Genomic DNA, 113,292 nt, shown 5'->3' with positions numbered 1-113,292 from the left:
GCGGCCAGGCTCGCCACCACCATGATGAGCAGCAGCAGCCACAGCGCGCCGATGTAGGACGGGAAGGGGAACACCAGGGATCCCCACAGCCCGGCCGCCAGATGCGCCACAAGGAGCGGCAGGGCGAACAGCAGCCCCTCGATCGCGGTCAGCGGAAAGACGCTGAGCCCCGCCACCATGACGAAGGGCAGGAAGGCGTAGCCCGCCGCCACCGCCAGGGCGGAATCGGCGATCAGCTCCTCGTTCAGCATGGGGTGGGACAGCAGGAAGAAGGTGGTCGGAACCGCCAGCAGCATGGCCAGCCCCCGCCAGGCCGACGCCATGTCGTCGGTGGTGCGGTAGGCCAGCGCGAGCGCACCGAAGGCGGCACTGGCGGCCAGGCGCAGCACGGCCAGCCAACCCCACAGGGGCCAGGCGAAGATCAGCACGTCGATGACGATCCACAGGGGCGTCAGCAGCGCGAAGGTCGCCGCCACCATGCGCACCCGGGAATGGATCAGGACGGCACGCCGGCGCTGGATCAGGGGCGAGTGGCCGTCGGGAAGCAGCAGATCGCGCATCTGCGCGAGGGAAAAATCACCGCTCACGGCCTGGAACGCCCTCTCGGCAAATTGTCTGAGAGTGTCAAGGGCCATTTGATACATGTCTGCCCCCTTCCCGACAACGGGCATTCCTGTGGCATCGGTGGTCCGCCCGCCGCCCGGGCGCTTACAGGGGAGCGCCGCGCACCATGCGCGGCAGGTCGCCGACGACTCCCATGGCGTGGCGCATGAAGAAGCGCTTGAGCGGCGGCAGCCGGTTCACCACCGCCAGCCCGACGTCGCGCGCCAGCTTCACCGGGCCGATGTCGTTGGAGAACAGGTGGACCAGCGCGTCGCACACCGCGGCCAGCAGCACCGTGTCGAAGCGCCGCCAGCGCTGGTAGCGGGCCAGCACCGCCGGCCCGCCCACGTCGAGGCCGAGGCGCCAGGCGTCCACCACCACCTCCGCCAGCGCCGCCACGTCGCGCAGGCTGAGGTTCAGCCCCTGGCCGGCGATGGGGTGGATGGCGTGGGCCGATTCCCCCACCAGCGCGATGCGCGGCGCCACGAACTCCCCGGCCAGCAGCACCGACAGGGGCCATGCCTCGCGGCGGGTGAGCAGCTCGATGTCGCCGAGATAGCCGCCGGAGCGCCGGTCCAGCTCGGCGATGAACGCCGCGTCGGACATCGACAGGTAGGTGTCGACCAGGGCGGTCTTCTCGCTCCACACGATGGACGAACGGTTGTCCGTCATGGGCAGGACCGCGAAGGGTCCGGTGGGCAGGAAATGCTCCACCGCCACGCCGTTGTGGGGTTCGGAATGGCGGATCGTGCAGATGATGGCGGACTGGTCGTAGGACCAGCGCCGCACCTTGATCCCCGCCGTCTCCCGCGCCAGGGAACGGCGGCCGTCCGCCCCCACCACCAGGCGCGCCCGCACCTCCCGCCCGTCGTCCAGCACCACCCGCGCGCCGGCGCGGTCGCGCTCGATGCGGGTGGCGCGGGCGGGGGCCAGGTGGACCAGCCCCGGCAGCTCGCGCACCCGGGCGAACAGGGCGCGCCGGATGTCCCTGTTGTCGAGGATCCAGCCGAAGGGCCGGTGGGCGCCGTCGATGTCCAGTTCCCGGTGATCGTAGTGGACGAACAGGGGCGAGAACTGGTCGGCCACGCGGATGTCCAGGATCGGCCCGGCGTCGGCCGCCATGTGGCGCCACACGCCGGCCCCCTCCAGCACCTTCATGGAGGCGTAGGCGATGGCGGTGGTGCGGATGTCGAAGTCGTCGCGGCCCTGGACGTCGGGGCCGTCGCGGTCGATGCACACCACCGGCACCCCGGCGGTGGCCAGTGCCGCCGCCATGGTCAGGCCGGCGAGCCCGCCGCCCAGCACCACGACCTCCGTCGCGATCACCTCCGGGTTGGGTGGGGTAGCCTGCGCCTGGTCGGTCATGATCGCGGTGATCCTTCTGTGCCGGGATGAACCGTGACAATCGGCCGCTGCGCACCGCTTGTCCAGTGGCGGGCGGCGCGACCCCTGGTCGCTGCACATCAACTGGTCAATTGACGCGAAAACCGGCATCCTTCGGGGGCCGCTGCGCCTGTTTTCACGGCGTGTTGCGTGCGGCACGATTCTTGTAACCGTTGATCTTCGCAGTCGGGCCGTGCACGTTCGGGCGAGCGTTGCGGCGCAGCAACCCGTGTGGAGGCGGCACGACGGCGCCCAGCCCGGAGCGATCGCGAGCGACCGGACCATCGAATCGAAGGGGAGCCACATGAAACTCGTTATGGCCATCATCAAGCCGTTCAAGCTCGACGAAGTGCGCGAGGCGCTGACGTCGCTGGGAATCCAGGGCCTGACCGTCAGCGAGGTCAAGGGATTCGGCCGCCAGAAGGGCCAGACCGAGATCTATCGCGGTGCGGAGTATTCGGTGAGCTTCCTGCCCAAGGTCAAGATCGAGGTGGCGGTCGCCGACGACCAGGCGGAGCAGGTGGTCGAGGCCATCCAGAAGGCGGCCAACACCGGCCGCATCGGCGACGGCAAGATCTTCGTGCTGGAGATCGCCCAGGCCGTGCGCATCCGCACCGGAGAAACCAACGCCGAAGCGCTGTAAGGCGCAACCGCCCGCCCTTGCCGATGGCCGGGACGCGGCCGTACCGGGCTTCCCCCGTCGTCGGCGGGGGGGCACCTCTCGCGCCCGGTCGCCTCCCGCACGGCGGCGCATTTGTTACGGGCAGGGCGCTTGTGCCGGGGTGCCGCCGTCGCTAGAGTCGGGCCGGGTCGGGCGGGAGGTACCCCGTGCGGCGCGCTCCAACCAACGCGGATTTCTTCGGCGACATGGCGAACCCGGCGAGCGGCCCGGCGCATCATCCGGCTTCGGGCAACGACCGGCTTGACCGGTTGAGCGACTATCCCTTCACCCGCCTGGCGGCGCTGCTGGCGGGCATCACCCCGCGCGCCAACGCGGAACCGACGATCATGTCCATCGGCGAGCCGCAGCACGCCCCGCCGGCCCTGATCGCCGAGACGCTGGCCGCCAACGCCCATCTCTGGGGCAAATATCCGCCGCTGGCCGGCACTCCCGACTTCCGGGCCGCCGTTGGCGATTGGCTGACCCGCCGCTTCGCCCTGCCGGCGGGCTCCTTCGACGCCGACAACATGGTGCTGCCGGTGGCCGGCACCCGCGAGGCCCTGTTCCTCACCGCCCTGCTGGCGGTGCCCGAGCGCCGGGCCGGCGGCACCCCGGCGGTGCTGATCCCCAACCCCTTCTATGCCGTGTACGAGGGCGGGGCGGTGCTGGCCGGGGCGGAGCCGGTGTTCCTTTCCTCCACCGCCGCCACCGGCTTCCTGCCCGACCTCGACGCCCTGACGCCGGACCTGCTGGAACGCACGGCCCTGCTCTATCTCTGCACGCCGTCCAACCCGCAGGGGGCGGCGGCCGATGCCGCCTATCTCGGCCGCGCCATCGCGCTGGCGCGCCGTTACGGCTTCGTGCTGGCGGTCGACGAGTGCTACAGCGAGATCTACCTCGACCGCCCGCCGGTCGGCGCGCTCCAGGTCGCCGCGGCCATGGAGACGGGCGGCGGCCTGTGGGACAACGTGCTGGTCTTCCATTCCCTGTCCAAGCGGTCGAACGCGGCCGGGCTGCGCTCCGGCTTCGTCGCCGGCGACCCCGCGCTGATCGCGCGCTTCGCCCGCCTGCGCAGCTACGCCAACGCCGGCACGCCGCTGCCGGCCCTGGCCGCCGCCGCCGCCCTGTGGCGCGACGAGGCCCATGTGGAAGAGAACCGCCGCCTCTACCGGGACAAGTTCGCGGCGGCCGAGGCGGCGCTCGGCGGGCGCTTCGGCTACCGCCGGCCCGACGGCGGCTTCTTCCTGTGGCTGGACGTGGGCGACGGCGAGTCCGCCGCCCGCCGTCTGTGGGACGAGGGGGCGATCCGCGTGCTGCCCGGCGCCTACCTGTCCGGCAGCGCGCCGGGGCAGCCCAACCCCGGAGCGTCCTTCATCCGCGTCGCCCTGGTGCACGACGCCGACGTGGTCGCCCGGGCCTGCGCCGCCATCGCCCGCATCCTCGGGTAAGGCGGCGCGCCGAGCCCTGACCGACCCAATCCGTTGACCAGCAAACCGGGAACCCGACCGATGAGCAGCCGCCGCACCGCACCCCCTCGGCCGGCCGGCCGGCCGGACCGGCGGCCTCTGCTGTCGCCCGCCGCCCGCGCCTTCGTGGCCGCCCGCGTCTTCGAGATGGCCGGCGCGGTCCTGGGCTGCGTCGGGCTGGTGCTGATGCTGGTCATCGGCAGCTACAGCTCGGGCGACCCGTCCTGGAATTCGGTGGCGGCGGACGGCGGCGCGGAGGTCGCCAACCTGCTCGGCCGGCCCGGCGCATGGCTGGCCGACCTGCTGATGCAGACGCTGGGCTGGGCGTCGTGGCTGCTGGCGCTGCTGCCCGTCGCCTGGGGCTGGCGGCTCGCCGCCCAGAAGCCGGTTCGCCGGCCGTTCCTGCGCCTGGGGCTGGGGCTGGCGGGGGTGCTGACCGGCGCCACCGCCTTCGCCGGTTCGGGCATGGAGGGGGCCCCCCTGGACCTGCCCGGCGGCAGCCTGGGTGTGGTGATGCTGCACGCCATCGCCGGCTCCCTGTTCGGCGGCCCGGCCGGGCACTGCGTGGTGGGCACCGGGGCCACGGTGCTGGCCGTCCTGCTGCTGTTCGCCGCCTCCGGCCTGTCGCCGCGCGAATGGCTGGGCGGCGTGCGCGCCGCCGGCGCGCTGGCCGGTGCCGCGGGCCGGGCGGCGCGCGACGGCGCCGCGGCCGTCGGCCGCCAGGGAGCCGAGGCGGCGCGCGCGGCCGGTGCCGCCGCCGGCGAGATGCTGCACCGGGGCACCCCGCGCTTCGACGAGCGCGCACCCCGCTTCGACGACGCTCCGGCCCCGGACTTCGAGGAGCCGACGTTCGGCGACCGACCCGCGGCGGACATGGACACCCTGCGGGCACCGCGCCGCGACGCCGCCACCGGCCCCGCCGCGCCGGTGTTCGAGGAGCGGGCGCCGCGCCCGGTGCCCGTCGTCGCCCCCGCCGCCCCTGCGGCCGCGGCGGCGCGTCCGCCCGCCCCCGCGGCCCGGCCCGGCACGCGCCAGGCCAGCCTGCACCTGGAGCCGGAAGAGGCCGGCTATGAATTGCCGCCCATCGACCTGCTGCAACCCCCCGCCGCCGCGGGACGGACCGACCGGCTGGACGAGGACGCGCTGCGTGCCAACGCGGAGAAGCTGGAGGGTGTGCTGTCCGACTTCGGTGTGCGCGGCGCGGTGCAAAAGGTCCACCCCGGCCCCGTGGTCACGCTCTATGAGCTGGAACCGGCACCCGGCACCAAATCGTCCCGCGTCATCGGCCTGGCCGACGACATCGCCCGCACCATGAGCGTGGTGTCCGTGCGCGTCGCCGTGGTGCCGGGGCGCAACGTCATCGGCATCGAGCTGCCCAACGCCCGGCGCGAGACGGTGCTGCTGCGCGAGCTGCTGGCGGCCGACCCGTTCGAGCGCAGCCAGGGCAAGCTGGCCCTGGCGCTGGGCAAGGACATCGGCGGCCACCCCGTGGTCGCAGACCTCGCCCGCTTCCCGCACCTGCTGGTGGCGGGCACCACCGGGTCCGGCAAGTCGGTTGCGATCAATACGATGATCCTATCGCTGCTCTACCGGCTGCCGCCCGACCGCTGCCGTTTCATCATGATCGATCCCAAGATGCTGGAGCTGTCGGTCTACGAAGGCATCCCGCACCTGCTGGCCCCGGTGGTCACCGACCCGCGCAAGGCGGTGGTGGCGCTGAAGTGGACGGTGCGGGAGATGGAGGACCGCTACCGCAACATGTCCAAGCTGGGCGTGCGCAACATCGAGGGTTACAACGCCCGCCTGCGCGAGGCCCGGGCCAACGGCGAATCCCTGACCCGGCGGGTGCAGACCGGCTTCGACCCCGACACCGGCAAGCCCCTGTTCGAAGAGCAACCGCTTGATCTTACCGAGCTGCCCTACATCGTGGTCATCGTCGACGAGATGGCCGACCTGATGCTGGTGGCGGGCAAGGACATCGAGGCGGCGATCCAGCGCCTGGCCCAGATGGCGCGTGCCGCCGGCATCCACCTGATCATGGCCACCCAGCGCCCGTCGGTGGACGTCATCACCGGCACCATCAAGGCCAACTTCCCCACCCGCATCTCCTTCCAGGTGACGTCGAAGATCGACAGCCGCACCATCCTGGGCGAGCAGGGGGCGGAGCAGCTCCTGGGCCAGGGTGACATGCTCTACATGGCCGGCGGCGGCCGCATCACCCGCGTCCACGGCCCCTTCGTCTCCGACGGCGAGGTGGAGCAGGTGGTGAAGTTCCTCAAGTCGCAGGGCGAGCCCAGCTATGTCGACGCCATCACGGAGGAGGACGAGGACGGCGACGGCGGCGGCGACGATTCCTACGGATCCGGCGCTGCCGGCGGCGGCTCCGGCGACGAACTCTACGACAAGGCCGTCGCCATCGTCTGCCGCGAGCGCAAGGCGTCCACCTCCTTCATCCAGCGCCAGCTCCGCATCGGCTACAACTCCGCCGCCCGCCTGATCGAGCGCATGGAATCCGAAGGCGTGGTCAGCAAGCCCAACCACGCGGGCAAGCGCGAGGTGCTGGCCCGGGCCATCGACGAGGAGTGACGATCGCCGCCCCCGCCGGTTGAGATCGGGACAGACCGAAGGGGAGACCCCGCGCCATGAAGCAGCCGCACACCGAACGCGACGTCCGCCACACCGACGACCAGCAGAACACCGGCAACCACAAGAAGCCGGACTCCCCCGCCGCCGGCGGTGCCGACCGCTTCGGCGGCACCCGCACGGGCGCGGAGAACGTCGAACCCGCGAAGAAGCCGACGCCCTGAACCGGCATCATTTCCGCCCGGCCATGTGCTCCAGATAGGCGACGATGCGGTCGATCTCGCGGTCGCTCAGCATGGCGTCGGTGAAGTCGGGCATTTGGCGTTCCGGCCAGGTGCGCATGCTGCTGCCGGCGCGGATCAGGCGGTGGAGCATCCCCGGCTTCAGGTACTCGGTCGGGTTCATCGGACGGTTGAGGTCCGGGCCCATGGTGGCGCTGCCGGCGCCGTTCAGGGTGTGGCAGCTCATGCACTGGGTGACGAACAGGGCCTGGCCGGCGCGCACGGGGTGATCGGCGGCAAGAGCCGGGTCCACCGCCAGCTCCGGCCAGCGGACGGCCGGCGAATCGGTGTCGGTGATGCGGGCGACTTGGTAGGGCCAGTGCTCGCTGCGCACGCCCGACGCCGCCGGGCGCAGCCAAACCACGTAGAACGGCCCGGCCGAGACGTCCTTGCCCGGCAGGGCCGGCCAGGGGGCGTCGGCGGGCTCCACCGCCAGATAGGGCACCGCTCCCCCGGGCGCGTCGGCGAACACCAGGTCCACCGGTATCCCCGCGACGAAGCCGTCGGTAGCCTCCGCCTCCAGCACCCGGCCGGGGGCGAGCCGGTCGCGGGGCACCAGGCCGGCCAGCGGCACGGCCCGGTAGGTCATCGGGCGGCCGTAGGCGTGATCGTCGACGGTGATCGCGGTGGCGTCGGGATGCCGCAGCAGCGCGTCGCGGCTCCAGGCGCGCTCGGCGCCGCCCACGGCGATCGTCAGGGCCGGCTCGGCCGCGACCGCGGCGAACGGCAGGACCAGCACCAGCAACAAGGCCGTCAACCCGCGGCGGATCATTCGTCTCCTCCCTCGTCCTCGTCATCCCCCGCCTGCGCCGCGGCGTCCGCCGCCGCGGCCGGGCGCGGCGGCGGGGCGGCGGGGGCGGACAGCCGTTCGAGCTGCTCGGGGTGGGTCAGCTCGATCATGGGGCCGTTGCGGTCGGCGATCCAGCCGCGGATGCGCACCTCCGCCCCCGCCAGCGCCAGCGGATCGACGCCGGCGGCGGCGAAGCGCTTCAGCCCCTCCCGGCCGATACGGGCGGTGACGTCGCTGCGCCAGTCGGTGCCGAAGTTCAGGAACACCTGATCGCGCACCCGCGCCGCGGTGACGACGCGGCCTTCCACCACCTGGATGCTGTGGCGGTCGCGGCGCAGAGCCTCCGGCCGGGCGGGGCGGACCGCGTGGGCGGCCGTACCCCACAGGCCGCGGCCGCCGGCGCGCGCCTCCTCCTCCAGGGCCAGCATGGCGGTGGCGCGGTCGCGGGCGTCGGGCCGGGTCAGCACCCGCACCAGCCCGCGGCGCAGCAGGTCCCCTTGCAGCCACACCCCGTCGTCGCGCTCGGCCTGGGCGAGCAGGCGGCCGTGGCGGTCCTCGTGTGCCCGGCCCGGCGGTGCCGGGTCGGGCAGGCGCAGGACCCGGCCGACCGCCAGTTCGGCCAGCGCCGCGGCGGCCTCCGGCAGCGGTGCGTCGATCCCCGCCAGGCGCAGGCGGCGCCCGTCCGCCAGCACCAGCGTCGCCGCATCCTCCACCGCCACCACCCGCACCTCCACCGCCCGCACCTCCGCCGGGCCGGCCGGCGCGACGGCCGGGGCCAGCGCCAGCGCCAGCGCCAGGGCGAACACCGGGACGGGGATGGGACGGCGCATGGATGGCGGCAGGGTTGGCACGGCGGGTGCGGCATCTTAGTTCAGGATCCGGGCCGCGTGTCAGCCCGAAGCGTGTGCCCGCAGCCGAGGTTGTGCCGTCCATGAGCGTCCGCCGCGCCCCCATCCGCTGTCTGGCCGCTCTGGCCCTGTCGCTGCTCGCCGCAGCCTGCGCCGTCAACCCCGCCACGGGGGACCGGCAATTCACCGGCCTGGTGCCGGTGTCGCAGGACGCCGCCATCGGCCGGCAGGAGCACCCGAAGGTGCTGGCCGAGTTCGGCGGCGCCTACGACAACCCTCGGGTGCGGGCCTTCGTCGACCGGCTGGGCCGCACCCTGGCGGCGCAGACCGGACGCGCCGACGTGGACTGGACCTTCACGGTGCTCGACACCGACGTGGTGAACGCCTTCGCCCTGCCCGGCGGCTATGTCTACATCACCCGCGGCCTGCTGGCGCTGGCCGGTGACGAGGCGGAGGTGGCGGGCGTGCTGGCCCACGAGATCGGGCACGTGGTGGCCCGCCACACGGCCGAACGGATCAGCCGCTCCACCGTCGCCGGGGTGCTGGCCGCCGGCGTGGGCGCCGTGCTGGGCAGCCCGGAGCTGGCCCGGGCGGTCAGCCTCGGCTCCGAACTCGTGCTCGCCGGCTACTCGCGCGAGCAGGAGCTGGAGGCGGACCGGCTGGGCGTGGCGTACCTCGCCGCCACCGGCTACGACCCCTTCGCCATGGCCACCTTCCTGGAGACGATGGGGCGCAAGGCGCAGTACGACGCCCTGGTCCGCGGCGGGGCGACGGACCGCCACGACTTCCTCTCCACCCACCCCCGCACCGAGGAGCGGGTGGAGCGCGCCGCCGCCCTGGCCCGCACCTATCCGCCGGCCGACCGGCGGCGGGGCGATGGCGACTACCTTCAGGCGGTGGCCGGCATGGTCTATGGCGACAGCCCGGAGAACGGCTTCGTGCGCGGCACCGTCTTCGCCCACCCGCAGCTCGGCTTCCGCTTCGAGGTGCCGCAGGGCTACACCCTGCTGAACGGGGCGCAGCAGGTGGTGGCGCGCGGACCCGGCGGCTCCCTCATCGTCTTCGACGGCGGCACCGCCCGGGGCGGCTCCGACATGGTGGCCTACATCGCCCGGGACTGGGCGGCCGGCGCCCGCTTCGCGGCCATCGAGCCGCTGGAGATCAACGGCCTGCCCGCCGCCACGGGGGTGACGCAGGGGCGCATCCGGGGCGCCATGGTCGACCTGCGGCTGGTGGCGATCCGCATGGGGCCGCGCATCTACCGCTTCACCATGGTCAGCCCGTCCGGCGGTCTGACCGGCCACGACGCCGCCTTCCGGCGCACCGCCGCCAGCTTCCGCACTCTCGGCCGCGGCGAGGCGGCGGCCCTGCAGCCGCACCGCCTGCGGACGGTCACCGTGCGCCCCGGCGACACGGCGGAGTCGCTGGCCGCGGGCATGGCGGACCAGCCCCGCGCCGTCGATCTCTTCCGCATCCTCAACAACCTGCCGCCCGGCACGCCGCTGACGCCGGGGCGGACCGTCAAGGTGGTGGCGGGCTGATCCCGCCCGGCGATGACAATCCGCGGCATCATGCTGCGGTGCCGTTGCGGTGGTGACGGTGCATGGATAGGCTGTTCGGATGGTCGATGGTCCCGCCCCCGCATCCCCGCCGCCCGGCAAGCGCCGGCGCCTGCACCTGCCGATCGCGGCGGTGCTGGTGGCGGGATTCGGCTCGCTGATGCTGCTGGCGGTGGCCAGTGTGCTGGTGCTTGGGCTGGTCGGGGCCGGGCGCAACACCTTCGAACTGCTGAACGACAAAGCCGATCTGGCGCTGGCCGGGGTGGAGGTGCGGGTGCGCCACCAGCTCGACCCCGCGGCGGAGATGGCGAAGTTCGTCGCCGGGCTGATCGAGTCGGGGGACCTGGATACCGGCAGCGAGGAGGCGCTGGCGGTCACCCTGCGCGGCGCCCTGGCCGCCGCCCCGCAGGTGACGGGGGTGGCCTTCATCGCCGCCGACCGCACCGGCGTGCGGGTGGGCCGGGTGGAGGGAAAGCTGCAGACCCATCCGCTCGACCTGCGCGACGCCGACGACCTGCCGGATCTCCTGAACGGGGCCGACCGCACCACCCCCCAGTGGAGCCCGCCGACCTGGAGCCCGGAGATCGCCGGCAGCTTCATCGCCCTGTTCCATCCCGTGCGCCGCAACGGCGCCTACCTCGGCCAGGTGGTCGCGGCGGTGTCCCTGGGCGACCTGTCGCGGTTCCTCTCCAACCTCTACGTGGAGCAGGGCATCAACGCCTTCGTGCTCTACGACCGGGAGCATGTGCTGGCCCATTCCTCCCTGGTGGCGCTGAAGTTCGACTTCGCCGGCCGGGAGGGCCTGCCCCTGCCGCGCATCGACGAGGTGGAGGACCAGGCGCTGGCCGTGCTGTGGACCCGCGGCCAGCCGGCCGAGAGCCTGAAGAAGCGCACGGAGATGCGCACGGTGGCCGTGGGCGGCTTCGACATGCTGTTCCTGATGCGCAAGATGGCCGCCTACGGCGCGCAGGAATGGACCGTCGGCATCGCGCTGCGCATGGAGGAGGCCGACGTCGAGATCCGCCGCCTGTACGCCATGGCGCTGGGCGGCGTCGCCATCCTGCTGGTGTCGGTGGGGGTGGCGCTGCTGGCGGGGCGGCGGATCAGCCACCGCATCGCCCGCCTGGCCGAGGCCGCCGACCGGGTGCGCGCCTTCGAGTTCCGCACCGTTCCCGAATTGCCGGATTCCCGCCTGCGCGAGCTGAGCCAGGCGGCGACGGCCTTCAACGCCATGGTGTCGGGCCTGCGCTGGTTCGAGACCTACGTGCCCAAGGCGCTGGTGCTGCGCCTGATGCACCGTGCCGCCGACGGTTCGGGGCTGACGTCGGAGGAACGCGAGGTGACGGTGATGTTCACCGACATCCGCGGCTTCTCCGCCCTGGCCGAGGACCTGGGGGCCGCCGACACCGCCGCCCTGCTGAACGAGCATTTCACCCAGCTCGCCGACTGCATCGAGGCGGAGGGCGGCACCGTCGACAAGTTCATCGGTGACGCCATCATGGCCTTCTGGGGCGCGCCGGAGGAGCAGCACGACCACGCCGCCCGGGCCCTGCGCGCCGCCCACGCCATTGCCGACGCCGTGCACGCCGACAACCGGCGGCGCACCGCCGCCGGTCTCCCCCCGGTGCGGGTGCGCATCGGCCTCCATTCCGGCCCGGTGGTGGTCGGCAACATCGGTTCGGCCAGCCGCATCAACTACACCATCGTCGGCGACACCGTGAACGTGGCCGCCCGCGTCGAGGAACTGGCCGCCCGCCTTCAGGGCGACGCGGAGGTCATCGTCCTGGCCAGTGCGGCCACCGCCGCCCGCGGCGACGGCGCCGCGCCCATGGAGTGCATCGGCCGCCACCGCCTGCGCGGCCGGACCGGCAGCGCCGAGGTCTGGCGCATGCTGCCCGACGGCACCCCGGCCCTGGAGTCCGTCCCGGCCGGGGACGATCGCGAGGAGCCGCGGGCCGTCCGCTCCTGATCCCCCATCCTTTTGATCGGACCGTTCGGCCCGCCCCCCTGGCCGGGGGCGTGTAGACGCGTCGGCGCGTGGCCCCGGTTTCATCCGCCATGCTGCACCGCAATATCGTTGGTTGCAGTGCAATGTAATATTTAGCTATCCAGTATGTCTGACATAGTCTATAAAAGAGCGGAGGGAACGAGGGGAGGGAACCATGGCGGAACCGCTGGAGTTGCCGACCCGGGGCCGTGACATGGGCGCCCGGGTGGCGGAACGCCTGGCCGCCGATCTCTTCTCCGGCCGCTACCAGCCCGGCGACCTGCTGCCCAAGGAAACGGAGCTGTGCGCGACCTTCGGCATGAGCCGTCCGTCGGTCCGCTCCGGACTACAGGTCCTGGTGTCGCTGGGCATCGTCCGGCGCATCTCCGGGCATGGCACGGTGGTGGAGGACTTTCGGGACTGGAACATCCTCGACCCCCTCGTCACCCGCTGGATGACCGAGCACACCGCCCCCAACCCCCAGTTCGTCGCCGCCGTCTTCGAGTTCCGCCACGCCACCGAGCCCTACATATCGGCGCTCGCGGCGCGCAAGGCGACGGCCCGCGACCTGCTGGCCATGGAGGAGGCGTTCCACGGCATGGAGCGCACGCTGCGCACCGACCGCATCCGCGTGGTCGATGCCGCCGGCAAGACCTTCACCGACCATGACGTGGAATTCCACGCCGCCATCTACCGCGCCACCCGCAACCTGGTCTGGGCGCAGGTGGCCCATCTCCTGCGCCCCGCCATCACGCTGGTGGTGCGCGCCTCCAACGAAACCGCGGAGGAGCTGCAGGACAGCCTGCAGCGCCACCGCCACCTGATGGAGTGCATACGCCTGCGCCGCCCCGAGGAGGCCTTCGAAGCGGCGCGCAACGTCATGGCCCGCACCGCCTTCGACCTTGGCCTGGAGGACGTCGGCGCCGCCGACGATCCGCTGCTCGGGCTGTGGAAACGGGCGCTGTTCTCCGCGGGTCCATCCCCGGCGGGACTCCCCGCCGGGTTCGGGAACGACAGCGAAAACGACAGCGATAAGGATTAGGAGGGATCACCATGTTCGACAGTGCGTTCGTGCGGGCGGCCGGGCTGGCCGCCGGAGTCGCCGTCACCGCCGCGATGGGGCTGACGGCGTCCGCCGTGGCTGCCGCCGAATACGACTGGAAGTTCCAGACGTCGGAAACCGCCGGCGAGCCGCAGTACAAGCTGAAGCAGCAGTGGGCCGACTCCGTCAACGTCATGTCGGGCGGCCGCATCAAGATCGAGATCCTGCCCACCGGCGCGGTGGTGCCGCACAACCAGACCCTGGACGCGGTGGCCGCCGGCATCCTGCAGGGGCACATGACCGACCCCAGCTACTTCTCCGGCAAGGATCCCGCCTTCTCCATGCTGGGCAACCTGGTGGGCGCCTGGGGCGACCCGCTGGAGTTCCTGGAGTACATGAAGCACGGCGGCGGCGAGGCTCTCTACAACGAGCTGGTCAACCCCTACGGCGTGCACCTCATCGGCGCCGCCGCCACGGGGCTGGAGTCGTTCCCGTCCAAGCGCCCGATCCGTTCGGTCGCCGACCTCAAGGGTCTGAAGGTGCGGGCACCCGAAGGCATGGTCTACGACATCTTCACCAAGGCCGGCGCCGCGCCGGTGAATCTGCCGGGCTCCGAGGTGTACACCGGCCTGGAGAAGGGGGTGATCGACGCCGCCGACTATACGGTGTTCGCCACCAACCACGCCCAGGGCATGCACAAGTTCGCCCGCTACCCCAGCTATCCGGGGTTCCATTCCCTGCCCATGGCGTCGGTCGAACTCAACAAGCGGATCTGGGACGGGCTGCCGCCGGACCTGAAGGCCATCCTGAAGACCTCGGTCGACACGCTGGCCTACACCATGGTGTTCGAACTGAAGAAGAACGACATCAAGGCGCTTGAAGAAGCCCGCAAAGACCCGAACATCGAGATCGTCGATCTGCCGGCGGAAGAGCGCAAGAAGTTCCGCAACATCGCCAAGGAAGAGTGGAAGAACTGGGCCAAGCGCAATGCCATGACCCAGAAGATCTACGACTCCGTCACGGTGTTCCTGACCGAACGCGACCTGATGTGATCGCGGCGGGGCGGCGGCCGGCCGACGGCACCGCCGCCCCGCTCCCCTTCGTTTCCCCGTTGCACGGCATTGCGAGCACGGCGCATCGACGGTCCCCCATCGGGTGGAGTCCGGCGCGCCGCACGAGGGCTATCGCGCCATGACCACCGACCCCCGCATCCCACCCCGCGGCAGCCCCGCACTCGCGGCGCTGTCCGACACCGACGCCGGCCAGCAGCCGCTCGTCCCCAACGGCCGGGACGGCCACATCCGCAGCACGCTCGACGCCGTCATCGCCGAGGGCGGCCGGGTGGTGGCCTGGCTGGTGCTCGTCGCCGCCGTCGTCAGCGTCTACGAGGTCGGCATGCGCTACCTCCTCGACAGCCCGACGTCGTGGGTGCACGAGACCACCGTCTTCCTCATCGCCATCATCTTCGCGCTCGGCGGTCCCATCGCCCTGGCGCGCGACAAGCACATCCGCGTGCGGCTGATCTACGACGCCGTGCCGCCGCGGGCGCGGCGCTGGCTCGACGTGGTGAACTCCGTCATCACCGTCGTCTTCCTGGCCGGCATGACCTTCGCCGCCTGGTCGATGGTCTACACAGCCACCCACGCGCCCACCGGCGCCATCCAGCTTGAACGCTCCGGCACCTCGTGGAACCCGCCGTTCCCGGCCTGGATCAAGATCATGATCCTGCTGTCCGTCGCCATCATGCTGGTGCAGACGCTGATCCATCTGGTGCAAGCCCTGCGCGGGCGCGGCTATGACGGCTCCGCCCCCGGCGCCGCCCCGAAGGAGGGCTGATGCCATGATGAATCTCGGCTTTTCCGCCATGGGCATCGAGTGGGGGACCTACGTCCTCGTCGGCAGCATCTTCGGCCTGCTGCTCACCGGACTGCCGCTCGCCTTCGTCACCGGGCTGGTGGCGCTGGTCTTCACCTTCGGCTGGTTCGGGCCGATGGCGCTGCCGCTGGTGACGGCGCGGGTCTACGGCTTCATCACCGAATACTCGCTGGTCGCCGTGCCGATGTTCGTGTTCATGGCCTCGCTGCTGGACCGCTCCGGCATCGCGCGCGACCTGTTCAACGGCATGCGCATGCTGGCCGGGCGGGTGCCCGGCGGCGTGGCGGTGCAGACGCTGGTGGTCGCCTTCTTCCTGGCCGCCATGTCCGGCATCATCGGCGGCGAGATCGTGCTGCTGGGCATGCTGGCCCTGCCGCAGATGCTGCGCCTGGGATACGACCGCAACATCTCCATCGGCGTGGTGTGCGCGGGCGGCTCGCTCGGCACCATGATGCCGCCCTCCATCGTGCTGATCATCTACGGCCTGATCGCCAGCGTCTCCATCGCCGACCTGTTCACCGCGGCGATCACGCCGGCGGTCATCCTGATGTTCTCCTACATGGCCTACGTGCTGTTCCGCACGATCCGCAACCCCGAGCTGGGACCGCCCCTGTCGAAGGAGGAGGCCAACCTGCCGTGGTCGGAGAAGCTGCGGGCCCTGCGCGCCATCGTTCTGCCGGGCATGATCGCCTTCCTGGTGCTGGGCACCATCTACGGTGGCGTGGCGTCGGTGACCGAAGCGGCGGCGATGGGCGTGCTGGGCGTCTTCATGGCCATCGTGGTGCGCCGGGAACTCACCTTCCGCCTGGTGCAGGAATCGGTGATCCAGACCATCAACACCTGCGGCATGATCATCTGGATCGGCATCGGCGCCGCGGCCCTGGTGGGCGTCTACAACCTGATGGGCGGCAACGCCTTCGTGTCCAACACCATCCTCGGCATCGACGCGGAGCCGGTCTACATCATCATGGTGATGATGCTGATCCTGCTGGTCCTCGGCCTGTTCCTGGACTGGATCGGCATCGCCATGCTGGCCCTGCCCATCTTCGTGCCGATCGTCGTCAAGCTGGGCTACGACCCCATCTGGTTCGGCATCCTGTTCGCCGTGAACATGCAGGTCAGCTTCCTCAGCCCGCCCTTCGGCCCGGCCGCCTTCTACCTGAAGGGCGTGGCGCCGCCGGAGATCACGCTGAAGCACATCTACGCCGCCGTGCTTCCCTTCATCGTCATCCAGCTCATCGTCCTGGCGGCGATCCTGTTCTACCCGTCCATCGCCCTGTGGCCCATCCGATAGACCGGTTCGCGCAACGGCGACATCGAGAGGAGTTCTGCGAACCATGAAGATCACCAAGCTGACGACGTGGCAGGTGCCGCCGCGCTGGCTGTTCCTGAAGATCGAGACCGACGAGGGCGTCGCCGGCTGGGGCGAGCCGGTGATCGAAGGCCGCGCCGCCACCGTCGAGGCGGCGGTGCACGAACTGGCCGACCATCTGGTGGGCCGCGACCCGCGCCGCATCGAGGACATCTGGCAGGTCCTCTACCGCGGCGGCTTCTACCGCGGCGGCCCCATCCTGATGAGCGCCATCGCCGGCATCGATCAGGCCCTGTGGGACATCAAGGGCAAGGCGCTGGGCGTGCCGGTGCACGAGCTGATGGGCGGGCGGGTGCGCGACCGCATGCGCATGTACTGCTGGATCGGCGGCGACCGCCCGGCCGACGTGGCCCGCCACGCCCGCGAGGTGGTGGCGAAGGGCTTCACCGCCTTCAAGATGAACGGCACGCCGGAGATGCAGATCGTCGACAGCCACGCCAAGGTGGAGGAGGCCGTCGCCCGCCTCGCCGAGGCGCGTCAGGCGGTGGGGCCGCACGTGGGCATCGCCGTCGACTTCCACGGCCGCGTCCACCGCCCCATGGCCAAGGTGCTGCTGCGCGAGCTGGAGCCCTTCCACCCCCTGTTCGTCGAGGAGCCGGTGCTGCCCGAGCACCTGCACTGCCTGCCCCAGATCACCGCCGGCCTCGGCTATCCCATCGCCACGGGGGAGCGGATGTTCAGCCGCTCCGACTTCCGCCCGGTTCTGGAGGCGCGCTGCGTCGACATCGTGCAGCCCGACCTGTCCCACTGCGGCGGCCTGACCGAGGGGCGCAAGATCGCCACCCTGGCCGAGACCTACGACGTCGCGTTGGCCCCCCATTGCCCGCTGGGTCCGCTGGCCCTGGCCGCCTCGATGCAGATCGACGCGGTGTCGCACAACGCGTTCATCCAGGAACAGAGCATGGGCATCCACTACAACCGGGGCAACGACGTCCTTGACTATCTGGTGGACCCCGCCCCGCTGGCCATCGTCGACGGCTACATGGCGATCCCCGACCGCCCCGGCCTGGGGGTGGAGATCAACGAGGAGTTCGTGATCGAGCGGGCGCGCGAGGGCCATCGCTGGCGCAACCCGGTGTGGCGCCACGAGGACGGGAGCGTCGCGGAATGGTGAACATGCCGGCCGATCCCGTCACCGTCGCGGAGGCCGCGAACCCCTACCGCGACTGCATCCAGGGGCTGGCCAACCAGCCCATCACGGTGGTGCGCCTGCTGGCGGACGCGGCGCGGGAACTGCCGTCCGGCGGCCCGCTTGCCCTGCCGGGCCCGGTGACCATGGCCGAGGTGGTGGAGCGGCTGGTGGCCAACCGGCCGCGCATCGCCATCATCGCCGGCCCGCCCGACCACCCCGCCCACCTGCTGGACCGCCCGCACACCCTGATGGCGGCGGCGCGGATCTGGCGCAACGGCGGCGTTCCCTTCGCCTTCGCCGTGCCCGTCATCTGCGACGGCACGGCGCAGAACAACATCGGCCAGAGCTACAGCCTCGCCTCGCGCAACGACACCGCGCGGGCGGTCAACATCACCTTCGAGGGGCACAGCTACCACGCCGCCTACGTGCTGGCAGGCTGCGACAAGAGCCCCAGCGCCATCCTCTCCGGCCTCGCCGCCGCCGAGGTGGCGCGGCGCCACCGCGGCGACCGGGCGCCGGTGTGGGCGGTGTTCGCGCCCGAGCACGTACTGAAGGGCGGCCGCATCCCCGATGCGGTACGCGACGAGCTGGCCGGTCTGGCCGCCCGCGCCCGCGCCGCCGGCCACGGCGACCTGGGCGACGACATCGACGGGAACCTGAAGTACATCCTGCAATGCTCCTCCGACGAGGCGTTCGCCGGCCAGCTCGCGCGGGCGCGCAATCTCGGCCTGGTGGACGCCGCGACGGAGCGCCGCCTGCTCAATGCCCTGGCGGAGCACACCTGCGACCACCACGGCGGCATCTGCGCCTTCAACGGCACCGGCAACTCCTCGCGCACCATGCTGGCCGCCTTCGGCCTGACCCCGCCGGAGCTGGAGCTGCTGACCGGCCTGGCCGGCGCCGACGCGGTAGCGAGCGGCGTCGATCGGCTGTTCGCCCTGATCAACCGGCCGGAGTTCAGCCTGTGCGCGCTGCTGCGGGCCAACTTCGCCAACGTGGTGCGCATCCACAACGCCACGGGCTCGTCCAGCAACATGCTGCTGCACCTGCCCTGCATCATGCGCCACGCCGGCTATGACGTGACCATCGACGACTACCGTGCCATCCGCGACGCCACCCCGGTGCCGGAGGTGTTCGCCCACAGCCTGACCGAGAACCGCGACACCTTCGTGCTGGCGCAGCAGTTCCTGGCCGGACACCACCGCGGCATGGAAAGCCTCTACCGCGTGCTCACCGACCTCGGCGTTCCCATGGACCTGGACGCGCCGACGGTGACCGGCACCACCTGGGGCGAGCGCACCGCCGGCCTGACCACCCCCGTCGACCCCGCCCTGGGCGAGGCGGCGGTGATCCGCACCACGCCGGTGCGCCGCCGCTCCGGCGTCGAGGTGCTGGGGGGCAGCTTCTTCGAAAGCTGCGTCGTCAAGGTCTCGGGCATGACGGATGCGCAATACGCTCACTTCGATGATCATATCTTCGTGGTGCGCTATTACGAGAACGAGCACGTCTGCAACGCCGACTTCGCCGCCGCCGACCTGGTCGACCGGCTGCGCGCCACCGGGGGGGTGGACGAGGCGCTGATCGCCGCCGTGGTCGCCCGCAACGGCGGCACGCCCGGCGACTTCCGGTCGCTGCTGGCCGGCAACGCCCTGTCCTTCGCCTTCATCATCGCCGGCCAGGGACCCATGGCCTACGGCATGCCGGAGATGTTCTCCCCCTCCCAGAACCTGCGCCACCACCGCCTGCTGGAGGCGTCGTCGATCCTGATGACCGACGGGCGCTATTCCGGTGTGACCAAGGGGGCCTGCATCGGCCACGTTACGCCGGAAGCCTACGCCGGCGGCGGCATCGGCGCGCTGCGCGACGGCGACCTGCTGCGCCTGCGCCTGTCGCAGCGCCGCATCGACCTGCTGGACCGCGCCGCCTTCCTGGCCGGCCGGGAGGAGCCGGTGGACCCGCTGGCCGACCCCGTCCGCCGGGCGTTGCAGGCGGAGCGCCACGCCCGCATGGAGCACCGCCTTCTCGACATCGCCGCCTGCAACGTCATGGACCTGGTCAGCGACGCCGCCCGCGGCGTCGTCCCCCTGACGGTGGACCGCCGCGCCACGCGGGACTGGCGGGCACGGGGCTGACGGGGATACGGACACGCCGGACATCCAGGATCATATGAATGATCTTAAACGTCCGGCGCCCGACGTCCGGAAAAAGCAACCGCCGCGGGGCCGTCAGGGCCGCCGCGGCGGTCGAGCAAGGGTGGGTGAGGAGCGACGGGAGCGGGAAGGGCGGCTCACGCGTCGGCGAGCAGGTCGGTGTAGCCCTCCACCCGCTTCAGCATGGACTGGCGCAGCTTCATCAGGGCGCGGTGCTCGAGCTGGCGCACCCGCTCCTTGCTGACGCCCAGTTCACGGCCCAGCTCCTCCAGGGTGGCGCCCTCTTCGCGCAGGCGGCGCTCCTCGATGATGGTGCGCTCGCGCGGCGACAGCTCGCCCAGCGCCTCGGCCAGCCAGCGGGACCGGGTGCCGGCGTCGCGCATGCCGATCACCACGTCCTCGGGGCTCGGCCGCTGGTCGGCCAGGAAGTCCTGCCAGTCGTCGTCGGAGCCGTCGGCGACCGGGGCGTTCAGCGACTGGTCGGCGGCCGACAGGCGCATCTCCATCGCCTCCACCTCGGTCACGTCGACGCGCAGCTCGCCGGCGATCCACTCCCGCCCCTCGCGGGTCAGGCCGCCGCTGCCGGCCCCTTCGATGCGGGCGCGCAGGCGGCGCAGGTTGAAGAACAGCGACTTCTGCGCCGCGGTCGTGCCGGTGCGCACGATCGACCAGTTGCGCAGGATGTAGTCCTGCATGGCCGACCGGATCCACCAGGCGGCGTAGGTGGAGAAGCGGACGTCGCGGTCGGGCTCGAAGCGGCTGGCCGCCTGCATCAGGCCGACGTTGCCCTCCTGGACGAGGTCGCCCATGGGCAGGCCGTAGTTGCGGAAGCGTGCGGCGGTAGCGACGACCAGGCGGGTGTAGGCGCGCACCAGCGTGTGCAGCGACCGTTCGTCGCCGTCGTCGCGCCACTTGCGCGCCAGGTCGAACTCATGGTCGCGCGACAGCAGCGGCTCGCGCATCGACGCCTTGATGAAACTCAGGTTCGCGCGCTGTGTCTCCGGATCATCGATATAGGCCATCGGCTTGTCCCTTCCTTCCCGTCTCCAGGCCGCGCTTGGTCCGCCGGTCGTCGCACCCCCGAATTGCGCACCGACGTCAACACAACAGCCGGTCATCCACCCCGTTGCATCCTTTTACGCAGCGGACGGGATGGCGGATCACCGCGGCTGCGTGAAAACGCCGCGGATGGGACGAAAGGATGAGGAGGCCGGGGGACCGCAGACGGACGGCGGAAGGACGGTACGCCCGGTTCTCCGCCCTTGAGATAACCGCGGGGTCGGCGGCGTCAAGCCCCCCGCCGGGCTTACGCCTGGAACAGCTCCAGGACCTCGCCCGTCGGGGCGATCAGGCCGCAGACCAGCGGCCCGCCGGACCCGCAGCCGCCGTCCAGGGTGGCGGTGACGTCGCCGATCCGCACGCCCTGGCCGGCGGGGTCGTAGCCGCGCACCACCCGGGCGAAGCCGCCGTAGGGCGCGTCGATGCGGGCGAAGCCGTGGGCCCCCCACCAGAAGCTGTCGCCCTGGTGGCCGAACGGCCGGGACGGGTCGATGCCGGCGTTGACCAGCAGCACGCCGCCGGGTTCCGGCGCCTCCGGGCTGCCGGTGTAGGCGGCCCGCCGCAGGGCGCTGAACAGGGTGGCGTGGCCGTCACGCCCTTGCATGGCGTTGCGCAGGGACGCGGTCCAGCGGCCCAGCGCCACGGTGCCGCCGCGTGCCGCCGCCATGCCCTGCTCGACCGTGCCGCCGTAGGCCGCGAGCGTGGGAGCCAGCCCCTGGCGCATCATCCAGTCCAGCACCTCGCGCGGGTTGGGGGCGAAGTGGAGCTGCAGCAGCTTCTGCCACATCTCTTCCTGGCCGCCGCGCAGATAGACGATGTCGGTCGCCGCCATGCCGCGCCGCGCCAGCAGGGTGCGGCGGAAACCCAGCACCTCGTCCAGGGTGTCCAGCACCGCCTCGCCGCGGCCGATCAGATTGCCGAGATAGACGAGCCGGTCGCCCGGCCGGAACTCCGCCGCGATGGCCGCGTGCACCGCCGCCAGACGCCCGGCTTCCGCGTGGACCGCACCGACGGCCCAGATGCGCCGCGGCCGCCCGAGATCGGCGAATTTCTGCTTGTCGGGCTTCTGCGGGTCGGACATCGGCGGGTCGGATATGGGGAGGGGAGCGGGTCGGGCTGTGGACGGTGCGGGCGGCGTGACTCGTCGGCTGATGGCGGGCGGCGGGGGCAAGTGTATGCGGCGGGCGGCGGGGAGGAAAGGCGAAAACCACAAATGCCGGTCAATGTCTCCCGCCCTCCCCGCGCCGGAGCCGGCCGGGAGCGCAAACGAAAAGGGCGGCGCCGCGGCGCCGCCCCCGTTCCGTAGCCGAACCCCGTCGCCGGATCAGGCGGCCTTCTTCAGGACCTGTTCCAGACGCTCGGTGGCCTTCAGCTCGTCGATCTTCTCGACCGCCGCGAGTTCGCGGGCGAGACGCTCGAGCGCCGCCTGATAGATCTGGCGCTCGCTGTAGGACTGGTCGGACTGGTCGGTGCCGCGGTAGAGGTCGCGCACCACCTCGGCGATGGAGACCGGATCGCCGGAGTTGATCTTCGCTTCGTATTCCTGGGCCCGCCGGCTCCACATGGTGCGGCGGATGCGCGAGCGGCCCTGCAGCGTCTCCAGGGCGACCTTGATGCGGTCCTTGGTGCTGAGACGGCGCAAACCCGAGTTCCTGGCCTTGGTGACGGGCACCTTGAGCGTCATGCGCTCTTTTTCGAAGGTGATCGCGTAAAGCTGAATCTCCTGGCCCGCGATGTGGTGGGTTTCGATTCCCTCGACTCGACCGACGCCGTGAGCCGGATAGACGACGAAATCCCCGGCTTCGAACTCAAGCTTGTTCGACATCTTGGTTGGCTCTCTTCTCGCGACCACGCCATTTTTGCCGCCCCTGTGGACGGAGCGAAAAAGGACCCTGTGACATCCATGCCGCTGCGCGGGGGGAAACCCCGCGTCGGTCAGGGAAATCAGGAGTCCTTCATTCGATGGGAGTACCGGCAATGGCGCTGTGGCCGGCTCCGGCGCGGGAGTATACCGATGTTACGCCGGAGTTACAAAGGTTACCGGCGTGCAGGCGCGAGAAAACCGGGCAGCGGCGCCGTATGGCCGACCCGATCCTGCTGCATGGCAACATGGCCGCTCCCGCCGCCGGCGCGGGCGCGGCCGGCCTGCGTCAGCCCCCGGTGCCCGGCTTGGGGCTGAAGAACTTCTCGTACTTGCCGTCCATCCCCTTGAAGCTGTCGGCGTCGGCCGGCGCATCCTTCTTGCGGGTGATGTTGGGCCACTGGGTGGAATACTCGCGGTTCATCTCCAGCCAGGACTCGGCCTTGCCGTCGGTGTCCGGCAGGATCGCCTCGGCCGGGCATTCCGGCTCGCACACGCCGCAGTCGATGCACTCGTCAGGGTGGATGACGAGCATGTTCTCGCCTTCGTAGAAGCAGTCGACGGGGCAGACCTCGACGCAGTCGGTGTACTTGCACTTGATGCAGCCGTCGGTGACGACGTAGGGCATGCTAGGGTCTCCGCAGTTCGCGCCCGGTCCGGCGCCTTGGGCCGCCCCGCCCCCCGGGGGAATGCTGCAGGGGGATCCTGCGACCGAATCACAACCAAATCGGGAACGACTCGGGCGACACTCGGCGCCACAGGCCGGCGGCAGGCTTGCCTAGCACGGCCCGTCCGGCCCCTGCAACCCCATCGCGTGTGTGGGCGCTTGCGCCGCATCAGCGAAAGTGAACGATCGCATTCCCATAATTCATTGGTAACCGGCCGGGCGCCCCCGGCATGCTGCACCGCGGATGCGAACGGCGGGGGCGGCGATGGTTCGGGTGCTGACGGGGGGCGTGCTGATGCTGGCGATCGCCATGGGGATGGGGCGCTTCGCCTTCACGCCGATCCTGCCGGCCATGCAGGAGGCCACCGGCCTGGGCGGCGACGGGGCGGGGCTGCTGGCGTCGCTGAACTACCTCGGCTATTTCCTCGGCGCCGTGGGGGCCGGGCTGGTGCCGCGCGGGCGTGTGCGCACCCTCACCTTCCGCACGGCGCTGGTCGCCAGCGTGACCACGACGGCGGCCATGGGGCTGGGCGAGGCGATGGCGGGCTGGGTGGTGCTGCGCTTCCTCTCGGGCTTGGCCAGCGCCGGCGTCTTCATCCTCGGCGTCGCCATGGTGCTGGATGCCCTGGCGCGCGCCGGGCGCGAGACGCTGGCGGGGTGGATGTACACGGGTGTCGGGCTGGGCATCGCCGGGTCGGGCCTGTTCGTCGCCCTGGCCGGCGGCCGGCTCGGCTGGGCGGGGGACTGGCTGGTGCTGGGCGCGCTGTGCGCGGTCCTGGCGGTGCCGGTGTGGCTGTGGGTCCACGACCGCGACGCCCCCCCCGCCAACACCGCCGCCGCCGCGGGCGGCAAGGCGGCGGGCGGCCGCCTGTCGGTGCCGCTGCTGCTGCTGACCGTTGCCTATTTCCTGGAGGGCGGCGGCTACATCGTCACCGGCACCTTCCTGGTGGCGCTGCTCAAGGCCGTTCCCGACACCGCCGCCGTGGGGGAGGCGGCGTGGATGGTGGCCGGGCTGGCCGCCATACCCTCCGGCCTGCTGTGGGCGGCGGCCGGTCGGCGCTTCGGCCTGTGGCAGGCGCTGATCGCCGCCCACCTGGTGCAGGCGGTCGGGGTGGCGCTGCCGCTGGCCGGCGGCCCGGCGGCGGGCATCCTGTCCGCCGCCCTTTACGGCGGCACCTTCATCGGCATCGTCACCCTCGCCTTCACGCTGGGCCGGCAATTGTCGGGCGGCGCATCGGCGCGGGTGATCGGCGCGCTCACCGCGGCCTACGGCCTCGGGCAGATCCTGGGTCCGCTGCCGGCCGGGATCGCCGTGGAGCGCACCGGCAGCTTCGACGCGGCGCTCATGGGGGCCGCCGCCGCCGTGGCGCTGGCGGCGCTCTGCCTGCTGGCCGGCATGGTGCTGGCCCGCCGGTCCGCCGCATCCACCGGGGAGGTCCCATGCCGTACGTGAACATCAAGATCACCCGCGAAGGCGCCACGCCCGAGCAGAAGGCCCGCCTGATCGAGGGGGCGACCCAGCTCCTGGTCGATGTGCTGGGCAAGAACCCGGCTACCACCGTCGTGGTCATCGACGAGGTGGACACCGACAACTGGGGCATCGGCGGCGAGACCGTCACGGTGTTGCGCGCCCGCGCCAAGGCGGGCTAGCCTGCCCGCCGGATCACAGGGCGGGCCGGCCCGCCCGCCGGATCACGTGGCAACAGGGGAGGCCGGCATGGATGGCGGCGTCTGGATGATGGTGCTGCCGGCCCTGGCGCTGGCGGCGGCCGTGGCGGTGGCGGTGCTGACCGGGCGCGGCGTGCGCGGCCGCCCGGCGGCCGAACCGCTGCCACCGGCGGGCATCCTGCCGCCGGCGCTGCCCTTTTCCGAGGCGGTGGCGGTGGGGCGCACGGTCTATCTCTCCGGCCAGATCGGCATCCGGCCGGGCACGCTGGAGCTGGTGAACGCGACGCCGGAGGCCGAGTTCGGCCAGGCCATGGACAACCTCGTCGCCGTGCTGCGGGCCAACGGCATGACCACCCGCAACCTGGTCAAGGTCACGGTGATGCTGCGCGACATGGCCGACTGGCCGGCCTTCAATGCCGTCTACGAGAGCCGTCTGGAGCGCCCCTATCCCGCCCGCTCCGCCTTCGCCGCGGCCGGGCTGGCGCTCGGCGCGCGGGTCGAGATCGACGCCGTCGCCGTCCGCTGATCCCCGGAGGCTCGCCCGTGACACCCCCCGATCCCCGCCGCCACGCCCCCGCGGCCGAGCGCAACCGCGATCCCATCCTGGCCATCCTGGTCCGCGTGCTGCCGCCCGCCGGCCACGTGCTGGAGGTGGCCGGCGGCACCGGCCAGCACGTCGTCCACTTCGCGGCGGCGCTGCCGGCCCTGATCTGGCAGCCCAGCGACCCCGACGAGGGCGCCCGTGCGAGTATCGCCGCCCGGGTGGCTGACTCCGGCCTGGCCAACCTGCGCCCGCCCGTCGCGCTCGACGCGACCGCCGCGCCCTGGCCGGTGGAGCGGGCGGATGCGGTGGTGTGCATCAACATGATCCACATCGCCCCGTGGGCCGCGACGCTCGGCCTGATGGCCGGTGCCGCCCGCATCCTGCCGCCGGGCGGGCCGCTGGTGCTCTATGGTCCCTACGCCCGCGGCGGCCGCCACACCGCCCCGAGCAACGCCGCCTTCGACGCCGACCTGCGCGCCCGCAACCCCGCCTGGGGGGTGCGCGACCTGGACGATGTCACCGCCGCCGCCGCCGCGGCCGGGCTGGACCCGGCCGACGTGGTGGAGATGCCGGCCAACAACCTGACCGTGGTCTTCCGGCGGCGTTGAACGCGGTCAGGAAGATCCTGACCGCTGCGTTCAAACGCCACGCAGGCTTCGGCCCTATCGGGCCGCGGCCGCCGTCGCGGCCGATACCGGGTTCAGACGTCAGGGCGTTCCGAACCCGGTATCAAGCGTCCCCCTTCAGCCGGTCCACGGCGCGGCGGTCGCGCTTGGTGGGGCGGCCGGCGCCGGTGGGACGGGGGGCGGCGGGCAGGGCGGCCGGGTCCATGGCCGTCTCGCGCGCCGGCGGCGCCAGGTCCTCGTAGAGGGTGCGCGCCTCCTCCGCCGGGCCGCGGCGGCTGCCCAGCGCCACCACCCGGACGACCCGGATGTGGCGCCCCTGGGGGAAGGTCAGCACGTCGCCCGGCTTCACCGCGTGGTGGGCCTTGGCGACCGGGGTGCCGGAACTCCGGAACCCGCCCGCCGCCACCATCTTCGCCGCCAGGCTGCGCGTCTTGAAGAAGCGGGCGAACCACAGCCACTTGTCGATGCGCAGCCGCCCGCCGCCGGGGGCGGGTCCGGCGTCGGTGACGAGATCATCGTCGATGAGGTCGTCGTCGACGAGATCGTCGGCGGGATCGGTTGCGGGAGGATGGGTCATCCGGCCCCCTGGAAGTGGCGCAGCTTGGCGAAGGGATGGTCGGCCCGGGGCGGCTTGGCGGCGCGCGGCCGGTTGCGGCCGGGGCGGCGGCGCCAGGTGACGGTGCCGTCCCCGGTCTCGGTGCGCCGGTAGCCGAGCGCGGTCAGCACCTCGGCCAGTTCCCCGGCGCCGGTGCCGATGATCTGGGCCAGCGTCGCTTCCGGCGGCAGCACGCCGTCCCTGGCCTTTACCAGTTCGACCTCCAGCCGGTCCAGCATGTCCACGCGCACGGCGCGCGGGCCGACCAGGGGATAGCCGATGGCCTCCCAGAAGGCGGCGGGGTAGGGCGGGGTGCCGCCGCCGGCGGCCGCGACCGAGACGCGGCCGGGCGGCGGGGCGGGCGGCGGCAGCGGCAGGCCCGCGTGCACCGCCCACAGCAGCGCCCGCAGCGCCACCGCCGCCGGCTTCAGCAGCGTTGCCAGATAGAGGTGCGTCACCCCCAGCCGGACGCCGCGCTTGCCCAGCGCCCGGCGGTCGTCGCGCTCCAGCCCCTCCACCAGCCCGGCGACCGCGGCGCGCGGCAGCACCCCCAGCCCTTCCTCAAGCTGGAAGGCGAGGCCGCGGGCCGTCCCCGCCAGCTCCTCGGCCCGGCCGAGGTCGAGGAGCGGCTTCAGCCGCTGCGCCACATGACCCTTCAGCCAGGACTCCAGCCGCACCCGCAGCCGGTCGCTTTGGGACTGGTCCAGCAGCGTGTCGGCGCGGGGCACCACCAGGGGGGCCAGGACGGACGGGCCGGCGCCCAGCCGCGCCACCGGCAGCCCGCGCCACGCCAGCACCCCGTCGGACTGCAGGGCGAACGCCTCGTCCGGCTCCTGCTCGAAGGCGCGCACGCGCTTGGCCAGCTCGTCCACCAGGGCGCGCCGCGCCGCGGTCAGCAGGGCGCGCGCCTCGTCGGAGCGTTCGGGGGCGTCGGGGGCGAAGCGGAACCCCTCCAGCCGGCCCACCGGGTGGCCCTCGATCACCACCTCGCCGTCGGCGCGCACGCCGCCCAGCGGCGCCCGCCCGTCCTTCAGCGTGCGCGCCAGCGTCGCCGAGCGGCGGTCGATGAATCGCTGGGTCAGCCGCTCGTGCAGGGCGTCGGACAGCTTGTCCTCGATGGCGCGGGAGCGTTCCTGCCAGTGCAGCGGGTCCTTCAGCCAGGCCGGCCGGTTGGAGATGTAGGTCCAGGTGCGGATGTGGGCGATGCGCGCCACCAGCGCGTCGATGTCGCCCTCGGTGCGGTCCAGGCGCGCCACCTGGCGGGCCACCCACTCCTCGTCCAGGCGGCCGGCGGGGGCGCGGAGCTGCAGGAAGATCCGGCCCAGCAGGCGGGTGTGGGCGTCCGACAGCACCTTGCGGAAGTCGGGGACCTGGCAGACCTCCCACAGCAGCTTCACCGCCGCCTTGCCCCTGGCCAGCGCCATCACCTCCGGGTCGCGCACCAGCGCCTGGAGCGACAGGTGGTCGTCGGCGTCGCGGGCGCGGACCAGCTCGGGCAGGGGCGGGCGTTCCTCCAGCGACTTCAGCAGGAACCCCGGCGTGTCGAACCGCAGGTCGGCGTTGCGCCACATCAGCGCCTTCAGCGTCTCGAAGCTGTGGTTCTCGACGCGGTCCACCAGTTCGGGCTCCAGCTCCCCCACCTCGTCGGTGGTGCCGAAGGTACCGTCGCGCATGTGGCGGCCGGCGCGCCCGGCGATCTGCGCCACCTCGGTGGCGCGCAGGCGGCGGGGCTGGATGCCGTCGAATTTCACCAGGCGGGCGAAGGCGACGTGGTCCACGTCCATGTTCAGGCCCATGCCGATGGCGTCGGTGGCGACGAGGTAGTCGACCTCGCCCGCCTGGTACAGCCCGACCTGGGCGTTGCGGGTGCGCGGGCTGAGCGCCCCCAGCACCACCGCGGTGCCGCCGCGCTGGCGGCGGATCAGTTCGGCCATGGCGTAAACGTCGGTGGCCGAGAAGGCGACCACGGCGGAGCGCGGCGGCAGCCGCGTCAGCTTGCGGTGGCCGGCGTAGGTGAGCTGCGAGAAGCGCGGCCGGCTGATGAACTCGGCGCGCGGCACCAGCCGGCGAATCAGCGGTTGGATGGTGTCGGAGCCGAGGAACATGGTCTCCACCAGGCCGCGGGCGTGCAGCAGCCGGTCGGTGAAGATGTGGCCGCGTTCGGGATCGGCACAGAGCTGGATCTCGTCCACCGCCAGGAACTCCACCGGGCGGTCCAGCGGCATCGATTCGACGGTGCAGACCCAGTAGGTGGGGTTGGGCGGCAGGATCTTCTCCTCGCCCGTCACCAGCGCCACGGCGTTGCGGCCCTTGGCGGCGGCGATGCGGTCATAGTTCTCGCGCGCCAGCAGGCGCAGCGGAAAGCCGATCATGCCCGTGCGGTAGCCGAGCATCCGTTCGATGGCGAGGTACGTCTTGCCCGTGTTGGTGGGCCCCAGCACCGCAGTGACCCGCCCCGCCGGGCCGGAATAGGCTTCTACCATGGTTCTAAGCATTGGTCCGTGCGCGCGGGGATGCAAGCCCGGGCGCCGCCGCACCGCCCATGCCGCCGCACCGCAGGTGGACCGCGGCGGTCGGACGCTGTTAACTGGTGCCTCCGACCCCCGATCACCAGAGAGGTCCCATGCGACGCCCGCTCCGCACTCCCGCCGCCGTCCTTGCGCTGACGCTCGCCGCCGGCGGGTGGGGCGGTGCCTTGGCCCAGAGCCCGCCGCCCGCCGCCGCCCCGCCCGGTGCGCCGGCGCCGGCCGGTACGTCGGTAACGGTGGACCAGCAGGGTGCGCAGGACCTGAAGGCCGCCCTGGCCGAGGGGATGCGGCGCTGGCTGGCACCGCAGGCGGACGGCACCGTCTTCACCTGGCAGGGCGACCCGGTGGTGGCGCCGGCCGGCGACCGCTACGACGTGGTGCTGCCGGCCCTGTCCACCACCGACTCCGACGGTGCGCGGCTCGACGTCGGCACGGTGCGCCTGGCGGTCCGCCCGCAGGGAGACGGGCGCTACGCCTTCGAGGCGACGGTGCCGTCCTCCATGACCATCGTGGAGAAGGGTGCGCCGGCGGGGTCGATCACCATCGGCCGGCAGAAGATCGCCGGCGTGTGGATCGCCCCCTACGACACCGTGGTGGCGCTGGACGCCATGGTCGGCGACCTGGCGATGGTGGTGCCGGGGGACGAGGGGCGGCTCACCGTCGGCTCGCTGTCCCTGATGCTGGACCTGCAGCCCGACGGCCCCTCCACCTGGAGCGGACCCGGCGCCATGGCCATCAGCGAACTGGTCTTCCACGAGAACGTGGAGGAGGATCCGATCCTGCACCTGGCCGGCCTGACCTCCGAGATCCAGTACAGCCGATTCGACCTGGAGCGCGCCAACCGGCTGAGCCGGCTGTCGCAGGCATTGCCCACCGGCTCCGTGCCCGATGCGGCGGAGGTGATCGAGGCGATGCGCGGCCTGCTGGACGGCGCCACCTTCCGGGCCCGCATCACCGGCCTCTCCGTCGTCGACCCGGAGGAGGGCGGGACCGTGTCGCTGGAGCAGTTCGCCGTGCGCGGCGGTGTCGAGTCGCTGGGCGGCGAGCGGGCGACGGCGACCCTGGGCTTCGACGCCCGCGGTTTGCGCGTCGATCCGGCGGTGGCGCCGGACGCCTTCATGCCGGAGCGGATCGACGTGCAACTGGCGTTCGCCAACATCCCCAACGAAGCCCTGTGGCAGGCGATGGCCGCGGCGGCGACCGAGGGCGACGGCGGTGGCGGCGCCGACGCCGCCATGGGCCGGCTGGTCGAGGCGCTGGGCCGCTCGGGCACGGAGCTGCGGCTGGACAAGCTGGTCCTCGACATGCCGGCGGTGGGCGGCCGCTCCACCGGTGCCGCCCGCTTCGCGCCGGACACCGCGATGGGGGCGGTCGGCGAGCTGACGGTGGAGCTGCGCGGCCTGGACGCCGCGGTCCGCGACCTGCAACCCAAGGCCGGGCGGCGGCCCGACGCCGAGACGCAGGAGACGCTGGGCATGCTGGCCATGCTCCAGGCGCTGGGCCAGCAGACCAAGGACGAGGCGGGCACCGACGTGCGCAGCTACCGCATCGAACTGACGGACACCGGCGCCGTTCTGCTGAACGGCGCCGACATGAACGCCCTGATGGGCGGCGCCCCCGCGGCCCCTCCCGAGCCGGCCCCCAAGGTCCGGCGCAAGGAATAGGGAGCGGGGCGGCGGGTGCAAAGCCGCCCCGGGGCCGGAACGGGTTGCAGAGTTCCGGCCCCTTGCGCGGCGGGGGGCATTCCCACACATATCCGCCGGGTTCGGCCGGCCCGGCCGCACCCCCCGCCGCAACGACAACCGATTGAAATGGTGACCCCGATGACCGAGGAACGGCTTAGCTTTCAAGCCGAGGTCAGCCGCCTGCTCGACATCGTCGCGCACTCCCTCTACAGCGAGAAGGAAGTGTTCCTGCGCGAGCTGGTGTCCAACGCCTCCGACGCCTGCGACCGCCTGCGCTACGCCGCCCTGACCCAGCCGGAGCTGACGGCCGGCGATGCCGATCTCGGGATCACGCTGCTGGTCGACAAGGAGGCCCGCACGCTGACCGTCGCCGACAACGGCATCGGCATGAACCGCGAAGACCTGGTGGAGAACCTGGGCACCATCGCGCGGTCGGGCACCGCCGCCTTCATGCGCGGGATGACCGGCGACGCGAAGAAGGACGTCAGCCTGATCGGCCAGTTCGGCGTGGGCTTCTACTCCGCCTTCATGGTGGCCGATCGCGTCGAGGTGCTGACCCGCAAGGCGGGCGAGGAGCAGGGCTGGCGCTGGACCTCCGACGGCAAGGGGGAGTTCACCATCGGCGAGGCCGACGGTGCGGCGCGCGGCACCCGCGTCGTCCTGCACCTGCGCGAGGGCGATGACGAGTACCTGGAGGAGACCCGCCTCTCCACCATCGTGCGCAAGTACTCCGACCACATCGCCATCCCCATCCGCTTCGGCGCGGGTGAATCGGTGAAGACGCTGAACAGCGCCTCGGCGCTGTGGATGCGCTCCAAGAGCGAGGTGACGGAGGAGCAGTACCGGGAGTTCTACCACCACGCCGGCCACGCCTTCGACGACCCGTGGCTGACGATCCATTGGCGGGCGGAAGGGGCGATCGAGTACACGAACCTGCTGTTCGTCCCTTCCATGAAACCCTTCGACCTGTTCGACCCCAAGCGCGCCCACCGGGTGAAGCTGTACGTCAAGCGCGTCTTCATCACCGACGGGGCGGAGGGGCTGGTGCCGCCCTACCTGCGCTTCCTGAAGGGCGTGGTGGACAGCGAGGACCTGCCGCTCAACATCAGCCGCGAGATGCTCCAGCACAACCCGATGCTGTCGAAGATCCGCTCCGGCATCACCCGGCGCGTGCTGAACGAGCTGGGGAAGAAGGCCGGCGATCCGGAATCGGCCGACGCCTATGCCACCTTCTGGGAGAATTTCGGCGCGGTCCTGAAGGAAGGTCTGTACGAGGATTTCGAGCACCGCAAGGAGCTGCTGAAGCTGCTGCGCTTCCGCACCACCCACGGCGACGGGCTGGTGTCGCTGGACGAGTACGTCGGGCGCATGAAGGAGGGGCAGGAGGCCATCTTCACCATCTCCGGCGACGACGCGGAGAGCCTGAAGAAGAGCCCGCAGCTCGAAGGCTTCCGGGCCCGCGGCGTCGAGGTGCTGCTGCTGACCGACCCGGTGGACGAGTTCTGGGTGCCGTCGGTGGGCGAGTACGAGGGCAAGCGCTTCAAGTCCGTCACCAAGGGCGGCGCCGACCTGGGCCGCATCAAGGCGGCCGATGACGCCGGGACGCCGAAGCCCGAGGAGCCGCCGGCCGACGCGCTGGACAGCCTGCTGGCCCTGTTCAAGCTGACGCTGGGCTCCTCGGTGAAGGATGTCCGCCGCTCCGAACGCCTGACCGACAGCGCCGTCTGCCTCGTCGCCGACGAGACCGACATGGACATGCACCTGGAGCGGCTGCTGAAGCAGCACAAGCAGCTCGGCGCCGATGGGGCCACCCGCATCCTGGAGCTGAACCCCGCCCACCCGCTGGTGGTGCGCCTGGCCGAACGGGCGAAGGCCAACGGCGCCGACCCCGACCTGGGGGAGGTGGCGTGGCTGCTGCTCGACCAGGCCCGCATCGTCGAGGGCGACCCGGTCCCCGACCCCGCCGCCTTCGCCCGCCGCCTGTCGGCCCTGGTGGCCAAGGGTCTGGCCTGATATCGGTCATCCGGACGCTGTGACCCCGGGGGTGTCATTCGGCACCCCCGCTCCCCACCCTTACGGTTTGACCGCACGGAGACGGAGCGATTCCATGGCAGCCTTCCGCACGCTGGCCGACTGGTGCCGGCACGAACGCATGCAGCAGCAAGCCCGGCTGGAGTGGCTGGAATCCGGTCGCATGCAGGTCGGCACCCGGGATGCCGCCGGACAGACGGTCGACATGACGCTCCAGAGCATCGCCGAAGCGCGCCGGAAGATCACCGAACTGGACGAACTGCTGGCTCGCGACGGTGAAGCGTAGGGGCACACGTCCCCCCGGCGTGGCGGAAGGCGGAGGATCAGCCCACCATCCCGCGCAGCCGGTACAGCGCCTCCTGCGCCTGGCGTGGCGTCAGGTCGTCCAGGTCCAGGGCCTTCAGCGCCTCCTCCACCGGTGACGGGCCGGAGGACGGGGCCGCCGTCTCCGGGGCCGGCGGCGGGCGTTTCAGGGCGGCGCTGAACAGGGGCAGGTCTTCCGCCAGGCGGTGGATGGCGGCGTTCCGGTCGCCCGATTCCAGGATCTTCAGGACCTCGCCGGCGCGGCCCACCACCGCCTCGGGCAGGCCGGCCAGCTTGGCCACGTGGATGCCGTAGCTGCGGTCGGCCGCGCCCGCCGTCACCTCGTGCAGGAAGACCACGTCGCCCTGCCACTCCTTGATGCGCATGGTGTGGCACGACAAGGACGGCAGCTTGGCCGCCAGCATCGTCAGCTCGTGGTAATGGGTGGCGAACAGGGCGCGGCAGCGGTTGACGTCGTGCAGGTGCTCCACGCAGGCCCAGGCGATGGACAGCCCGTCGAAGGTGGCGGTGCCGCGGCCGATCTCGTCCAGGATGACCAGCGCGCGGGGGCCCGCCTGGTTCAGGATGGCCGCGGTCTCCACCATCTCCACCATGAAGGTGGAGCGGCCGCGCGCCAGGTCGTCGGCGGCGCCGACGCGGCTGAACAGCCGGTCGACGACGCCGATGCGGGCGTGCTCGGCCGGCACGAAGCTGCCGATCTGCGCCATCACCGCGATCAGCGCGTTCTGGCGCAGGAAGGTGGACTTGCCCGCCATGTTCGGGCCGGTCAGCAGCCACAGCCGGCTGTCGGGGGCGAGGTCGCAGTCGTTGGCCACGAAGGAACCGGTGTTGCCGGCCTCCAGCACCGCCTCCACCACCGGGTGGCGGCCGCCGCGGATGGTGAAGGCCGTGGTGTCGTCGACCACCGGGCGGGTGTAGCGCCGCTCCGCCGCCAGCTCGCCCAGCGCCAGGGCCACGTCCAGCGCGGCCAGCGCGCGGGCGGCCGCGGCCACCGCCTCGCCCTCGGCGGCGACGGCGCACACCAGCGATTCGAACAGCTCCAGCTCCACCGCCAGCGCGCGGTCGGCGGCTTCGGAGATGCGGCGCTCCAGGTCCGACAGCTCCACCGTGCCGAAGCGCACGGCGTTCGCCATGGTCTGGCGGTGCATGAAGGTCTCGCGCGCCCCGCCGGTCATCAGCTTGTCCGCGTGCGCCGCCGTCACCTCGATGTGATAGCCCAGGACGTTGTTGTGCTTGACCTTCAGCGTCGGCACCCCGGCCAGGTCGGCGTATTTCGCCTGCAACCCCGCGATCAGCCGCCGGCTCTCGTCGCGCAGGGTTACCAGCTCGTCCAGGGCATAGGAATAGCCCGGCGCGATGAAGCCGCCGTCGCGCGCCAGCAGCGGCAGGTCGGGGGCCAGCGCCTCGCCGAGCTGCGCCACCAGCGCCGTGTGCTCCCCCAGCCCCCGGGCGACGCGGGCCAGGCCGTCGGGCAGCGGCACGCCGCCACCCAGCAGCAGGGCCTTCAGTTCGCCGGCGCCGGTCAGCGCCTCGCGCACGGCGGCCAGGTCGCGCGGGCCGCCGCGGCCCAGGGTCAGGCGCGACAGGGCGCGCTCCAGGTCGGGGCAGCGGGCCAGCACGGCGCGGGCGTCGACGCGCAGCCGCTCCTCCGTCCGCGCGAAGTCCACCATGTCGAGCCGCCGGGCGATGGCCGCCGGGTCGGTCAGCGGGGCCGCGAGGTGGGCGGCCAGCAGCCGCGCGCCGGCCCCGGTGACGGTGCGGTCGATGGTCGCCAGCAGGCTGCCGCGCCGCTCGCCGGTCATGGTGCGGGTCAGCTCCAGGTTGCGGCGGGTGGCGGCGTCGATCTCCAGCACCGCGCCCGGCTGCACCCGGCGCAAGGGGGACAGGCGCGGCACCCGGCCCTTCTGCGTCATCTCCACATAGGCGACCAGCGCGCCGGCCGCCGCCACCTCGGCCCGCCCGAAGCCGCCGAAGGCGTCCAGCGTGCCGACGCCGTAGAGGTCGAGCAGGCGCTTGCGCCCGTTCTCGCTGTCGAAGCGCGGGTTGGGCAGCACCGCCATGCGCCGCTTCCACTCCCCCCACAGCTCGAACAGGTCGGGGGCCTGCGCCAGGCGCTCGGGCACCAGAAGTTCCTGCGGGTCGAGGCGGCCCAGCGCCGCCGCCAGCCCGGCGCGCTCCAGCGGCTGCACCGCCAGCTCGCCCGTCGACAGCTCCAGCCAGGCCAGCGCCACGCCGCCGCCGGCCTCCGCCACCGCCGCCAGCCAGTTGGAGGAGCGGGCGTCCAGCAGCGATTCCTCGGTCAGCGTGCCGGGGGTGACGATGCGCACCACGCCGCGCTTCACCACCGATTTGGACCCGCGCTTCTTCGCCTCCGCCGGGTCTTCCATCTGCTCGCAGATGGCGACGCGGAAGCCCTGGCGGATCAGCCGCTCCAGATAGGATTCGTGGCTGTGCACCGGCACGCCGCACATGGGGATGTCCTCCCCCTGGTGCTGGCCGCGCCGGGTCAGCGCGATGTCCAGCGCGCGGGCGGCGGCGACCGCATCCTCGAAGAACATCTCGTAGAAGTCGCCCATCCGGTAGAACAGCAGGCAGTCGGCGTGCGCCCGCTTGATCTCCAGATACTGCGCCATCATCGGCGTGGCGGCGTCGGGAAGGGTCGGGGCTGTGTCGGACACGGGGAGGCAGGCCGCAATCGGTTCGTACGGAAAGGACTCCGTCTATAGCACCGGTGCCGCCCCGGCGCACGGCCTGATGGCCGCGGGGCGGCGCACTGGCGCCCCGGCGGCCCTGCGGATAGACTGGACCTTACGAACGCCGGCGCTCCGGGGCCGGCCCGTCCGAAGAAAAACGCGTATGGAGAGGATCGTGGCGCAGGACACCGTTACCGACACCGGCCGGCAGGTGCGCGAGGTCGTTGCCCTGTTCGAACGGCGCGACGCGTTCGACCGCGCCGTGGAGGCGCTGCTGGCCGACGGCTTCGCGCGCGAGGATCTCAGCGTGCTCTCCTCGCACACCTCGCTGGACGCCGCCGACCCGTCGCCGCCCGGCGACGAGGCGATGCTGGGCCTGGTGGGAGAGATGAAGTACGCCTTCCCCCTGACCACCGCCGGCCTGATCGCCCTCGTCGGCGGCCCGATCACCGCGCCGCTGGCTGCACTGGTCGCCGCCGGCATCGGCGGCGTGGCCATCAAGGACTATCTGGACAAGTTGACGAGCCATCCCGAGCCCGACGAGTTCGCCCGCGCCCTGGAGGCCGGCGGCGTCATCCTGTGGGTGCGGGTCGCCGACCTCGACGCGGAGCGGCGCGCCGGCGCCATCCTGGAACGCGCGGATGGCCGCAACGTCCACCTGGCGGAACGGGAGGAGTAGGCGCCCGCCGGGCACCGCGCTATCCCGACACCCGCACGCCCGGCGGTTTCGGCGCCTGGCGTTCGGCGGCCTTGCGGGCGGCCTCGTACTTGGCGAGGTTGCGCATCATCACTTCCGACAGTAGCTCCGGCGCCACCGGGGCGGGCTGGCCGCCGGTCGCGGCGGGCGGTGCGTCGCCCTGCGGCACCGGCGACACCGGCACGGCGGCCATGGCTGCCGGAACGGCCGGGGCCGGCGGCGGGTTGCCGCGGGCGGCGTGTTTGGCCTGGAGCGTGTTGGCCAGCACGGTGTCGCGCGGCGGCATGCGCCCCGGCGGCTTCTCGGCCCCTGCGGCCTTCGGTGCCGCCGTCTCGGCCCCCGCCGGAGCGGCCGGCTGGGCCGCGGCTGCCTGAACGGCCGCCGGAGCGGCGGCCGGCTGGGCGGCCGCCATCTGGGCCGCCACGGGGGCGGACAGGGGGGCCGCGGCCCAGTTGGTGGCGCCGGCGCCACCCTGCGCGGCCGGTGCCTCGGGGTTTGCGGCCGGCACGGCGGCGGCGGTGCCGCCCATGCCGACGGCGGCCATCATGTGATCGCCGATGTCGCGGCCGCTGGCCTGCTCCACCACCACGTTGGTGACGGCCGCCGCTCCCCCCAGCGGGCCGCCGAAGAGGATGCCGCCCATCACCCGTGCGGCCGGAGTGATGGTGTCGCCGGTCAGCCCGCGGTAGAGTTGGCCGACCACGGGAATGTGCTGCAACGGGTTGATGACGTCCAGGAAGTCGCTGAAGGACATGGTGCCTTCGCGGCGGTATTCGTTCTCCGCGGTGCCATCCAGCACGAAGGCGCTCTCCGCGGGGCGCGGAGCCGGGACACGCACGGCGGCGTCGATCGTCATCGGTTCGATGGCCATGGCTGGGGTCCTCCCGGCGGAAAGTGCCGTGGACCGGAGTATTGCAACAGGCGTGCCACGATTATCGGGGGATTCCGGCGGGAATCCCGGCAATTCCTGCCGGTACCGGGACGATTCCTGCCGCCCGCCGACCTCAATCAGAACAGGTGGCCGCTGCGCAGCGCCTTGGTGCGCAGGTAGCCTTCGTTGTGGGCGTTGGAGGGGAAGATGTGGGGCACGCGCTCCACCACCTCGATGCCGCAGCGCGCCAGCTCGCGCAGCTTGTCGGGGTTGTTGGTCATCAGCCGCACGGAGCGGAAGCCGAGCTGGCGCAGCATCTCCGCCGCCGGCAGATAGACCCGCTCGTCCGCCTCGAACCCCAGCATCTCGTTGGCGTCGACGGTGTCGATGCCGCGGTCCTGGATGCGGTAGGCGCGCAGCTTGTTGACCAGCCCGATGCCGCGCCCCTCCTGCGCCAGGTACAGCAGCACGCCGTTGCCGGCGGCCGCGATCTCCCTGATGGCGCCGCGCAACTGCTCACCGCAGTCGCAGCGCAGCGACCCCAGCAGATCGCCGGTGAAGCACTCCGAGTGCAGGCGGGCCAGCACCGGCCGGTCGGGCGGCGGCTCGCCGATGATGATGGCCAGGAACTCCGGCCCGCCGTCGGCCGGGCGGAAGGCGACGACGCGCGCGTCCTCCGCCCCTTCCAGCGGCACCCGCGCCTCGGCCACCCGGCGCAGGGTGCGCACCACGTGGACGCGGTGGTCGGCGATGTCGCGGGCGCGCGCCGCCAGCACGTCGTGGCGGGCCGCCCAGGAGGCGGCGCTGCCCCGCAGCCCCTTCACCGGCACCACCACCGCTGCCGGCAGCAGCCGCGCCACCTTGGCCAGGTCCACGGCGGCGGCGGCGGCGGACCCCGGGGCCGCGGCGGCGGCGGTCAGGCCGGCCGGCAGGGTCACCCCCTGCTGCTGCTCGGGGTCGGCCAGCACCAGGGCGCTGCGGATCTCCAGCCCGCCGGGCAGGGTCAGCATCACCGCCCCCTCCTCCGGCGCGTCCAGGCCCAGCATGACGGCGCGCCGGCGGGTCACCGCCAGGACGGGGTCGCCGCCGGCCAGGTGCTTCAGCCGGGCCAGGGCGTCGGGCCCCAGCATCTCCACCGCCAGCACCAGCGCGCACGACCCGTCCCCGGCCTCCACCGCCACCGGCTCGCCGCGCCGCAGGGCGGCCACCACGCGGTCGACGGTGCGCATCGCCGCCTCGTCGACGGGATGGGGGGGATCGGGCTGCATGTCTGCGTACATGGGACGGAAACCACGATAGAGGCGTTGCCGCGCGGACGACCGCGGCACCGTAGCCGCGCCGGGCGGGAAATGCAAAAACACAACGGCCGTGCCCACCGCACGGGCGGCACCGGCCGACCGTCCCACGCCCGCCGGCGTCTGGCAAGCCGTCCCGGCGCTCCGCTCCGTTGCGCGCGACGCAACGATCCGCCGGGCCGGGTGCCGGCCGGTCCCATCGACCTATTCATTCTGATATCGTATCAATCAATGTGCGGACACGCCATTGCGCCGTTCCCGGGCCGTAATGAGTGCTCCGGGCGGTGCGGCACGCGGGCGGGGACAAGGAGCGGGGCGCGTGGTAAACTCGCCCGCGCATCCACCACGGGGTTGAGACGCGCGGCGCATGAACCCGGCGAAACGCATTCTTCTGGTCGACGACGACGAGGCGCTGCGCCAGTCCCTGGCCGAGCAGCTCCAGTTCCACGAGGAGTTCGAGACGGCCGAGGCCGGCACCGGGGTGGCCGGGCTGGAGGCGGCGCGGGACGGCAGCTTTTCGGCGGTGCTGCTCGACGTGGGGCTGCCCGACATGGACGGACGCGACCTGTGCCGGCTGATGCGGCGCGAGGGGGTGCGCTGCCCGATCATCATGCTGACGGGGGCCGATACCGACGCCGACACCATCCTGGGCCTGGAGTCCGGGGCCAACGACTACATCGCCAAGCCGTTCCGCCTGGGCGTCCTGCTGGCCCGCCTGCGCGCTCAGCTCCGCCAGTTCGAACAGAGCGAGGACGCGGTCTTCCCGCTCGGCCCCTACACCTTCCGGCCGTCCGCCAAGCTGCTGGTGGAGGAGGCGCGCAACCGGCGCGTCCGCCTGACCGAGAAGGAGACGGCGATCCTGAAGTTCCTCTACCGCGCCGGCGGCACGGTGATCGGCCGCGAGGTGCTGCTGGGCGAGGTGTGGGGCTACAACGCGGGGGTCACCACCCACACGCTCGAAACCCACGTCTACCGCCTGCGCCAGAAGATCGAGCGCGACCCGTCCAACGCCGAGATCCTGGTGACCGAGCCCGGCGGCTACCGCTTGGTGCCCTGACCGCCGCGGCGCGCCGGACCGCCCGTCCAGCGGCTGGCGATGGTGACGGTGCCGACCGGCAGCACCCCGTCGTCGGGCCGGCGCCGGCGCGTGCCATCGGCGATGCCCAGGCGCGGCCCGTGCGGGCGCCACAGGCCGCGGCCGCGCGGCACCACCGGCAGCAGGCGCACCTTCAGCCCGACGATGGCCAGGCGGCGGCGCCAGTGCGCCACGACCTGGGGGGAGGTGCCGACCCGCCGGGCGATCTCGTGGTCGGACAGGGCCGCACTGCCGGGGTCGCGCAGATGGTCCAGGATGGCGCGCCGCTTCTCCAGCGGGGTGTGGCGCATGGAGCGGCGCTCCAGCGCCTTGCCGACGTCCCACAGCTTCTCGGCGGTTTCGCGGGCCAGGGTCTTCCAGCGCTCGGTCTCGTCGCGCTGCTTCTCCGCCTCGCCCACCGCCTTGTCGAGCTGGCGCCGGAGTGCCGACAGCTCGCGCTCCAGATCCGCAACCTGGCGGCGCAGCCCCGGCACCACCTGGTCGGCCGGCGGCGGCTTCACCGGGGGTTGCGGCGCGGTGTCGGCCCGCGCCGCGGCCTCCGCCGGCTCGGGACGGGGACGTGCCGCCGTGGCGAGATCGCGAAACGTCAGGCCGGCCCGCGACAGCATGATCCGGGCGGCGCGCAGGGCGGACAAAGCCTCGCCCTGATGCTCCGATTCGGCCATGGCGAGAACCTTGGCAAGCTTGTCTGGGTCCATCCCTGGAACGATCCCGGCACCGGCGGATTGCGGTTGAATCTCCGCGCGCGGCGACCCTACCACATGTTATGGGCCGCGACAGCCCTACATGTTGGGTCGGGACAGTCTGCAATTGAATCCCGCCGCCGCCGCGGCGCCCCCGGTGGCGGGGGTGCTACCCTTTTCGCTCGACTTGTCGTGGGACGCTCCGGCACCATGCGGCCACCATGACGGACCGCGCCGCCAGCGATTCTCCTGTTTCCGCCTTCACGGCGCGCTTCTGGGGCGTGCGGGGCAGCATTGCCTCGCCGGGACCCGACACCGTGCGCTATGGCGGCAACACCTCGTGCCTGGAGGTGCGCTGCGGCGCGGCGCGCCTGGTGTTCGACGCCGGAACCGGCATCCGCGCGCTGGGCGCGCTGCTGATGCGGCAGGGGCGGCCGGTCGACCTGGACCTCTTCCTCACCCACAGCCATTTCGACCACATCTGCGGCCTGCCCTTCTTCGCCCCCGCCTTCGATCCGGAGAGCCGGCTGCGCCTGTGGAGCGGTCATCTGCCGCCGGACCACACCACCCGGTCCGTCGTCTGCGGCATGATGTCCGCCCCCTTCTACCCGATCCCGGTGGATACCTTCCGGGCGGACTGCACGTTCCGGGAATTCGCCTGCGGCGACGTGCTGCGGCCGGCGCCGGGGGTGTGCATCCGCACCGGCCCGCTCAACCATCCCAACGGCGCCGTCGGCTACCGGATCGAATACGCCGGGCGGTCGCTGTGCTTCGTCACCGACACCGAACACCCGGCCGGCGGCCGCGACCCGGCCGTGATCGAGCTGGTGCGCGGGGCCGACGTGCTGGTCTACGACAGCACCTACACCGACGAGGAGTATCCGTGCCATGTGGGATGGGGCCATTCCACCTGGCAGGAGTGCCTGCGCCTGGCCGACGCCGCCGGGGTCGGCCGCGCCGTGATCTTCCACCACGACCCGTCGCGCAGCGACGCCGCGCTGGACGCCATCGCCGCCGCCGCGGCGGCGCAGCGTCCCGGCACCCTGGTCGCCGCCGAGGGGATGGAGCTGGTTCCGTGAGCCGCGCCGGCCGCCTGCCGCTGGGCCTCGCCACGCTGTTCGGGCTGCGGCGGGGCGGCTTCTTCATCCCCTACCGCCACGCGGCGGCCCTGCCGGCCGCCGGCGCCGTGCCGGTCTACGAGCCGTTCGAGCGGCTGCTGCGCGCCCGCGAGGCGGCGTTCGCCGGCGTGCTCGCCGCCATGGATGCCCACGCCGACGCCCTGGCCGCCTTCGACGGTGCCGAACCGCCGGCGCCGCGCTGGCAGCAGGACTGGTTTCCCCGGCTGGACGGGGCGGCGGCCTATGCGCTCATGCGCCGCCACCGCCCGGCCCGCGTGGTCGAGGTGGGCTCCGGCCATTCCACCCGTTTCCTGGTGCGCGCGCTGGCCGACGAGGGGGTGGCGGCCACGGTCACCGCCATCGACCCGCAGCCGCGCGCCCGCGTGGCGGGATTGGGCGTGCGCCACCTGGCGGTGCCGCTGCACGCGGCGGGGCCGGAGCCCTTCGCGGCCCTCGGCCCCGGCGACGTCCTGTTCATCGATTCCAGCCACATCCTGATGCCCGGCAGCGACGTGGACACGGTGGTGGGGCGCATCCTGCCCCTGCTGCCGGCCGGCGTGCTGGTGCACGTGCACGACGTCTTCCTGCCCGATGACTACCCCGCGGACTGGGCGTGGCGGGGCTACAACGAGCAGCAGGCGGCCATGGCCCTGCTGGCCGGCGGCGGCTTCGAGGTGCTGTGGGCCAGCCATTACGCCGCCACCCGCATGGCCGCGGCGGTCGCCGCCTCCGCCGCCGGCCGCCTGCCGCTGCCGCCGGGGGCGCGCGAATCGAGCCTCTGGCTGCGCAAGACCGCACCCGCCCTCACGGCGACGTGAGCGGGGCGGGGGCCGCGGCGCGGGTTAGGATCGCCGGAACCGACGCCCGCACCCGCGCCCGAGGCCGGAGGTCCCGCCCATGCGCCGCCTGACGCTGCCCCGCCTGCCGGACCGACCCGCCCCGGCGCCGCCCCTGCCGGAGCGGGTGCGCGCCGCCATCCGCGAGCAGGAGGCGCAGAGCGAGATCCTGATCGGCTGGGTGCAACTCGGCGTCGTCGCCACCTTCGGCACGCTGTACGCCGTGGCACCCAAGACGTTCGACCGCACCATGACCATGTTCGAGCCGGTGCCCGTCGCGCTGGCCGCCTATCTCGCCTTCACGCTGCTGCGCCTCGGGCTGGCCTACCGCCGCCGGCTGGCGCCGTGGTTCCTCTACCTGTCGGTGGCCGTCGACGTCGGGCTGCTGATGGGGCTGATCTGGAGCTTCCACGTGCAGTACGCCCAGCCCCCCAGCTTTTACCTGAAGGCGCCGACGCTGCTGTACGTCTTCATCTTCGTGGCGCTGCGGGCGTTGCGCTTCGACCCGGCCTTCGTGCTGACGGCGGGCCTGGCGGCGGCGGCGGGCTGGGCGGCCATGGTCGCCTACGCCATCGCGGCCGGCAGCGACGGCATGGTCACGCGCAACTACATCGAGTATCTGACGGGCAACAAGATCCTGCTCGGGGCGGAGTTCGACAAGATCGTCACCATCCTCGTGGTCACGGCGATCCTGGCGGCCGCCCTGGCCCGCGGCCGCCGCCTGCTGGAGCGCGCCGTCGCCGAAGGGGCGGCGGCGCGCGACCTCAGCCGCTTCTTCGCCCCGGCGGTCGCCGCCCGCATCACCGGCGCCGAACAGCCGGTCGCCGCCGGCCAGGGGGACCTGCGCGACGCCGCCATCCTGATGGTCGACCTGCGCGGCTTCACCCGCATGGCCGCGGGGATGGACCCGGCGGCGGTCATCGCCCTGCTCACCGAATACCAGGCGCGCATGGTCCCGCTGATCGCCCGCCACGGCGGCAGCGTCGACAAGTTCATGGGCGACGGCATTCTCGCCAGCTTCGGCGCCGTCACGCCCGTGCCGTCCTACGCCGCCGACGCCGTGAGGGCGGTGGAAGCGCTGCTGGCCGAGGCCGACGCCTGGGCGGCCGATCGCACCGCCCGCGGCCTGGCGACGCCCACGGTCAACGCCGCGGTCGCCACCGGCCGGGTGCTGTTCGGCGCGGTCGGCGACGCCGGGCGGCTTGAGTACACGGTCATCGGCGACGCCGTGAACCTCGCCGCGAAGCTGGAGAAGCACAACAAGGCGGCGGGCAGCCGGGCGCTCGCCACCGACGCCGCCGTCCGCCTCGCCCTGGCCGGCGGCTACCGCGGCCCGGCCGCCGACCGGCCGCCGTTGCGCTGCCGGGTGGAGGGGATGGCGGAGCCGCTGGACCTTCGGCCGCTGGAGTCTGTGGCAAAACGGTGACTCGGCCGTGGCAAAACGGGGCCCGGTTCCCGTGGTACTCTAGGTTCGCTCTGTAACCGCTTGTCTCACCTATGATAAAGAAAGCCTCACAACCGGGTGAAGAACCCGCCGGGTGAAGGACCGGGAGGTGAGCATGCGGCTTTCCCGACGCGCGCTCCTGTGCGCTGCGCTGGCGGCCGGAACGCTGGCGGGTTGTGCGACCGGGCCGCGGCCCGATGCAGGCGCGAACGCGCCGCGCTCGATCACGCTGGTGCATCCGGAAAGCGGTGAAGCGATCGCCGTCACCTATTGGCGACCCGGCGGCTACGACTCCAAGGCCCTGTTCGACATCGCGCTGCTGTTCCGCGACCGGCGCGCCGGCGACTTCATGCCCGTCGACCCCGCGCTGATCGACCTGATCGTGGCGGTGCGCGACCGTCTGGGTCTGGCTCCCGACACGCCGATCCACCTGACGTCGGGCTACCGCGCGCCGCTGACCAACGCCTCGCTGGCCCGCGGCAACGGCAACGTGGCCGAGAACAGCTATCACATGCAGGCGCGCGCCGCCGACATCCGCATCCCCGGCGTCGCCGGCCGCCGCATCGTCGAGGCCGCCGCCGCCCTGGCCCGCGGCGGCTACGCCTATTATCCCGGCAGCGACCACGTCCACCTGGACACCGGCCCGCCCCGCACGTGGGTCGTCCGGTAGGGTGGCGCGGCCGGCCCGGCCTAGCGGTAGGGGTCGGCCGCGTCGCGCAACCCGTCGCCCAGGAAGTTGAAGGCGAGCACGGTGACGATCACCGGCACCACCGGCAGCATCAGCCAGGGATAGAGGGCGACCACGTTGATGTTCTGGGCCTCGGCCAGCAGGACGCCCCAGCTCGTGATGGGCGGGCGCAGGCCGAGGCCGAGGAAGGACAGGGCCGTCTCGCCCAGGATCATCGACGGCACCGACAGGGTGGCCGAGGCGATGAGGTGGCTGGTGAAGCCCGGCAGCAGGTGGCGGCCGATGATGCGCGACGGCGAGGCGCCCATCAGGCGGGCGGCGGTGCAGTAATCCTCCTCGCGCAGGGCCAGCAGCTTGGAGCGCACGGCCCGCGCCAGCCCGGTCCAGTCCAGCAGGCCGAGGATCAGGGTGATGCCGAAATAGATGAACAGCGGGTTCCAGGTGACCGGCAGCGCCGCCGACAGGGCCATCCACAGCGGCAATTCGGGGAAGGACCGGATGATCTCGATCAGGCGCTGGATGACGTTGTCGATCCAGCCGCCGTAATAGCCGGCGACGCCGCCGATGACGATGCCCAGCACGAAGCTGATGATGATGCCGAACAGCCCCACCGTCAGGGAGATGCGGGTGCCGTAGATGATGCGGCTGAGCAGGTCGCGGCCCAGCCGGTCGGTGCCCAGCAGGAACAGGGTGCCGCCGGGGGCGGGGCAGGCCAGGTGCAGGTCGGCCTCGACCAGGCCCCAGAACGCATAGGAATCGCCGCGGCAGAAGAAGCGGATGGGCTGCACCTCCGCCGGGTTGGGCGTGTAGACGCGGGTCAGCGTCTCCAGGTCGAGGCGGTAGTCGTAGCCGTAGACGAAGGGGCCGACGAAGCGCCCCTCGTGGAACAGGTGCACCGTTTGCGGCGGGGCGTGGATGAAATGGCTGTGGCGGCTGTCCAGGGCGTAGGGGGCCAGCACCTCGCTGACGAGGGTGGAGGCGTAGAGCAGCAGCAGCACCGCCCCCGACAGCACCGCCAGGCGGTGGCGCTTCAGCTTCCACCACATCAGGCGCCACTGGGACGCCATGAAATGGCGCTCCTGCTCGGGCGTCAGCCGCTCCTCGGCTTCGGGGGTCCAGGGGGCCGCGGACACCGTGTGGGGCAGCGGGCCGCTCATCGCGTGGTTCCCCCGGTCAGGCGGATGCGCGGGTCGAGGAGCGCCAGGGCCAGGTCGGAGAGGAAGACGCCGACCACCGTCAGCACCGCCAGGAACATCAGGAACGACCCGGCCAGATACATGTCCTGGCTGCGCAGGGCTTGCAGCAGCATGGGCCCGGTGGTCGGCAGCGACATCACCACCGACACGATGGCGGCCCCCGACACGATCTGCGGCAGCAGGTTGCCGATGTCGGAGACGAAGGGGTTCAGCGCCATGCGCAGCGGGTACTTCCACAGCACGCGGCGCGGCGACAGCCCCTTGGCCCGGGCGGTGACCACATAGGGCTTGTGCAGCTCGTCCAGCAGGTTGGCGCGCAGGCGGCGGATCATCGCGGCGGTGCCGGCGGTGCCGATGACGATCACGGGAATCCACAGGTGCTCCAGCACGCTCAGCACCTTGTCGAGGCTCCAGGGGGCATCGACGTAGCGGGGGTCCATCAGGCCGCCGATGGAGGTGCCGAACCACACGTTGGCGAAGTAGAGCAGCACCAGCGCCAGCAGGAAGCTGGGTGTGGCCAAGCCGAGGAAGCCGAGGAAGGTCAGGGCGTAGTCGCCGGCGCTGTACTGGTGGGTGGCGGAGTAGATGGCGATGGGGAAGGACACCGCCCAGATGAACAGGATGGTGGCGAAGGACACGATGGCGGTCAGCCAAAGCCGGTCGCCCACCACCTCGGTCACCGGCAGCTCGTATTCGAAGGAATAGCCGAAGTCGCCGCGCAGCATGCCGAACAGCCAGTAGAGGTACTGCTCGGCCAGCGGCCGGTCGAGGCCGTAGGTCTCGCGCAGCATGGCGAGACGGCCCTGGTCGATGGTCTCGCCGCGGCTCTGCATCTCCATGACCAGCGTCGTCAGATAGTCGCCGGGGGGCAACTGGATGATGACGAAGGTGATGAGGCTGATGGCGATCAGCGTCGGGATCATCACCAGGATGCGGTGCGTCAGGTAGCCGAACACGGCGCGGGCCCTCCCGTGGCGGGCAGGGGACGGGTGCGTTGGCCGCGGCTCATGGTTCCGCCCCCTCGAACCAGAAGCTGTCGGGCCGGTAGACGCCGAAATGGGCGCCGGGGTCGTAGGTGTAGAGGCCGTCGGCCGGCACGTTGCGCAGGGTGCGCGCCACCACCACCGGCTGCGGCACCGCCGACACCAGGCCGATGGTGAAGGCCTGGTCGGCGTTGATGGACAGGATGCGGTGCCACGCCTCCTCCCGCGCCGCGGGGTCGAGGGCGGTGCGCCAGTCGTGGAAGGCGTCCAGCAGAGCCCGCGCCTCGGGCAGGTCGGGCGCCTCGCCCTGGCGGCCCTTGGTCTCGTGGTATTGGCCCCAGGCCGGCCACTGGTACTGGGTCTGGCTGCGCGGCACGAACTCCGCCGGGCTCATCTCGGCCGTGGGGATGGCGTTGTCGACGCCGCGGGCGATGGCCATGCGGGTCTGGCCGGCGAAGATGCGGTTGCGGAAGACATCGAGCTGCGACGTGCGGGTGAAGGCGAGGATGCCCAGCCGGCGCCAGGAATCGGCCACCAGTTCCAGGGCGTCGGTCTCCTCGGTGCTCTCGCCCGCCGTTTCGATGACGATCTCCAGCGGGCGGCCGTCGGGCAGCAGGCGGGTGCCGTTCAGGTTGCGCTCCGTCAGCCCCATGGCGTCCAGCAGGGCATCGGCCCGGTGCAGGTCGAAGCCGGCCCAGCGGTCGCGGTACTCGCCGCGCCACAGGGGCGAATCGGGCAGGACCGTGTTGTTGGACGGCAGGGCCAGGCCGAAATAGATCACCTGGTTCAGTTCGTCCCGGTCGATGGCCAGCGACAGGGCGCGGCGGAAGCGGACGTCGCGCAGCGTCGCGCGCCACACGGGATCGGCGGCGTTGAGGTTGGGGTAGAGCGCCATCTGCGCGCCGATGCCGGTGCGCCAGAGGTGGACGTCGACACCCGACCGCTTCGCCCCCTTGCGCAGGAAGGTGTAGTTGTCGAAGCGCAGGTAGCGGGCTTGCAGGTCGCTTTCCCCGGCGCCGGTCTTGGCCGGAATGATGCGGGCGTCGGCCACCGACATCAGGATGCGGTCGATGTAGGGAAGCTGACGGCCGCGGGGGTCGACGCGGTGGTAATAGGGATTGCGCACGAAGACGAAGCGGTCGGCGGGCGGGGCCGTGGTGGGAACCCAGGGCTGCAGGGTCGGCAGATCCGGGTTGTTGAACTCCGTCAGGTCGTCCTTGCGGTTGTGGAGCTGCTGCCAGGTCTTCTGCCGCGCCGCGGCGATGCGGGCGGCCAGGGTGTCGGCGTCGGTGTAGCGGGGGTGGAACTGCTTCAGGTAATGGGCCGGGGCGTAGATCTCCACCGGCTTGGCGCCGGCCAGCATGGGCAGGAAGAAGGGGTTGGGCCGGTGCCAGCGGTAGCGCACCGTCACCGGGTCGATGATCTCCACCTCCGGTGGCCGGTCCTCGACCATCAGTTCCGCCGGCGGGCCCAGCGGATAGCGGTCGCGGTTCAGCGCCATGTCCTCCCACCAGTAGCGGAAGTCCTCGGTGGTGAAGGGATGGCCGTCGGACCAGCGGTGGCCGCGGCGCAGGTGCAGGGTGAAGACCCGGCCCTCCTCCACCTCCACCCGCTCCAGGATGTCGGGCTCGATGCGCAGGTCGGGGGTGTAGGCGACGAGCCGGGCGTAGCCGTAGACATAGATGATGCGCGTGTCCCTGGCGCGCGCCATCAGCAGGCGCAGGTCGCCGCCGTGCCGGCCCGCGCGCTGCCACGGCCGGTCCATGGGTGCCACCGCGGGGGTATCGGGCAGGCGCCGCTCCACCGGCGCCAGCAACCCGACGCGCACCTGGTCGGCCAGCATCGGCGGCTCCACCGGGGGGGTCTCCACACGGTCAAACGCGCACAACGCCACCCAAACGGCGAGCAGGGCCGGGAGGCGGCGCATCACGCCACCTCCCGCAGCGCCGGGGCGTCGGCGTCCGCGCGCACCAGGTGGCCGTCGCCCAGGTCGACCAGGGGGGGGCGGCGGGCGTCGTCGATGGTGAAGGGGGCGGGCCAGGTCGCGGGGTCGGAGGTGTGCCCCTCGCCCGCGTCGGCCAGCGTCAGGGGGCGCGACGGGTCGGGCTCCGGCACCGCGGCCAGCAGCGCCCGGGTGTAGGGATGCACGGGGCGGCGGAACAGGGCGGCACGCGGTGCCGCCTCGACGATGCGGCCGCGGCACATGACGAGGATGCGGTCGGCCATGTAGTCGACCACCGCCAGATTGTGGCTGACGAACAGGTAGGTGAGCCCCAGCGTCTCCTTCAGGTCCTTCAGCAGGTTCAGCACCTGCGCCTGGATCGACACGTCCAGCGCCGACACCGGTTCGTCCAGCAGCAGCAGGTCGGGGCGCAGGGCCAGCGCGCGGGCGATGCCGATGCGCTGGCGCTGGCCGCCGGAGAAGCTGTGCGGGTAGCGCCGCAGGTGGCGGGCGTCGAGGCCGACCAGCCCCATCAGCTCCTTCACCCGGGCCGCCCGCTCCGCCGCGTCGCCGATGCGGTGGATCACCAGGGGCTCGGCGACGATGTCGAACACGGTCATGCGCGGGTTCAGGGACCCGAACGGGTCCTGGAAGACGAACTGCACCGTGCGCCGGAAGCGTTGCAGCGCCTCGCCTTCCAGGTCCGGCACGGCGACGGTGCGGCCGCCGTCGGTGTAGCGCACGGTGCCCGCGTCGGGGGCCAGGGCGTGCATGAGGATCTTGAGCAGCGTGGTCTTGCCGCAGCCGGACTCGCCGACCAGCCCGACGCACTCGCCCCGCCGTATGGTGAAGGAGACGTCGTCGACCGCCGGCGGCCCCGACGGCGGCGCCGTCCCGAACCAGCCGGCCTTGCGGGTGCCGTAGCGCTTGGTGATCCCCTCCACCGCCAGCAGCGGCCCGGCGTCGCCGGCCTGCGCCGTCCGGTCCTCACCGGTGCGGTCGAGCAGGCGCCCGGTGGCGGGGGGTGCCGGGATGGGGCGGATGGGGACCAGCCGCTCTCCCGGCGCCATGTGGAAGCGCGGCACCGCCCGCAGCAGCGCCTTCAGGTAGGGGTGGCGCGGGTCGGCGAACAGGTCGTCGCGGGGGCCCGATTCCATGACCGCACCGCGGTGCATCACCACCACCTCGTCGGCCAGGTTGGCGACGACGCCCAGGTCGTGGGTGATCAGCAGGACGGCCATGCCCAGCTCCCCCTGCAAATCCTTCAGCAGGCGCAGGATGCGGGCCTGGATGGTGACGTCCAGGGCGGTGGTCGGTTCGTCGGCGATCAGCAGGGCGGGGCGGCAGACCAGCGCCATGGCGATCATGGCGCGCTGACGCAGGCCGCCCGACAGCTCGAACGGGTAGGTGTCAAGGGCGCGGGCGGGGTCGGGGAAGCGGACGCGGGCCAGCATGTCGGCGGTGATGGCGCGGGCCTCGCGCCGGCCGACGCCGCGGTGCAGCCGCACCGCCTCCCCCACCTGGTCGCCGATGGTGTGCAGCGGCGACAGGGAGGTCATCGGCTCCTGGAAGATGATGGAGATGCGCCCGCCGCGCAGGCTGCGCATCACGGGGCCTTCGGCCGGCAGGGCGGCGATGTCGACGCTGCCGGCTTCGCCGGGGTCGTTGAGCAGGATGCGGCCGCCGGCAATGCGGGCGGGGGCGGGCAGGATGCGCAGGATCGACTGGGCCACCACCGACTTGCCCGACCCCGATTCGCCGACCAGCGCCACGGTGGCGCCCGGCCGCACGCGGAACGACACGCCCCGCACCGCCTCCACCACGCCCTCGGGCAGATGGAACGCGACCTTCAGGTCCTCGACGCGCAGGAGGTCGGCGGTCACCCCTCCTCCTCGGGCATCTCGGGATCGATGCCCAGCGCCAGCAGGTTGTCCACCGTCGCCGGGTCGAGGGTCAGCCCGTTGCGGCGGGCCGCGGCGGCGGCGCGGGCGGCGATGGCGTCGAACCCGTCCAGGGTCGATTCCAGCTTCACCCGGCCACTGTCCCCGGCCAGGGTCATCTGCATCCACCCCTGCGAGCGGTCGCGCCGGGTGGAGTAGAAGCGCAGGCGCAGCCGGCGCAGCTCGTCCCAGCGCACCGCCGCCCCCAGCGGCCCGTCCGCCCGCACCCCGGCGGCGTCGACGGTGACGCGGGTGAGGTGGCGCTGGGCGGTGCGCGCCGCGAACAGGGCGAACAGCACGGCGCAGGCGGCCAGCGGCACCGCCAGCCACGAACTGACCTCCAGCGCCGCGAGCGGCAGGGCGGTCATCGCCAGCCCGGCGCCGGCCCGCGCGTAGTCTCCCCACAGGCTGGCCGGCGGATACCGCAGCGCCTGCGCCGTCATGCCGGCGCCCCGAAGACCGCGACGGGCGACAGCCAGCGGCCGGCGGGGTGGGCGGCGGTCTCTGCGACGAAGCGGGCGACGAAGTCGCGGGTGGCGGCGTCCATGGTGCGGTGGTGGGTCAGCAGCCCCGTGGGCTCGTCGGGGTCGGCGGTGCCGATCCGCCGGGCGCCCAGGTGCGCCACCGCCGCCGCCAGCGCCGCCGCGTCGCCGGCAAAGCCGCCGCCCCTCCGCCAGTCCACCGGATCGACGTGGGTGTTGACCTGCGTGAGGCGTCCGTACGCTCCCCGGCGCGGCGCGAAGGTGGACAGGGCGCGCAGCCCGGTTTCCGCCAGCCGTTCCGCCACCGCCGGGGCGATGCGGTTCCACGGCGGGGTCAGCACCGGCAGGAAACGGCCGCCGAACAAGGCCTCCATCCGCCGCCGGCCCGCCGCCAGCTCCCCCAGCACCGCGTCGGCCGGGCGCGCCGTCCCCAGCTCGCACTTCTTCTCCGCCGGGCCGGCATGGTTGGTGTGGGCCCAGCCGTGCTGGATCGCCGCAGCCTCCGGCCAATCCTCAAGGAACGCCGCCAGCTCCGGCTCGGCGGCGGCGGGGATGACCGCCAGCGCCACCGGCACGCCGGCCGACCGCGCCAGATCGCGCAGTTGCTCCAGCGCGGGCGTGACGGACACCGCGTCGTCGTCGCGCCACCAGAAGGTGACCGCGCGCCGCTCCGCCGCCCAGCAGTCCAATTCGGCCCGCAACACCGACCACGCGGCGGCGAGCGGGAACGGGGGAGGGGAATGGGAGATGACGGCGCTCATGGAACTCGTCGCAATCCGGGTCGCCCGTCCTTCGCACGGCACCGTTTCAGAATGACGCACGTTCGTCGAATATTCCAAGAAGTTTCGGGTGTTGCGGGGCGGGCTTCGTCAGCCGCCGCGCCCGATCGCCCGTCCCAGAAGCCGCGCCGTCTCCCGCGCTCCGTCCAGGCGCAAGGGCAGGGGGGCGGGGGGTGGCAGGGCAAGCGCGCGGGCGATGCCGGCGGCCAGGGTGTCGGGGGTCAGCGTCGCCTCGTCCACCACGGTCAGCCGGCCGCGGTCGGCGAGGATGCCGGCGCGCAGGGCCTGCTCGGTCTCCGAACCGGCGGCGAAGGGTACCACCAGGGCGCGGCAGCCCGCCTGCAGCAGGTCGAGCACCGTGTTGTAGCCGGCCTGGCTGATCGACAGGCGGCAGCGCCGCAGCAGCGCCGGGAAGTCCGGGCGGGCGCGTTCCACGATCGTGGCCGGCGCCGTTGCCGGCACGGCCATCGAGCGGGCCCGGGCGGCCAGAGCGGCGACGTCGGCGTCCGGCACGTCGGGGCCGGCCAGCAGACGCCAGGGCAGGGCGGCGGCGGGGGACAACGGGCGGGCCGCCAGTGCGGCGCGCAGCAGCGGCAACCCCACGGCACCGCCGCCCACCGACACCAGAACCTCGCCGGCACCGTCCCCGGCATTCGCCTCCGCATCCGCGCCGGCCGCCGCTGCGGGCGGGCTGGCGACGTAGCCGGTGTAGCGGATGCGCCCGGCGATGCGATCCGCCGCGGCGAAGGTGGCGTCGAGCGGGATCAGCGCGGGATCCCCGTGCACCAGCACCAGATCGACGGAGTCGAGCACGGTGCGCACCACCTCCTCCACCCGCACGGGATCGGGCTTGGCGACAAGGATGTCGCGCACCGACACGGCGACGGGCAACCCGGCGGCGCGCGCCGCGGCGATCAGGGGCAGCAGCTCGAAGCGGAAGGCCCGGCGCGCGAAGGGAAAGGACTCCACCAGCAGCAGGTCGGGACGGGCGCGTTGAAAGGCGTTGAGAAGCGTGGTGCGGCGGGCCTCCCGCCAGGCGTCGTCGATCGGCCGTCCGGCGCCGTCCAGCAGCACCTTGAAAGAGGCGTCGGCGGCGCGGGCCGGTGGCAACGGCACGATCTCCGCCCCGCCATAGTCCACCCCCGGCACCGCGTGGCCGCCGCGCGCCACGGTGACCGCCAGCCCCGCTGCGTCCAGCGCCCGCGCGATGGCGGCGGCGCGCCGGTCATGCCCGATACCCAGCAGGTGCTGGACGTGGAAGAAGATCCGGCCGCCGGCCCCGGGCGCCTTCCCACCGCTCACGCTCCGGGCCTCCCGTCCGATCCGCCGGCGTCCGCCGGCGCCTCCAGCGGGATGTTCATGGCCACCACGGCGACGGCACCGCCGGGGCCGATACGGAAGCGATGGCAGTGGAAATCGCGCAGCTTGTGGCGGGGGCGGGACACCAGGTCCCAGCCGGTGGCCAGGGCGTAGACGGCGCGGATGACGCCGTTGTGGGCGACCGCGCCGGTGTCGCGCCCGTCGGCCGCCAGCTCCGCCAGCCAGGGGCGCAGGCGGTCCTGCACGTCGCGCGGACTCTCCCCGCCGTGCGGCCGCAGGTCGAGCCCCAGCGCCTCCATGGCCGGGGTCAGCACGCCGGCGGCCCGCAGGTCGTCGCGCACGCAGCCCTCCCAGGCGCCCCAGTGCATCTCGCGCAGGCGCGGCTCCGGCTCCGGCGTCAGGCCCAGCAGGGCGGCGGTCTCCCAAGCCCGGCGCAGCGGGCTGGCCACCCAGCGCCGGGACCGGGCTCCGTCCGGCAGGCGCCACCCCGCGGCGCGGGCGCGGCCCGCGTCGGACAGCGGCTCGTCGATGCGGCCCTGGATGCGGCCCGCGGCGTTCCAGGCGGTGGGGGCGTGGCGCAGGATCAGCAGGTCGGTCACCGGCGGCTCCCCGGTTCGGTCAAGCGTCGCACAACGCCGTCCAACACGGCCGCGGCGGCGGCAAAGCCGTGCTCGGCCGCGGCGGTGTGCCCCGCGGCGGCGGCCAGGGTGCCACGGCGGCCGGGGTCGGCCAGCAGGGCGTCGACGGCGGCGGCGAAGGCGGCGGCGTCGCCCACCGGCACCAGGGCGCCGGTGCGCCCGTCGCGCACGATGTCGGGCACCCCGCCGGTCCGCCCGGCCACCACCGGCAGCCCCGCCGCCTGCGCCTCCAGCAGCGCCATGCCATAGGCCTCGTTCACCGCCGGCCACACCATCAGATCGGCGGCGGCGCAGGCGGCGGCCAGGTCCCCCGGCTCCAGCACCCCGGCGAAGCGCACCCGGTCCGCCCCCGCGGCCGCGGTCAGTTCACGCTCCACGGCGGAGCGCTCCGGCCCGTCACCGACCACCAGAAGGCGCCAGTCCCGGTGCCCCAGCCGGGCCAGGGCGGCGGCGAGCACGGCGTAAGACCGCCGCTTGTCGCCGCCGCGCATCATGCCGACGGCCAGCAGCCAGGGCACATCGGCCGGCAGGGCGAAGCGGCGGGCCAGGGCGGTGCGGTGGGCGTCGCGCGCCGCCGCGGCGGCGGCGAAGGGGGCCGTGTCGAGGAAGGGACGCAGCCGCACCAGCCGGTCGGGACTGCGGAGCAGGGGCAGCACGCCGGCGGCGTCGTGGCCGGCCAGGTTGATCACCGCGTCGGCGCGGCGGATGGCGTCGGCCGCGGCGGCGTGGCCGGCGGCCAGGGGGCCGGTGGCGCGCCTGGCGGCGTGGGACGCCTCCGCCACCACGTAGGGGATGCCGAGGTCGGCGCACACCGCGGGCCCCAGCCAGTCCGGCGCCTTGTAATAGAGGTGGTAGGTGAACCACAGGTCGGGCGGGTCGGCGCGCAGTCGGGCCGTCAGCCGGGCGGCGCAACGGGCGCCCAACGCCGCCAAACGCTCCGCCCGGCCGGGGCGCGTGGCGTCGTCCCAACTGCGCAGCGTGCAGGCCAGGCGGACCCGGTGGCCGCCCGCCGCCAGGGCGTCCATCAGCAGGCGGGCCATGCGGCGGTCGCCCGACGGCACCGGATGGGTGGGCGCCTTCAGCGGTGCGTAGAAGGCGATGCGCCGGGCCGCGGCGGCGGGGGCGCTCATGGGACGGGGCGGGCGTCGGCGATGGCGTCGGCAACGGCGACCCGGTTGCGGCCGGCCGCCTTGGCCCCGTACAGGGCGCGGTCGGCGCGGGACAGCAGGGTGTCGACGGTGCCCTCGGCGTGCGCGCAGGCGGCCACGCCGATGCTGACGGTGAACCGCAGCTCCGCCGCACCGGCCGGCACCACCGTGGCGGCCGTCCCGGCGCGCAGCCGTTCGGCCACGGCGCAGGCGGCCGCGGCGTCGGTGTCGGGCAGGAAGACGGCGAACTCCTCACCGCCCAGCCGGCCGAACACGTCGCCGGCACGCAGGCCGGTCCGGCAGGTGGCGGTGAAGGCCCGCAGGGCGTCGTCGCCCACCGCGTGCCCGTGGGTGTCGTTGATGCGCTTGAAATGGTCGATGTCCAGCGCCAGCAGGGCCACCGGCCGGCCGGCGCGGCGCGCGCGCGCGATCTCCTGCTCCGCCGCGTCGATGAAATAGCGGCGGTTGTGGGCCCCGGTCAGCGGATCGGTGATGGACAGGTGGTGCAGGCGATCCTGCGTCTCCCGCATCGCCGTCACGTCGGTGATGAGGACGTAGATGACCGGCAGCCCCTCCCACGGCAGGGGGGACATGCTGACCTGGACGCCGGAATGCCCGCCGTCGGCACCGACCAGGGCGCAGTCGTGGGCGCGCACCGGCCGCCGCTCGCGCAGGCAGGCGCGGAACCGGTTGGCCAGCGCGTCGGCGTCGGGGGCGGTGACGAAATCCAGCACGTGCCGGCCGATCAGCGCGTCCATGGGCAGGCCCAGGATGCGCGCGGCCTCCTGGTTGGCGTAGACGATTCCCTGCTCCTGATGGATCAGCAGCCCGGCCGGCAGCAGGTCCAGAAGGTTACCCAGCTTGCTGCGGGTGAGCGACAGCTCGTGAAGGGTGGTGGCGGCGTCGCGGTCGCCGCCGTCGTCTTCGAAGAAATCGAAGGGTCCGGCCAACGGGTCCTTGGTGATGGGGGGGTGCATGGACTGACGGGTTCGGGCGCGACGACGCTGCGGGTATCCGACAACCTTAATGGTGCTGAGCCTCCCTGTATATGCCGAACGCAGGGGCGGCGCGTCCACGCTGCACGTCATGCGTCAGGTGTGGCGTGCGCGAGACCCGCGGTGAAGCGTGCCATCAGCCCGTCGATCCCGGCGTCGCACCCGAAGTCGCGGCGCACCCGGGCGCAGCCGGCGCGGCCCAGCGCGGCGCGGCGGGCGGGGTCGGCGATCAGCGCCGCCAGGGCCGCCGCCAGGGCCGCGGGATCGTCGGGGGGCACCAGCACGCCGGTGGTGCCGTCCTCGATCAGTTCGGGGATGGCGGCCATGCGGGTGGCCAGGCAGGGCAGGGCCAGTGCCTGCGCCTCCATCAGCACGTTGGGCAGCCCGTCCTGATCGCCATCGCGGGCACGCCGGCTGGGCAGCACGAACAGGTCGGCGGCGGCGTAGCGGGCGATCACCGCGTCCTGCGCCTGCGCCCCCAGCCAGGTGACGCGCGGGGCGAGGCCCAGCGCCGCCGCACGCTCCTTCAACGCCGCCAAACGCTCGCCACCGCCCACATGCTCCCAACGCCAGGCCAGCCCGTCCGGCAGCCGGGCCAGGGCGTCCAGCAGGGTGTCGAAGCCCTTCTTCTCCACCGCGCGGCCGACCGAGAGCAGGACCACGGGGTCCGCGGGATCACGTCCGTCGCGCGGCGGCCGCGCCTGCGGCGGTTCGGGGAAACGGGCGAAGTCCAGCCCGTGGTAGACCAGCTCCACCCGTCCGGGCGCCGGGGTCAGCGCCTCCAGATGGGCGTGCCCCTCGGCGGTGCAGGTGACGCCCCAGCGGCATTCCGCCAGCTTGGCGCGCTTCTCCCACTCCGGGCTGGTCCAGATGTCCTTGGCGTGGGCCGAGAAACTCCAGGGCAGGCCGGTCAGCAGGGCGGCGTAGCGGGCGACCGAGGCGGGGGTGTGCAGGAAATGGGTGTGCAGCCAGGCGACGCCCGGCGGCAGTTCCGCCGCCAGCACGCAGGCCTGGCCGAAGCGGCGCACCCGGTTGCGGGTGGGGTCGCGGCGCAGGTCGGCCAGCCACGCCGCCAGGGCCCGCCCCCGGCCGGGACGGCGAAGCGCGGCGGCGACGGCCCGGGCGACGCGCACCGGCTCCTCGTGCAGGTATTCGGGCAGGTAGAGGACGGGGGCGCGGACCTGCCGGTTGAGGTCGTGCATCGCCCGGTCGGTGGGCCGGCGCAGCGACACGATGACCTGGTCCAGGCCGCGCCGCTCCAGCCCCAGCACCTCCTGGGCGATGAAGGTCTCCGACAGGCGCGGCCAGCCCTTGACGATGACGGCGACGCGCCGCCCCGCCGCCGTCCCGCCGCCGCCGAACGGCATCAGAGGCCGCCGGCCAGCAGCGTCAGAGGCGGCCGGAGGCGTTCCGGACGCGTCAGGTGGTGCCACGCCAGCCGGTCGACGGTTTCCAGCCCGTCCAGCAGGCCCGGCACCACCACCGACGAGGGCGGTGCCTGCAGCGGCAGGCGGCGCAGGGCGGCGGCCATGTCGGCGGGCCGGCGCACGTCGTCGTCGGGCAGCATGGCGACCAGGCCCAGCTCCTGCGCCCGGCTGGCGCGGATGTACTGCTCGCGCCGCGGCGTCACCCGGGGGACGATCAGCGCCTTCTTGTCGAACGACAGGATCTCGCAAAAGGTGTTGTAGCCGCCCATGGCGACCACGCCGACGGCCGCCTGCATCAGGCTTTCCAGCCGGGTCTCGAAGGTGGTGGCCTCGACCGCCGGCAGGGCGGCGGCGCGGGCCAGGAACTCCGCCTGCCGCTCCGGCTGCATGAAGGGGCCGAGGACCAGCATGGCGCGGTAGGGGATGGCGGGATCGTGTTCGTAGGCGCGCAGCACCCAGTCGATCAGCGCCTCGCCGTCGCCGCCGCCGCCGGCGGTGACCAGGATGTAGGGGTCCGCCGGGATGTCCGGGCTGGTCGGCAGGGGCGGCGGGGCGGTGCGCCGCAGATAGCCGGTGTAGACCATCTTGCGCCGCACCGCGGGCGACAGGTCGATCCCCTCCAGCGGGTCGCAGATCCGCGGCAGGCCGTAGACCCACAGCTCGTCATAGAGGTGCTCCAGCGCCGGCTGGACGCGCTTGCGCTCCCACTCCGGGGCGAGCAGGGCCGGCTCGTCCATCACGTCGCGCAGGCCCAGCACCAGGGGGACGCCGCGGTCCTTCAGGTCCTCCAGCGTCTCCTTCACCTCGCCGCGCAGGCCCAGCGGTTCCTTGTCGACGATGAACAGGTCGGGGCGGAACGCCTTCGCGGTGTGGCGGATCAGCGAGGCCCGCATGTGCAGGATCTCGTCGATGTCCATGTGCAGGTTCAGCGCCGTGTATTCCCCGTTGCGCAGCTTGATGACGCCGGGGACCCGCACGAAATCGACGCGCGTGCGGAAATCGAAGCTGCCGACGATGGGCGATCCCGACAGGATCAGCACCGACAGGTCCCGGTGCCGCTCCACCAGCGCGTGGGCGATGGTCAGGCAGCGCCGGAGATGGCCGAGCCCGAAGGTGTCGTGGCTGTAGATCAGGACGCGGTGCGGCCGTGCGCGCTCGGTCATGGTTCCTTCCCTATCCCCTGCGGTCGCACCCCGCGCCCGGCGGCCCCCGGCAACGTGTTTGTGTCCGCTGCCGGGTTCGTTTCTACCAGAAGCCTGACCGCGGAACCATGCATTTGCCGCAGCACGGCAAAGCGGCTAAGGTCGTACGGGTGCCTCCACCGTTCGGGTTGCCCGACGGGTGCCCGGAGCCGCGATGGAATCCAGCATCTACCGATTCATCCTTCGGCACAGCGTGCGCCAGCAGTTGGTCCTGCTGCTGCTGACGCTGGCCTCGTTCCCGTTCCTCTACGCCTCGCTCGACCTGCCCAAGCGCATCGTCAACGAGGCCATCGGCGGGTCGCGCGTGCCCGACGCGGTGCTGGGCGTGCCGGTCGACCAGGTCGGCTACCTGATGGTCCTGTCCGGGCTGTTCCTCGGCCTGGTGCTGATCAACGGCGCCTTCAAGTACGCGATCAACACCTACAAGGGCCGACTCGGCGAGCGGATGCTGCGCCGCCTGCGCTACGAACTCTACGCCCGGGTCCTGCGCTTTCCGTTGCCCCGCTTCCGCCGGATGTCGTCGGGCGAGATCATCCCGATGATCACCGCGGAGGTGGAGCCGCTGGGCGGCTTCATCGGCGACGCCTTCGCGGTGCCGGTCTTCCAGGGCGGCACGCTGCTGGTCTACATCGGGTTCATCTTCATGCAGGACCCGGTGCTGGGGGCGGCGGCGGTGTCGCTCTACCCCTTCCAGGGCTGGCTGATCCCCCGCCTGCAGCGCAAGGTCAACCAGCTCGGCAAGCGCCGGGTGCGCGCCATGCGCACCATCTCCGACCGCATCGGCGAGACGGTGTCCGGCGTCGCCGATGTCCACGCCCACGACACCTCCGCCTGGCATCTCGCCGACGTGTCGAACCGTCTGGGCGACGTCTACGAGATCCGCTTCGAGATCTACCAGCGCAAGTTCTTCATCAAGTTCCTGAACAACTTCATCAACCAGCTCACCCCCTTTTTCTTCTATGCCATCGGCGGCTATCTGGTCATCAAGGGAGAGCTGTCGTTCGGCGCGCTGGTGGCGGTTCTGGCCGCCTACAAGGATCTGGCCGCGCCGTGGAAGGAGCTGCTGGACTGGTACCAGCAGAAGGAGGACAACCGCATCAAGTACGAACAGGTGGTCGAACAGTTCAACGCTCCCGATCTGATGGACGAGGAGCGCCAGCGCGCCGACATCCCCCCCGACGCCCGCCTGACCGGGACGCTGGAGCTGGCCGGCGTCACCTTCGGCGAGGAGGGGGCGGCGCCGGTGCTGGACGGCGTATCGTGCGAGATCCCGCTGGACGGGCACACCGCGGTGGTCGGCACCGGCGGCGGCAAGGAGGAGCTGGCGCAGATCGTCGCCCGCCTGCTCGCCCCCACCGCGGGGCGGGTGCTGCTGAACGGGCAGGATTACGGCCGCTTGCCGGAGGCGCTGACCGGCCGGCGCATCGCCTACGTCGGCCCCGCCGCCCACCTGTTCGCGGCCAGCCTGCGCGAGAACCTGGTCTACGGCTTGCGCCATCGCCCCGTGGCACCCCCTGAACGGGGCGACGGCGAGGCGGCGCGCCGCCGCCGCCGGGTGGCCGAGGCACTGGCCGCCGGCAACACCGACCATGACGTGGAGGCGGACTGGATCGACTACGCCGCCGCCGGCTGCGACGGGCCGGAGTCGCTGATGCGGCGCATCCGCCACCTGCTGCGCGGCGTCGACCTGGAGGACGACGTCTACGCGCTGGGTCTCAACCGCACCGTCGACCCGGTGCGGCGGCCCGACGTGGCCGAGCGCGTGCTGGCCGCCCGTGCCGCGGTCAGCGACCTGCTGGAGAACCCGCAGTACGGCGAACTGGTGGAGCGCTTCGACCCCGAAGCGTTCAACAGCAACGCGACGGTGGCCGAGAACCTGCTGTTCGGCACCCCGGTCGGCCCGGTCTTCGCCATCGAGACGCTGGCGGAGAACCCCTACATGCTGCATGTCCTGGACAAGGTCGGCCTGACGGAGGGGTTCCTGAAGGCCGGGCACACCATGGCCGCGACCATGGTGGAGCTGTTCTCCGGCCTGCCGCCGGGGCATGAGTTCTTCGAGCGCTTCTCCTTCATCGGCTTCGCCGACCTGCCGGAGTTCCAGGCGATCGTCGCACGCGCCGAAAAGGACGGGCCGGACTCCCTGAAGCCGGCGGAGCGGACGCGCCTGTTGGGGCTGCCGTTCCGCCTGATCCCGGCCCGCCACCGCCTGGGCCTGTTCAAGCCCGAGGAGGTCCGGCCGCGGCTTCTGGAGGCACGGCGTGTCTTCGCCGCCGACCTGCCCGCCGACCTGCGCCACGCCGTGGAGTTCTTCGATCCCCGCCGCTACAACGCGGCCGCTTCGATCCAGGACAACATCCTGTTCGGCAAGATCGCCTACGGCCAGCCGCAGGCGCAGCCGCGGGTGGGCGCCATGCTGGAAGAGGTGATGGAGCGCCTGGACCTGCGTGACGTCGTCATCGAAATCGGGTTGGACCATCCGGTGGGGATCGCCGGCTCGCGCCTGTCCGCCGCCCAGCGCCAGAAGGCGGCGCTGGTGCGCGCCCTGCTGAAGAACCCGGACCTGCTGGTGATCGCCGAAGCGACCGCCGGCCTCGACGGCCAGGCCCGGGCCCGGGTGCACGCGACGCTGCTGGAGGAGCGCGCCGGGCGCGGCCTGTTCTGGGTGGTGCAGCAGGCGTCGCTGGCCCGCGGCATGGACCGGGTGCTGGTGCTGCGCGGCGGGCGCATCGTCGAACAGGGGCTCTTCGACGCGCTGGAGAAAGACGGTACAGTGTTCAGCGAACTGTTGGTGGCGCAATGACCCCGTTCGCCGCGCCGCAAGGAGAGGGACGCCGTGAGCATCGCCGAGGAAGTCGAATGCCTGCGCCGCATTCCGTTGTTCGCCAACGTCGATGTGGCGAAGCTGAAGCTGCTGGCCTTCACCAGCGAGCGGGTGACGTTCAAGCCCGGTGAGACGCTGTTCCACCAGGACGAGATGGGCTCGGCCGCCTACATCGTGCTGGACGGCGAGGCGGAGGTGCTGGTGCGCACGCCCGAAGGGCCGCGCCCGGTGGCGGTGCTGGGCCGCAGCGAGATCATCGGCGAGATCGCCATCCTGTGCGACGTGCCGCGCACCGCCACCGTGCGGGCGCGCAGCCATCTGGTGACCCTGTGCGTCTCAAAGGACCTGTTCTTCCGCCTGGTCGCCGAGTTTCCCCAGATGGCGATGCAGATCATGCGGGTGCTCGCCCAGCGCCTGGACAACACCACCCGCCAACTGCGCGAGGCGCTCAGCCAGCACGGCGCCTGAACGGTGCGACTCGGCTCCTCATACCAACGGCACCTGAAGGGTGCCGTTGGTATGACCCTCTCGATCAATGCCAAGGCATTGATCTGCCGGGTTTCACGGCCGGAAAATAATGGAAGTGATCATTTTCCGGCCGTATCACTCCGCGATGTCCACCAGCACCGGGACGTGGTCGGACGGCTTCGGCTCCCAGCCGCGGGCCTCGCGCAGCACCTTGTACCCCGTCAGCGCGGAGGTCAGCGGCGGGGTCACCCAGACGTGGTCGAGCCGGCGTCCGCGGTCGGAGGAGTCCCAGTCGCGGGCGCGGTAGCTCCACCACGTGTAGAGCTTTTCCGTTTCGGGAACGAAATGACGCACCGCATCGACCCAGCGGATGGAGGACTGCATGGCGCCCAGCTTCTCCACCTCGATCGGGGTGTGCGAGACGACGTCCAGCAACTCCTTGTGATTCCACACGTCGTTGACCAGGGGGGCGATGTTCAGGTCACCCACCAGCACCATTGCCCGATCGGGGCTGCGGTGGCTGGCCAGCCATTCAGTCATTTCGTCAACGAAACGAAGTTTGTGCGCGAACTTCGGATTTTGTTCCGGGTCCGGAATGTCTCCGCCCGATGGGATATAGACGCTGTGCAGCTCGATGCCGCCCGGCAGGGTCGCGATGACGTGGCGGCAATCCTCCTTGCCGCACCAGTGCTGCACCGTGCACGCCGCCAGCGGGCGGCGCGACAGGATGGCCACCCCGTTGTAGCTCTTCATCCCGTGCACGTGGGCGTGGACGAAGCCGCGCGCGGCCAGCGCCGCCAGCGGAAAGTCCTTGTCGACGACCTTGGTTTCCTGGAGGCAGACGACGTCGGGTGCCTGCTCGTCGATCAGCTTCAGCAGCAGGTCGAGGCGGAGGCGGACGGAATTGATGTTCCAGGTGGCGATGCGCATCGGGAGCCTTCGGAGGATGGATCGCCGCAACACCTACCCGGTGGCGCCGCCCTTGCCAAGGGCGGCACCTGTCCGGGGACTCGGCGGAATTGGCGGGCCGGACAGAGAAAGCGCCCGGTCTGGGGGGGACCGGGCGCCGGAAGCTCCCTGGTGGAGCCCGTCGGTCGGCAGGGGAAACCGGTCCGTCGGGCGATCGCCTCCGCCATGAGGGGCGTGACGGTCACTTCGTTCCATTCAGGTGGTCCGCCGTTCGGATGCGGACCAATGCAGTAAGCGAATATGTGATATGCGGACCGCTGGGCTTGCACGGTTTTGGCTGACAAACCCGTCGCGCCGCAGCATGTTACCTCGGTTGTCTGATATCCATGAAAAATTGATGGTTTCCCGGTGAACGACGCAGAACGTTCCTCGCCCGCCGACCGCCGGTCCCGCGGGCGCCCCGGCAAGAACGGCAAGATGGGCCTGGGCCCGCTGCCGGGTCTGGTCGGCTACAACCTCCGCAAGGCGCAGGTGGCCCTGTTCCAGAGCTTCCAGAACGCCGTGTCGCCGCACGACATCACGCCCGGCCAGTTCGGCGTGCTGATCATGATCAAGGAGAACGAGGGCCTCAGCCAGTCCGACCTGGGCGCGGCGGTGGGCATCGACCGTTCCACCATGGTCGCGGTCATCGACCGGCTGGAGTCGCGCGGGCTGGTGATCCGGGCGCCCTCGCCCAACGACCGCCGGTCCTACGCCCTGCGCCTGTCGGAGCAGGGGGAGGCGTTGCTGGACGAGCTGATCCCGCGCGTGCAGGCCCACGACGACGCGATGGTCAAGGACCTCTCCGCCGAGGAGAAGGCCCGGTTCATCGAGTTCCTGCAGCGGGTCGCGCGCTCCGGCTGACCGCCGGTCCTCTCACCGCCGCCGGGCCCGCTCGGCGGCGGCGGCACCGAACGCGGCGAACAGGGCGCGCGACAGCGGGTCCTCGTGAAACCGCCATTCCGGGTGCCATTGCACCGCCAGGGCGAACGCCGTGGCGGACCCTACCCGTATGGCCTCGACCAGGCCGTCGGGCGCGGTGGCTTCCACCGCCAGCCCGTCGCCGAGGCGTTCGATCCCCTGCCCGTGCAGGGAGTTGACGCGCACCTCCCCGCCGTCCGGCGACCCCGCCAGCGCCGCCAGCACGCCGCCCGGCGCCAGCCGCACGGGGTGGGACGGGCCGTATTGCACCTCCACCGGGTCGTCCTCGTTCTCCCGGTGGTCGTCCAGGCCCGGCACGTCGTGGACGCGCTGGTGGAGCGTGCCGCCGAAGGCGACGTTCATCTCCTGCAGGCCGCGGCAGATGCCCAGCAGCGGCACCCCGGCGGCGACCGCGGCGCGGATGAGCGGCAGGGTGGTGGCGTCGCGCGCCGGGTCGTGCAGCGTCGGGCCGGCCGCCGGCCGACCGCCGTAATGGTGTGGTTCCACATTCGATTTGCTGCCCGTCACCAGCACGCCGTCCAGCCGCGCCACCAGGTCGGCGGTGTCGATCCCATCGCCCAGCGCCGGGATCAGCAGCGGCAGCGCTCCGGCCCCGTCGGACACGGCGCGCACGTACTTGTCGCCGGTGACGTGGAAGGGGTGCGCGCCCATCATGCGGGCGCAGGCGGGAATTCCGATCAGCGGCTTGGGGGCGGTGCGGGCCATGGCGCCTCTCGCGGTCGTGCGGGTCGCGCCACTATGCCGCGCCGCCGGGCGGACGGGTAGGGCCGCGGGCGCCGAACTCGCGCGGGGCGGTCATGCGCCGCGGTTGCGCGCGTGCAAAAAACGCCGCCCGCCCGGCGTTTTCCCATTGATTTGCCGGGCACTTTCCCTCATATGCGGCATTCCGCCGGACCGGCGGGGTCATCTGCTGATGGGGGAGAATGATGGCGACATCCGCTTCTCTCTTCCAATTGGGGATGGACTTGGGGTGCGCGCCAAGGAAAGCCCAAGCGGAAGGTTCGTCCGATCGCAACACCGTCACCGCCGGCCCGTGGCCGGCCGGCGACGAGGACCGCAAGGACCATTTCGTGACGCGGGACGGCAAGGTGTTTGCCGGCACGCACCTGATCGTCGATCTGTGGGACGCCGAGCGGCTCGACGACATCGAGCATGTGCGCCGCACCCTGGTCGAAGCGGTGGAGGTGGCGGGGGCGACGCTGCTGCACATCCACCTGCACCATTTCACACCCAACGGCGGCGTATCCGGCGTGGCGGTGCTGGCGGAATCGCACATCAGCATTCACACCTGGCCGGAGCGCGGCTACGCCGCGCTGGACATCTTCATGTGCGGCGACGCCCGGCCGCACGCGGCGATCCCGGTCCTGGAGCGCGCCTTCAGCCCCGGCGGCGTCCGGTGCGACGAGCTGCTGCGCGGCGAAACCGCGGACTGAACGGAGCGGCGGGATGACCGACGGCTGGTTCACCGAATCGCTGCATCGGGACGTGGCCCAGGCCCTGCGCATGGGCCGCGTCCTCCACCGCGACACGACCGGACACCAGGACCTGGTGATCTTCGAGAACGACACGCTCGGCCGCGTCATGGCGCTGGACGGCGTCATCCAGACGACCGAGCGGGACGAGTTCGTCTATCACGAGATGCTGACCCATGTGCCCATCCTGGCGCACGGGGCGGTGCGCCGGGTGCTGATCGTGGGCGGCGGCGACGGCGGCATGCTGCGCCGCTGCCTGGAGCATCCCGGCGTGGAGCGGGTGACGATGGTGGAGATCGACCGCGGCGTGGTCGATCTGTCCATCGAATACCTGCCGTCCATCAGCGCCGGTGCCTTCGACGACCCGCGCACCGACCTGGTGATCGCCGACGGCTGCCGCTACGTGCGCGAGTCGCGGGAGCGCTTCGACGTCATCATCGTCGACTCCACCGACCCGCACGGCCCCGGGGCGGTGCTGTTCACGCAGGAATTCTACCGGGACTGCAAGGCGCGGCTGACCCCGGGCGGCGTGCTGGTCACCCAGAACGGCGTGCCCTTCCTCCAGCCGCAGGAGCTGCGCGACACCCACACGCGCCTCGCAGCGCTGTTCGCCGACCACGGCTTCTTCGTGGCGCCGGTACCCAGCTATTACGGCGGCTTCATGGCCTTCGGCTGGGCCAGCGACGACGCCGCCCTGCGCCGCCCCGGGGCCGATGCGCTTCGCGCCCGCTATCGGGCGGCGGGTCTGGAGACGCGCTACTACACCCCCGACATCCACGTGGCGAGCTTCGCGCTGCCGGCCTTCATGGAACGGGCCCTGGCCGGCTGACGGTCAGGCCGTCGCCGCGGCGCTCCGTCCGTCGGCATGCCGGGCACGGTGCAGGCGCCGCGCCGTCAGCAGCGTCAGGATCCCGAAGGCCACCGCATAGGCGGCGATCCCCCCGACGATGGCCGCCGGCCCGAACAGCGGCATCACCCAGAAGCCCATGCCGAACAGGATCGACAGGGCGCCGGCCAGTCCCTGCGTCCAGCGGCCGTTTCCCGGTGCGATCTGGAAGGCGCTCAGCAGTTCGGCGATGCCGGTGACGGCGGCCCACACCGCGACCAGCCAGACCAGGGCGAAGACCCCGGCCATCGGCCACATCACCGCCACCACGGCGGCCGCCAGGGTGACGGCGCCCTCCAGCATCAGCAGGTGCCAGCGTTCGTGCCGCCGCGCCGCGCGCAGGCCGGCCACCAGCGTGAACACGCCGTCGACCGCCAGCCAGGCGGCCAGAAGCATGGCCAGCGTCGGCACGGTGGTCCCGGGCATCAACGCCACCAGCACGCCCAGCGTCACGGCGGCACCGCCGCGCAGGGCCATGGCCCACCAGTTGCGGGCCAGCACCGCGTTCATGCCCCGGACGCGGACCGGGTCGTCCACGACTCGGCGGATCATCGCTCCCTCCCATCGACGATATCATCGAGGGGCCGATGCCCCCCGGTAAGCGTCAACAGGACGGTGGAGCGACCGTCCCGCCCTGCGACCGTCGGCCGCAGGGCCGGTTCAGTGCCGGAAGCCGCGCCGGTCGGCCTCGGGCACCGCGAAGTAGAACAGGTTGCGGTCCAGCGGCACACCCACCCGCGGGTTCAGCAGCCCCACCTCGGTCACCAGTCCCTGGGCGTCCAGCACCCGCCATTTGCGCAGGTTCAGCGGCCGGTCCTCGAACACCAGCGTCAGCACACCCTTGCCGGGGTCCTTGGTCTCCACCAGCGACACCTCCAGCACGCCCGGAGCGGCGAGGACGTCGGTGACGGTGACGTCGCCCGACAGGGCGATGTTGCGGCGCAGGATGAAGTCGGCCAGGGTCGAGCCGATGGGGGTGCTGGACTGCTGGCGCATCTCGCCGTCCCAGTAGAACAGCATCAGCCCGTCGGCGACGATGAAGTCCCGGATGGGGGGATCGTATTCCAGCCGCATGCGGCCCGGCCGCGCCAGGTAGAAGGTGCCCGCCACCTGGCGGCCGTCGGGGTTCACCTGGACGAAGCGCGACTGCATGGTGCGCACCTCGTTCAGGTAGCGTTCGACCCGCTCCAGTTCTCCCCGCTCGGCCGCCGTCAACGGCGCGCGCTGCGGGGCGGCGGCGGATTCCCCCGGGGGGGCGAGAACCGCTGCCATGACGGCCGCGGCGGCGAGGATGGTGCGCAGATATGTCTTCATGTCACTGACCGTGCCCCGGATTCCCGGCGGAAATGGGGCGCGGGCGGCGCGGGCGCAAGGGCATCCGACCGTTACCCCCGCCGCGCCTCGATGGCGTCCCACAGCGTCACCTCCAGTTGCGCGCCGTTCAGGCGGTTGATCTCCTGGATGCCGGTGGGGGAGGTCACGTTGATCTCTGTCAGGTAATCGCCGATCACGTCGATGCCGACGAAGACCAGCCCCTGGTCGCGCAGGGTCGGGCCGATGGCGGCGCAAATCTCCCGCTCGCGCTCGGTCAGGTCGGTCTTCTGCGCCGACCCGCCGGCGTGGAAGTTGGCGCGGGCCTCGCCCTCCTGCGGCAGGCGGCTGACGGCACCGGCGGGCTCGCCGTCGATCAGGATGATGCGCTTGTCGCCCCGGCGGATCTCCGGCAGGTATTTCTGCACGATCACCGGTTCGCGGTAGAGCTGGGTGAACAGCTCCAGCAGCGAGCCCAGGTTCTCGTCGTCGGGCTTCAGGTGGAAGACGCCGGCGCCGCCGTTGCCGAACAGCGGCTTGACGATGATGTCCCGGTACTCGGCGCGGAAGTCGAGGATCGCCTGCTTGTCGCTGGTGATCAGCGTCGGCGGCATCAGGTCGGGGAAGTGGGTGACGAACAGCTTCTCCGGGGCGTTGCGCACCGATTTGGGGTCGTTCAGCACCAGCACCTCCGGCTGGATGTGCTCCAGCAGGTGGGTGGCGGTGATGTAGGCCATGTCGAAGGGCGGGTCCTGGCGCATCAGCACCACGTCCATCTCCGTCAGCGGCACGCTCTGCGCCTCGCCCAGGGTGTAGTGGGCGCCGCGGCGGCGCTCCACCGTCAGGGCGCGCACCCGCGCGGTCAGCCGGTTGCCGGTCAGCGACAGGTCGCGGGGGTGGTAATGGAACAGGCGGTGCCCGCGCCGCTGCGCCTCCAGCGCCATCATGAAGCTGGAGTCGGTGTCGATGTTGATGGACTCGATGGGGTCCATCTGGAAGGCGACGGCGAGGCTCATCGGGGTGTCTCCGGTCACGACCCTCTCGGGTCTCAGGGCAGGCGGTTTCTGAGCTGCTGGATCAGCGTCGCCGCCTGGTGGAGCTGGCGGTCGTCATCCGTCAACTGCAGGAAGGTTTCCAGGGCCCCGATGGCGGCGTCGGGGTTGCCCCGATGCGCCTCCAGCAGGCCGGTTTCGCGCCACAGGGCCGCCTCGTTCGGGGCGAACAGGCGCATGGTGTCCAGCACCTCCAGCGCCTGCGCGATCTCGCCCGCTGAGAGGTGGCGGAGCTTGCGGTTGTTTTGCAGGCGCAACAGGATGTCGCGGTTGCCGACGGCGGCGTAGTGGTCGGGCGTCAGCTCCGCCGCGGTGCCCGCCGTGGCCTTCAGCAGCTCGCGCAGATCGACCGCCGATCGCACCTGGCCACCGTTGAAGGGATCGAGGATCGCCCGCTCCCCCTCCGCGTCCAGGCGGACCAGGAAATGGCCGGGGAAGTTCAGCCCCGCCATGGACCAGCCCGACGCCCGCGCCGCGTGCAGGTAGAGGATGCCCAGTGCCACCGGCAGGCCGCGGCGGCGGTCGATGACGCGCAGCAGGTTGGCGTTCTGCAGGTCGTCGTAGGTTTCGGTATCGCCGGTGTAGCCGTGGCGCTGCACCAGAACGGCGTGCAGCGTGGCGATGCGCCCCTCCAGGCCATCGTCGCCGGGGGAATGGCGGTCGGCCATGTCGCGGGCCAGCGCCGCCAGGTGCCGGCGGTAGCGCTCCAGCGGCACCTGCGGCCGCTCCAGCGCGCCCAGCGCCAGCGCCCCCTCGGCCAGGTCGATGGCGGCGTCGGGCAGGGTCCCGATGCGGCGCAGGATGTCACGGGCTTCGGCGCGGCTCGTCACGAAACAGGTCCTTATTCCGGCGGTCCGGGCGATGGCCGGTCCCGTCACGACGCCCGCCAGGCGTCCTTCAGGTGGCGCGGCCAGGCCCAAGGGGTAACCAGCATCACGTCGAAGCGCAAGGTCAAGCCGGCGTACTGCGGCCGCGTCGCCAGGAAGACGTGGGCGGCGCGGGCCAGCCGGCCGCGCTGGCGGGCGCTCACCGCCTCGCTGGCGGTGGCCCAGTCGGCGCGCGCCTTGACCTCCACGATGGCCAGCGTGTCGCCGCGCCGGGCGATGATGTCGATCTCGCCCAGCGGCGTGCGCAGCCGCTCGGCGACGATGCGGTAGCCGCGCAGGCGCAGGCTGAGACGGCACAGCGCCTCGGCGAAGCGGCCCCGCGCCTCGATGCGCCGCCGCTCCTCGGTGCCGACCGGTGTCATGGCCCGCTCCCCCGCGCCAGTTCCAGGGCGCGGGCGTAGACGGCCCGCCGGGGATGGCCGGTGCGCGCCGCCACCTCCGCCGCGGCGTCGCGCACCGACAGCCGTTCCAGGGCCTCGGCCAGCGCCGCGTCCACGTCGGCCTCCGCCGGCGCGGCATCGGCGGGCGGCGGGCCGATGACCACCACCACCTCCCCCTTCGGCGGGCCGGCGTCGGCGTAGTGCGCGGCGAGGGCGGGCAGGGGGCCGCGCCGCACCTCCTCGTACAGCTTGGTCAGCTCGCGGGCCACGGCGGCCTCGCGCGGGCCCAGCAGGTCCGCCATGTCGGCCAGCGAGGCGGCCAGGCGGTTGGGCGACTCGAAGACGATCAGGGTGGCGGGTACCGGCCGCAGCTCACCCAGCGCGGCGCGGCGGGCGGTGCTCCGGTTGGGCAGGAAGCCGGCGAACAGGAAGCGGTCGCTGGGCAGCCCCGACAGCACCAGCGCGGTCAGCGGCGCCGACGGGCCGGGCAGGGCCGTCACCGGCACGCCCGCCTCGACGCAGGCGCGCACCAGCTTGTAGCCGGGGTCGGACACCAGGGGCGTCCCGGCGTCGGAGACCAGGGCCACCGCCTCGCCCCCCCGCATCCGCTCGATCAGCAGCGGGCGCATGCGGGCCGCGTTGTGCTCGTGGTAGGACACGAGCGGGGTGGTCAAGCCGTGGATCATCATCAGCTTGCCGGTCACCCGCGTGTCCTCGCAGGCCACTGCGTCGGCGCGCCGCAGCGTGTCAAGGGCGCGCACGGTGATGTCCGCCGCGTTCCCGATGGGGGTGGCGACGAGATAAAGACCGGGGGTGAGTTTACACACCGCCCCGCGGTCGCTACCTTCTGCCGAGCTTGCGGCGGCCGGCGGACCAAGAGCGGTGCCGGACGCCCGACCCGGTGTGGAGACCTTCGGTGGCACGACTGGCGACACCTTTCTCTCGTTCGCGCGGCCTGGCTGGCGTCCGCGTCCTGATCACCGCAGCGGCACTGGCGCTGGCGGCCTGCGGACCGACTGTAATGGGACAGGCGCCGGTGGCACAAGCGCCGCAACCTGCACCTGCACCGGTCGTTCCGCCCGTGGCGCAGCCCATCAAGGTGGCCCTGCTGCTGCCCCTGTCGGGTCCCGGCGCGGCCATCGGCCAGCCGATGCTCGACGCCGCCCAGCTCGCCCTGTTCGAGCGCGGCGGCGAGCGCTTCCAGCTCCTGCCGCGCGACACCGGCGGCACGCCGCGGGGGGCCGCCGACGCCGCCCGCGCCGCGCTGGCCGAGGGCGCCTCGCTGATCCTCGGCCCCCTCTTCGCCCAGGAGGTGGCGGCGGTCCGGCCGATCGCGCAGGCGTCGGGGGTGGAGGTGATGGCCTTCACCACCGACCGCACCCAGTCGGGACCCGGCACCTACGTGCTGGGCCTGGTGCCGGGCGACCAGGTGGTTCGCGTCGCCGGCTTCACCCGCTCGCGCGGGGTGACCCGCTTCGCCGTGCTGGCGCCGCGCAATGCCTACGGCGATGCGGTGACCGATGCGCTCCAGGACGCCGCCCGCCGGTTCGACGCGCGGGTGGTGCAGGTGGAACGCTACGACCCCAACCTGGCCGACCTGTCCGTGCTGGCACAGCAGGTGGCGCAGTCGCCGGCCCAGCCCGAGGCGGTGCTGCTGGCCGAGGGCGGGCAGCGGGTCAAGGACATCGCCGCCGCCCTGCGCGCTGCCGGCGTCACCGCCCGGCCTTTGCAGTTCCTCGGCACCGGCCTTTGGGACGAGCCCGGCATGGGCAGCGAGCCGGCGCTGGTCGGTGCCTGGTACGCGGCCCCGGAAACCGCCCCCCGCGCCGCCTTCGAGGCCAGCTTCCGCCGCGCCTACGGCAAGGAACCGCCGCGCCTGGCGACCCTGGCCTACGACGCCACGGCGTTGGCGGCGGTGCTGACGTCCATGGGCGGGCCGCAGCCCTTCTCCCGGCCGGTCCTGACCGACCCGGCCGGCTTCGGCGGCGTCGACGGCCTGTTCCGCCTGCATCCCACCGGCACCGTCGAGCGCGGCCTGGCCGTGCTGGAGGTCACCGCCGGCGGCCCCCGCGTCGTCGACCCCGCGCCGCGCACCTTCGAGGTGTTGGGGCAGTAAGAGCGGGTGCGGTAAGTCCTGAGGTGTCGGCCGCGACGGCGGCCGCCCTACGCCCGCAGCCGCGCCGCCGCGTCGCGCAGGACGGCGGTCTTCGGGGCGAAGCGGCGGGCGTCGTCCTCTTCGATCCAGGCGATCATCACCGCCAGGGCGTCGGCGACGCGGCCGGCGAACTCCGGGCCGGCGGCGCGGGTTCCGGCGACCAGGGCGGCCAGGGCGTCGGCGTGGGGCTCGCCGTCCATGGCCGCGGCGGCCACGGCTTCGAAGCGGTTGGCGGCGTGCAGCACCGCGACCGTTTGCCCGTCCGCCACGGGCCGCGTCACACGAACAGGGTGGCGCCGCCGGGCGTCACCTCGCCCAGGAAACTCACCACCCCGGCGCGCTGCACCGGCACGTCGGAGCGCAGCTGCGCCCGCTCCGGCGGCAGGCCCAGGGCCTTCAGCCCCATCTCGCAGGCCATGACGGTGACGCCCAGCGCCACGCAGGCGCCGAGCAGCTCCTCGAAGGTGGCCAGGCCGTTCTTGGCGAAGAAGCGGTCGCGCTCCGGCGGGCGGCTGCCGTCGTCGGCGGCGTCCAGGTCGTGCCAGCCCCGTACGCCCGGCTCGTGCTCGTGGACCAGCGCGCGCAGCGCCCGGCCGGTGAAGAACAGGGTCACCCGCCGGTTCGTCGCCGCCGCGGCGCTGGCCATCACCAGCGCATAGTGCACCCGGTCGAATCCGCCGGAGAACACCACGATGGACAGGCTGTCGGGACCTTGCATGCCACGGTCTCCCGGAAGCGGTCAGTGGATGGACAGGTCGGTGATCGTCGGGTGATGCCCGCACAGCGGGCACTCGGGATCGGGCTTGACGGTGATGCGCTGGTAGGCGGCGTTCAGCGCGTCCACCATCAGCAGGCTGCCCGACAGGCTCTCGCCGATGCCCAGCAGCTCCTTCAGCACCTCCGTCGCCTGGAGCGTGCCGACCAGCCCGGCCAGCGCGCCCAGAACCCCGCCCTCCGAGCAGGACGGCACCATGCCGCGCGGCGGCGGCTCCCGGAACAGACAGCGGTAGCAGGGATTGGCGCCGCCCAGGTGCGCCTTGAAGGTCGACACCTGCCCGTCGAAGCGCAGCATCGCCGCCGACACCAGCGGCCGGCGAGCGAAGAAGCAGGCGTCGTTCAGCAGGAAACGGGTGGCGAAGTTGTCGGAGCCGTCGGCCACCAGGTCGTAGCGCCCGATCAGGTCCGCCGCGTTGTCGCGGGTCAGCCGCACCCGGTGCGTCTCGACCCGGACGTCGGGGTTGAGAGCGGCGATGCGGGCCGCCGCGCTGTCCACCTTCGGGTGGCCCAGCGTCGATCCGTCGTGGATCACCTGGCGCTGCAGGTTGGACAGGTCGACCACGTCGTCGTCGACAATGCCCAACGTCCCCACACCGGCCGCCGCCAGATAGAGCAGCAACGGCGAGCCGAGGCCGCCGGCCCCGACCACGAGAACCCTGGATCGCAGCAGCGTCTCCTGCCCGATGCCGCCGACCTCGGGCAGGATGATGTGGCGCGCGTAGCGGTGGAGTTGGGTGTCGGTGAAATCCATGGCCCGCAGCATAACCCGGGACACCCGCCCTGCCTATGGTCTCCGGAGGAGGGGGGGCGGGGGGCCCGCATCAGACCATGGCGAGGGTCATCTTGAACGGCTTGCCATTGGACGATCCGCCTTCGGCGTCTTCGCTGGCCCACCGGCGCAGGCGCTCCTCCCGCTCGCGCAGGATGCGGTCCATCGGCCGCTCCTCGGGGGCGTCCGGATCGACGCTGGCGGTCTTCGGGACGAAGGTCAGCCGGAACGGGATCTCCTGACCGTTCGTGTTCTTGGGCGGGACAATGATCACCTCGTACTCGCCGGGTTCCAGCTTGTGCGCCGTCTTCTTCATGAAGTCGGTGGTTTCGCCCGGCTTCATGGTGTCGCCGGACGCGATGACCTTGCCCTCCTTGCCCATGATCGCCCAGCGGCTGTAGGGAAGGCTGAAGTCGATGTTGAACTCGCCACCCTGGACGACGTTGAGGCTGTGCTTCTGCACGCCGGGGTCATTGCCGACCACGTCGCGCGCGGTTCCCGTCAGCGTCGCCCCCGATGCCAGCACCATGGCCGAGGAGCGCTGCGACACCTCCAGTTCGTAGGGCCGGCCGTTGACGCCCCGGAACTGCTGGGAAATGACGGCGGTGTAGGTCCCCGACTGCAGCCTGGCGCTGGCCGTTGCCACGTCCTCGGCGGACTTGGCGTCGACGATCACCTCGTTGCGGTTGTTGACGATCTTGAGGCTGGTGTAGGAGTTGTTGAGGCGGAAGTTGAACTCGCCCGACTTCGAAACGGTGAACTGGCGGTAGTCGGTGGACAGCCCGCCCTTGCCCAGCTCGCTGGTGGTGCCGGTGATCCGGAAATGCTTCCAATCCGAAGCGTTGGGGATCGTCATGCCCATCGCCGTCACTCCCTGCGCGGCGGACCCGGCATCGCCCCGGTCGGTCCGCACGTGTGCAAGATTAATTTACTAAAATCCAATAAAACCGTCAACCACGGTCGATCCGGTACGAACAGTCTACTCTCCGGCGCGCCACCGGGCAACGGCCGCGATCCGCAACTGATCCGCGACCGATCTGCGGCCGTCATGGCCCCCGCGGTCCGGAAAGGGTGCGCGCCGCGACGGCCAGCGGGTCTTCCCCGGGGGCGCAGGGATGGATGGCGCCGAACACCCGTTCGGGAACCCGGGCGGCGATGTAGTCGTCCACCGAGGCGTGGACCGGCACGATCATGGCGATCTGCGTCAGGGCGATCACCCGCTGCACCTGACCGGCGGCGCCGGCCAGCGCCAGGGATTTTCCCGCCGCCATGGTCTCCCCGTTCGTCACCAGCAGCATGCCGATGCCGGCGCTGTCGATGAACTCCAGCTCCGTCAGGTCGATCAGGCAGCGCCGGTCGGGCAGGCGCTTGATCTCGGCAATGACGGCGCGTATGCCGTCGCCGTCCTGTGCGGTCAGCCGGCCGCGCAGCCGGAAGCGAACGAAGTCCCGCTCGTCGAGTCGCCGGTACAGCATGGGACCTCCGCCTCCCGGGGCCGGATCGCCCGCCGGCCCCTGATAGCGCGAACCGCGGCGCCGAGTCCCCGCGCGACGATGTCGCAGCGACGCGCCGGGATACCGAGATTTCACGTGCCGACGCGGTTGCGGCCTCCTATCTAGTGCGGTTGTCCGGATCGGCGGTCCGCCGTCGCCACGCCGGACGGCCGAACAGCCGCGAGGAACCGCCGACGTGTTTGCCACCGACGTCCTGACCGGGGATGGTCCCCTGCGCCGCGCCGCCGCGGGGCTGGCCGGGCTGGCCGGTTGGCGCCGCCTCGCCGCCGCCGCCGCTCTGGGCGGCCTGTCCGCCCTGGCGCTGCCGCCGGCCCATGCGCTGCCGGTTCTGCTGGTGTCGTTTCCGGGCCTGCTGTGGCTGCTCGCCGGCGCACCCAACGGGCGCGTCGCCTTTGCGGTGGGCTGGTTCTTCGGGTTCGGCCATCACCTTGCGGGCCTTTATTGGGTGAGCTTCGCCCTGTTCACCGACATCGGCCGGTTCTGGTGGGCGTTGCCGCTGGCCGCCGCCGGCTTGCCGATGCTGCTGTCCCTGTTCACCGGGCTGGCGGCGCTGGTCTTCCATCGGCTGAAGGCGAACGGCCCGGCGGCACCGCTGCTGTTCGCGGCGACCTGGGCGGCGGCGGAGTGGCTGCGCGGCCATCTCTTCACCGGCTTTCCCTGGAACCTCACGGGCTATGGCTGGGTGGGCGTGCTGCCGGTGCTTCAGGGGGTGTCGCTGGTCGGCATCTACGGCCTCAGCCTGCTGACGGTGCTGGTGGCGGCCCTGCCGGCGGCGCTGGCCGATCCCCGGGTGCCGCCGCGCCGGGCCGCAGCCGCGCTGGCCGCCGGCCTCGCCCTGTTCGCCGCCCTCGCCGCCTGGGGCGCGCTGCGCCTGTCGGCGGCCGACGAGGCGCCGGTCGCCGGGGTGCGGCTGCGCCTGGTCCAGGCCGCGGTGGAGCAGCACCTGAAATGGGACCCCGCGGAACGCCAGGCCAACTTCGAGCGCCACCTCGCCCTGACGGCGGCGCCGGCCGCCCGGCCGGTCACCCACGTGATCTGGCCGGAGACGGCGGTCCCCTTCTTCCTGGACGCCGACGCCGCGCGGCGCCAGGCGGTCGGCGCGGTGACGCCGCCCGGCGGGCTGGTGCTGACCGGAGCGCCGCGACTCGGGATGGCGGCCGACGGCGGGACGCTCTTCCACAACGCGATGCTGGCGCTGGACGGCAGCGGCGCCGTGGTGGCGAGCTATGACAAATTCCACCTGGTGCCATTCGGGGAATACATGCCGCTGCGCCGCTACCTGCCGGTCGGCGCCATCGCCGGCAACGGTGCGGAGTTCTCTCCCGGGCCGGGACCGCGGTCGCTGCGCCTGGCCGGCCTGCCGCCGGTCAGCCCGCTGATCTGCTACGAGGTGATCTTCCCCGCCGCGGTGACCGATCCGGACGACCGGCCGCACTGGCTGCTGAACCTCACCAACGATGCCTGGTACGGGCATACGGCCGGCCCTCACCAGCACTTCGCCATCGCCCGCGTGCGCGCGGTTGAGGAGGGGCTGCCGCTGGTGCGCAGTGCCAACACGGGCATCTCCGGCGTGGTCGACTCCTACGGGCGGGTGACGGCGCGCCTCGGGCTCGGCGAACGCGGTATCGTCGACGCGGACCTGCCCGCCGCGCTGGCGCAACCCACGCCGTACGGCCGCTTCGGCGATCTCGGGTTCGGGTTGCTGCTGGCGGGTTGTCTGATATGCGGGCTGCTCGCTCGACAAAGCCGGTAAGGCTCCCCACATTCCTGCAACCGTCGCATATGACAGGTGCCCACGACGTGCACTTGACTGCATACAAGGATATGCACTACAAAGGCGGACACACGTTTTCAGGGAAAATGGGCATGCAGACAATAGCGCGGGGCCGCCGTGGAGCATCGGGACGGCCCAAGACCGGTAAGCCGAATCCGATCGACGTCCATGTCGGGTCCCGGGTCCGGCTCCGTCGGACCCTCCTCGGCATGAGCCAGGAAAAGCTGGGTGAGGCGATCGGCCTCACGTTCCAGCAGGTCCAGAAGTATGAGCGCGGCGCCAACCGCATCGGCGCATCTCGGCTGTTCGGCCTGAGCGTCGTGCTGGACGTCCCCGTGTCGTTCTTCTTCGACGACATGCCGGCGGAGGCCCGGAACGCCCCCGTCGACGACGAGGAGGAGGGCGAGGATCGTCCCGTTGCGGCCTACGAGCCGGATCCGATGGCCAAGCGCGAGACGCTGGAGCTGGTGCGCGCCTATTACCGGATCTCCGACCCGTCGGTGCGCAAGCGGCTGTTCGAATTGACCAAGGCGGTCGCCAACGCGGGTGCCGAGGCGGCCGAGTAAACGGCGGGTGCGGAACGTCGCGGCCGCGGGCGCATTCCCTCCGGGACATGCGCCCGCCGGCGTTCCCCGCCGCCACCCGTGCACGCCTGCGTCGGTATTCGGCGCCGACTCCGCTTGACCTCGGCGAAAAACATCGTCAAATACGGCTCCTGATCGGCCGGACGTCGTACACCGATCTTCCAGCCCGCCCTTGAGAAGCAGCCGAGGTTCACGTGGCCAAGCAGAACTACGTTTTCACCAGCGAGTCCGTGTCCGAGGGGCATCCGGACAAGGTGTGCGACCGCATTTCCGACGCGATCGTCGATCTTTATCTGTCGCACGACCCGCAGGCCCGTGTGGCGGTGGAAACTCTGGCCACGACCAACCAGATCGTGCTGGCCGGCGAGGTGCGCGGACCGGAGTCCATCACCGCGGACACCCTGGTCGACGTCGCCCGTCACGCCGTGCGGGACATCGGGTACGAGCAGGACGGCTTCCACTGGCAGAACATGGACGTGAAGTGCTTCGTTCACGCCCAGTCGGCCGACATCGCCATGGGCGTCGACGCCGCCGGCAACAAGGATGAGGGTGCCGGCGACCAGGGCATCATGTTCGGCTACGCCTGCCGCGAGACGCCGGCGCTGATGCCGGCCCCCATCTATTACGCTCACGCCATCCTGAAGTCCCTGGCCGAGGCCCGCCATTCCGGCGCCGCGCCGGTGCTCGGTCCCGACGCCAAAAGCCAGGTGACGCTTCAGTACGTCGACGGCCGGCCGGTGCGCGCCACCTCCATCGTCGTATCGACCCAGCACACCGAGGCGGTCGACCAGGACGAGGTGCGCGAGATCGTGCGCCCGCACGTGGTGAACTGCCTGCCGGAAGGCTGGATGTGCGAGGAGCCGCTGTTCTACGTCAACCCGACCGGCCGTTTCGTCATCGGCGGCCCGGACGGCGACGCCGGCCTGACCGGCCGCAAGATCATCGTCGACACCTACGGCGGGGCCGCACCCCACGGCGGCGGCGCCTTCTCCGGCAAGGACCCGACGAAGGTCGACCGCTCGGCCGCCTACGCCGCCCGCTACCTCGCCAAGAACGTGGTGGCGGCGGAACTGGCGGACCGTTGCACCATCCAGCTCTCCTACGCCATCGGCGTGTCGAAGCCGCTGTCGGTCTACATCAACACCCACGACACCGGCCGGGTCGACGAGGACCGCCTGTCGCAGGTGCTTCAGCAGCTCATGGATCTGAGCCCGCGCGGCATCCGCACGCACCTCGGCCTGAACAAGCCGATCTACGCGCGCACCGCCGCCTATGGCCACTTCGGCCGCGATCCGGAGGTGGACGGCGGCTTCTCGTGGGAGAAGATCGATCTGGTGAACGATCTGCGCACCGCGTTCTTCTGATCGCCGGCTTTCACCCCGGTGTTCCATGGCAGGGGCCCTCGGGCCCCTGCTTCCGTTTTCGGACCACGCTTCATGACCGATTCCACCGACGAGACCGGCCGCCGCCTCTACGGGCGCCGCAAGGGGCGGCCGCTGCGCCGGCGCCGCACCGAACTTCTGGAAACCCTGCTGCCCCGCCTGACGGTCGCCGTGCCGCCGTCCGGCACCCCCATCGACCCGGCCGCCCTGTTCGACCGGCCGGTGGACGACGTCTGGCTGGAGGTGGGGTTCGGCGGCGGCCACCATCTCGCCTGGCAGGCGGCGCACCACCCCGGCATCGGCCTGATCGGCTGCGAGCCCTTCGTCAACGGAGTCGCCGGCCTGCTGGGGCTGGTGGAGGACGCCGGTGTGGACAACGTGCGCATCGTGCCCGACGATGCCCGTCCGCTGCTGGACGCCCTGCCCGACGCCTCGATCGGCCGCGCCTTCGTGCTGTTTGCCGACCCCTGGCCCAAGAAACGCCATTGGGAGCGCCGCTTCATCGGGCCGGGGACCCTGGACACGCTCGCCCGCGTGCTCCGGGACGGGGCCGAGTTGCGACTCGCCAGCGACGATCCGGGGCTGGTGCGCTGGATGCTGGAGCACACCGTGCGCCATCCCGATTTCGCGTGGACGGCGCGGCGTGCCGCCGACTGGCGCGAACGCCCCGCCGACTGGCCGCCCACCCGCTACGAGGAGAAGGCCATCGCCGCCGGTCGCCGGCCGGTGTTCCTGCGCTTCGTGCGCCGGCCGCGCGCCGCCGAGCCCGCTGCCGAGCCCGCCGGCGGGGGATAAATCCCTTGCAGCCTGCGGCGGAACGGCTATATTCAGCGCTCAGATCCCATACGACTTGGCGGCCCGCGCAAGCGGGCCGGCGAGACGCTTTGCGGGTGGGCTGTTGCCCACCTATTGTTTTTATTGGCTAAGGCAAACCCGGACGGTGTCCGGGTCGGGCTCGGTGGAATGGACGCAACCGGTCGCATCGAACAGATTGTCTCTCCCTCGGTCGAGGCCATGGGCTACGAGATCGTGCGGGTGCAGCTTTCGGGCAGCCAGCGCCCCGTCCTCCAGATCATGGCTGAACGCGCCGACGGCGCGCCCATGACGGTGGAGGACTGCGCCGACATCAGCCGGTCCGTCTCCGCGCTGCTCGACGTGGAGGATCCGATCGCCGGCGCCTACACGCTGGAGGTCAGCTCGCCCGGTCTGGACCGGCCGCTGACCCGGCTGAAGGATTACGAGCGGTTCGCCGGATTCGAGGCGCGGATCGAGACCCGCATCGCCATCGACGGACGCAAGCGCTTCAAGGGGCGGCTGCGCGGCGTCGAGGGCGACGAGGTGCGCGTCGAGACCGAGCAGGGCCCGGCCGGCATCGCCTTTGACAACATTCAGCGCGCCAAGCTGGTGATCACGGACGACCTGCTCCGTGCCAGCGGGCAGCAGGCCTGACGCCGGTACCGCCCGGCCGGGACGAAACGACGCCGCGGGAAACAGAAGAACGTTTTCGGGAAAGAGTGACGGATGGAACTGCTGCAAGTCGCTGATGCGGTCGCCCGCGAAAAGAACATCGACCGGGACGAGGTCCTGGAGGCGATGGAGCAGGCGATTCAAAAGGCCGGCCGCTCCAAGTACGGCCACGAGCACGACATCCGCGCCCGCATCGACCGCAAGACCGGCGAGATCCAGTTGGCCCGCTACCTGGAGGTGGTCGAGGAGGTAGAGAACGAGGCGACGCAGGTGACGCAGGCCTACGCCCAGCGCCGGCGCCCCGGCATCGCCGTCGGGGAGTTCCTGATCGACCCGCTGCCCCCCATCGACTTCGGGCGCATCGCCGCCCAGACCGCCAAGCAGGTCATCGTCCAGAAGGTCCGCGACGCCGAGCGCAAGCGCCAGTTCAACGAGTACAAGGACCGCATCGGCGAGGTCGTCAACGGCCTGGTCAAGCGGGTCGAGTACGGAAACGTCACCGTCGACCTGGGCCGCGCCGAGGCGATCCTGCGCCGCGACGAGCTGCTGCCGCGCGAGCATTTCAAGAACGGCGACCGCGTGCGCGCCTACATCTACGACGTGCGCGAGGAAGCGCGCGGGCCGCAGATCTTCCTGTCGCGCACCCACCCCATGTTCATGGCCAAGCTGTTCGAGCAGGAGGTGCCGGAGATCTACGACGGCATCATCGAGATCAAGGCGGTCGCCCGCGACCCCGGCAGCCGCGCCAAGATCGCCGTGGTCTCCAAGGACAGCTCGATCGATCCGGTGGGGGCGTGCGTCGGCATGCGCGGCAGCCGCGTCCAGGCGGTCGTCGGCGAGCTGCAGGGCGAGAAGATCGACATCATCCCCTGGTCGCAGGAGCCGGCCACCTTCGTCGTCAACGCACTGGCCCCCGCCGAGGTGGCCAAGGTGGTGATCGACGAGGAGGGGGGCCGCATCGAGGTGGTGGTGCCCGACGACCAGCTCTCGCTGGCCATCGGCCGGCGCGGCCAGAACGTACGGCTCGCCTCCATGCTGACGGGCTGGGACATCGACATCATGACCGAGCAGGAGGAATCGGAGCGCCGCTCCGAGGAATTCCGCACCCGGTCGCAGCTTTTCATCGATGGACTCGACGTGGACGACGTAATCGCCCATCTTCTGGTGGCCGAGGGTTTCACCTCCGTGGAGGAGATCGCCTTCGTCGAAACCGAGGAGCTGGCCGAGATCGAAGGGTTCGACGAGGACGTCGCCAACGAGCTGAAGCAGCGTGCGCTGAACTTCCTGGAAGAGCAGGACGAGCGGATGACCGCCCGCCGGCTGGAACTGGGCGTGACCGACGACGTCGCGACCATCACCGGCCTGTCTCCGGTGCTGCTGGTCAAGCTGGGCGAGAACGGCGTGAAGACGCTGGACGACCTGGCCGATCTGGCGGCGGACGAACTGCGCGACATCCTGGGCAAGGAAGCGCCGACCGAGGACGAGGCCAACGACATCATCATGGCCGCCCGCGCCCACTGGTTCGAAACCGAGGGCGGGCAGGCCGGCGATGCGGCAGCGGCCGGCGGACAGCCGGCGGCCGGACAGTAACACCGCTTCCCCGCCCGCGGGCGGAGGGGCGACACCGAGAGGATGGCAGGACTGAACGACGCGATCGACAGCGAGATCGGACTCCCGACGCCGGACACGGCCGTGGACCCCGCCGACCTGGAGCGGGGCCCGCAGCGCCGCTGCATCGTCACGGGCACGGTCCGGGCCAGGGACGGCATGATCCGCTTCGCGGTCGCGCCGGACGGGGATCTCGTGCCCGATCTGGAGGAGCGGCTGCCCGGCCGCGGACTCTGGCTGACGGCCGAGCGCGCGCTGCTGGACAAGGCCATCGCGCGCAACATCTTCGCTAAGGCCGCCCGTCGGGCGGTGCGCGTGCCGCCCGACCTGCGGGAGCGACTCGTCGCCCTGCTGGAACGGCGGTGCCTCGACCACATCGGCCTGGCGCGCCGCGCCGGGCAGGCCGTGGCGGGGTTCGAAAAGGTGCGTGAGGCGCTGAAGGGGGGCCGCGTCGGCCGCCTCGGCCCGCCGCCCGGCCTCCTCGTGGAGGCCAGCGACGGCTCGCCGGACCAGCGCGGCAAGCTGCAGGCGCTCGCCCCCGGGCTTCCGGTGGTCGACGCTTTTGATTCCGCAGCGCTCGCTGCGGCGCTCGGACGGGAACACGCGGTGCACGCCGTGGTCGCCCGCGGAAAGCTGGCCGAAGGGCTGGCTCGCGACGCGGCGCGGTTGCGCGGCATCGCACTCCCGGACGCCAGTCCTTCCGTCGCCGGCGCGGGGCCGGGCGGCCGTGGCAATTAACGATTCAACATTCCGGAACCGATGACCGATAGCAACGACCAGGACCACAAGAAAGTCTTGCACCTCTCCGGCTCCGGCAAGGGGAAACTGGAGCTGAAGAAGCCGGTCGACACCACGGTCCGGCAAAGCTTTTCCCATGGCCGGTCGAAAACCGTGACCGTCGAGGTCAAGCGCAAGCGGACGGTGGAGAAGGGCGCCCTGCCCGGCGTGGCCGACGGCGGTGCCGCCGCGCGCCAGGCCGCCCAGGGCCTGCCCATCCGCGGCCCCGGCGGGCGACCGGCCCGGGGCAGCGGGGGGGCGGCGCGCCAGCTCACCAAGGAGGAGCGCGAGGCACGCCTGCGCGCCCTGCATGGCGCCGTGCTCAAGGAGGAGCAGCGCCGCATCGAGGCGGAGATCGCCGCCGAGGAGCAGGAGGCCGCCGCCGCGGCCGCCGCGGAGGCCGCTGCGGCCGAGCCGGAGGTGGCCGAGCCGGAGGTGCTCGACGCCGAGGCGCTGCGCCGGCGTGAAATGGAAGAGCTGCGGCGCATCCAGGAAGAGGAGCGCCGCAAGGAGGAGGAGGCCGAAAGCCGCCGCCGGGAAGAGGAGGCCAAGCGTAAGGAGGCCGAGCAGGCCCGCAAGGCCGAGGAGCCGAGGAAGGCCGGTGACGAGGCGCGCCGCCCCGCCGCCGCCGCCGCGACTCCGCGCGCCGCCGAGACGCCGGCCGCCCGCGCCGCCGCCGGCCTTGCCGGCCGCTTCGCCACCGAAGAGGACGACGGGCGCGGCGGCGGTGGCCGCGGTGGCGCCGGCCGCGGCAAGACCGCCGGCAAGGCCGCGGCACCCGCCCCGCGCAAGGCCACCCCGGCCGGCGGCGACCGCCGCCGCGGCGGCAAGATCACCGTGACCCAGGCCCTCAACGAAGACGAGGGTCGCGGCCGCAGCCTGGCGTCGGTGCGCCGTGCGCGCGAGCGTGAACGGCTGCGCATGCTGTCCCGCCAGGACACCCAGAAGGTCACCCGCGACGTGGTCCTGCCCGAAGTCATCACCGTGCAGGAGCTGGCCAACCGCATGGCCGAGCGCGGCGCGGACGTGATCAAGTCGCTGATGCGCATGGGCGTCATGGCCACCATCAACCAGACCATCGACGCCGACACGGCCGAGCTGGTCATCGCCGAGTTCGGCCACCGCGTGCGCCGCGTCTCGGAGGCCGACGTCGAGATCGGCATGCGGGGCGAGGAGGACGTGGCGGAGCAGATGATCCCGCGGCCGCCGGTGGTCACCATCATGGGCCACGTCGACCACGGCAAGACGTCGCTGCTCGACGCGCTGCGTCAGACCGACGTGGTGTCGGGCGAGGCCGGCGGCATCACCCAGCACATCGGCGCCTATCAGGTGCAGTTGGCGTCGGGTGCCAGGATCACCTTCATCGACACCCCCGGCCACGCCGCCTTCACCGAGATGCGCGCGCGCGGCGCCAACGTCACCGACGTGGTGGTGCTGGTGGTGGCGGCCAACGACGGCGTCATGCCCCAGACGATCGAGGCGATCCACCACGCCAAGGCGGCCAAGGTGCCGATCATCGTGGCGATCAACAAGATCGACCTGCCCGACGCCAAGCCCGACCGCGTCCGCCAGGAGCTGCTGCAGCACGACCTGGTGGTCGAGGACATGGGCGGCGACGTGCTCGACGTGCCGGTCTCCGCCAAGGCCAAGATCAACCTGGACAAGCTGGAGGAGGCCATCCTCCTGCAGGCGGAAATCCTGGAGCTGAAGGCCAACGCCGCGCGCACCGCCGACGGCGTGGTGGTCGAGGCCAAGCTGGAGCGCGGCCGCGGCTCGGTCGCCACCGTGCTGGTGCAGCGCGGCACCCTGCGCGTCGGCGACGTCTTCGTCGCCGGGTCGGAGTGGGGCCGGGTGCGCGCCCTGGTCAACGACCGCGGCCAGAACGTTCCCGAGGCCGGTCCCGCCACCCCGGTGGAGGTGCTGGGTCTGAACGGCACGCCGATGGCCGGCGACGACTTCACCGTCGTCGACACCGAGGCGCGCGCCCGCGAGATCGCCGAGTTCCGCCAGCGCAAGAAGCGCGAAGCGGCCAACGCGGCCACCGCCCGCGGGTCGTTGCAGGACATGTTCAACCGCATCCAGGCCGGCGAGGCCAAGGAACTGCCCGTCGTCATCAAGGGCGACGTGCAGGGCTCGATCGAGGCGATCTCCAGCTCGCTGGAGAAGCTCACGGCCGAGAACACCGAGGTCAAGGTCCGTGTCCTGCACGCGTCGGTGGGCGCCATCAACGAATCCGACGTCACGCTGGCCAACGCGTCCAACGCGATGATCATCGGCTTCAACGTCCGCGCCAACCCGCAGGCCCGTGACCTGGCCAAGCGCGACAGCGTGGAGATCCGCTACTACTCGATCATCTACAACGTGATCGACGACGTGAAGCAGGCGCTGACGGGCATGCTGGCCCCGACGCTGCGCGAACGCTTCATCGGCTACGCCGAGATCCGCGAGGTGTTCAACATCACCCGCGTCGGCAAGGTGGCGGGCTGCATGATCACCCAGGGCACCGTCAAGCGCGGCGCCGGCGTGCGCCTGCTGCGCGACAACGTCGTGATCCACGAGGGCACGCTGAAGACCCTGAAGCGCTTCAAGGACGAAGTCCGCGAGGTGCGCGAGGGCTACGAATGCGGCATGGCCTTCGAGAACTACGACAACATCCAGGCCGGTGACGTCATCGAAGCGTTCGAGATCGAGGAAGTCGCCCGGGCGCTGTAAGGCCCGGGACATGTCCGGGTGCCGGCCGGTTTTGACAAGGATCGGGGCGTAACCGCCCCGATCCGCCGTCGGCAGGGGCAGACCACCCCGACGCGGCTCCGGCATACCGTGCGGGAGGTTGACATGACCGAATCGATCCCACTTGACGCCGCCGAGGGGCATCTCGCCGAACCGGTCGAGCGCACCGTCGGCGGTGAGGATATCGTTCTCACGCGCAACGGACGTCCGGCAGCACGGATCGTCCCGATGACCCCGGACGCACCGGTGGTCAGGCAGCCGAAGCGGTTGGGACTCGCCAGAGGGCGCATCCGCATCGCGGAGGACTTCGATGAGACGCCCCAATGGCTCGTCGATGCCTTCGAAGCGTCGAAGGCGCACCGCACCACGTGACACCGGAGTCAAGGTGCCGGCGGTGACCGTCGGGCACGTTGAGCGGGTGGCGGCCCTGCCCCGGCACCACGGGGATCCGTCCGCCCCCATGGCGTTCCGATCCTCCGGTCCTGACCGGCCGGACGCTTCAAACGAAAGCAAAGACCATGGCGAGCAAACATCACGGCGCGATGCGCGCCGGCAAAGCCCCGTCCCAGCGCCAGTTGCGCATCGGTGAGGAGTTGCGCCACACGCTGGCGGACATCTTCCGGCGCGGCGACTTCCACGATCCCGATCTGCTGGCGCTCAACGTCACGGTGACGGAGGTGCGCATCAGCCCCGACCTGAAGGCCGCCACCGCCTTCGTGACGCCGCTCGGCGGCGGCCACATGGACGAGGCGCTGGCGGCCCTGCGCCGCGCCGCGCCCTTCCTGCGCGGCCAGGTGGCGCGGGAGATCAACCTGCGCCATGCACCGCGGCTGAGCTTCGAGGCCGACACCTCCTTCGAGTACGCCGGGCGGATCGACACCATCCTGCACAGCCCGGCGGTGGCCCGCGATCTGCTGCCCGACCGGGTCAACGGCGACGACGACCACGACGACGATGATCACGAGGACGGCATCGACGACGAGGCCCCGGAGGAGTTCGAGTACGACCGCGAAGCGGACGACGACCTCGATGACCTTGATGACGGGGACGGGGACGCCGACGCGGCGGACGGGGAGCGCGGGCGTGGCGCGTAAGCGGAAGGGGCAGCCGATCCACGGCTGGCTGGTTCTGGACAAGCCGGTCGGCCTGAGTTCCACCCGGGCCCTGTCCCGGGTGCGCCATCTGCTGAACGCCGAAAAGGCCGGACATGGCGGCACGCTGGACCCGCTGGCCACCGGCGTGCTGCCCATCGCCCTGGGCGAGGCGACCAAGACGGTGTCCTACGCCATGGAGGGCGCCAAGACCTACCGCTTCACCGTGCGCTGGGGCGAGCGGCGGACCACCGACGACCGCGAGGGCGAGGTGATCGACACCAGCGCCGTCCGGCCGACCGACGCGGCGATCGCGGCCGCTTTGCCCGGCTTCCTCGGCACCATCGAGCAGGTGCCGCCGCAGTTCTGCGCCCTGAAGGTGGACGGGGAGCGCGCCTACGCCATCGCCCGCGACGGCGACGCGGTCGATCTGGCGCCGCGGCGCGTGCGCATCGACCGCTTCGTCCTGGTGGGGCAACCCGACCCGGACCACGCGGTGTTCGAGGTGGACTGCGGCAAGGGCACCTACGTGCGCTCGCTTGCCCGCGACCTGGCGGAGGCGCTGGGCACCGTCGGCCACGTGGCGGAGCTGCGCCGCACGCGGGTCGGCCGCTTCACCGCGGACCACGCGATTTCCCTGGACGATCTGGCCGCGATGGAGCAAGGTGCGGCCGTCGAAAGACTTCTGCTGCCGATCGAGACCGCGCTGGACGACATCCCGGCGCTGGCCCTGACGGAAGCGGAAGCGCACCGACTGAAACACGGCCAACCTGTGGCGCTCATCACCCGGCAGGACCGCGACCGCCTGAAGGCGTTGCACGGTTCGGCGGGGGAGGATGGCGCCATTCTTGCGCTGTTCGCCGGCAGGCCGGTGGCGCTGGCCCGTGTGGAGGGGGCGGAGGTCCGTCCGGTGCGCGTCCTGAACCTCTGACCATTCAAGGAGACCCCGATGTCGATCACTGCCGAGCGCAAGCAGGAGCTGATCAAGGAATACGCCCGCGGGGAGGCCGACACCGGCTCGCCCGAGGTGCAGGTTGCCATCCTGTCGGAGCGCATCCGCAACCTGACGGAGCACCTGCAGTCGCACAAGAAGGACTTCCACTCCCGCCGCGGCCTGCTGGTCATGGTCGGGCAGCGCCGTCGCCTTCTCGACTATCTCAAGAAGAGCGACCAGAGCCGCTACGCGACCCTGATCGAGCGTCTGGGCCTGCGCCGCTGAGGCTTGGTCCCAACCAAGGCTTCGAGGCCGTGAACCCGCTCCGCCACGCCGCCGTCCCCGCGCCCGACCGGGCGCCACAGGGGACGGCGCGCATGGCCGGGCGGGTTTTCTGTTTTGTCGGTACGCTCCCGCTTCGGGGCCGGCGCGGGAACACCGCCGCCGGTCGTTGATCTGTTTTCATGGGGCCACAGGGCGGCACCGCCGCCGGCCCCGACCCGCACCGCCAATCCGGGTGGCGCGGGTGTCGGACGGAAGGAAGGCAATCGTATGTTCAACGTGTTTCGCAAGGAAATCGACTGGGGCGGGCGCAAGCTGACGCTGGAAACCGGCAAGATCGCGCGCCAGGCCGACGGCGCCGTCATGGTCACCTACGGCGAGACCACCGTGCTGTGCACGGTCGTCGCGGCCAAGGCGGCCAAGCCCGGCATCGATTTCTTTCCGCTGACGGTCAACTATCAGGAAAAGACCTTCGCGGCCGGCAAGATCCCCGGCGGCTTCTTCAAGCGCGAGGGGCGCCCGACCGAGAAGGAGACGCTGGTCAGCCGCCTGATCGACCGGCCGATCCGTCCGCTGTTCGCCAAGGGCTTCCGCAACGAGACGCAGGTCATCTGCACGGTGCTGAGCCATGACCTGGAAAACGACCCCGACATCGTCGCCATGGTCGGCACCTCGGCGGCCCTGACCATTTCCGGCGTGCCGTTCCTCGGCCCCATCGGTGCGGCCCGCGTCGGCTACGTCGACGGGCAGTACGTGCTGAACCCGACCATGGACGCCATGGACGGCTCCATCCTCGACCTGGTCGTCGCCGGCACCACCGAAGGCGTGCTGATGGTCGAGTCGGAAGCCCGCGAGCTGTCCGAAGAGGTCATGCTGGGCGCCGTCATGTTCGGCCACAAGAACTTCCAGCCGGTGATCGAGGCGATCATCGACCTGGCCGAGCAGTGCGCCAAGGAGCCGTGGGAGATCCCGCCGCCGGCCTACGACGCCGAGGCGGTCAAGGCGCGGCTGCGCGCCGTGGTGGGCGCCGACGTGGAGGCCGCCTACACCGAGACGGTGAAGCAGACCCGCCACGAGAAGCTGTCGGCGGCCAAGCAGAAGGCGCTGGAGACGCTGCTGGCGGAGGAGTTCGACGCCGGCGCCATCGCGTCGCAGTTCAAGGAGCTGGAGAGCGACATCCTGCGCGGCGCGGTGCTGAAGACCGGCCGCCGCATCGACGGCCGCGACACCCGGACGGTCCGCCCCATCGTGGCCGAGGTCGGCGTTCTGCCGCGCGCCCACGGCTCGGCCCTGTTCACCCGCGGCGAGACCCAGGCGCTGGTGGTCACCACGCTGGGCACCAGCCAGGACGAGCAGATCATCGACGCGCTGGAGGGCGAGTACCGGGAGCACTTCATGCTCCACTACAACTTCCCGCCCTACTCGGTGGGTGAGGCCGGCCGCATGGGCTCGCCGGGCCGCCGCGAGATCGGCCACGGCAAGCTGGCGTGGCGCGCCATCCACCCGCTGCTGCCGAAGAAGGAAGACTTCCCCTACACCGTGCGCGTGGTGTCCGAGGTGACGGAGTCCAACGGCTCCTCCTCGATGGCCACGGTGTGCGGCACGTCGCTGTCGATGATGGATTCCGGCGCCCCGCTGGCCCGCCCCATCGCCGGCATCGCCATGGGCCTGATCAAGGAAGGCAGCGCGTTCGCGGTGCTGTCCGACATCCTGGGCGACGAGGACCACCTGGGCGACATGGACTTCAAGGTGGCCGGCACCGAGAAGGGCGTGACGGCCCTGCAGATGGACATCAAGATCACCTCGATCACCGAGGAGATCATGAAGATCGCCCTGGCGCAGGCGCACGACGGCCGTGTCCACATCCTGGGCGAGATGGCCAAGGCCATCGGCGGTGCCCGCGAGGGGGTGAACCAGAACGCCCCGCGCATCACCGTCATCAACATCCCCAAGGAGAAGATCCGCGACGTCATCGGTTCCGGCGGCAAGGTGATCCGCGAGATCGTCGAGCAGACCGGCGCCAAGATCGACATCGAGGACGACGGCACGGTGAAGGTGGCCGCGGTCGACAACAAGGCCGCGCAGGCCGCCATCGACTGGATCAAGGGCATCGTCGCCGAGCCGGAGCTGGGCGTCATCTACATCGGCAAGGTGGTGAAGGTCGTCGACTTCGGCGCCTTCGTGAACTTCCTGGGCTCCCGCGACGGCCTCGTCCACATCTCCGAACTGGCGCAGCAGCGCGTCGGCAAGGTGTCCGACGTGGTCAAGCAGGGTGACGAGGTGAAGGTGAAGGTCATCGGCTTCGACGAGCGCGGCAAGGTCAAGCTGTCGATGAAGCAGGTCGACCAGACCACCGGCGAAGACCTGAAGAAGAAGGCCGAGGACGACGCGACGCAGTGATGCGCCGCTGAGCACCGCCGGACCGGAAAAAGGCGCCGCATGGCGCCTTTTTCTATGCGCCACGGCCGCCGAGGGCAGGGGAGGGGCGCTCACCCGGCGCCGGCCGGCCGCACGGACCCTCGCCGGGCTTGCGAGACGCTGCCCCCACCCTCCTGCGGTGCGGGCCCCTCTCTCCTCTGCCGGGGCCACCCCCGCCCGCGCCGCTCTCCGCCGGACACGTGAACACGCCCTCCCCCGCGCAGTGGGGGAGGGTTGGGTGGGGGCCCGACGCGACTGAGCCCGTCCAAGCCGCGGGAACGCCGGCGCACCGTGGCCGCATCGGCATGGTGGTGGCGTGGAACGCGGGTCATGTCCGTTGCTTGATGCCCGATGCGCCGACCAAGTTGGCGCCGACCAAGTTGGCGTCGGTCAGGTTGGCGCGGGTCAGGTTGGCGCGGGTCAGGTTGGCGCCGGACAGGTTGGCGCCGGACAGGTTGGCACCGTATAGATCGGCGCCGGACATGTCGGCGTCGGACAGTTTGGCGACGGTCAGGTCGGCGTCGGACAGTTTGGCGCGGGTCAGGTTGGCGCGGGTCAGGTTGGCACCGGACAGTTTTGCGTCGGACAGTTCGGCACTGGACAGGTCGGCACCGGACAGTTTGGCGCAGAATAGATAGGCGAAGAACAAGTTGGCGCCGGTCAGGTCGGCGCCGGTTAGATCCGCCCCGGTCAGGTCGGCGCCCGACAGCGAGGCGCGGGCCAAGTTTGCACGATTCAGATCGAATGCGGTCAGCGCACGCGCCGCTACCGTTTGCGAACCCCATGGACCAATGAGCCGGTGGAGGGTTTCGGCTGCCGAAGTGGCCGACCAATCGATGCGGACCAGCGACCGGTCGCCATCGGCTCTCGTCTTGCGCACCGTGGCGTTGAGGGCCACCAGCAGCGCCACCTCGGCGTTGCGCACGCGCCGCTCGGCTGCGCGGGCGCGGATGTCGGCGCTTCCCGGCCAGGGCATGCCCTCGCTGACGCACTCCCGGAACAGCCGGGTCAGCGTCCGGCGCCACGCGGCGACGGGCTTCGGCCGGCCGCTCCGGGCCGGAGCGGCAACCTCGGCCTGCACCATGACCATGAGGTCGCGATCGATGGCGGCCGGGCCGCACAGGTCCATCCAGGTCATCAGTGCGGCGTCGATCCGCCGGCGCTGATGACCTTCGCCGGCCTGCTCGTGAACCTCCCCGATTCCCCGCGCGATGCGCCGCGCCGTCAGGAACTCGGCAAAGCTCTTGTGGGTGAACTCCACGATCGTGTGGCGCACATCGTTGTGAGCGCGGCAGAAGAAACTGTCGAGCACGGTGGTCAAAGCGCGGGTGCGGTTGTTGGTGATGGCATCGAGACCCCCCGTGAGGCCGGCCTCGTCGAGGCGGGCGACCACCGCATCCACCGGCGCGGCGCGGTCGCCGTGGTGCCAGGCGGCGACCGCGGCCTCCTCCAGCACCCGTTCCAGCGCGTCGCGGTCGCCGAGTCCGTCCATGGCTTCCGCGCGCCGCTCCCGGTGCACGCGGTCGAGGACGTGGGTGAACAGGCGGGTGTAGAGGTCGTGCACCCCGTCGATCGTGGCGGCCTTCTCCGGTCCCTCCAGGGTCAGCACCTGCGCCAGCAGCCAATTGAGCAGTGGCTGCGCCGTCAGATCGTCGAGTCGGTGATCCCCACCCGACAGCACCCGCGGCAGGCCGTGCGACGAGTCGAACCGGCGCCACCACTCCCCCCGCTGGTCCAGGTCCCTCAGGGGGCCGGCCTCGAAGCGGTGCTTCTCCCGGTCGGACAGGACATAGCGCAGGGCGTCCAGCCGCGTGTGTCCGGCGCGGGCGATGCCGTCGGTGGCGCCCGCGGCGCCGGGACGGCCGGCGAGCAGGAGGAGGAGGCGGGCGGCGTCCCGGTTCACCTCCAGGACACGGCGCTCCAGGCTGTTGGCGAAGTCCCGCACGATCTCGGCGGCGCCCTGGCCGGCCTTGGCAAGCTCGTCCAGCCCGTCGAGGATCATCACCAGCGGTTCCTCCGTCCCGCCCCGCAGGTCCGCCAGCGGATCGTGCCCCAGGTCCTCGCCGACGAAGCGGGACAACTCCGCCCGGGGATCGCCGTAATAGTCGAGGCGGCCCAGTGGCACCAGCAGCACCCGGCGGCCCCGGCGGGCCAGGTCGGCGGCCAGCATGGCGCAGGCGCTGGACTTGCCGGCGCCGGGGTCTCCCGACAGCACGCGAATCGAATCCTCGCGGTCCGCCCGGTCGATCCAGCCGTGCAACGCCTCGTCCAGCCAGACGATGGCGCGCTTTGGTTCCTCGCCGCCCGGCCGCGGCGGTGCCGCGCGGCCGATGGCGGCGCGCAGGGGAACGTAGAGATCGGCCAGGGAATAGGGCGGGATCTCCGGCGCCAGGGAGCGCAGCGGTTCGTGAACCGCGGCGACCAGCCGGGCGCGGTAGGCCATCCACTGCCGGGCGCGCTCTGCCGCCCCGTCCACCGGGGTCTCGCGCGCCAGCTCGACCAGCAGTGCGGCGTAGTCGGCCCGCCGCGACCCGTCGCGCAGCTCGCTTTGCAGGGCCAGCGGCACTTCGTCGCAGAAGGCGCGGCCCATGGGCGCGCGCTCCTCCTCCGGCACCGCGCACGCCGCCTGCCAGCGGGCGAAGGCCGCCGCCAGCACGTCCAGGGCCGGCCAGCGCTCCGGGTGGGCGAAGGCGTCGGCCGTCAGCTCCACCGTCGCCCCGTCATCGTGGACGAGGCCGTCCAGCTCCGCCGCCATCTCCGGCGGGGCGGCAAGGGCGGCCAGCGCGGGCGCCTGCCGGGCGAAGCGGGCGATGGTCCGCATCGCCGCAGCGAAGGCGGCGCGCCGGAGCAGCAGGCGCGCCCCCTCTTCGGCCGTCGGCGCGGTCGGCCCGGTCCGGGAGACCGCGTGGAGGGTGTCGATGCCGCCGGTCACCACCTCCGCCCAGTTCCCGGGAACGGAGTGTGCAAGCATCTTCAGGAGACCGGTGACGAGCGCTCCTCTCTCCACCGCCAACGGCATCGGCCACTCCGCGCTTGGGTCCGGGGATTCACCACCCGCGCTGTCATCCGCCGGACGGTCCCTGTCCCGATACTGGAACAACCACCGGACCACCGCAACCGTCAGCGCCGCCTTGACCGGGGCCCGGCGCGGCGCATCTCCCTGCGGGATCGGGTGAGCGGAACGGGGGGAGCGGGTATGGGCGGTGACGCGGGGTTCCGGGTGCGCTGGTGGCACGCGGTGGTGTTCTGGCTGGCGGTCAACGCCTACAGCGCCCTGTCCGACGACCGCGTTCCCTTTCCGGGCCATGTGGAGTCGCCGCTGCAACCGCCGGCCATCGCCTTTCCCATCGCCTGGTTCAGCATCACCATCGTCCAGCTCTGGGGCGACGTGCGGATGATCAACACGCGCCACCGCATCTGGGACTACGACGTGCTGGTGGCGCTGCAACTCTGCACCTGGGTGCTCTACGCCAGCTTCAGCTACGTCTACTTCACCCTCGGCAGCCCGATCCTGGCCCTGGTGTGGACGGTGCTGTTCTTCGTGCTGACGGTGGTCTCCATCACCCTGGTCCGCCACAACGACCGGGCCATCGCCCTGAGCTGGCTGCCCGGCGCCCTGTGGACCGCCTTCGCCTCCGTCGTCGCGGTGCACACCGTCCTGATCAACCCCGACCCGCTGTTCGGCACGGCCGCCCTGCTGCCGCCATAGAGCGGGTTGAAGAGAATCGCATCACCTCGGTGCGGTGAGGGGAGTGGTGCGTCCCGCCGAATTGTCTATGGTTGTGTTTGATTGACAGATTTAAGCGTTTCAGAATATACCCCATGGAGGGATACGCGAAAATCGATGATTCAATGCTCTTTCGGATGCGCGCCTTATGGAACCTCCTTCTCACGGCGATAACAATATCAGATCTGCCATTTTTCCGGGAAAGCGCCGATCCGGCCGCCGCCGGCCGACCGCTGAGCGCCTGAACGGCAAACGATTCTGGCGCTCGCTGTGCTGCCGCCGCAAGGCCAGGGGCATCGCAATGCCGCCGCATCATCCGGCTCGCCCGAATGGCCGGTCCCATCCGATGGCGGTCCGGGCCACCGACGTCTACATCGTGATTCCACCCGACGACATGCCTGTTGCCGCTGCGCAGGCCGGCCCGGACAGTCACGGCAACGAAGGAGGTGGGATGCGCCCCACAAGCGTGTGGAAACGTCAGAAAGCGTTTCTGCACGTGGCGCTCGGCGATCGCGGATGGCGGGGAGACCTTCGGCGCCGCGATCGCGGGGCAATGGCTGCCCCTATGGCAAGCGCTGCCGCCGTCAGTGGCAGCCGGTTCACCGGAGCGGTCCGCACGATCGAAGCCCTCGATCTGCTGCTGGTCGATGATCCGAGCCAAGCCGACATCGATGCCCTGGAAGCGGCGGGAGCAACCGTAATCCCCAACACGTTGCTGACCCTCGTCGAACCGTCCCGGCCGGCCGCCGGCGCGGCCACCCCGGCGGACCGGTCGTGGCATCTGGGAAAGATCAAGGCGGAAGCCGCCTTCGGGAAGGGGTTGACGGGCCGGGGTGTGACGGTCGGTGTCCTCGACACCGGCATCGATTCCGGGCACAGCGAATTCGAGGACATCGCCGCCACGTTCATGGAGTTCGATGCCAACGGACGGGCACGGGCCGGTACGCCAACCCGTGATTTCGAGAAGCATGGAACGCACGTCTGCGGTCTGTTGGCCGGCAAGACCCTGGGATTGGCGCGCGGTTGCCGTCTCAAGGTCGCCGCCGTTCTGACCGGCCGTGATGCCGGCGGTCGCCCGGTCGGTACGCTTGCCCAGGTGGTAAGGGGGTACGGCTGGCTGCTGAACAGGCAGACCGACGAGACCGGACCCATGGTGATCAACGCGTCGATCAGCATCGGTTCTCAGGGGCAGGACCTGTACAGCCAGATCGAAAAGGCGCGATTCGGTCAGAACGTCCTGACGATCGCGGCCATCGGCAACAACGGTGCCAACGGCATCAACCGGCACACGGCGCCGGGACACTACGACCATGTTCTCGGCGTCGGTGCCACGGATCCCGACGACGCCGTCGCACCGTTCAGCGACTGGGGCACCCATCGGGGCCAGGCGAAGCCGGATCTGTGCGCGCCCGGCGATCCCGTCCTGAGCGCCATTCCCCTGAATGGCTACGAGCATATGCGCGGAACGTCGATGGCGACGCCGCTGGTCAGTGCCACGGCGGCGCTGCTTCTGGAGGCCGATGCAACGCTGAAGGACAACGTCGATCGGCTGATCGCCCGCATTCTCACGCTGACGGCCCCCATTGCCGACAAGCCGCGCGGTGGCGTTGGACGTCTTGATCTCAGCCGGATATAGCTCTATAAATGAGATTCCGAGTCGTGAATCGGAGTATCGTCATGCTATCCGAAACCGTTCGGGATCGGCTGAACAGGGCGCCTCCATCCACCGAGATCGCGCTCATCCTCCGGTGGAAGCCTTCGCCCTGCCGGCCGGATTTCGCCGGGATTGCCAACCGGACCGAACGCTGGCGTGCCATGGCAGCCTACTACAACCGGGCCAAGGCACCCGTGCTGAACGCCATCGCGGCGACCCCCGGCCTGGAGGTCGACGCGCTGGAGGGGACGGAACAGGCGATCGTCATCGGGCCGGCGGGAACCCTCATGACGCTGATTCAGAATGAACCGCTGCTGTCGCGGGACGACATCGACGTTTTGCCTAATGACCCGGAATACGCCCGGCCGGCCTGACCAAACCAGTGCGGCTACACCCCGTCACGGCGCGTAGGTGTGGCGTGTGCCGGTGAAGTCCTCCACAGCGGCGGTGCCGTCGTCGCGGGGCTCGACCCAGGCGGGGGCGGCGGGGGCCTTGCCGTGGCCGCCGGGGATGTCGAGCACGTAGGTGGGCTGGCACAGGCCCGAGACATGGCCGCGCAACGCCTTCACCAGCGCCTGCCCCTCCGCCAGGGTGGGGCGGAAATGGCCGGTGCCGGGGGCCAGGTCGGGGTGGTGCAGGTAATAGGGCTTCACCCGGTGGCGCACCATCGCGCGGAACAGCGCCTCCAGGCTGGCGGCGTCGGCGTTTACCCCCTTCAGCAGCACCGTCTGGCCCAGCAGCGGAATGCCCGCGTCGGCCAGCCGCGCCAGGGCCGCGGCGGCCGCGGGGGAGGCCAGTTCGCCGGCGTGGTTGGCGTGCACCGCCACCCAGGTGGCCAGCCCCTCCGCCCGCAGGGCCGCCACCAGTTCCGGCGTCACCCGCAGGGGATCGGCGACGGGGACCCGGGTGTGGAAGCGCACCACCCCCACATGCCCCATGCCCGCCAGCGCCCGTACGATGGACTCGATGCGGCGTACGCTCAGCAGCAACGGATCGCCGCCGGTGACCACCACCTCCCACACCTCGGGGCGGGAGCGCACGTACGCCAGCGCCGCTTCCAGCTCCTCCGCCGTCAGCGCCTCGCCGCCCGGCCCCACCATCTCGCGGCGGAAGCAGAACCGGCAATAGACGGCGCAGGCGTGCAGCGGCTTCAGCAGCACCCGGTCGGGATAGCGGTGGACGATGCCCTTGACCGGGGATCGGGCGTGGTCGCCGATGGGGTCGTCCCGTTCGGCGGGCGTGGTGTACGCCTCCTCCGGTGCCGGAACGTACTGGGCGTACAGCGGGTCGCCCGGTGCGGCGCCGGTCAGCCGGTCGGCCAGGTAGGGGGTGATGGCCACGGCGTAGCGCCCGGCCACGCCGGCCACGCCCGCCGCCGCCTCGGGCGGGAGCAGTCCGGCGTTCACCAGGTCGGCCACGCTGCGCAGGGTCTTCATGATCCGTGAATCCGCTTTTCCGGGCGCCGGATTTGCGCCATACGGGAACTCCCCGCCCCCGCCGTCCGGGGTGCGGCGTTTTACCGCCGGAGCGTCATGCTGTCGACCCTTCCCCGCCTGATCGGCCACCGCGGCGCCAAGGAAAGCGCGCCGGAGAACACCCTCGCCTCGGTGCGCGAAGCGGCGCGCCAGGGGGCCCCGTGGGTGGAGGTGGACACCATGCTGACCCGCGACGGCGTGCCCGTCGTCATCCACGACGACACGCTGGATCGCACCACGTCGGGTCGCGGCGCCGTCGCTGACACCGACCTGGCCGATCTCCGGCGCCTGGACGCCGGCGCCTGGTTCGATCCCCGTTTCGCCGGCGAAACGGTGCCGACGTTGCAAGAGGTTCTTGATCTGGTGCGGGACCTCGGCCCGGGCCTGAACCTGGAGATCAAGCCGTCCGCCGGCCGCAACGCCGAGACCGCGCGGGCCGCCCTGGCGGTGCTGGCCGCGGCCCCGTTGCCGGCCGGCCGGCTCCTCGTCTCCAGCTTCGAGCCGGAGTGCCTGGAGGTGGCCGGCCGCCTGGCGCCCGATGTGCCGCGCGGTTACCTGATGGACGAGACGCCGGCCGACTGGGCCGCCATCGCCGACCGGCTGGGGGCGGCGACGCTCAACGTCGACCAACGCCGGCAAACGGCCGACAGCGTGGCGGCGTTCCGCGCCACCGGGCGGCCGGTGCTGGCCTACACCGTCAACGACGCGGCGCGCGCCCGTACCCTGTTCGATTGGGGTGTCACCGGCGTCTTCACCGATGCCCCCGGACGGCTGGCGGCGGAGCTGGCGATCCGATGACGCTTTCGTGTCCGCAGCGTGGAAATCCGCTCGTACCCGGATGGGATTCCCCATATATTACCCGGCAAACGACAGGGGCGGGCTCGGAAGGCGTTGCGCTTCCGGGGCGTCCCTGTGTTCGCATTGCATGGCTGCTCTTTGGGTTTGGAGGTTCCGTTGAAGGCGCTTAAGCCGTTGCTCATGTCCGGCCGGGAAGTGCTGCCCCTCGTGGAGGGCGGCAAGGGTGTTGCCGTCTCCAACGGCGAAAGCTCCGGGGCGTGGGCCGCTGCCGGCGGAATCGGCACCTTCTCCGGCGTCAACGCGGACAGCTATGACGAGAACGGCACCATCCTGCCCCAGGTCTACCACGGCAAGACCCGGCGCGAGCGGCACCACGAGCTGATCGCTTACGGCATCCGCGGCGCCGTCGCCCAGGCCCGGGTGGCGCACGAGCGCTCCAACGGCCAGGGCCGCATCCACATGAACGTGCTGTGGGAGATGGGCGGGGCCGAGGAGATCCTGCACGGCGCCCTGGAAGGCGCCAAGGGTCTGATCCACGGCGTCACCTGCGGCGCCGGCATGCCCTACCGCATCGCCGAGATCGCGGCGCGCTACGGCTGCCACTACTACCCCATCGTCTCCTCCGCCCGCGCCTTCCGCGCGTTGTGGCTGCGCGCCTACCAGAAGTTCCGCGACAATCTGGGCGGCGTCGTCTACGAGGATCCGTGGCTGGCCGGCGGCCACAACGGCCTGTCCAACTCCGAGGATCCGCAGCGGCCGGAGGACCCGTTCCCCCGCGTGCTGGCCCTGCGCCAGATGATGAACAGCTTCGGCCTGAACAGCACCCCCATCCTGATGGCGGGCGGCGTGTGGTGGCTGAGCGAGTGGGAGGACTGGCTGGACAACCCCGATCTGGGGCCCGTCGCCTTCCAGTTCGGCACCCGCCCGCTGCTGACGCAGGAGAGCCCCATCTCCATGGCGTGGAAGCGCAAGCTGCTGACGCTGAAGGAGGGGGACGTCTTCCTCAACCAGTTCTCGCCCACCGGCTTCTACTCGTCGGGCGTCAAGAACCCCTTCATGCTGGAGCTGATGGCCCGCTCCGAGCGCCAGGTCGCCTTCCTGCCCAAGCCCGTGGGCGAGCACGCGGCGGAGTTCCCCGTGGGTCCGCGCGGCCGCCCGGTCTACCTCACCGAGACCGACCGCCAGCGCGCCCAGTCCTGGGTGGCCCGCGGCTTCACCACGGCGCTGAAGACCCCTGACAGCACGCTGATCTTCGTGACGCCGGAAAAGGCCGAGAACATCCTCCAGGACCAGATCGACTGCATGGGCTGCCTGTCCGCCTGCCGATTCTCCAACTGGTCGCAGAACGAGGAGGGCACCACCGGCAAGAAGGCCGACCCGCGCTCCTACTGCATTCAAAAGACCCTGCAGGCCGTCAGCCACACCGACGACTGCGAAAACCAGCTCATGTTCGCCGGGCACAACGCGTACCGCTTCGCCAGCGACCCCTACTACGCCAACGGGTTCATCCCCACCGTCCGGCAACTGGTGGAACGCATCGCCACCGGCTACTGATCGGAAGCGGCGGTGCCATATCGTCACGGGGGCTGACGATCGGTGCCGCCGTCTTGCCTTTGGCCGGCAGTCGTTCTAATTTAAGTTGGTGGTTGGTGCACGGCCGGCGCGGGAGCGCCCCGGGCCCCCGCCCCGGCCGGCCGAGACACCACAGCGCATGCACGACACCATGACCGCACACCGCCCCTACAAGCGCGCCCTGGACCGCCTGCACGCCGTCGGCCTGCGGCCGACGCGCCAGCGTCTGGGGTTGGCCCGCCTGCTGTTCGAGGCCGGCGACCGGCACATCACCGCGGAGCAGCTCCACGGCGAGGCGCTGGCGGCCGATCTGCGGGTGTCGCTGGCCACCGTCTACAACACGCTGAACCAGTTCACGGCCGCCGGCCTGCTGCGCGAGGTGGTGGTCGATGCCGGGCGGTCCTACTTCGACACCAACGTCAGCGACCACCACCATTTCTTCGTGGAAGGGTCGGGCCGGCTGGAGGACATTCCCGGCGACCATGTGGTCCTCTCCCGCCTGCCGGACCCGCCGGCGGGAACCCGGGTCGCCCGCGTCGACGTCATCGTGCGGCTCGAAAAGGCAGAATGAGCCGTCGCCCTCCGGCTCGCCGGCGCCGCGGCAAAGTGCCGCGGCGTTCAACAGCTTATAGCACTGTTTGTATCACTTCCAAACTGTTGACCTTCCCCCGCATCGGTGGCATAAGCGAAAGCTGACCGGACGGTGACCCCGCGCGTCCGCACGCACCCCGTCCGGCTGGCTTACACCGAGGAGGGAAGCACCATGGCTGCGCTCAAGGGCACCAAGACCGAAGAGAACCTGAAGGAAGCGTTCGCCGGCGAAAGCCAGGCCAACCGCCGCTATCTCTATTTCGCCCAGAAGGCCGACGTCGAAGGCTACAACGACGTGGCTGCCGTGTTCCGCTCCACCGCCGAGGGCGAGACCGGCCACGCCCACGGCCATCTGGAGTTCCTGGAGGAGGTCGGCGACCCCGCCACCGGCCTGCCCATCGGCGAGACCGGCGCCAACCTGAAGGCCGCCATCGCCGGTGAGACGCACGAGTACACGGACATGTACCCCGGCATGGCCCGCACCGCCCGCGAAGAGGGCTTCGACGAGATCGCCGACTGGTTCGAAACCCTCGCCAAGGCCGAGAAGTCGCACGCCGGCCGCTTCCAGAAGGCGCTCGAGCAGATGGCGTGACGGACCGGGCGGGGGTTCCGTCCGCCGGGACCCTCGCCCGCCGCTTTCCCCCGCACGCGTTCCAGGGCCGGAGCAACCGGCCGTCCCCGCCGGACACCGGAGGAATCACGTCCCATGCGCGAAGGCAGTCTCGAGGCGCCGGTCCGCCACCCGCTCGACTGGAAGAACCCCGACTTCTACGACGAGGCCAAGCTCGACGCCGAGATGCGCCGCGTCTTCGACATCTGCCACGGCTGCCGCCGCTGCTTCAATCTGTGCGACAGCTTCCCCAGGCTGTTCGACCTGGTGGACGAGGCCGGGCCCGGCGAATTGCACGACGTGAGTTCGTCGGACTTCCCCAAGGTCGTCGACGCCTGCACCCTGTGCGACATGTGCTTCATGACCAAGTGTCCCTACGTGCCGCCGCACGAATGGGCGCTGGACTTCCCGCACCTGATGCTGCGCTACCGCGCCGTCGACGCGAAGACGCGGGGCGTTCCCTTCGCCGTGCGCCAGCTCGTGCAGACCGACCGCAACGGCAAGCTGGGCAGCCTGACGGCGCCGCTCGCCAACTGGGCGACCGACGTCGGCAACGGGCTGACGCGGCCGATCCTGGCCAGGGTCGCCGGCGTCCACCCCGAGGCCCATCTGCCCAAGTTCCACGGCCACACCTTCCGGCGCCGCGCCGCGGACACGCCGGTCACCGTCAACCGCGAGGCGCCGGCCTACGGCAAGCGCAAGGCGGTGCTCTACGCCACCTGCTTCGCCAACTACAACAACCCCTCCATCGGCATGGCGGCGCGCGCCGTGCTGGCCCGGCTGGGCGTCGAGACCGAGGTGGTCTACCCCGGCTGCTGCGGCATGCCCCAGTTCGAACAGGGCGAGGTGGAGAAGGTCAACGCCAAGGCCGGCACCGTCGCCGACGCGCTGGGCCCGTGGATCGACAAGGGCTACGACGTGGTCGCCCTGATCCCGAGCTGCGCGCTGATGCTGAAGCTGGAATGGCCGCTGCTGGTGCCGCAGGACGACCCGCACCGCGCCGCCGTCGAGACGCTGTCGCGCGCCACCTTCGACCTCAGCGAATACGTGGTCGACATCGCCCGGCGCGACGGTCTGGCGCCCGGTCTGGAGCCGGTGCCGGGCGGCGTCGCGCTGCACATCGCCTGCCATTCCCGCGCCCAGAACATGGGGCAGAAGGCGGCGGAGATGCTGCGCCTGATCCCCGGGGCCGACCTGAAGGTGATCGAGCGCTGTTCGGGCCACGGCGGCTCCTGGGGCGTCATGGAGCCGAACTTTCCCGTGGCGCTGAAGGTCGGCAAGCCGGTTGCCACCCAGGCGGCGAAGTCGGGCAAGGCGATGGTCGCCTCGGAATGCCCGCTGGCCGGCCAGCACATCATGCAGGGGATCGAGCGGCAGACGGGTGCCGGGGAAACCGCCCATTCCACCAACCTTCACCCCATCGAGATCTTCGCCCGCGCCTACGGCATCGCCGTGTGATACGGCCGGAAAAAGATCCGTACCATTGGTTTCCGGCCGTGAAACCCGACAGATCAATGCTTTGCATTGATCGATAGGGTCATACCGACGACATCAATCTGATACCGTCGGTATGATACGGCCGGAATCCGGACAGAAGGGAGACGAGACCATGACCGCCCGCAAGACCGAGATCACCCGCGCCGACATCATGCCCATGACGGAGTTCGCCAGGGTGCGCGCCGAGCGGCGCCGGGCGCTCGTGGCGGTGAAGAAGAACCGCCGCGTCTCGGTCGGTCCCTTCGCCACCTTCTATTTCGAGAACTACGACACGATGTGGCACCAGATCCACGAGATGCTGCACATCGAGAAGGGCGGCGAGGAGCAGATCGCCGACGAGCTGCGGGCCTACAACCCGCTCATCCCCAAGGGGAACGAGCTGGTGGCCACCATCATGTTCGAAATCGACAACGCCGTGCAGCGCCAGCGCATCCTGTCGCGCCTGGGCGGGGTGGAGCACACCATGTCTCTGCAATTCGCCGGACACACGGTCCCCGGCCGCCCGGAAGGCGACGTGGAGCGCACCAACGAGGCCGGCAAGACCTCGTCCGTGCACTTCATGCACTTCGCCGTCACACCCGAACAGGCGGCCGCCTTCCGCACCCCCGGCACGCAGGTGATCGTCGCGATCGGTCATCCCGACTACGGCCACATGGCGGTGATGCCGGAAGCGGTGAGGGCGGAGCTGGCCGGGGACCTGGATTGACGGGGGTTACTTCTCCACGGCCTCGTCGGGGTAGACGCCCCACACCTCGTCCCGGGTCAGCCAGCCCTTGAAGCCCTTCATCTCCACCCGGCACCAGGGGCCGGTGCAGCGCTCCAGGGCGCCCATGACGCCGGGTTCGGCCATCGCCACGGTGCCGGCGGAGTCCGACGGCTGGGCGCGCAGGGCGCGGGTGGTGCCGACGATGACCACGGCGCGGTTGCCCGACAGCAGGCTCTGGTGCACCCAGCCCTCGCTGCCCTCCCAGTCGCGGATGCGCCGCCAGGTGTCGAACTCGGCGGTGATCTCCACGGGCATGCCGCGGCGCACGAACACCCATTCCACCGGGTAGCGCACGCCGGGGCCGGTGCGCACGTTCACCTCGTCCGAGCGCAGGGTGACGAAGCGCGGCACCGGCAGGCCGCTGCCGCGCCGCGAGTCCGTCGCCGCGGACGCTACGGGGGCAAGGAGCAGAAGCCCGAGGAGCAGGGCCGACAGGGCGGAACGGATGGCGGATGGCATCGGTGACCTTGTCAGGGAGGCGACCTTGGCAGAGGGCGGCCGGGCAAGGGGATGGCCGGCGCGTGGCAGGCATTCCCGCGGGCGGGCCCCGGCGCGGCTGGCACCGGGCCGGGTCGCCCCACTATAGTTGGGCCCGCCCGGCCGGAGCAAGGTCCGCCCGGTCAAGGTGTTCTGGACAGGGCCGGATCGCCCCTGTATTCCGGAGCCTCGGGGGGACTTCAGGAGCACCGTCGCATGCCCGACAAGAAGAAGCCGCTGGTCATCGTCACCCGCAAGCTGCCGGACGTCATCGAAACGCGGATGATGGAGCTGTTCGACACCCGGCTGAACCCGGACGACGAACCGCTGACGCGGGAGCAGCTCATCGAGGCGGTCGGCGCGGCCGACGTGTTCGTGCCCACGGTCACCGACCGCATCGACGCCGAGGTGATCGCGGCGGCCGGCCCGCAGCTGCGCCTCATCGCCTCGTTCGGCACCGGCGTCGACCACATCGACCACAAGGCGGCGCGTGAGCGCGGCATCACCGTCACCAACACCCCCGGCGTCCTGACCGAGGACACCGCCGACATGACCATGGCCCTGATCCTCGCCGTCGCCCGCCGGGTGACCGAAGGGGAGCGGCTGGTGCGGTCCGGCCAGTGGAAGGGCTGGGGGCCGACGACCATGCTGGGCCACCGCATCTGGGGCAAGCGCCTGGGCATCCTGGGCATGGGCCGCATCGGCCAGGCGGTGGCGCGGCGCGCCCGCGCCTTCGGCATGTCCATCCACTACCACAACCGCCGCCGCGTCCACCCCGACATCGAGGCGGAGCTGGAAGCCACCTACTGGAACAGCCTGGACCAGATGCTGGCGCGCATGGACGCGGTCTCCATCAACTGCCCGCACACGCCGGCCACCTACCACCTGCTGTCGGAACGCCGCCTGAAGCTGCTGCGCCCGCACTGCTACATCGTCAACACCTCGCGCGGCGAGGTGATCGACGAGGCGGCGCTGACCCGCATGCTGTCCAAGGGCGAGATCGCCGGCGCCGGCCTGGACGTGTTCGAGCACGAGCCGGCGGTGAACCCCAAGCTGCTGCGCCTCGACAACGTGGTGCTGCTGCCGCACATGGGCTCGGCCACCATCGAGGGCCGCATCGACATGGGCGAGAAGGTCATCATCAACATCAAGACCTTCGTCGACGGCCACACCCCGCCCGACCGGGTGATCGAGGGTCTGCTGTAGCGTCAGGCGCCCGATCGGCCATCCCCCGCCGGAGGCGGGAGGGGATCACCGGGGGAGGCCCTCGTACAGGGCCTCCATAGGGATGCTCACGTCGACGGAGGCGAGCGTGAGCGTGCCGGCCCCGTCGATCTCCTCCACCAGCCAGGCGCCGCCGGTGCGGTGCCACAGCTCGGCCCGGCGTTCGCGGGCGGAGATCAGCAGAATCTCGCGGATCGACGGCACCGTGCGGTAGAGCGGCAGCTTCACCGTGCGGTCGTCCGATTCGGTGGATGGCGACAGCACCTCCACCACCACGCGCGGTTCCGCCGTGCCGGGGCGGCCGGAGGCCGGCCCGCAGCCGACGGCGACGTCGGCCTGAAACCACATGTCGTTGCGGTGGGGAATCCGGATGCCCGCCTCCACCCGCACCCGGCAGGGCGGCTTCAGGCGCCGGCCGATCTCAACGGTTATGGCGCCGGCCAGGAGCGCGTGCGCATCCGCCGGCGGTGCCATGGCCACCGGCTCGCCACCGATCAGCTCATAGCGCGTGTCGGTCCCGTCCTCCCACAGGAGGAACTCGTCGACCGTCATATAGGTGCGCGCCGCCTCGGACATGGGCGGAGTATGCCACCGCGCCCGGTGGGTTCCAAGGGGGCCGTCGCCGGGCGCTTTCCGGCGGGGTGACGGAAATATGAAGTTTTTCGCCCTTCCATTCCGCAAAATTGCCGGTGCACGATGGCTTCGGGCATAGTCCGGCCGGCGCCGCATCCGGGGCATCCCGGGCGGCCGTACCGATCACAGGGAGAGACCGCGTCATGACCAAGAGCGTGGACCAGACCGCGAGCGCCGAAACCCGGCGCGCCGCCAGGAGCTTCACCCGCCGCGTCCTGCTGCGCAGCGCCGCCGCCGCCGGCGCCGTGACCGCCACCGGCCCATGGATCCTGCGCGAGGGCCGCGCCGCCGAAGGCACCGTGCGCATCTTCTCCTGGGCCGGCTACATCGGGCAGGACATGCTCCGCGACTTCCAGGCCAAAACGGGCATCCGGCCGGTGCTGACCGAATACGGCACCAACGACGAGCTGCTCAACCAGCTCCGCGCCACCGGCGGGGCGGGCTTCGACATCATCCACCCCACCGTCGACCGCGTGCCCAACTACGTCGAGGCGGAGCTGGTGCAGCCCCTGGACGAGGGCAAGATCAACTGGGACGGCTGCCTGAAGTCGGCCTACACCGGCTCCGCCGCCATGGGCGGCGTGGTCGGCGGCAAGCGCTACCTGGCCCCCGCCGATTGGGGCACCGAGGCGCTGGCCTTCCACAGGCAGCAGGCGCCGCTGGTCTACGGCACCGCCGGCTACGGCGACCTGTGGGCGCCGCAACACGCCGGCAAGGTGACGGTGCGCGGCCACTCCTCGCTGATCGGCATCGGCCTGTGGCTGGAGAGCGAGGGGCGGCTGCCGCACCCGCTGCTCGAACAGTTCCGCGACGAGGCCAAGGCCCGCGCCAACTTCGACGCCATCCTCAAGGTCGCGGTGGAGAACAAGAAGGCCATCGGCCAGTTCTGGTCCAACGAGAACGAGGCGCAGGGCGCCTTCCGCACCAACGGCTGCGTCATCGGCCAGACCTGGGATTCCTCGGCCGTCGCCCTGCGCAAGGAGGAGCTGCCGGTCGGTTACATCGCCCCGAAGGAAGGGGCACTGGCCTGGATGGAGGGCTTCGCCATCCCCGCCCGGGCGCAGAACCCGGAGCAAGCCTACGCCTGGATCAACTGGTTCTACACGCCGGAAGCGGGCGCCATGTACTCCAACGCCACCGGCATCAACTCCACCACCGTGGGGGCCGAAGCGCACCTGTCCGACCTCAACAAGGCGTTCTTCGCCGAGGCCTACCCCGGCGACGCCCTGCAGAAGCTGTGGTGGTGGCCGATCCAGGAGGCCTGGTACGTCTCCATCCGCAACGAGTATCAGGACCGCTTCCTCGCGGCCTGACGCATGGGGTGACGCCCGTCCCCACCGGCCGGGGACGGGCGGCCCGTTCCGAACGCGGGAGAGAGAGACGAAAACCGCATGAGCCAGGACGTCGCGCTGGACCACGTCACCATGCGCTTCGGCAGCGTCACCGCCGTGCGCGACGTGTCGCTGACCATTGCCGCGGGGGAGTTCTTCAGCTTCCTCGGCCCTTCCGGCTGCGGCAAGACCACCATCCTGCGCATGATCTCCGGCTTCATGGAGCCGAGCGACGGGCGCATCCGCATCGGCGGGCGGGACATGCGCGGCATCGGCCCCAACAAGCGGCCGACCGCGCTGATCTTCCAGAACCTCGCCCTGTTCCCGCTGATGACGGTGGCCGACAACATCGCCTTCGGGCTGGAGGTGCGCGGTGTCGCCGCCGCCGACCGCCGCCGCCGGGTGCGCGAGCTGCTGGAGCTGGTGGCGCTGCCCGAGGTGGCCGACAAGAAGGTGACCGAGCTGTCGGGCGGCCAGCGCCAGCGCATCGCCATCGCCCGCGCCCTGGCGGTGGAGCCGGCGGTGCTGCTGCTGGACGAGCCGCTGTCGGCGCTGGACCTGAAGCTGCGCCAGCACATGCGCGCCGAGCTGCGGGCCATCCAGCGGCGCACCGGCGTCACCTTCGTCTACATCACCCACGACCAGGGCGAGGCGCTGACCATGTCCGACCGGATCGGCGTGATGTCCCGCGGCGTGCTGGAGCAGGTGGGCGACGGGCAGACCGTCTACGACGACCCCGCCACCGCCTTCGTCGCCTCCTTCGTGGGTGAGGCCAACCGGTTTCCCGGCACGGTCCTGGACGCCGCCGACGGCCGCGCCGCCGTGGACACCCCCTTCGGCCGGCTGCTGGGGCGCAACCCCCGCGGCCTGAAGGCGGGCGACCGCGCCATCCTGTTCGTGCGCCCGGAACGCCTCGCGGTGGCTCCGGACGGCACGGCGGATAACCGGGTGGAGGCGCGCGTCAGCCACCGCGACTTCGAGGGCGCCTTCGTCAACGCCTTCCTCACCGGTGCCGGCGACCGGCGCATCGTCGTGCAGATGCCGCATCTCGGCAGCGAGCCCGCCTTCGTCCCCGGCGCCGCGGCGACCCTGACCTTCCGCCCCGCCGACGCCGTCGTGCTGCCGCCCGACGGGGAGGCGTGAGATGGGAAGGGAGCTTCGCCCATGACCGGGGTCCTGCACCGTTACGGCCCGGTGCTGACCGGCTTCATCGTGCTGGTGGTGGCCCTGTGGGTGGTGATGCTGGTCGTCCTGCCGCAGATCCTGATGATCGACTTCTCGCTGCGGCCGATGCTGCCGCCCTCCCGGGTCGGCGGGCCGGAGGACGTCTACACGCTCGCCAACTACATGACCCTGTGGACCAACACGATCCACCTGGGGATCTTCGTCAAGACCATCTGGGCCAGCGCGCTGGTCACCGCCGTGACGCTGGCCGTCTGCTACCCCATGGCCTTCTACCTGGCGCAGGTGGCGCCCAAAAGGCGGCTGCCGACCTTCATGATGCTGCTGGTGATCCCGTTCTGGATCAACGAGATCCTGCGCACCTTCGCGTGGTACATCATCCTGGCCTACAGCGGCCCGCTGAACAACCTGCTGGTGGGCATCGGCATCCTGGACGCCCCGGTGCGCTTCCAGGGCGACGGCAGCGTCATCCTGGGCATGGTCTACGCCTACATCCTGTTCATGGTGTTCCCGGTCTACAACGCCATCGAATCCCTGGACCGCCACCAGATCGAGGCGGCGCGCGACCTGGGGGCGGGGTGGCTGCGCATCCATTGGCGCATCGTGCTGCCCCACGCCCGGCCGGGCATCGCCGTGGGCTGCATCATGACCTTCATGCTGGCGGCGGGCAGCTACGCCGTACCGCTGCTGCTGGGCGGGCCGCAGAGCCGCTGGTTCACCGAGGTCATCTACAACTGGTTCTTCGAGGGCGGCAACTGGAACCAGGGGGCGGCCTACGCCTTCATCCTGCTGGTCCTGTGCATCGGCTTCATCCTGCTGATGATGCGCCTGTTCCGGGTCGGCCTGACCGACATCGCGAAGTAGGGGAGGGCCGCGGACCATGACCGCCGAGCGATTCCGCCGCCTGCTGGTGACCGTCTATCTGGTGCTGTTCTTCGGTTACCTGTTCATCCCCCTGGGGATCATGGCGGCGGCCACCTTCAACACCAGCCGCTTCCCCACGGTGACGCCGTGGCTGGGGTTCACGCTGGACTGGTTCCGGGTGCTGTACGAGGACCACCGGATGTGGCAGGCCCTGGGCACCTCGCTGGTGGTGGCGGCCGGGGTGATCGCGGTGGCGGTGCCCACGGGGCTGGCCGCGGCGCTGCTGCTGGACCGGCTGCACAGCCGGGCGCGGACGTTCCTCTACGCCCTGATGGTGTCGCCGCTGCTGACGCCCGGCGTCATCATCGGCATCTCCACCCTGATCTTCTGGCGCACCTGGTTCGACCTGTCGGGCGGCATCGTCCTGACGGTGATCGCCCAGTCCAGCTTCATCGCCGCCTACGCCATGCTGCTGTTCCTGGCGCGACTCCAGCGGTTCGACCCGACGCTGGAGGAGGCGGCGCTGGACCTGGGGGCGACGCACCTGCAGGTGTTCCGGCGGATCACCCTGCCGTTCCTGATGCCGGCGGTGCTGTCGGCCGCCTTCATCGCCTTCCTGCAGAGCTTCGAGAACTACAACACCACGCTGTTCGTGCGCGGGCTGGACACGACGCTGACGGTCTACATCGCCAGCAAGGTGCGCACCGGCCTGACGCCGGCGGTCAACGCCCTGTCGCTGATCCTGATCGCGCTGACCATCGCCGGGGCGGTGACCTACGAGGTGCTGCGCCGGCGCGACGCCCGGCGCGCGCTCGCCGAACAGGCCCGTGCGGAGCGGGAGGAGGCGTCCGGCGACGGCGCCCCCGTCCCGGCGGCGGCGCGGGTGCCGGCCCGCGCCTGACGGGCCGGTCTTTCTCCCGGCCGGTCTTTCTCCCGGCCGGTCTTTCTCCCGGCCGGTCTTTCTCCCGGTTAGTCCTCGTCGGCGTCCGCGTCGGCCTCGATCTGGGCGGCGAGGTCGCGCAGCATGTCGATGACGTCCTCGTGGCTGGTCTCCTCGACCGCCGAGTTCACGGCCGCCTCGATCATCGCCACGGCCACGTAGGGGCCCAGCGCGCCGCCTTCTTCCACGGCCTTCTCCAGGTGCTTCTCGGCGATGCTCAGCGCCTTCTCGAAGAGGGCTTCGGCGGTCTGGTTGCTGTCGTTGCTCATCGGGTCGGTCCGTCGCGTGTGGGGGACACCCCTCCTATACCATCACGTCCGCCGCCGTCCCGCACGAATTCTAAGGGGGCGCCACCGATGGCAGACCCGCGCCCGGCTTGCCTCCGGCGCCACGGCGTAGCACCTTCGGGGCGTCGCACCCGTATGGACCGTTCCCCGCATGAGCATCGACCTGACCGATCCCGCCGGCTACCGATTCTGGATCGAGGAGCGCGTGCGCTTCGCCGACCTGGACGCGCTGGGCCACGTCAACAACAACACGCTCGGCGTCTATTTCGAGCAGGGCCGCGTCGCCTTCCTGGGCGAGGCGTTCGCCTCCGACCTGCCCTGGACCGTGGTGGTCGCCCGCCTGGTCACGGAGTTCAAGGCGGAGTTGCTCTACCCCGCCACCGTGCGCGTGGGCATGCGGGCGCTGCGGCTGGGCAACACCTCGGCGACGCTGGGCTCCGCCATCTTCCACGGCGACCGGCTGATCGCCACCCAGGAAGCCGTCTCGGTCATCGTCGACCGCCACACCCATCGCCCCGTCCCCGTCCCCGGAGAGGTCCGCAGCCGGCTGGCGGAGCACATGGGGTAGGAAGGGGGCGCCATCGCGCGGACTCCGCAGCTTGGCGCGGCACCGGATGCGCGATACGTTACGGTGCTAGTTGATGGGATCAGACCAATGACCGCACCACCCCCGTTCCGTCCCGGCCGCCGCGCCGTGCTGGCCGCCGCCGCGGGGCTGGCCGGGGCGGCGCTGCTGCCGCGCGCGGCCGGGGCGGTTGCCGCGGCGGACGGGGCGGTGGCGCTCACCGCCGGGCCGGCGCGGGTGTCGCTGGTCGGGCCGCCGCACCCGCAGACCACCGTGTGGGCCTACAACGGCACGGTGCCGGGGCCGGTGCTGCGCTGGCGCCAGGGGGACACCGCGCGCATCGCCTTCACCAACGCGCTGGCCGAGGAGACGACGGTGCACTGGCACGGCCTGCGCGTGCCCGTCGCCATGGACGGGGTGCCGCACCTCAGCCAGCCGCCGGTGCCGCCCGGCGGTCGCTTCACCTACGCCTTCACGCTGAAGGACGCCGGCACCTTCTGGTACCACCCGCACGCCAACAGCGCGCAGCAGGTGGGCCGCGGCCTGGCCGGCGTGCTGGTGGTGAAGGAGCGCGAGCCCGTCCCCGTCGACCGTGATCTGGTGTGGGCGCTGAGCGACTGGCGCCTGACCCGCGAGGCCGCCGTCGACGACGGTTTCGGCCACCCCATGGACGCCAGCCACGCCGGGCGGCTGGGCAACACGGTGACGCTGAACGGCGCCATCGTCGATGCCGTGCCGGTGCGCGCCGGGGAGCGGCTGCGCCTGCGCCTGGCCAACCTTGCCGGCGCCCGCGTCTTCGCGCTGGAGTTCCGCGGCCACGCACCGCAGGTGATCGCCCTGGACGGCCACCCCGTGCCCCCCCACGCCCCCGACGGCGACCGGGTGGTGCTGGGGCCCGGCCAGCGCGCCGATCTGATGCTCGACCTCACGGGAGCGCCGGGGGAGCGGTTCGACGTGGTCGATTCCTTCCACCCGCGCCAGACCTACCGCCTGACGTCGCTGGTCTACGGCTCCGACGCGCCGGTGCGCCGGTCGCCCTCGGACACCCCCGTCGTCCTGCCGGCCAACCCGCTGCCGCCCCTCGACCTGGCCGGCGCGGTGCGCCACGACGTGGTGATCGAGGGCGGCGCCATGGGCCGCCTGCCCGACGGCATGGCGATGACGCCGGCCGGCCCGTTCTGGACGCTCAACGGCACCGCCCCCATGGGCCACGCGGCCCACGCGGGGCCGCCGCTCATCACCGTCAAACGCGGCCAAACGGTGCGCATGGGCTTCGTCAACGACACCGCCTGGTGGCACCCCATGCACCTGCACGGCTTTCCGTTCCGCATTCTCACGCGCAACGGCGCCCCGTCGCCGCGGGAGGAATGGCGGGACACCGTCCTGCTGGCCCCCCGCGAGGCGGTGGAGATCGCCTTCGTCGCCGAGGAGCCCGGCGACTGGATGCTGCACTGCCATGTGCTGGATCACCAGGAGTTCGGCATGATGGCCGTGCTGAGGGTCGCGTGAGGCCGGCGAAGCGCCCACCGCCGGATCGGGTGGCGGCGGATCGGGTGGCGGCGGAGCGGGCGGTGGAGGTGACGATCGGCGCGGTCGGCGCCCGCGGCGACGGGCTGGCGGAGTTGGACGGCACCCGCCTGTTCGTGCCGCTGACGGTGCCCGGCGACCGCGTGCGGGTGCGCCCCGGCGAGTCCCGGGGCGACGGCGTGCGCGCCGAGCTGCTGGAGGTGCTGGAACCCGGCCCCGGCCGCGGCACGCCCGCCTGCCGCCATTTCGGCACCTGCGGCGGCTGCACCCTTCAGCACCTGGACGACGCCGCCTACGCCGCGTGGAAGCTGGAGGCGGTGCACGCCGCGCTGGCCCGCGCCGGGCTGGAAGGGGTGCCGGTGGCGCCGCTGGCCCGCACCGCCCCCGGCGGCCGGCGCCGCGCCCGCTTCGCGGCGCTGAAGCGCGGCAAGCGGGTGTGGCTGGGCTTCAACGAGCGGGCGAGCCACCGGCTGGTGGACCTGGAGGTGTGCCCGGTGCTGGCGCCGCGGCTGGCGGCACTGCTGCCGCCCTTGCGGGCCGCGCTGGCGGCGGTGCTGCCCGACGGCGGCGCCTGCGACGTGGTGGCGGCCGACCCGGAGGGCGGCATCGACCTGCTGCTGGTCGGGCCGCGCCGCCTGGCCCGCGCGGCGCGGGAGCGTTTGACGGCGTTGGGCGCCGAGCACGGCATCGCCCGCCTGTCCTGGCAGCCCGACGACCGCGGCGTACCCGAACCGGTGGCCCACCTCCGCCCCGTCACCGTGCGCTTCGCCGGCGTGCCCGTGGTGCCGCCCCCCGGCGGCTTCCTGCAGGCGAGCGCCGCCGGCGAGGCGGCCCTCACCGCCGCCGTCCTGGACGCCGTGGGCGACGGCGCGCGACGGGTCGCCGACCTCTTCGCCGGGATCGGCACCTTCGCCATTCCGCTGGCGCAACGATCTTCCGTCCACGCCGTGGAGGGCGACGGGGCGGCGGTGGCGGCGCTGGCCCGCGCGGCCGGCGGCCTGCGGCTGACGACGGAGCGCCGCGACCTCTTCGCAAACCCCCTCACGGCGAAAGAGCTGGCCCGTTTCGACGCGGTCGTCTTCGACCCGCCGCGGGCCGGCGCCGCCGCCCAGGCGGCGGAGCTGGCGGCCGGCAAGGTGCCGCTGGTGGTGGCGGTGTCCTGCAACCCCGCCACCTTTGCCCGCGACGCCCGCACGCTGGCCGACGGCGGTTACGCGTTGCGCCGCGTTTATCCCGTCGACCAGTTCCTATGGTCGGCCCACCTGGAACTGGTGGGGGTGTTCGCCCGGCGGTGAGCGCCGCGGGGGAGAGGGAGGGGGCCATGCTGTTTCGCCGTGCGGTGCTCGACGC

The 113,292-nt window shown here is 71.7% G+C and carries 106 protein-coding genes (2 of these 106 cut by a window edge); 62 read left to right on the top strand and 44 right to left on the bottom strand.

Going from position 1 to position 113,292, the window contains the following annotated elements; translation table 11 throughout:
- Both G472_RS0126670 and G472_RS0126665 read right to left on the bottom strand, forming a co-directional pair.
- On the bottom strand, positions 1-587 hold the 5' portion of the coding sequence (locus G472_RS0126670; RefSeq protein WP_245593590.1) for a GGDEF domain-containing protein. Its footprint begins 544 nt before the window's first position; only the first 587 of its 1,131 coding nucleotides appear in the window; the start codon lies at positions 585-587; the stop codon falls past the left edge of the window.
- A 121-nt stretch (positions 588-708) separates the two neighbouring features.
- A complete protein-coding gene (locus tag G472_RS0126665; RefSeq protein ID WP_035693766.1) occupies positions 709-1,968 on the bottom strand; it encodes a UbiH/UbiF/VisC/COQ6 family ubiquinone biosynthesis hydroxylase in 1,260 nt (419 codons plus the stop codon).
- A gap of 322 nt (positions 1,969-2,290) precedes the next feature.
- On the opposite strand from G472_RS0126665, the gene glnK reads away from it, so the two are divergent.
- The 4 genes from glnK (at position 2,291) to G472_RS39590 (ending at position 6,920) form a co-directional block, all read left to right on the top strand.
- Positions 2,291-2,629, top strand: coding sequence for a P-II family nitrogen regulator (gene glnK / locus G472_RS0126660; RefSeq protein ID WP_029010816.1), 339 nt, complete (start codon positions 2,291-2,293; stop codon positions 2,627-2,629).
- Between the two features lie 224 nt (positions 2,630-2,853).
- Complete coding sequence (locus G472_RS0126655; protein ID WP_029010815.1) at positions 2,854-4,095, top strand: aminotransferase class I/II-fold pyridoxal phosphate-dependent enzyme; 1,242 nt, start codon at positions 2,854-2,856, stop codon at positions 4,093-4,095.
- Between the two features lie 60 nt (positions 4,096-4,155).
- Positions 4,156-6,699 carry a DNA translocase FtsK gene (locus G472_RS0126650; protein ID WP_029010814.1) on the top strand — a complete coding sequence of 848 codons (2,544 nt, stop codon included), beginning with the start codon at positions 4,156-4,158 and terminating at the stop codon, positions 6,697-6,699.
- A 56-nt stretch (positions 6,700-6,755) separates the two neighbouring features.
- The gene (locus G472_RS39590) at positions 6,756-6,920 is read left to right on the top strand and encodes a hypothetical protein (RefSeq protein WP_169732856.1); all 165 of its coding nucleotides are present in this window, start codon (positions 6,756-6,758) and stop codon (positions 6,918-6,920) included.
- A 7-nt stretch (positions 6,921-6,927) separates the two neighbouring features.
- Here G472_RS39590 and G472_RS0126640 read toward each other — a convergent pair whose 3' ends face one another.
- On the bottom strand, positions 6,928-7,749 hold the full coding sequence (locus tag G472_RS0126640; RefSeq protein WP_029010813.1) for a c-type cytochrome: 822 nt from the start codon (positions 7,747-7,749) through the stop codon (positions 6,928-6,930).
- Positions 7,746-8,597 (bottom strand): thermonuclease family protein, encoded by an 852-nt coding sequence (locus G472_RS35875; RefSeq protein WP_051341371.1) that lies wholly within the window; start codon positions 8,595-8,597, stop codon positions 7,746-7,748. Before G472_RS35875 ends, G472_RS0126640 begins: the two co-directional genes overlap by 4 nt.
- A gap of 101 nt (positions 8,598-8,698) precedes the next feature.
- Between G472_RS35875 and G472_RS35870 the strand changes: the two genes are divergently transcribed.
- From G472_RS35870 to G472_RS0126595, 8 genes are all read left to right on the top strand, one after another.
- Positions 8,699-10,156 carry a M48 family metalloprotease gene (locus G472_RS35870; RefSeq protein ID WP_035693764.1) on the top strand — a complete coding sequence of 486 codons (1,458 nt, stop codon included), beginning with the start codon at positions 8,699-8,701 and terminating at the stop codon, positions 10,154-10,156.
- 79 nt (positions 10,157-10,235) lie between these two features.
- Positions 10,236-12,143: an adenylate/guanylate cyclase domain-containing protein gene (locus G472_RS35865; protein ID WP_051341369.1), complete on the top strand. Its 1,908-nt coding sequence runs from the start codon at positions 10,236-10,238 to the stop codon at positions 12,141-12,143.
- 193 nt (positions 12,144-12,336) lie between these two features.
- Positions 12,337-13,203, top strand: coding sequence for a FadR/GntR family transcriptional regulator (locus tag G472_RS35860; RefSeq protein WP_245593589.1), 867 nt, complete (start codon positions 12,337-12,339; stop codon positions 13,201-13,203).
- Positions 13,204-13,214: 11 nt separating this feature from the next.
- Complete coding sequence (locus G472_RS0126615) at positions 13,215-14,255, top strand: TRAP transporter substrate-binding protein (RefSeq protein WP_035693763.1); 1,041 nt, start codon at positions 13,215-13,217, stop codon at positions 14,253-14,255.
- A 139-nt stretch (positions 14,256-14,394) separates the two neighbouring features.
- Positions 14,395-15,039, top strand: coding sequence for a TRAP transporter small permease subunit (locus G472_RS35855; protein ID WP_051341414.1), 645 nt, complete (start codon positions 14,395-14,397; stop codon positions 15,037-15,039).
- A 4-nt stretch (positions 15,040-15,043) separates the two neighbouring features.
- Positions 15,044-16,372, top strand: a complete 1,329-nt coding sequence (locus G472_RS0126605; RefSeq protein ID WP_211100259.1) for a TRAP transporter large permease — start codon at positions 15,044-15,046, stop codon at positions 16,370-16,372.
- A gap of 43 nt (positions 16,373-16,415) precedes the next feature.
- Positions 16,416-17,564 (top strand): galactonate dehydratase, encoded by a 1,149-nt coding sequence (dgoD, locus tag G472_RS0126600; RefSeq protein WP_029010810.1) that lies wholly within the window; start codon positions 16,416-16,418, stop codon positions 17,562-17,564.
- Positions 17,558-19,714 (top strand): dihydroxy-acid dehydratase domain-containing protein, encoded by a 2,157-nt coding sequence (locus G472_RS0126595; protein WP_029010809.1) that lies wholly within the window; start codon positions 17,558-17,560, stop codon positions 19,712-19,714. The genes dgoD and G472_RS0126595 overlap by 7 nt, the downstream gene beginning before the upstream one ends.
- Before the next feature lie 155 nt (positions 19,715-19,869).
- On the opposite strand, the gene G472_RS0126590 is transcribed toward G472_RS0126595, so the two are convergent.
- The 4 genes from G472_RS0126590 to fdxA all read right to left on the bottom strand — a co-directional run bounded on the left by G472_RS0126590 (position 19,870) and on the right by fdxA (position 23,280).
- Entirely contained in the window at positions 19,870-20,754 is an 885-nt protein-coding gene (locus G472_RS0126590; RefSeq protein WP_029010808.1) for an RNA polymerase factor sigma-32, read from the bottom strand.
- 284 nt (positions 20,755-21,038) lie between these two features.
- Entirely contained in the window at positions 21,039-21,872 is an 834-nt protein-coding gene (locus tag G472_RS0126585; protein ID WP_029010807.1) for a hypothetical protein, read from the bottom strand.
- A 243-nt stretch (positions 21,873-22,115) separates the two neighbouring features.
- Positions 22,116-22,616: a CarD family transcriptional regulator gene (locus G472_RS0126580; protein ID WP_029010806.1), complete on the bottom strand. Its 501-nt coding sequence runs from the start codon at positions 22,614-22,616 to the stop codon at positions 22,116-22,118.
- Between the two features lie 325 nt (positions 22,617-22,941).
- Positions 22,942-23,280 carry a ferredoxin FdxA gene (gene fdxA / locus G472_RS0126575; protein ID WP_029010805.1) on the bottom strand — a complete coding sequence of 113 codons (339 nt, stop codon included), beginning with the start codon at positions 23,278-23,280 and terminating at the stop codon, positions 22,942-22,944.
- 304 nt (positions 23,281-23,584) lie between these two features.
- Here fdxA and G472_RS0126570 point away from each other — a divergent pair, with 304 nt between their 5' ends.
- From G472_RS0126570 to G472_RS0126555, 4 genes are all read left to right on the top strand, one after another.
- Positions 23,585-24,772, top strand: a complete 1,188-nt coding sequence (locus G472_RS0126570; protein WP_029010804.1) for a YbfB/YjiJ family MFS transporter — start codon at positions 23,585-23,587, stop codon at positions 24,770-24,772.
- Positions 24,760-24,969 carry a tautomerase family protein gene (locus G472_RS0126565; protein WP_029010803.1) on the top strand — a complete coding sequence of 70 codons (210 nt, stop codon included), beginning with the start codon at positions 24,760-24,762 and terminating at the stop codon, positions 24,967-24,969. Before G472_RS0126570 ends, G472_RS0126565 begins: the two co-directional genes overlap by 13 nt.
- 67 nt (positions 24,970-25,036) lie before the next feature.
- Complete coding sequence (locus G472_RS0126560) at positions 25,037-25,513, top strand: Rid family hydrolase (RefSeq protein WP_211100258.1); 477 nt, start codon at positions 25,037-25,039, stop codon at positions 25,511-25,513.
- Between the two features lie 17 nt (positions 25,514-25,530).
- On the top strand, positions 25,531-26,139 hold the full coding sequence (locus G472_RS0126555) for a DUF938 domain-containing protein (RefSeq protein ID WP_029010801.1): 609 nt from the start codon (positions 25,531-25,533) through the stop codon (positions 26,137-26,139).
- Between the two features lie 121 nt (positions 26,140-26,260).
- On the opposite strand, the gene G472_RS0126550 is transcribed toward G472_RS0126555, so the two are convergent.
- On the bottom strand, positions 26,261-26,734 hold the full coding sequence (locus tag G472_RS0126550; protein ID WP_084536917.1) for an RNA-binding S4 domain-containing protein: 474 nt from the start codon (positions 26,732-26,734) through the stop codon (positions 26,261-26,263).
- Positions 26,731-29,247 carry a helicase-related protein gene (locus G472_RS0126545; protein WP_245593588.1) on the bottom strand — a complete coding sequence of 839 codons (2,517 nt, stop codon included), beginning with the start codon at positions 29,245-29,247 and terminating at the stop codon, positions 26,731-26,733. The genes G472_RS0126550 and G472_RS0126545 overlap by 4 nt, the downstream gene beginning before the upstream one ends.
- Positions 29,248-29,375: 128 nt before the next feature.
- On the opposite strand from G472_RS0126545, the gene G472_RS35850 reads away from it, so the two are divergent.
- The 3 genes from G472_RS35850 to G472_RS0126530 all read left to right on the top strand — a co-directional run bounded on the left by G472_RS35850 (position 29,376) and on the right by G472_RS0126530 (position 33,282).
- Positions 29,376-30,944: a hypothetical protein gene (locus G472_RS35850; RefSeq protein WP_156927263.1), complete on the top strand. Its 1,569-nt coding sequence runs from the start codon at positions 29,376-29,378 to the stop codon at positions 30,942-30,944.
- A gap of 159 nt (positions 30,945-31,103) precedes the next feature.
- Positions 31,104-32,978 carry a molecular chaperone HtpG gene (htpG, locus tag G472_RS0126535; protein ID WP_029010798.1) on the top strand — a complete coding sequence of 625 codons (1,875 nt, stop codon included), beginning with the start codon at positions 31,104-31,106 and terminating at the stop codon, positions 32,976-32,978.
- A gap of 94 nt (positions 32,979-33,072) precedes the next feature.
- On the top strand, positions 33,073-33,282 hold the full coding sequence (locus G472_RS0126530; RefSeq protein WP_029010797.1) for a hypothetical protein: 210 nt from the start codon (positions 33,073-33,075) through the stop codon (positions 33,280-33,282).
- A 37-nt stretch (positions 33,283-33,319) separates the two neighbouring features.
- On the opposite strand, the gene mutS is transcribed toward G472_RS0126530, so the two are convergent.
- Positions 33,320-35,956, bottom strand: coding sequence for a DNA mismatch repair protein MutS (mutS, locus tag G472_RS0126525; protein ID WP_051341366.1), 2,637 nt, complete (start codon positions 35,954-35,956; stop codon positions 33,320-33,322).
- Positions 35,957-36,188: 232 nt separating this feature from the next.
- On the opposite strand from mutS, the gene G472_RS0126520 reads away from it, so the two are divergent.
- A complete protein-coding gene (locus tag G472_RS0126520) occupies positions 36,189-36,692 on the top strand; it encodes a hypothetical protein (protein WP_029010795.1) in 504 nt (167 codons plus the stop codon).
- A 19-nt stretch (positions 36,693-36,711) separates the two neighbouring features.
- Here G472_RS0126520 and G472_RS35845 read toward each other — a convergent pair whose 3' ends face one another.
- Together G472_RS35845 and ribA are read right to left on the bottom strand one after the other, a co-directional pair.
- Positions 36,712-37,581: a hypothetical protein gene (locus G472_RS35845; protein ID WP_051341362.1), complete on the bottom strand. Its 870-nt coding sequence runs from the start codon at positions 37,579-37,581 to the stop codon at positions 36,712-36,714.
- 137 nt (positions 37,582-37,718) lie between these two features.
- On the bottom strand, positions 37,719-38,861 hold the full coding sequence (gene ribA / locus G472_RS0126510; RefSeq protein ID WP_029010794.1) for a GTP cyclohydrolase II: 1,143 nt from the start codon (positions 38,859-38,861) through the stop codon (positions 37,719-37,721).
- Between the two features lie 382 nt (positions 38,862-39,243).
- On the opposite strand from ribA, the gene G472_RS0126505 reads away from it, so the two are divergent.
- Entirely contained in the window at positions 39,244-39,933 is a 690-nt protein-coding gene (locus G472_RS0126505) for a response regulator transcription factor (protein WP_029010793.1), read from the top strand.
- On the opposite strand, the gene G472_RS35840 is transcribed toward G472_RS0126505, so the two are convergent.
- Complete coding sequence (locus G472_RS35840; protein WP_035693760.1) at positions 39,915-40,670, bottom strand: hypothetical protein; 756 nt, start codon at positions 40,668-40,670, stop codon at positions 39,915-39,917. The two genes, G472_RS0126505 and G472_RS35840, sit on opposite strands and share 19 nt — an antisense overlap.
- Before the next feature lie 206 nt (positions 40,671-40,876).
- On the opposite strand from G472_RS35840, the gene G472_RS0126495 reads away from it, so the two are divergent.
- From G472_RS0126495 to G472_RS0126480, 4 genes are all read left to right on the top strand, one after another.
- Positions 40,877-41,734, top strand: coding sequence for an MBL fold metallo-hydrolase (locus G472_RS0126495; RefSeq protein ID WP_051341360.1), 858 nt, complete (start codon positions 40,877-40,879; stop codon positions 41,732-41,734).
- Entirely contained in the window at positions 41,731-42,591 is an 861-nt protein-coding gene (locus G472_RS0126490) for a class I SAM-dependent methyltransferase (protein ID WP_029010791.1), read from the top strand. Before G472_RS0126495 ends, G472_RS0126490 begins: the two co-directional genes overlap by 4 nt.
- A gap of 79 nt (positions 42,592-42,670) precedes the next feature.
- Positions 42,671-44,035: an adenylate/guanylate cyclase domain-containing protein gene (locus G472_RS0126485; protein ID WP_035693759.1), complete on the top strand. Its 1,365-nt coding sequence runs from the start codon at positions 42,671-42,673 to the stop codon at positions 44,033-44,035.
- Positions 44,036-44,168: 133 nt separating this feature from the next.
- Positions 44,169-44,723 carry a YcbK family protein gene (locus G472_RS0126480; RefSeq protein WP_029010789.1) on the top strand — a complete coding sequence of 185 codons (555 nt, stop codon included), beginning with the start codon at positions 44,169-44,171 and terminating at the stop codon, positions 44,721-44,723.
- A gap of 20 nt (positions 44,724-44,743) precedes the next feature.
- Here the strand turns inward: G472_RS0126480 and G472_RS0126475 are convergent, their stop codons facing one another.
- The 12 genes from G472_RS0126475 to G472_RS0126420 all read right to left on the bottom strand — a co-directional run bounded on the left by G472_RS0126475 (position 44,744) and on the right by G472_RS0126420 (position 58,754).
- On the bottom strand, positions 44,744-45,898 hold the full coding sequence (locus G472_RS0126475) for an ABC transporter permease (protein ID WP_029010788.1): 1,155 nt from the start codon (positions 45,896-45,898) through the stop codon (positions 44,744-44,746).
- Positions 45,895-46,893, bottom strand: a complete 999-nt coding sequence (locus tag G472_RS0126470; protein ID WP_029010787.1) for an ABC transporter permease — start codon at positions 46,891-46,893, stop codon at positions 45,895-45,897. Before G472_RS0126470 ends, G472_RS0126475 begins: the two co-directional genes overlap by 4 nt.
- A gap of 49 nt (positions 46,894-46,942) precedes the next feature.
- A complete protein-coding gene (locus G472_RS0126465; RefSeq protein ID WP_029010786.1) occupies positions 46,943-48,847 on the bottom strand; it encodes an ABC transporter substrate-binding protein in 1,905 nt (634 codons plus the stop codon).
- Positions 48,847-50,745 (bottom strand): ABC transporter ATP-binding protein, encoded by a 1,899-nt coding sequence (locus tag G472_RS0126460; protein ID WP_029010785.1) that lies wholly within the window; start codon positions 50,743-50,745, stop codon positions 48,847-48,849. The genes G472_RS0126465 and G472_RS0126460 overlap by 1 nt, the downstream gene beginning before the upstream one ends.
- Positions 50,742-51,245 (bottom strand): hypothetical protein, encoded by a 504-nt coding sequence (locus tag G472_RS35835; protein ID WP_051341357.1) that lies wholly within the window; start codon positions 51,243-51,245, stop codon positions 50,742-50,744. The genes G472_RS0126460 and G472_RS35835 overlap by 4 nt, the downstream gene beginning before the upstream one ends.
- A complete protein-coding gene (locus G472_RS0126450; protein WP_051341355.1) occupies positions 51,242-52,045 on the bottom strand; it encodes a polysaccharide deacetylase family protein in 804 nt (267 codons plus the stop codon). Before G472_RS0126450 ends, G472_RS35835 begins: the two co-directional genes overlap by 4 nt.
- Positions 52,046-52,153: 108 nt before the next feature.
- Positions 52,154-53,365: a glycosyltransferase family protein gene (locus G472_RS0126445; protein WP_035693757.1), complete on the bottom strand. Its 1,212-nt coding sequence runs from the start codon at positions 53,363-53,365 to the stop codon at positions 52,154-52,156.
- Positions 53,362-53,982, bottom strand: coding sequence for a histidine phosphatase family protein (locus tag G472_RS35830; protein WP_051341353.1), 621 nt, complete (start codon positions 53,980-53,982; stop codon positions 53,362-53,364). Before G472_RS35830 ends, G472_RS0126445 begins: the two co-directional genes overlap by 4 nt.
- Positions 53,979-55,151: a glycosyltransferase family 4 protein gene (locus G472_RS35825; protein WP_035693755.1), complete on the bottom strand. Its 1,173-nt coding sequence runs from the start codon at positions 55,149-55,151 to the stop codon at positions 53,979-53,981. Before G472_RS35825 ends, G472_RS35830 begins: the two co-directional genes overlap by 4 nt.
- Positions 55,148-56,146: a GGDEF domain-containing protein gene (locus G472_RS35820; protein WP_051341351.1), complete on the bottom strand. Its 999-nt coding sequence runs from the start codon at positions 56,144-56,146 to the stop codon at positions 55,148-55,150. Before G472_RS35820 ends, G472_RS35825 begins: the two co-directional genes overlap by 4 nt.
- Before the next feature lie 107 nt (positions 56,147-56,253).
- A complete protein-coding gene (locus G472_RS40710; protein WP_035693754.1) occupies positions 56,254-57,531 on the bottom strand; it encodes a glycosyltransferase in 1,278 nt (425 codons plus the stop codon).
- Positions 57,531-58,754, bottom strand: coding sequence for a glycosyltransferase family protein (locus G472_RS0126420; RefSeq protein WP_029010781.1), 1,224 nt, complete (start codon positions 58,752-58,754; stop codon positions 57,531-57,533). The genes G472_RS40710 and G472_RS0126420 overlap by 1 nt, the downstream gene beginning before the upstream one ends.
- A gap of 193 nt (positions 58,755-58,947) precedes the next feature.
- On the opposite strand from G472_RS0126420, the gene G472_RS0126415 reads away from it, so the two are divergent.
- Together G472_RS0126415 and G472_RS0126410 are read left to right on the top strand one after the other, a co-directional pair.
- The gene (locus G472_RS0126415) at positions 58,948-61,593 is read left to right on the top strand and encodes an ABC transporter ATP-binding protein (protein WP_029010780.1); all 2,646 of its coding nucleotides are present in this window, start codon (positions 58,948-58,950) and stop codon (positions 61,591-61,593) included.
- Between the two features lie 33 nt (positions 61,594-61,626).
- Positions 61,627-62,082 carry a cyclic nucleotide-binding domain-containing protein gene (locus tag G472_RS0126410; protein ID WP_029010779.1) on the top strand — a complete coding sequence of 152 codons (456 nt, stop codon included), beginning with the start codon at positions 61,627-61,629 and terminating at the stop codon, positions 62,080-62,082.
- Positions 62,083-62,217: 135 nt separating this feature from the next.
- On the opposite strand, the gene G472_RS0126405 is transcribed toward G472_RS0126410, so the two are convergent.
- Positions 62,218-63,012, bottom strand: coding sequence for an exodeoxyribonuclease III (locus tag G472_RS0126405; protein WP_029010778.1), 795 nt, complete (start codon positions 63,010-63,012; stop codon positions 62,218-62,220).
- A 387-nt stretch (positions 63,013-63,399) separates the two neighbouring features.
- Here G472_RS0126405 and G472_RS0126400 point away from each other — a divergent pair, with 387 nt between their 5' ends.
- Positions 63,400-63,894 carry a MarR family winged helix-turn-helix transcriptional regulator gene (locus G472_RS0126400; RefSeq protein ID WP_029010777.1) on the top strand — a complete coding sequence of 165 codons (495 nt, stop codon included), beginning with the start codon at positions 63,400-63,402 and terminating at the stop codon, positions 63,892-63,894.
- A gap of 12 nt (positions 63,895-63,906) precedes the next feature.
- On the opposite strand, the gene G472_RS0126395 is transcribed toward G472_RS0126400, so the two are convergent.
- Positions 63,907-64,677 (bottom strand): gamma-glutamyl-gamma-aminobutyrate hydrolase family protein, encoded by a 771-nt coding sequence (locus tag G472_RS0126395; RefSeq protein WP_029010776.1) that lies wholly within the window; start codon positions 64,675-64,677, stop codon positions 63,907-63,909.
- Positions 64,678-65,042: 365 nt separating this feature from the next.
- Here G472_RS0126395 and speD point away from each other — a divergent pair, with 365 nt between their 5' ends.
- Both speD and speE read left to right on the top strand, forming a co-directional pair.
- Complete coding sequence (speD, locus tag G472_RS0126390) at positions 65,043-65,405, top strand: adenosylmethionine decarboxylase (RefSeq protein ID WP_425388010.1); 363 nt, start codon at positions 65,043-65,045, stop codon at positions 65,403-65,405.
- Positions 65,406-65,418: 13 nt separating this feature from the next.
- Positions 65,419-66,273, top strand: a complete 855-nt coding sequence (gene speE, locus G472_RS0126385; protein WP_029010774.1) for a polyamine aminopropyltransferase — start codon at positions 65,419-65,421, stop codon at positions 66,271-66,273.
- A 3-nt stretch (positions 66,274-66,276) separates the two neighbouring features.
- On the opposite strand, the gene G472_RS35815 is transcribed toward speE, so the two are convergent.
- From G472_RS35815 to rsmI, 6 genes are all read right to left on the bottom strand, one after another.
- A complete protein-coding gene (locus tag G472_RS35815; RefSeq protein WP_035693752.1) occupies positions 66,277-66,882 on the bottom strand; it encodes an HdeD family acid-resistance protein in 606 nt (201 codons plus the stop codon).
- Between the two features lie 108 nt (positions 66,883-66,990).
- Complete coding sequence (locus G472_RS35810) at positions 66,991-67,644, bottom strand: LolA family protein (RefSeq protein WP_035693750.1); 654 nt, start codon at positions 67,642-67,644, stop codon at positions 66,991-66,993.
- A 71-nt stretch (positions 67,645-67,715) separates the two neighbouring features.
- The gene (gshB, locus tag G472_RS0126370; RefSeq protein WP_029010773.1) at positions 67,716-68,657 is read right to left on the bottom strand and encodes a glutathione synthase; all 942 of its coding nucleotides are present in this window, start codon (positions 68,655-68,657) and stop codon (positions 67,716-67,718) included.
- 32 nt (positions 68,658-68,689) lie between these two features.
- Entirely contained in the window at positions 68,690-69,523 is an 834-nt protein-coding gene (locus G472_RS0126365; protein ID WP_029010772.1) for a SirB1 family protein, read from the bottom strand.
- 44 nt (positions 69,524-69,567) lie between these two features.
- Positions 69,568-69,942, bottom strand: a complete 375-nt coding sequence (locus G472_RS0126360; RefSeq protein WP_029010771.1) for a YraN family protein — start codon at positions 69,940-69,942, stop codon at positions 69,568-69,570.
- Positions 69,939-70,787 carry a 16S rRNA (cytidine(1402)-2'-O)-methyltransferase gene (gene rsmI, locus G472_RS35805; protein WP_035693748.1) on the bottom strand — a complete coding sequence of 283 codons (849 nt, stop codon included), beginning with the start codon at positions 70,785-70,787 and terminating at the stop codon, positions 69,939-69,941. The genes G472_RS0126360 and rsmI overlap by 4 nt, the downstream gene beginning before the upstream one ends.
- A gap of 254 nt (positions 70,788-71,041) precedes the next feature.
- Between rsmI and G472_RS0126350 the strand changes: the two genes are divergently transcribed.
- On the top strand, positions 71,042-72,076 hold the full coding sequence (locus G472_RS0126350; RefSeq protein WP_245593587.1) for a penicillin-binding protein activator: 1,035 nt from the start codon (positions 71,042-71,044) through the stop codon (positions 72,074-72,076).
- A 47-nt stretch (positions 72,077-72,123) separates the two neighbouring features.
- Here G472_RS0126350 and G472_RS0126345 read toward each other — a convergent pair whose 3' ends face one another.
- From G472_RS0126345 to G472_RS35795, 5 genes are all read right to left on the bottom strand, one after another.
- Entirely contained in the window at positions 72,124-72,384 is a 261-nt protein-coding gene (locus tag G472_RS0126345; RefSeq protein WP_029010769.1) for a hypothetical protein, read from the bottom strand.
- Between the two features lie 8 nt (positions 72,385-72,392).
- A complete protein-coding gene (locus G472_RS0126340) occupies positions 72,393-72,833 on the bottom strand; it encodes a DsrE family protein (protein ID WP_029010768.1) in 441 nt (146 codons plus the stop codon).
- Between the two features lie 21 nt (positions 72,834-72,854).
- Positions 72,855-73,643 carry a HesA/MoeB/ThiF family protein gene (locus G472_RS0126335; protein ID WP_029010767.1) on the bottom strand — a complete coding sequence of 263 codons (789 nt, stop codon included), beginning with the start codon at positions 73,641-73,643 and terminating at the stop codon, positions 72,855-72,857.
- Positions 73,644-73,713: 70 nt separating this feature from the next.
- Positions 73,714-74,523 carry a hypothetical protein gene (locus tag G472_RS35800; RefSeq protein ID WP_051341345.1) on the bottom strand — a complete coding sequence of 270 codons (810 nt, stop codon included), beginning with the start codon at positions 74,521-74,523 and terminating at the stop codon, positions 73,714-73,716.
- A gap of 184 nt (positions 74,524-74,707) precedes the next feature.
- A complete protein-coding gene (locus G472_RS35795) occupies positions 74,708-75,136 on the bottom strand; it encodes an STAS domain-containing protein (protein ID WP_051341343.1) in 429 nt (142 codons plus the stop codon).
- Between the two features lie 214 nt (positions 75,137-75,350).
- Here G472_RS35795 and lnt point away from each other — a divergent pair, with 214 nt between their 5' ends.
- The 13 genes from lnt (at position 75,351) to pnp (ending at position 90,204) form a co-directional block, all read left to right on the top strand.
- Positions 75,351-76,928, top strand: a complete 1,578-nt coding sequence (gene lnt / locus G472_RS0126320) for an apolipoprotein N-acyltransferase (RefSeq protein ID WP_029010766.1) — start codon at positions 75,351-75,353, stop codon at positions 76,926-76,928.
- Between the two features lie 113 nt (positions 76,929-77,041).
- Positions 77,042-77,515: a helix-turn-helix domain-containing protein gene (locus tag G472_RS0126315; protein ID WP_029010765.1), complete on the top strand. Its 474-nt coding sequence runs from the start codon at positions 77,042-77,044 to the stop codon at positions 77,513-77,515.
- A 212-nt stretch (positions 77,516-77,727) separates the two neighbouring features.
- On the top strand, positions 77,728-78,897 hold the full coding sequence (gene metK / locus G472_RS0126310; RefSeq protein ID WP_029010764.1) for a methionine adenosyltransferase: 1,170 nt from the start codon (positions 77,728-77,730) through the stop codon (positions 78,895-78,897).
- A gap of 72 nt (positions 78,898-78,969) precedes the next feature.
- A complete protein-coding gene (trmB, locus tag G472_RS0126305; RefSeq protein ID WP_029010763.1) occupies positions 78,970-79,710 on the top strand; it encodes a tRNA (guanine(46)-N(7))-methyltransferase TrmB in 741 nt (246 codons plus the stop codon).
- Between the two features lie 168 nt (positions 79,711-79,878).
- On the top strand, positions 79,879-80,364 hold the full coding sequence (rimP, locus tag G472_RS0126300; RefSeq protein WP_029010762.1) for a ribosome maturation factor RimP: 486 nt from the start codon (positions 79,879-79,881) through the stop codon (positions 80,362-80,364).
- 72 nt (positions 80,365-80,436) lie between these two features.
- Positions 80,437-81,972 carry a transcription termination factor NusA gene (gene nusA, locus G472_RS0126295; RefSeq protein ID WP_029010761.1) on the top strand — a complete coding sequence of 512 codons (1,536 nt, stop codon included), beginning with the start codon at positions 80,437-80,439 and terminating at the stop codon, positions 81,970-81,972.
- 42 nt (positions 81,973-82,014) lie between these two features.
- Positions 82,015-82,728 carry an RNA-binding protein gene (locus G472_RS35790; RefSeq protein ID WP_084536915.1) on the top strand — a complete coding sequence of 238 codons (714 nt, stop codon included), beginning with the start codon at positions 82,015-82,017 and terminating at the stop codon, positions 82,726-82,728.
- A 21-nt stretch (positions 82,729-82,749) separates the two neighbouring features.
- Entirely contained in the window at positions 82,750-85,479 is a 2,730-nt protein-coding gene (infB, locus tag G472_RS0126285; RefSeq protein ID WP_029010760.1) for a translation initiation factor IF-2, read from the top strand.
- Between the two features lie 123 nt (positions 85,480-85,602).
- Positions 85,603-85,869 carry a type II toxin-antitoxin system Phd/YefM family antitoxin gene (locus G472_RS0126280; protein WP_029010759.1) on the top strand — a complete coding sequence of 89 codons (267 nt, stop codon included), beginning with the start codon at positions 85,603-85,605 and terminating at the stop codon, positions 85,867-85,869.
- 146 nt (positions 85,870-86,015) lie between these two features.
- Positions 86,016-86,591 (top strand): 30S ribosome-binding factor RbfA, encoded by a 576-nt coding sequence (gene rbfA, locus G472_RS0126275; protein WP_029010758.1) that lies wholly within the window; start codon positions 86,016-86,018, stop codon positions 86,589-86,591.
- On the top strand, positions 86,581-87,519 hold the full coding sequence (truB, locus tag G472_RS0126270; RefSeq protein WP_029010757.1) for a tRNA pseudouridine(55) synthase TruB: 939 nt from the start codon (positions 86,581-86,583) through the stop codon (positions 87,517-87,519). Before rbfA ends, truB begins: the two co-directional genes overlap by 11 nt.
- An 18-nt stretch (positions 87,520-87,537) precedes the next feature.
- Positions 87,538-87,807, top strand: a complete 270-nt coding sequence (gene rpsO, locus G472_RS0126265; RefSeq protein ID WP_029010756.1) for a 30S ribosomal protein S15 — start codon at positions 87,538-87,540, stop codon at positions 87,805-87,807.
- A 267-nt stretch (positions 87,808-88,074) separates the two neighbouring features.
- The gene (pnp, locus tag G472_RS0126260) at positions 88,075-90,204 is read left to right on the top strand and encodes a polyribonucleotide nucleotidyltransferase (RefSeq protein ID WP_029010755.1); all 2,130 of its coding nucleotides are present in this window, start codon (positions 88,075-88,077) and stop codon (positions 90,202-90,204) included.
- Between the two features lie 346 nt (positions 90,205-90,550).
- Here the strand turns inward: pnp and G472_RS37665 are convergent, their stop codons facing one another.
- Positions 90,551-93,241, bottom strand: coding sequence for a pentapeptide repeat-containing protein (locus G472_RS37665; RefSeq protein ID WP_029010754.1), 2,691 nt, complete (start codon positions 93,239-93,241; stop codon positions 90,551-90,553).
- A gap of 177 nt (positions 93,242-93,418) precedes the next feature.
- Here G472_RS37665 and G472_RS0126250 point away from each other — a divergent pair, with 177 nt between their 5' ends.
- The 3 genes from G472_RS0126250 (at position 93,419) to G472_RS0126240 (ending at position 95,977) form a co-directional block, all read left to right on the top strand.
- A complete protein-coding gene (locus tag G472_RS0126250; RefSeq protein ID WP_029010753.1) occupies positions 93,419-93,931 on the top strand; it encodes a tryptophan-rich sensory protein in 513 nt (170 codons plus the stop codon).
- Between the two features lie 166 nt (positions 93,932-94,097).
- Entirely contained in the window at positions 94,098-95,585 is a 1,488-nt protein-coding gene (locus G472_RS0126245; RefSeq protein ID WP_084536914.1) for a S8 family peptidase, read from the top strand.
- A 179-nt stretch (positions 95,586-95,764) separates the two neighbouring features.
- Entirely contained in the window at positions 95,765-95,977 is a 213-nt protein-coding gene (locus tag G472_RS0126240; RefSeq protein ID WP_029010751.1) for a hypothetical protein, read from the top strand.
- 24 nt (positions 95,978-96,001) lie between these two features.
- On the opposite strand, the gene G472_RS0126235 is transcribed toward G472_RS0126240, so the two are convergent.
- Positions 96,002-97,039, bottom strand: coding sequence for a lysine-2,3-aminomutase-like protein (locus G472_RS0126235; protein ID WP_029010750.1), 1,038 nt, complete (start codon positions 97,037-97,039; stop codon positions 96,002-96,004).
- Positions 97,040-97,135: 96 nt separating this feature from the next.
- Between G472_RS0126235 and G472_RS0126230 the strand changes: the two genes are divergently transcribed.
- From G472_RS0126230 to G472_RS0126205, 6 genes are all read left to right on the top strand, one after another.
- A complete protein-coding gene (locus G472_RS0126230) occupies positions 97,136-97,876 on the top strand; it encodes a glycerophosphoryl diester phosphodiesterase (protein WP_029010749.1) in 741 nt (246 codons plus the stop codon).
- A gap of 156 nt (positions 97,877-98,032) precedes the next feature.
- Positions 98,033-99,430, top strand: a complete 1,398-nt coding sequence (locus tag G472_RS0126225; RefSeq protein ID WP_029010748.1) for an NAD(P)H-dependent flavin oxidoreductase — start codon at positions 98,033-98,035, stop codon at positions 99,428-99,430.
- A gap of 157 nt (positions 99,431-99,587) precedes the next feature.
- Entirely contained in the window at positions 99,588-100,019 is a 432-nt protein-coding gene (gene irrA, locus G472_RS0126220; protein WP_425388009.1) for an iron response transcriptional regulator IrrA, read from the top strand.
- Positions 100,020-100,211: 192 nt separating this feature from the next.
- On the top strand, positions 100,212-100,631 hold the full coding sequence (locus G472_RS0126215; RefSeq protein ID WP_029010746.1) for a rubrerythrin family protein: 420 nt from the start codon (positions 100,212-100,214) through the stop codon (positions 100,629-100,631).
- Positions 100,632-100,745: 114 nt separating this feature from the next.
- Positions 100,746-102,107 carry a heterodisulfide reductase-related iron-sulfur binding cluster gene (locus tag G472_RS0126210; RefSeq protein WP_029010745.1) on the top strand — a complete coding sequence of 454 codons (1,362 nt, stop codon included), beginning with the start codon at positions 100,746-100,748 and terminating at the stop codon, positions 102,105-102,107.
- A gap of 151 nt (positions 102,108-102,258) precedes the next feature.
- Positions 102,259-102,852, top strand: a complete 594-nt coding sequence (locus tag G472_RS0126205; RefSeq protein WP_029010744.1) for a DUF3501 family protein — start codon at positions 102,259-102,261, stop codon at positions 102,850-102,852.
- A gap of 6 nt (positions 102,853-102,858) precedes the next feature.
- Here the strand turns inward: G472_RS0126205 and G472_RS0126200 are convergent, their stop codons facing one another.
- Positions 102,859-103,371 (bottom strand): SH3 domain-containing protein, encoded by a 513-nt coding sequence (locus G472_RS0126200; protein ID WP_029010743.1) that lies wholly within the window; start codon positions 103,369-103,371, stop codon positions 102,859-102,861.
- A gap of 234 nt (positions 103,372-103,605) precedes the next feature.
- Here G472_RS0126200 and G472_RS0126195 point away from each other — a divergent pair, with 234 nt between their 5' ends.
- Positions 103,606-104,595, top strand: a complete 990-nt coding sequence (locus tag G472_RS0126195) for a 2-hydroxyacid dehydrogenase (RefSeq protein WP_029010742.1) — start codon at positions 103,606-103,608, stop codon at positions 104,593-104,595.
- 45 nt (positions 104,596-104,640) lie between these two features.
- On the opposite strand, the gene G472_RS35780 is transcribed toward G472_RS0126195, so the two are convergent.
- On the bottom strand, positions 104,641-105,189 hold the full coding sequence (locus G472_RS35780) for a Uma2 family endonuclease (protein ID WP_051341340.1): 549 nt from the start codon (positions 105,187-105,189) through the stop codon (positions 104,641-104,643).
- Between the two features lie 200 nt (positions 105,190-105,389).
- On the opposite strand from G472_RS35780, the gene G472_RS0126185 reads away from it, so the two are divergent.
- The 4 genes from G472_RS0126185 to G472_RS35775 all read left to right on the top strand — a co-directional run bounded on the left by G472_RS0126185 (position 105,390) and on the right by G472_RS35775 (position 109,524).
- On the top strand, positions 105,390-106,559 hold the full coding sequence (locus G472_RS0126185; protein ID WP_029010741.1) for an extracellular solute-binding protein: 1,170 nt from the start codon (positions 105,390-105,392) through the stop codon (positions 106,557-106,559).
- 78 nt (positions 106,560-106,637) lie between these two features.
- Entirely contained in the window at positions 106,638-107,720 is a 1,083-nt protein-coding gene (locus G472_RS0126180; RefSeq protein WP_029010740.1) for an ABC transporter ATP-binding protein, read from the top strand.
- Between the two features lie 21 nt (positions 107,721-107,741).
- Complete coding sequence (locus tag G472_RS0126175; RefSeq protein WP_029010739.1) at positions 107,742-108,623, top strand: ABC transporter permease; 882 nt, start codon at positions 107,742-107,744, stop codon at positions 108,621-108,623.
- Between the two features lie 16 nt (positions 108,624-108,639).
- On the top strand, positions 108,640-109,524 hold the full coding sequence (locus G472_RS35775; RefSeq protein WP_051341338.1) for an ABC transporter permease: 885 nt from the start codon (positions 108,640-108,642) through the stop codon (positions 109,522-109,524).
- Positions 109,525-109,592: 68 nt separating this feature from the next.
- On the opposite strand, the gene G472_RS0126165 is transcribed toward G472_RS35775, so the two are convergent.
- A complete protein-coding gene (locus G472_RS0126165; protein ID WP_029010738.1) occupies positions 109,593-109,832 on the bottom strand; it encodes a hypothetical protein in 240 nt (79 codons plus the stop codon).
- 169 nt (positions 109,833-110,001) lie between these two features.
- On the opposite strand from G472_RS0126165, the gene G472_RS0126160 reads away from it, so the two are divergent.
- The 4 genes from G472_RS0126160 to G472_RS0126145 all read left to right on the top strand — a co-directional run.
- The gene (locus G472_RS0126160; RefSeq protein WP_029010737.1) at positions 110,002-110,418 is read left to right on the top strand and encodes an acyl-CoA thioesterase; all 417 of its coding nucleotides are present in this window, start codon (positions 110,002-110,004) and stop codon (positions 110,416-110,418) included.
- 87 nt (positions 110,419-110,505) lie between these two features.
- Positions 110,506-111,924, top strand: a complete 1,419-nt coding sequence (locus G472_RS0126155) for a multicopper oxidase family protein (RefSeq protein WP_029010736.1) — start codon at positions 110,506-110,508, stop codon at positions 111,922-111,924.
- Positions 111,921-113,237: a class I SAM-dependent RNA methyltransferase gene (locus G472_RS0126150; protein ID WP_051341336.1), complete on the top strand. Its 1,317-nt coding sequence runs from the start codon at positions 111,921-111,923 to the stop codon at positions 113,235-113,237. Before G472_RS0126155 ends, G472_RS0126150 begins: the two co-directional genes overlap by 4 nt.
- 26 nt (positions 113,238-113,263) lie before the next feature.
- On the top strand, positions 113,264-113,292 hold the start of the coding sequence (locus tag G472_RS0126145; protein WP_029010734.1) for an ASCH domain-containing protein. 571 nt of this gene lie beyond the right edge of the window; only the first 29 of its 600 coding nucleotides appear in the window; the start codon lies at positions 113,264-113,266; the stop codon falls past the right edge of the window.

The organism is Azospirillum halopraeferens DSM 3675 (genome assembly GCF_000429625.1).
GTDB classification, from domain to species: Bacteria; Pseudomonadota; Alphaproteobacteria; order Azospirillales; family Azospirillaceae; genus Azospirillum; species Azospirillum halopraeferens.
The sequence above is the reverse complement of the archived record's forward strand: the minus strand, read 5'-3'. Positions and strand labels throughout refer to the sequence as shown.

Coding starts and splice junctions, on each gene's coding strand:
- G472_RS0126665 (WP_035693766.1), bottom strand. CDS start 1,968: ATGACCGACCAGGCGCAGGCTACCCCACCCAACCCGGAGGTGATCGCG.
- glnK (WP_029010816.1), top strand. CDS start 2,291: ATGAAACTCGTTATGGCCATCATCAAGCCGTTCAAGCTCGACGAAGTG.
- G472_RS0126655 (WP_029010815.1), top strand. CDS start 2,854: ATGGCGAACCCGGCGAGCGGCCCGGCGCATCATCCGGCTTCGGGCAAC.
- G472_RS0126650 (WP_029010814.1), top strand. CDS start 4,156: ATGAGCAGCCGCCGCACCGCACCCCCTCGGCCGGCCGGCCGGCCGGAC.
- G472_RS39590 (WP_169732856.1), top strand. CDS start 6,756: ATGAAGCAGCCGCACACCGAACGCGACGTCCGCCACACCGACGACCAG.
- G472_RS0126640 (WP_029010813.1), bottom strand. CDS start 7,749: ATGATCCGCCGCGGGTTGACGGCCTTGTTGCTGGTGCTGGTCCTGCCG.
- G472_RS35875 (WP_051341371.1), bottom strand. CDS start 8,597: ATGCGCCGTCCCATCCCCGTCCCGGTGTTCGCCCTGGCGCTGGCGCTG.
- G472_RS35870 (WP_035693764.1), top strand. CDS start 8,699: ATGAGCGTCCGCCGCGCCCCCATCCGCTGTCTGGCCGCTCTGGCCCTG.
- G472_RS35865 (WP_051341369.1), top strand. CDS start 10,236: ATGGTCGATGGTCCCGCCCCCGCATCCCCGCCGCCCGGCAAGCGCCGG.
- G472_RS35860 (WP_245593589.1), top strand. CDS start 12,337: ATGGCGGAACCGCTGGAGTTGCCGACCCGGGGCCGTGACATGGGCGCC.
- G472_RS0126615 (WP_035693763.1), top strand. CDS start 13,215: ATGTTCGACAGTGCGTTCGTGCGGGCGGCCGGGCTGGCCGCCGGAGTC.
- G472_RS35855 (WP_051341414.1), top strand. CDS start 14,395: ATGACCACCGACCCCCGCATCCCACCCCGCGGCAGCCCCGCACTCGCG.
- G472_RS0126605 (WP_211100259.1), top strand. CDS start 15,044: ATGATGAATCTCGGCTTTTCCGCCATGGGCATCGAGTGGGGGACCTAC.
- dgoD (WP_029010810.1), top strand. CDS start 16,416: ATGAAGATCACCAAGCTGACGACGTGGCAGGTGCCGCCGCGCTGGCTG.
- G472_RS0126595 (WP_029010809.1), top strand. CDS start 17,558: ATGGTGAACATGCCGGCCGATCCCGTCACCGTCGCGGAGGCCGCGAAC.
- G472_RS0126590 (WP_029010808.1), bottom strand. CDS start 20,754: ATGGCCTATATCGATGATCCGGAGACACAGCGCGCGAACCTGAGTTTC.
- G472_RS0126585 (WP_029010807.1), bottom strand. CDS start 21,872: ATGTCCGACCCGCAGAAGCCCGACAAGCAGAAATTCGCCGATCTCGGG.
- G472_RS0126580 (WP_029010806.1), bottom strand. CDS start 22,616: ATGTCGAACAAGCTTGAGTTCGAAGCCGGGGATTTCGTCGTCTATCCG.
- fdxA (WP_029010805.1), bottom strand. CDS start 23,280: ATGCCCTACGTCGTCACCGACGGCTGCATCAAGTGCAAGTACACCGAC.
- G472_RS0126570 (WP_029010804.1), top strand. CDS start 23,585: ATGGTTCGGGTGCTGACGGGGGGCGTGCTGATGCTGGCGATCGCCATG.
- G472_RS0126565 (WP_029010803.1), top strand. CDS start 24,760: ATGCCGTACGTGAACATCAAGATCACCCGCGAAGGCGCCACGCCCGAG.
- G472_RS0126560 (WP_211100258.1), top strand. CDS start 25,037: ATGGATGGCGGCGTCTGGATGATGGTGCTGCCGGCCCTGGCGCTGGCG.
- G472_RS0126550 (WP_084536917.1), bottom strand. CDS start 26,734: ATGACCCATCCTCCCGCAACCGATCCCGCCGACGATCTCGTCGACGAC.
- G472_RS0126545 (WP_245593588.1), bottom strand. CDS start 29,247: ATGCTTAGAACCATGGTAGAAGCCTATTCCGGCCCGGCGGGGCGGGTC.
- G472_RS35850 (WP_156927263.1), top strand. CDS start 29,376: ATGCGACGCCCGCTCCGCACTCCCGCCGCCGTCCTTGCGCTGACGCTC.
- htpG (WP_029010798.1), top strand. CDS start 31,104: ATGACCGAGGAACGGCTTAGCTTTCAAGCCGAGGTCAGCCGCCTGCTC.
- G472_RS0126530 (WP_029010797.1), top strand. CDS start 33,073: ATGGCAGCCTTCCGCACGCTGGCCGACTGGTGCCGGCACGAACGCATG.
- mutS (WP_051341366.1), bottom strand. CDS start 35,956: ATGATGGCGCAGTATCTGGAGATCAAGCGGGCGCACGCCGACTGCCTG.
- G472_RS35845 (WP_051341362.1), bottom strand. CDS start 37,581: ATGGCCATCGAACCGATGACGATCGACGCCGCCGTGCGTGTCCCGGCT.
- ribA (WP_029010794.1), bottom strand. CDS start 38,861: ATGTACGCAGACATGCAGCCCGATCCCCCCCATCCCGTCGACGAGGCG.
- G472_RS0126505 (WP_029010793.1), top strand. CDS start 39,244: ATGAACCCGGCGAAACGCATTCTTCTGGTCGACGACGACGAGGCGCTG.
- G472_RS35840 (WP_035693760.1), bottom strand. CDS start 40,670: ATGGACCCAGACAAGCTTGCCAAGGTTCTCGCCATGGCCGAATCGGAG.
- G472_RS0126495 (WP_051341360.1), top strand. CDS start 40,877: ATGACGGACCGCGCCGCCAGCGATTCTCCTGTTTCCGCCTTCACGGCG.
- G472_RS0126485 (WP_035693759.1), top strand. CDS start 42,671: ATGCGCCGCCTGACGCTGCCCCGCCTGCCGGACCGACCCGCCCCGGCG.
- G472_RS0126480 (WP_029010789.1), top strand. CDS start 44,169: ATGCGGCTTTCCCGACGCGCGCTCCTGTGCGCTGCGCTGGCGGCCGGA.
- G472_RS0126475 (WP_029010788.1), bottom strand. CDS start 45,898: ATGAGCGGCCCGCTGCCCCACACGGTGTCCGCGGCCCCCTGGACCCCC.
- G472_RS0126465 (WP_029010786.1), bottom strand. CDS start 48,847: ATGCGCCGCCTCCCGGCCCTGCTCGCCGTTTGGGTGGCGTTGTGCGCG.
- G472_RS35835 (WP_051341357.1), bottom strand. CDS start 51,245: ATGACGGCGCAGGCGCTGCGGTATCCGCCGGCCAGCCTGTGGGGAGAC.
- G472_RS0126450 (WP_051341355.1), bottom strand. CDS start 52,045: ATGAGCGCCGTCATCTCCCATTCCCCTCCCCCGTTCCCGCTCGCCGCC.
- G472_RS35825 (WP_035693755.1), bottom strand. CDS start 55,151: ATGAGCGCCCCCGCCGCCGCGGCCCGGCGCATCGCCTTCTACGCACCG.
- G472_RS35820 (WP_051341351.1), bottom strand. CDS start 56,146: ATGCACCCCCCCATCACCAAGGACCCGTTGGCCGGACCCTTCGATTTC.
- G472_RS40710 (WP_035693754.1), bottom strand. CDS start 57,531: ATGCCGTTCGGCGGCGGCGGGACGGCGGCGGGGCGGCGCGTCGCCGTC.
- G472_RS0126420 (WP_029010781.1), bottom strand. CDS start 58,754: ATGACCGAGCGCGCACGGCCGCACCGCGTCCTGATCTACAGCCACGAC.
- G472_RS0126415 (WP_029010780.1), top strand. CDS start 58,948: ATGGAATCCAGCATCTACCGATTCATCCTTCGGCACAGCGTGCGCCAG.
- G472_RS0126405 (WP_029010778.1), bottom strand. CDS start 63,012: ATGCGCATCGCCACCTGGAACATCAATTCCGTCCGCCTCCGCCTCGAC.
- G472_RS0126395 (WP_029010776.1), bottom strand. CDS start 64,677: ATGGCCCGCACCGCCCCCAAGCCGCTGATCGGAATTCCCGCCTGCGCC.
- speE (WP_029010774.1), top strand. CDS start 65,419: ATGACCGACGGCTGGTTCACCGAATCGCTGCATCGGGACGTGGCCCAG.
- G472_RS35815 (WP_035693752.1), bottom strand. CDS start 66,882: ATGATCCGCCGAGTCGTGGACGACCCGGTCCGCGTCCGGGGCATGAAC.
- G472_RS35810 (WP_035693750.1), bottom strand. CDS start 67,644: ATGAAGACATATCTGCGCACCATCCTCGCCGCCGCGGCCGTCATGGCA.
- gshB (WP_029010773.1), bottom strand. CDS start 68,657: ATGAGCCTCGCCGTCGCCTTCCAGATGGACCCCATCGAGTCCATCAAC.
- G472_RS0126360 (WP_029010771.1), bottom strand. CDS start 69,942: ATGACACCGGTCGGCACCGAGGAGCGGCGGCGCATCGAGGCGCGGGGC.
- G472_RS0126340 (WP_029010768.1), bottom strand. CDS start 72,833: ATGCAAGGTCCCGACAGCCTGTCCATCGTGGTGTTCTCCGGCGGATTC.
- G472_RS0126335 (WP_029010767.1), bottom strand. CDS start 73,643: ATGGATTTCACCGACACCCAACTCCACCGCTACGCGCGCCACATCATC.
- G472_RS35800 (WP_051341345.1), bottom strand. CDS start 74,523: ATGGGCATGACGATCCCCAACGCTTCGGATTGGAAGCATTTCCGGATC.
- G472_RS35795 (WP_051341343.1), bottom strand. CDS start 75,136: ATGCTGTACCGGCGACTCGACGAGCGGGACTTCGTTCGCTTCCGGCTG.
- G472_RS0126315 (WP_029010765.1), top strand. CDS start 77,042: ATGCAGACAATAGCGCGGGGCCGCCGTGGAGCATCGGGACGGCCCAAG.
- trmB (WP_029010763.1), top strand. CDS start 78,970: ATGACCGATTCCACCGACGAGACCGGCCGCCGCCTCTACGGGCGCCGC.
- rimP (WP_029010762.1), top strand. CDS start 79,879: ATGGACGCAACCGGTCGCATCGAACAGATTGTCTCTCCCTCGGTCGAG.
- nusA (WP_029010761.1), top strand. CDS start 80,437: ATGGAACTGCTGCAAGTCGCTGATGCGGTCGCCCGCGAAAAGAACATC.
- G472_RS35790 (WP_084536915.1), top strand. CDS start 82,015: ATGGCAGGACTGAACGACGCGATCGACAGCGAGATCGGACTCCCGACG.
- infB (WP_029010760.1), top strand. CDS start 82,750: ATGACCGATAGCAACGACCAGGACCACAAGAAAGTCTTGCACCTCTCC.
- G472_RS0126280 (WP_029010759.1), top strand. CDS start 85,603: ATGACCGAATCGATCCCACTTGACGCCGCCGAGGGGCATCTCGCCGAA.
- rbfA (WP_029010758.1), top strand. CDS start 86,016: ATGGCGAGCAAACATCACGGCGCGATGCGCGCCGGCAAAGCCCCGTCC.
- rpsO (WP_029010756.1), top strand. CDS start 87,538: ATGTCGATCACTGCCGAGCGCAAGCAGGAGCTGATCAAGGAATACGCC.
- pnp (WP_029010755.1), top strand. CDS start 88,075: ATGTTCAACGTGTTTCGCAAGGAAATCGACTGGGGCGGGCGCAAGCTG.
- G472_RS37665 (WP_029010754.1), bottom strand. CDS start 93,241: ATGCCGTTGGCGGTGGAGAGAGGAGCGCTCGTCACCGGTCTCCTGAAG.
- G472_RS0126250 (WP_029010753.1), top strand. CDS start 93,419: ATGGGCGGTGACGCGGGGTTCCGGGTGCGCTGGTGGCACGCGGTGGTG.
- G472_RS0126245 (WP_084536914.1), top strand. CDS start 94,098: ATGGAACCTCCTTCTCACGGCGATAACAATATCAGATCTGCCATTTTT.
- G472_RS0126240 (WP_029010751.1), top strand. CDS start 95,765: ATGGCAGCCTACTACAACCGGGCCAAGGCACCCGTGCTGAACGCCATC.
- G472_RS0126235 (WP_029010750.1), bottom strand. CDS start 97,039: ATGAAGACCCTGCGCAGCGTGGCCGACCTGGTGAACGCCGGACTGCTC.
- G472_RS0126230 (WP_029010749.1), top strand. CDS start 97,136: ATGCTGTCGACCCTTCCCCGCCTGATCGGCCACCGCGGCGCCAAGGAA.
- irrA (WP_425388009.1), top strand. CDS start 99,588: ATGCACGACACCATGACCGCACACCGCCCCTACAAGCGCGCCCTGGAC.
- G472_RS0126215 (WP_029010746.1), top strand. CDS start 100,212: ATGGCTGCGCTCAAGGGCACCAAGACCGAAGAGAACCTGAAGGAAGCG.
- G472_RS0126210 (WP_029010745.1), top strand. CDS start 100,746: ATGCGCGAAGGCAGTCTCGAGGCGCCGGTCCGCCACCCGCTCGACTGG.
- G472_RS0126205 (WP_029010744.1), top strand. CDS start 102,259: ATGACCGCCCGCAAGACCGAGATCACCCGCGCCGACATCATGCCCATG.
- G472_RS0126200 (WP_029010743.1), bottom strand. CDS start 103,371: ATGCCATCCGCCATCCGTTCCGCCCTGTCGGCCCTGCTCCTCGGGCTT.
- G472_RS0126195 (WP_029010742.1), top strand. CDS start 103,606: ATGCCCGACAAGAAGAAGCCGCTGGTCATCGTCACCCGCAAGCTGCCG.
- G472_RS35780 (WP_051341340.1), bottom strand. CDS start 105,189: ATGTCCGAGGCGGCGCGCACCTATATGACGGTCGACGAGTTCCTCCTG.
- G472_RS0126185 (WP_029010741.1), top strand. CDS start 105,390: ATGACCAAGAGCGTGGACCAGACCGCGAGCGCCGAAACCCGGCGCGCC.
- G472_RS0126180 (WP_029010740.1), top strand. CDS start 106,638: ATGAGCCAGGACGTCGCGCTGGACCACGTCACCATGCGCTTCGGCAGC.
- G472_RS0126175 (WP_029010739.1), top strand. CDS start 107,742: ATGACCGGGGTCCTGCACCGTTACGGCCCGGTGCTGACCGGCTTCATC.
- G472_RS35775 (WP_051341338.1), top strand. CDS start 108,640: ATGACCGCCGAGCGATTCCGCCGCCTGCTGGTGACCGTCTATCTGGTG.
- G472_RS0126165 (WP_029010738.1), bottom strand. CDS start 109,832: ATGAGCAACGACAGCAACCAGACCGCCGAAGCCCTCTTCGAGAAGGCG.
- G472_RS0126160 (WP_029010737.1), top strand. CDS start 110,002: ATGAGCATCGACCTGACCGATCCCGCCGGCTACCGATTCTGGATCGAG.
- G472_RS0126155 (WP_029010736.1), top strand. CDS start 110,506: ATGACCGCACCACCCCCGTTCCGTCCCGGCCGCCGCGCCGTGCTGGCC.